Annotated in this window: 99 protein-coding genes and 2 pseudogenes (1 of these 101 running past the window's edge); 73 read left to right on the top strand and 28 right to left on the bottom strand. The window is 55.3% G+C overall.

The features are described from left to right. The 9 genes from ABLN87_RS13245 to ABLN87_RS13285 form a co-directional block, all read left to right on the top strand. Window positions 1–438: the final stretch of an ABC transporter substrate-binding protein gene (locus ABLN87_RS13245; protein WP_353010906.1), read on the top strand. Its footprint begins 906 nt before the window's first position; 438 of the gene's 1344 nt are visible here — the last part of the coding sequence; its start codon lies beyond the left edge, outside the window; it ends in the stop codon at window positions 436–438. Between the two features lie 69 nt (window positions 439–507). Continuing rightward, window positions 508–1374, top strand: coding sequence for a carbohydrate ABC transporter permease (locus ABLN87_RS13250; RefSeq protein ID WP_353010908.1), 867 nt, complete (start codon window positions 508–510; stop codon window positions 1372–1374). 3 nt (window positions 1375–1377) lie between these two features. Next, a complete protein-coding gene (locus ABLN87_RS13255; RefSeq protein ID WP_152460809.1) occupies window positions 1378–2196 on the top strand; it encodes a carbohydrate ABC transporter permease in 819 nt (272 codons plus the stop codon). Window positions 2197–2260: 64 nt separating this feature from the next. Further along, complete coding sequence (locus ABLN87_RS13260; protein WP_353010910.1) at window positions 2261–3232, top strand: sugar-binding transcriptional regulator; 972 nt, start codon at window positions 2261–2263, stop codon at window positions 3230–3232. A gap of 12 nt (window positions 3233–3244) precedes the next feature. Next, window positions 3245–4288: an NAD(P)-dependent alcohol dehydrogenase gene (locus ABLN87_RS13265; RefSeq protein WP_353010912.1), complete on the top strand. Its 1044-nt coding sequence runs from the start codon at window positions 3245–3247 to the stop codon at window positions 4286–4288. Continuing rightward, window positions 4285–4851: an SIS domain-containing protein gene (locus tag ABLN87_RS13270; RefSeq protein ID WP_353010914.1), complete on the top strand. Its 567-nt coding sequence runs from the start codon at window positions 4285–4287 to the stop codon at window positions 4849–4851. The genes ABLN87_RS13265 and ABLN87_RS13270 overlap by 4 nt, the downstream gene beginning before the upstream one ends. A gap of 3 nt (window positions 4852–4854) precedes the next feature. Then, window positions 4855–5622 (top strand): SDR family NAD(P)-dependent oxidoreductase, encoded by a 768-nt coding sequence (locus ABLN87_RS13275; protein ID WP_152460813.1) that lies wholly within the window; start codon window positions 4855–4857, stop codon window positions 5620–5622. Between the two features lie 120 nt (window positions 5623–5742). Beyond that, the gene (locus ABLN87_RS13280) at window positions 5743–6468 is read left to right on the top strand and encodes an SDR family oxidoreductase (RefSeq protein WP_353010915.1); all 726 of its coding nucleotides are present in this window, start codon (window positions 5743–5745) and stop codon (window positions 6466–6468) included. Next, window positions 6465–8084, top strand: a complete 1620-nt coding sequence (locus tag ABLN87_RS13285; RefSeq protein ID WP_353010917.1) for an FGGY-family carbohydrate kinase — start codon at window positions 6465–6467, stop codon at window positions 8082–8084. Before ABLN87_RS13280 ends, ABLN87_RS13285 begins: the two co-directional genes overlap by 4 nt. An 86-nt stretch (window positions 8085–8170) precedes the next feature. On the opposite strand, the gene ABLN87_RS13290 is transcribed toward ABLN87_RS13285, so the two are convergent. Next, window positions 8171–9229 (bottom strand): substrate-binding domain-containing protein, encoded by a 1059-nt coding sequence (locus tag ABLN87_RS13290; RefSeq protein ID WP_353010919.1) that lies wholly within the window; start codon window positions 9227–9229, stop codon window positions 8171–8173. A gap of 139 nt (window positions 9230–9368) precedes the next feature. On the opposite strand from ABLN87_RS13290, the gene ABLN87_RS13295 reads away from it, so the two are divergent. The 7 genes from ABLN87_RS13295 to ABLN87_RS13325 all read left to right on the top strand — a co-directional run bounded on the left by ABLN87_RS13295 (window position 9369) and on the right by ABLN87_RS13325 (window position 16925). Then, on the top strand, window positions 9369–10355 hold the full coding sequence (locus tag ABLN87_RS13295) for a substrate-binding domain-containing protein (protein ID WP_353010921.1): 987 nt from the start codon (window positions 9369–9371) through the stop codon (window positions 10353–10355). A 62-nt stretch (window positions 10356–10417) separates the two neighbouring features. Next, window positions 10418–11923 carry a sugar ABC transporter ATP-binding protein gene (locus ABLN87_RS13300; RefSeq protein WP_353010923.1) on the top strand — a complete coding sequence of 502 codons (1506 nt, stop codon included), beginning with the start codon at window positions 10418–10420 and terminating at the stop codon, window positions 11921–11923. Then, entirely contained in the window at window positions 11916–12923 is a 1008-nt protein-coding gene (locus ABLN87_RS13305; RefSeq protein ID WP_353010925.1) for an ABC transporter permease, read from the top strand. The genes ABLN87_RS13300 and ABLN87_RS13305 overlap by 8 nt, the downstream gene beginning before the upstream one ends. Further along, window positions 12920–13912, top strand: a complete 993-nt coding sequence (locus tag ABLN87_RS13310; protein WP_353010926.1) for an ABC transporter permease — start codon at window positions 12920–12922, stop codon at window positions 13910–13912. The genes ABLN87_RS13305 and ABLN87_RS13310 overlap by 4 nt, the downstream gene beginning before the upstream one ends. Before the next feature lie 2 nt (window positions 13913–13914). Further along, on the top strand, window positions 13915–14763 hold the full coding sequence (locus ABLN87_RS13315) for a sugar phosphate isomerase/epimerase family protein (RefSeq protein ID WP_353010928.1): 849 nt from the start codon (window positions 13915–13917) through the stop codon (window positions 14761–14763). A 61-nt stretch (window positions 14764–14824) separates the two neighbouring features. Next, window positions 14825–16252: an FGGY family carbohydrate kinase gene (locus ABLN87_RS13320; protein ID WP_353010930.1), complete on the top strand. Its 1428-nt coding sequence runs from the start codon at window positions 14825–14827 to the stop codon at window positions 16250–16252. Beyond that, window positions 16245–16925: a class II aldolase/adducin family protein gene (locus tag ABLN87_RS13325; protein ID WP_353010931.1), complete on the top strand. Its 681-nt coding sequence runs from the start codon at window positions 16245–16247 to the stop codon at window positions 16923–16925. Before ABLN87_RS13320 ends, ABLN87_RS13325 begins: the two co-directional genes overlap by 8 nt. Before the next feature lie 397 nt (window positions 16926–17322). Here the strand turns inward: ABLN87_RS13325 and ABLN87_RS13330 are convergent, their stop codons facing one another. The 3 genes from ABLN87_RS13330 to ABLN87_RS13340 are packed head-to-tail and all read right to left on the bottom strand — an operon-like array spanning window position 17323 to window position 19344. Then, entirely contained in the window at window positions 17323–18177 is an 855-nt protein-coding gene (locus ABLN87_RS13330; RefSeq protein ID WP_353010932.1) for a penicillin-binding transpeptidase domain-containing protein, read from the bottom strand. 28 nt (window positions 18178–18205) lie between these two features. Continuing rightward, window positions 18206–18664, bottom strand: coding sequence for an SRPBCC family protein (locus ABLN87_RS13335; protein WP_353010934.1), 459 nt, complete (start codon window positions 18662–18664; stop codon window positions 18206–18208). Window positions 18665–18675: 11 nt separating this feature from the next. Continuing rightward, on the bottom strand, window positions 18676–19344 hold the full coding sequence (locus ABLN87_RS13340) for a glutathione S-transferase family protein (RefSeq protein WP_353010935.1): 669 nt from the start codon (window positions 19342–19344) through the stop codon (window positions 18676–18678). A gap of 116 nt (window positions 19345–19460) precedes the next feature. Here ABLN87_RS13340 and ABLN87_RS13345 point away from each other — a divergent pair, with 116 nt between their 5' ends. After that, complete coding sequence (locus ABLN87_RS13345; protein WP_353010937.1) at window positions 19461–19814, top strand: winged helix-turn-helix transcriptional regulator; 354 nt, start codon at window positions 19461–19463, stop codon at window positions 19812–19814. Between the two features lie 48 nt (window positions 19815–19862). Here the strand turns inward: ABLN87_RS13345 and ABLN87_RS13350 are convergent, their stop codons facing one another. The 4 genes from ABLN87_RS13350 to ABLN87_RS13365 form a co-directional block, all read right to left on the bottom strand. Next, a complete protein-coding gene (locus ABLN87_RS13350; RefSeq protein WP_353010938.1) occupies window positions 19863–20441 on the bottom strand; it encodes a dihydrofolate reductase family protein in 579 nt (192 codons plus the stop codon). Window position 20442: 1 nt separating this feature from the next. Further along, window positions 20443–20940 (bottom strand): SRPBCC family protein, encoded by a 498-nt coding sequence (locus ABLN87_RS13355; RefSeq protein ID WP_353010940.1) that lies wholly within the window; start codon window positions 20938–20940, stop codon window positions 20443–20445. After that, a complete protein-coding gene (locus tag ABLN87_RS13360) occupies window positions 20937–21272 on the bottom strand; it encodes an ArsR/SmtB family transcription factor (protein WP_353010941.1) in 336 nt (111 codons plus the stop codon). The genes ABLN87_RS13355 and ABLN87_RS13360 overlap by 4 nt, the downstream gene beginning before the upstream one ends. 298 nt (window positions 21273–21570) lie before the next feature. Further along, window positions 21571–22497 carry a LysR family transcriptional regulator gene (locus ABLN87_RS13365; RefSeq protein ID WP_353010943.1) on the bottom strand — a complete coding sequence of 309 codons (927 nt, stop codon included), beginning with the start codon at window positions 22495–22497 and terminating at the stop codon, window positions 21571–21573. Between the two features lie 156 nt (window positions 22498–22653). Here ABLN87_RS13365 and ABLN87_RS13370 point away from each other — a divergent pair, with 156 nt between their 5' ends. The 3 genes from ABLN87_RS13370 to ABLN87_RS13380 are packed head-to-tail and all read left to right on the top strand — an operon-like array spanning window position 22654 to window position 24297. Beyond that, window positions 22654–23262 (top strand): hypothetical protein, encoded by a 609-nt coding sequence (locus tag ABLN87_RS13370; RefSeq protein WP_353010944.1) that lies wholly within the window; start codon window positions 22654–22656, stop codon window positions 23260–23262. Window positions 23263–23290: 28 nt separating this feature from the next. After that, window positions 23291–23689, top strand: a complete 399-nt coding sequence (locus ABLN87_RS13375) for a hypothetical protein (protein WP_353010946.1) — start codon at window positions 23291–23293, stop codon at window positions 23687–23689. Window positions 23690–23730: 41 nt separating this feature from the next. Further along, window positions 23731–24297 (top strand): carboxymuconolactone decarboxylase family protein, encoded by a 567-nt coding sequence (locus ABLN87_RS13380; RefSeq protein WP_353010947.1) that lies wholly within the window; start codon window positions 23731–23733, stop codon window positions 24295–24297. Window positions 24298–24574: 277 nt separating this feature from the next. Here ABLN87_RS13380 and ABLN87_RS13385 read toward each other — a convergent pair whose 3' ends face one another. Further along, complete coding sequence (locus ABLN87_RS13385; RefSeq protein WP_353010949.1) at window positions 24575–25756, bottom strand: alpha/beta fold hydrolase; 1182 nt, start codon at window positions 25754–25756, stop codon at window positions 24575–24577. A 159-nt stretch (window positions 25757–25915) separates the two neighbouring features. Between ABLN87_RS13385 and ABLN87_RS13390 the strand changes: the two genes are divergently transcribed. The 8 genes from ABLN87_RS13390 (at window position 25916) to ABLN87_RS13425 (ending at window position 31299) form a co-directional block, all read left to right on the top strand. Then, on the top strand, window positions 25916–26590 hold the full coding sequence (locus ABLN87_RS13390) for a class I SAM-dependent methyltransferase (protein WP_353010951.1): 675 nt from the start codon (window positions 25916–25918) through the stop codon (window positions 26588–26590). Window positions 26591–26612: 22 nt separating this feature from the next. Continuing rightward, window positions 26613–27491 (top strand): alpha/beta fold hydrolase, encoded by an 879-nt coding sequence (locus tag ABLN87_RS13395; protein WP_353010953.1) that lies wholly within the window; start codon window positions 26613–26615, stop codon window positions 27489–27491. Between the two features lie 226 nt (window positions 27492–27717). After that, window positions 27718–28326 (top strand): short chain dehydrogenase, encoded by a 609-nt coding sequence (locus ABLN87_RS13400; protein ID WP_353010955.1) that lies wholly within the window; start codon window positions 27718–27720, stop codon window positions 28324–28326. 90 nt (window positions 28327–28416) lie between these two features. After that, window positions 28417–29259, top strand: a complete 843-nt coding sequence (locus ABLN87_RS13405) for an oxidoreductase (protein WP_353010956.1) — start codon at window positions 28417–28419, stop codon at window positions 29257–29259. Between the two features lie 63 nt (window positions 29260–29322). Then, window positions 29323–29562, top strand: coding sequence for a DUF2798 domain-containing protein (locus ABLN87_RS13410; RefSeq protein ID WP_353010957.1), 240 nt, complete (start codon window positions 29323–29325; stop codon window positions 29560–29562). Window positions 29563–29688: 126 nt separating this feature from the next. Continuing rightward, the gene (locus tag ABLN87_RS13415; RefSeq protein ID WP_353010959.1) at window positions 29689–30636 is read left to right on the top strand and encodes a cyclic nucleotide-binding domain-containing protein; all 948 of its coding nucleotides are present in this window, start codon (window positions 29689–29691) and stop codon (window positions 30634–30636) included. After that, window positions 30584–30922, top strand: a complete 339-nt coding sequence (locus tag ABLN87_RS13420; protein ID WP_353010961.1) for an NAD(P)/FAD-dependent oxidoreductase — start codon at window positions 30584–30586, stop codon at window positions 30920–30922. Before ABLN87_RS13415 ends, ABLN87_RS13420 begins: the two co-directional genes overlap by 53 nt. Window positions 30923–30981: 59 nt before the next feature. Then, window positions 30982–31299 carry an FAD-dependent oxidoreductase gene (locus ABLN87_RS13425; RefSeq protein WP_353010963.1) on the top strand — a complete coding sequence of 106 codons (318 nt, stop codon included), beginning with the start codon at window positions 30982–30984 and terminating at the stop codon, window positions 31297–31299. Window positions 31300–31337: 38 nt separating this feature from the next. On the opposite strand, the gene ABLN87_RS13430 is transcribed toward ABLN87_RS13425, so the two are convergent. Beyond that, entirely contained in the window at window positions 31338–32234 is an 897-nt protein-coding gene (locus ABLN87_RS13430) for a LysR family transcriptional regulator (RefSeq protein ID WP_353010965.1), read from the bottom strand. Between the two features lie 259 nt (window positions 32235–32493). Beyond that, entirely contained in the window at window positions 32494–33009 is a 516-nt protein-coding gene (locus tag ABLN87_RS13435) for a hypothetical protein (RefSeq protein ID WP_353010967.1), read from the bottom strand. A 211-nt stretch (window positions 33010–33220) separates the two neighbouring features. On the opposite strand from ABLN87_RS13435, the gene ABLN87_RS13440 reads away from it, so the two are divergent. From ABLN87_RS13440 to ABLN87_RS13475, 8 genes are all read left to right on the top strand, one after another. Further along, window positions 33221–33469: a helix-turn-helix domain-containing protein gene (locus ABLN87_RS13440; protein ID WP_353010969.1), complete on the top strand. Its 249-nt coding sequence runs from the start codon at window positions 33221–33223 to the stop codon at window positions 33467–33469. A gap of 152 nt (window positions 33470–33621) precedes the next feature. Beyond that, window positions 33622–33915 carry a hypothetical protein gene (locus ABLN87_RS13445; protein WP_353010971.1) on the top strand — a complete coding sequence of 98 codons (294 nt, stop codon included), beginning with the start codon at window positions 33622–33624 and terminating at the stop codon, window positions 33913–33915. Between the two features lie 396 nt (window positions 33916–34311). Beyond that, on the top strand, window positions 34312–35829 hold the full coding sequence (locus ABLN87_RS13450) for an ABC-F family ATP-binding cassette domain-containing protein (RefSeq protein WP_353010973.1): 1518 nt from the start codon (window positions 34312–34314) through the stop codon (window positions 35827–35829). Between the two features lie 405 nt (window positions 35830–36234). Beyond that, window positions 36235–37671, top strand: a complete 1437-nt coding sequence (locus ABLN87_RS13455; RefSeq protein ID WP_353010975.1) for a biotin/lipoyl-binding protein — start codon at window positions 36235–36237, stop codon at window positions 37669–37671. Next, window positions 37664–39241: a glycosyltransferase gene (locus tag ABLN87_RS13460; protein ID WP_353010977.1), complete on the top strand. Its 1578-nt coding sequence runs from the start codon at window positions 37664–37666 to the stop codon at window positions 39239–39241. The genes ABLN87_RS13455 and ABLN87_RS13460 overlap by 8 nt, the downstream gene beginning before the upstream one ends. 99 nt (window positions 39242–39340) lie before the next feature. Further along, a complete protein-coding gene (locus tag ABLN87_RS13465) occupies window positions 39341–40759 on the top strand; it encodes a mannose-1-phosphate guanylyltransferase/mannose-6-phosphate isomerase (RefSeq protein ID WP_353010979.1) in 1419 nt (472 codons plus the stop codon). Window positions 40760–40941: 182 nt separating this feature from the next. Beyond that, window positions 40942–42336 carry a UDP-glucose/GDP-mannose dehydrogenase family protein gene (locus ABLN87_RS13470; RefSeq protein ID WP_353010981.1) on the top strand — a complete coding sequence of 465 codons (1395 nt, stop codon included), beginning with the start codon at window positions 40942–40944 and terminating at the stop codon, window positions 42334–42336. A 77-nt stretch (window positions 42337–42413) separates the two neighbouring features. Further along, window positions 42414–44993 carry a calcium-binding protein gene (locus ABLN87_RS13475; protein ID WP_353010983.1) on the top strand — a complete coding sequence of 860 codons (2580 nt, stop codon included), beginning with the start codon at window positions 42414–42416 and terminating at the stop codon, window positions 44991–44993. Window positions 44994–45015: 22 nt separating this feature from the next. Here ABLN87_RS13475 and ABLN87_RS13480 read toward each other — a convergent pair whose 3' ends face one another. Then, window positions 45016–45630 carry a response regulator transcription factor gene (locus tag ABLN87_RS13480; protein WP_353010985.1) on the bottom strand — a complete coding sequence of 205 codons (615 nt, stop codon included), beginning with the start codon at window positions 45628–45630 and terminating at the stop codon, window positions 45016–45018. Window positions 45631–45975: 345 nt separating this feature from the next. Between ABLN87_RS13480 and ABLN87_RS13485 the strand changes: the two genes are divergently transcribed. Both ABLN87_RS13485 and ABLN87_RS13490 read left to right on the top strand, forming a co-directional pair. Beyond that, window positions 45976–46467 carry an oxidoreductase gene (locus ABLN87_RS13485; protein ID WP_353010987.1) on the top strand — a complete coding sequence of 164 codons (492 nt, stop codon included), beginning with the start codon at window positions 45976–45978 and terminating at the stop codon, window positions 46465–46467. 44 nt (window positions 46468–46511) lie between these two features. Continuing rightward, on the top strand, window positions 46512–48974 hold the full coding sequence (locus ABLN87_RS13490) for an ATP-binding protein (protein WP_353010989.1): 2463 nt from the start codon (window positions 46512–46514) through the stop codon (window positions 48972–48974). A 630-nt stretch (window positions 48975–49604) separates the two neighbouring features. Here the strand turns inward: ABLN87_RS13490 and ABLN87_RS13495 are convergent. Beyond that, window positions 49605–50465, bottom strand: a complete 861-nt coding sequence (locus ABLN87_RS13495; RefSeq protein WP_353010991.1) for a DMT family transporter — start codon at window positions 50463–50465, stop codon at window positions 49605–49607. Beyond that, window positions 50449–52179 (bottom strand): asparagine synthetase B family protein, encoded by a 1731-nt coding sequence (locus ABLN87_RS13500; protein WP_353010993.1) that lies wholly within the window; start codon window positions 52177–52179, stop codon window positions 50449–50451. Before ABLN87_RS13500 ends, ABLN87_RS13495 begins: the two co-directional genes overlap by 17 nt. A 377-nt stretch (window positions 52180–52556) precedes the next feature. Between ABLN87_RS13500 and ABLN87_RS13505 the strand changes: the two genes are divergently transcribed. From ABLN87_RS13505 to ABLN87_RS13515, 3 genes are all read left to right on the top strand, one after another. Next, window positions 52557–53195, top strand: coding sequence for a hypothetical protein (locus ABLN87_RS13505; protein ID WP_353010995.1), 639 nt, complete (start codon window positions 52557–52559; stop codon window positions 53193–53195). Between the two features lie 642 nt (window positions 53196–53837). Then, window positions 53838–54761 carry an autotransporter outer membrane beta-barrel domain-containing protein gene (locus ABLN87_RS13510; RefSeq protein ID WP_353011076.1) on the top strand — a complete coding sequence of 308 codons (924 nt, stop codon included), beginning with the start codon at window positions 53838–53840 and terminating at the stop codon, window positions 54759–54761. Window positions 54762–54918: 157 nt separating this feature from the next. Continuing rightward, a complete protein-coding gene (locus tag ABLN87_RS13515) occupies window positions 54919–55179 on the top strand; it encodes a hypothetical protein (RefSeq protein ID WP_353010997.1) in 261 nt (86 codons plus the stop codon). 57 nt (window positions 55180–55236) lie between these two features. On the opposite strand, the gene ABLN87_RS13520 is transcribed toward ABLN87_RS13515, so the two are convergent. The 9 genes from ABLN87_RS13520 to ABLN87_RS13560 form a co-directional block, all read right to left on the bottom strand. Then, entirely contained in the window at window positions 55237–56271 is a 1035-nt protein-coding gene (locus ABLN87_RS13520) for an AraC family transcriptional regulator (protein ID WP_353010999.1), read from the bottom strand. 237 nt (window positions 56272–56508) lie between these two features. Then, window positions 56509–57266, bottom strand: a protein-coding gene (locus tag ABLN87_RS13525) for an IS5 family transposase (protein WP_353011001.1) whose coding sequence is annotated in 2 segments (ribosomal slippage) — window positions 56509–56945 and window positions 56945–57266 — 759 coding nt in all. Because the reading frame shifts where the segments join, the coding sequence is not laid out codon by codon here. A 609-nt stretch (window positions 57267–57875) separates the two neighbouring features. After that, window positions 57876–59072, bottom strand: coding sequence for an NnrS family protein (locus ABLN87_RS13530; RefSeq protein ID WP_353011003.1), 1197 nt, complete (start codon window positions 59070–59072; stop codon window positions 57876–57878). A 70-nt stretch (window positions 59073–59142) separates the two neighbouring features. Then, window positions 59143–59382 (bottom strand): NnrT protein, encoded by a 240-nt coding sequence (locus ABLN87_RS13535; protein ID WP_353011078.1) that lies wholly within the window; start codon window positions 59380–59382, stop codon window positions 59143–59145. Beyond that, window positions 59379–59561, bottom strand: a complete 183-nt coding sequence (locus ABLN87_RS13540; RefSeq protein ID WP_353011005.1) for a protein NnrT — start codon at window positions 59559–59561, stop codon at window positions 59379–59381. The genes ABLN87_RS13535 and ABLN87_RS13540 overlap by 4 nt, the downstream gene beginning before the upstream one ends. Window position 59562: 1 nt before the next feature. Then, a complete protein-coding gene (locus ABLN87_RS13545; RefSeq protein WP_353011007.1) occupies window positions 59563–61452 on the bottom strand; it encodes a nitric oxide reductase activation protein NorD in 1890 nt (629 codons plus the stop codon). Between the two features lie 5 nt (window positions 61453–61457). Further along, entirely contained in the window at window positions 61458–62252 is a 795-nt protein-coding gene (locus ABLN87_RS13550) for a CbbQ/NirQ/NorQ/GpvN family protein (protein WP_353011009.1), read from the bottom strand. Between the two features lie 3 nt (window positions 62253–62255). Then, window positions 62256–63605, bottom strand: coding sequence for a cbb3-type cytochrome c oxidase subunit I (locus ABLN87_RS13555; RefSeq protein ID WP_353011011.1), 1350 nt, complete (start codon window positions 63603–63605; stop codon window positions 62256–62258). A gap of 21 nt (window positions 63606–63626) precedes the next feature. Next, window positions 63627–64079, bottom strand: a complete 453-nt coding sequence (locus ABLN87_RS13560) for a c-type cytochrome (protein ID WP_353011012.1) — start codon at window positions 64077–64079, stop codon at window positions 63627–63629. Window positions 64080–64198: 119 nt separating this feature from the next. On the opposite strand from ABLN87_RS13560, the gene ABLN87_RS13565 reads away from it, so the two are divergent. Further along, window positions 64199–64426 (top strand): DUF1858 domain-containing protein, encoded by a 228-nt coding sequence (locus ABLN87_RS13565; RefSeq protein ID WP_353011014.1) that lies wholly within the window; start codon window positions 64199–64201, stop codon window positions 64424–64426. Here ABLN87_RS13565 and ABLN87_RS13570 read toward each other — a convergent pair. Further along, a complete protein-coding gene (locus ABLN87_RS13570) occupies window positions 64423–65136 on the bottom strand; it encodes a Crp/Fnr family transcriptional regulator (RefSeq protein ID WP_353011015.1) in 714 nt (237 codons plus the stop codon). The genes ABLN87_RS13565 and ABLN87_RS13570 overlap by 4 nt on opposite strands. Window positions 65137–65289: 153 nt before the next feature. On the opposite strand from ABLN87_RS13570, the gene ABLN87_RS13575 reads away from it, so the two are divergent. From ABLN87_RS13575 to ABLN87_RS13585, 3 genes are read left to right on the top strand one after another with little or no spacing between them, the layout of a single operon-like run. Then, window positions 65290–65721 (top strand): pseudoazurin, encoded by a 432-nt coding sequence (locus ABLN87_RS13575; protein ID WP_353011017.1) that lies wholly within the window; start codon window positions 65290–65292, stop codon window positions 65719–65721. Window positions 65722–65781: 60 nt separating this feature from the next. Continuing rightward, window positions 65782–66999 carry a copper-containing nitrite reductase gene (nirK, locus tag ABLN87_RS13580; protein WP_353011019.1) on the top strand — a complete coding sequence of 406 codons (1218 nt, stop codon included), beginning with the start codon at window positions 65782–65784 and terminating at the stop codon, window positions 66997–66999. A gap of 16 nt (window positions 67000–67015) precedes the next feature. Continuing rightward, on the top strand, window positions 67016–67765 hold the full coding sequence (locus ABLN87_RS13585) for a formylglycine-generating enzyme family protein (protein WP_353011021.1): 750 nt from the start codon (window positions 67016–67018) through the stop codon (window positions 67763–67765). Between the two features lie 94 nt (window positions 67766–67859). Here ABLN87_RS13585 and ABLN87_RS13590 read toward each other — a convergent pair whose 3' ends face one another. Next, entirely contained in the window at window positions 67860–68720 is an 861-nt protein-coding gene (locus ABLN87_RS13590) for a DMT family transporter (RefSeq protein ID WP_353011023.1), read from the bottom strand. A 116-nt stretch (window positions 68721–68836) separates the two neighbouring features. Here ABLN87_RS13590 and ABLN87_RS13595 point away from each other — a divergent pair, with 116 nt between their 5' ends. Next, window positions 68837–70231: a PLP-dependent aminotransferase family protein gene (locus tag ABLN87_RS13595; RefSeq protein WP_353011025.1), complete on the top strand. Its 1395-nt coding sequence runs from the start codon at window positions 68837–68839 to the stop codon at window positions 70229–70231. Between the two features lie 458 nt (window positions 70232–70689). Here the strand turns inward: ABLN87_RS13595 and ABLN87_RS13600 are convergent, their stop codons facing one another. Then, window positions 70690–71343: a GntR family transcriptional regulator gene (locus tag ABLN87_RS13600; protein ID WP_353011027.1), complete on the bottom strand. Its 654-nt coding sequence runs from the start codon at window positions 71341–71343 to the stop codon at window positions 70690–70692. Here ABLN87_RS13600 and ABLN87_RS13605 point away from each other — a divergent pair. From ABLN87_RS13605 to ABLN87_RS13660, 12 genes are all read left to right on the top strand, one after another. Beyond that, window positions 71342–72643: a Gfo/Idh/MocA family protein gene (locus ABLN87_RS13605; RefSeq protein WP_353011029.1), complete on the top strand. Its 1302-nt coding sequence runs from the start codon at window positions 71342–71344 to the stop codon at window positions 72641–72643. The two genes, ABLN87_RS13600 and ABLN87_RS13605, sit on opposite strands and share 2 nt — an antisense overlap. A gap of 92 nt (window positions 72644–72735) precedes the next feature. Further along, window positions 72736–73746, top strand: coding sequence for a TRAP transporter substrate-binding protein DctP (gene dctP, locus ABLN87_RS13610; protein WP_353011031.1), 1011 nt, complete (start codon window positions 72736–72738; stop codon window positions 73744–73746). A gap of 30 nt (window positions 73747–73776) precedes the next feature. Continuing rightward, entirely contained in the window at window positions 73777–74352 is a 576-nt protein-coding gene (locus tag ABLN87_RS13615) for a TRAP transporter small permease (protein ID WP_170429693.1), read from the top strand. Then, the gene (locus ABLN87_RS13620; protein ID WP_353011033.1) at window positions 74349–75644 is read left to right on the top strand and encodes a TRAP transporter large permease; all 1296 of its coding nucleotides are present in this window, start codon (window positions 74349–74351) and stop codon (window positions 75642–75644) included. Before ABLN87_RS13615 ends, ABLN87_RS13620 begins: the two co-directional genes overlap by 4 nt. Next, window positions 75644–77536, top strand: a complete 1893-nt coding sequence (locus ABLN87_RS13625; RefSeq protein ID WP_353011035.1) for a bifunctional sugar phosphate isomerase/epimerase/4-hydroxyphenylpyruvate dioxygenase family protein — start codon at window positions 75644–75646, stop codon at window positions 77534–77536. The genes ABLN87_RS13620 and ABLN87_RS13625 overlap by 1 nt, the downstream gene beginning before the upstream one ends. Next, window positions 77533–78369 carry a citryl-CoA lyase gene (locus ABLN87_RS13630; protein ID WP_353011037.1) on the top strand — a complete coding sequence of 279 codons (837 nt, stop codon included), beginning with the start codon at window positions 77533–77535 and terminating at the stop codon, window positions 78367–78369. The genes ABLN87_RS13625 and ABLN87_RS13630 overlap by 4 nt, the downstream gene beginning before the upstream one ends. After that, the gene (locus tag ABLN87_RS13635; protein ID WP_353011039.1) at window positions 78359–79546 is read left to right on the top strand and encodes a Gfo/Idh/MocA family protein; all 1188 of its coding nucleotides are present in this window, start codon (window positions 78359–78361) and stop codon (window positions 79544–79546) included. The genes ABLN87_RS13630 and ABLN87_RS13635 overlap by 11 nt, the downstream gene beginning before the upstream one ends. Further along, complete coding sequence (locus ABLN87_RS13640) at window positions 79536–80210, top strand: hypothetical protein (RefSeq protein WP_353011041.1); 675 nt, start codon at window positions 79536–79538, stop codon at window positions 80208–80210. The genes ABLN87_RS13635 and ABLN87_RS13640 overlap by 11 nt, the downstream gene beginning before the upstream one ends. After that, entirely contained in the window at window positions 80203–81393 is a 1191-nt protein-coding gene (locus ABLN87_RS13645) for a Gfo/Idh/MocA family protein (protein ID WP_353011042.1), read from the top strand. The genes ABLN87_RS13640 and ABLN87_RS13645 overlap by 8 nt, the downstream gene beginning before the upstream one ends. Before the next feature lie 154 nt (window positions 81394–81547). Next, a complete protein-coding gene (locus ABLN87_RS13650; protein ID WP_353011044.1) occupies window positions 81548–82462 on the top strand; it encodes a sugar phosphate isomerase/epimerase family protein in 915 nt (304 codons plus the stop codon). Continuing rightward, window positions 82443–83852 carry an aldehyde dehydrogenase family protein gene (locus ABLN87_RS13655; RefSeq protein ID WP_353011045.1) on the top strand — a complete coding sequence of 470 codons (1410 nt, stop codon included), beginning with the start codon at window positions 82443–82445 and terminating at the stop codon, window positions 83850–83852. The genes ABLN87_RS13650 and ABLN87_RS13655 overlap by 20 nt, the downstream gene beginning before the upstream one ends. Further along, window positions 83852–85633 carry a thiamine pyrophosphate-binding protein gene (locus ABLN87_RS13660; protein ID WP_353011047.1) on the top strand — a complete coding sequence of 594 codons (1782 nt, stop codon included), beginning with the start codon at window positions 83852–83854 and terminating at the stop codon, window positions 85631–85633. Before ABLN87_RS13655 ends, ABLN87_RS13660 begins: the two co-directional genes overlap by 1 nt. Window positions 85634–86888: 1255 nt before the next feature. Here ABLN87_RS13660 and ABLN87_RS13665 read toward each other — a convergent pair. Continuing rightward, window positions 86889–87665, bottom strand: a complete 777-nt coding sequence (locus tag ABLN87_RS13665) for a helix-turn-helix transcriptional regulator (RefSeq protein WP_353011049.1) — start codon at window positions 87663–87665, stop codon at window positions 86889–86891. 150 nt (window positions 87666–87815) lie between these two features. Between ABLN87_RS13665 and ABLN87_RS13670 the strand changes: the two genes are divergently transcribed. From ABLN87_RS13670 to ABLN87_RS13740, 15 genes and pseudogenes are all read left to right on the top strand, one after another. Next, the gene (locus ABLN87_RS13670) at window positions 87816–88877 is read left to right on the top strand and encodes an ABC transporter ATP-binding protein (RefSeq protein ID WP_353011051.1); all 1062 of its coding nucleotides are present in this window, start codon (window positions 87816–87818) and stop codon (window positions 88875–88877) included. Next, window positions 88874–89767, top strand: a complete 894-nt coding sequence (locus ABLN87_RS13675; protein WP_353011053.1) for an ABC transporter permease — start codon at window positions 88874–88876, stop codon at window positions 89765–89767. The genes ABLN87_RS13670 and ABLN87_RS13675 overlap by 4 nt, the downstream gene beginning before the upstream one ends. Then, complete coding sequence (locus ABLN87_RS13680) at window positions 89764–90552, top strand: ABC transporter permease (protein ID WP_353011055.1); 789 nt, start codon at window positions 89764–89766, stop codon at window positions 90550–90552. The genes ABLN87_RS13675 and ABLN87_RS13680 overlap by 4 nt, the downstream gene beginning before the upstream one ends. Window positions 90553–90580: 28 nt before the next feature. Further along, complete coding sequence (locus ABLN87_RS13685; RefSeq protein WP_353011057.1) at window positions 90581–91603, top strand: extracellular solute-binding protein; 1023 nt, start codon at window positions 90581–90583, stop codon at window positions 91601–91603. 59 nt (window positions 91604–91662) lie between these two features. After that, window positions 91663–93327: an amidohydrolase gene (locus ABLN87_RS13690; RefSeq protein ID WP_353011059.1), complete on the top strand. Its 1665-nt coding sequence runs from the start codon at window positions 91663–91665 to the stop codon at window positions 93325–93327. Window positions 93328–93557: 230 nt separating this feature from the next. Beyond that, window positions 93558–93879, top strand: a pseudogene (locus tag ABLN87_RS13695) (hypothetical protein). Between the two features lie 794 nt (window positions 93880–94673). Next, a complete protein-coding gene (locus tag ABLN87_RS13700) occupies window positions 94674–95951 on the top strand; it encodes a flavin-containing monooxygenase (protein WP_353011061.1) in 1278 nt (425 codons plus the stop codon). 23 nt (window positions 95952–95974) lie between these two features. Beyond that, a complete protein-coding gene (locus ABLN87_RS13705) occupies window positions 95975–96391 on the top strand; it encodes a RidA family protein (protein WP_353011063.1) in 417 nt (138 codons plus the stop codon). 83 nt (window positions 96392–96474) lie between these two features. Continuing rightward, window positions 96475–97149 carry a DUF1028 domain-containing protein gene (locus ABLN87_RS13710; RefSeq protein ID WP_353011065.1) on the top strand — a complete coding sequence of 225 codons (675 nt, stop codon included), beginning with the start codon at window positions 96475–96477 and terminating at the stop codon, window positions 97147–97149. A gap of 15 nt (window positions 97150–97164) precedes the next feature. Next, window positions 97165–98661, top strand: a complete 1497-nt coding sequence (locus ABLN87_RS13715; protein ID WP_353011067.1) for an aldehyde dehydrogenase — start codon at window positions 97165–97167, stop codon at window positions 98659–98661. 24 nt (window positions 98662–98685) lie between these two features. Further along, a pseudogene (locus ABLN87_RS13720) lies at window positions 98686–98874 on the top strand (helix-turn-helix domain-containing protein); the annotation flags it as partial. A 15-nt stretch (window positions 98875–98889) separates the two neighbouring features. Beyond that, complete coding sequence (locus tag ABLN87_RS13725; protein WP_353011080.1) at window positions 98890–99621, top strand: LysR substrate-binding domain-containing protein; 732 nt, start codon at window positions 98890–98892, stop codon at window positions 99619–99621. 107 nt (window positions 99622–99728) lie between these two features. Then, window positions 99729–101798, top strand: a complete 2070-nt coding sequence (locus ABLN87_RS13730; RefSeq protein WP_353011068.1) for an FAD-dependent oxidoreductase — start codon at window positions 99729–99731, stop codon at window positions 101796–101798. 1 nt (window position 101799) lies between these two features. Further along, window positions 101800–102945: an acetylornithine deacetylase gene (argE, locus tag ABLN87_RS13735; RefSeq protein ID WP_353011082.1), complete on the top strand. Its 1146-nt coding sequence runs from the start codon at window positions 101800–101802 to the stop codon at window positions 102943–102945. A gap of 16 nt (window positions 102946–102961) precedes the next feature. Beyond that, entirely contained in the window at window positions 102962–103330 is a 369-nt protein-coding gene (locus tag ABLN87_RS13740; RefSeq protein ID WP_353011070.1) for a cupin domain-containing protein, read from the top strand. A 274-nt stretch (window positions 103331–103604) separates the two neighbouring features. On the opposite strand, the gene ABLN87_RS13745 is transcribed toward ABLN87_RS13740, so the two are convergent. Continuing rightward, window positions 103605–103716 (bottom strand): 4Fe-4S dicluster domain-containing protein (locus ABLN87_RS13745; protein WP_353011084.1); only part of this gene is annotated, 112 nt, incomplete at its 5' end.

Here is a 103716-nt window from a genome sequence, read left to right on the forward strand (position 1 = left end):
ATCGCACCCGAGCCCACAGGCCCTGCGGGCCGCAAGCCAGCACTTGGCGGGTTTTCTCTGGCAGTAGCTTCGCAAGCAGACGAAGCCGAACAAGCGGCAGCCTATTTGTTCATCCAGTGGGCAACCTCGAAAGCCAATGCGCGGGAATACCTTGAGCGCGGTGGTGTTCCGGCCCGTCAATCTGTCTATCAGGAAGACGGTCTGGAAGACTTCAAGTTTGTGCCCGCACTGGTCGAGAGCTGGCAAGACGGCGTGCCTGAATTCCGCCCCCGTTTCGCGGAATGGCCCGAGATCACCGAGATCGTTCAGGAATGGGGCACAAAAATGATGCTAGGTGAGGTCTCGACCGAGGAAGGTGCGCAAGAAATCGGCACCCGGATGGAGGCTGTGCTGGACGCGGCCGGGTACTATTCTGGCGACAAGCCACTGGCTCAGTAAAACAAAGATGCAGGGGCGCATGTTTGGCGCCCCTGCACCCGGTTCGAGAGGTTCAGCTGGAGGACGGATATGCGCGGCCAAGTACCCCGCAGAACAATATTTGCATTCATCGGTCCAGCGGTCATCGGTCTTGCCGCGGTGGGCATCGCGCCATTGCTTTACGCGGCTTGGACTTCAGCGCATTTCTACAACCTTACAAAACTGAAGCGGGTCGAATTCTTAGGTTTTGAAAACTATTGGACCGTTCTGACGGATGAAGTGTTCTGGCAGGCGATGGGCCGCACGTTTTTCTTGCTGGGTACGGCCCTGCCGCTGCAAATCGCGCTCGGTCTGGGCATTGCGTTGGTGTTGCATCAACCTGGTCTGACACTGGTAAAGACATTGGCGCGCCTAAGCCTCGTTCTGCCGATGGCCACGACCTACGCGGTTGTGGGCCTGCTGGGTCAGGTGATGTTCAACCAGAAGTTTGGCGTAGTGAACCAGCTTTTGGGCGGGGCCGACATAAACTGGATCGGTGATCCCCAGAACGCTTTTGCCATGATTGTGTTCTGGGACGTCTGGCAATGGACACCGTTTGTAGCGCTGGTTCTTCTGGCAGGTCTGACTATGGTGCCGGGCGAAGTGGAAGAGGCCGCGCGCCTGGAAACCAAGTCCAAATGGATTGTTCTACGCTATGTGCAACTGCCCTTTCTGGTGCCGGGTCTGGTTGCGGTGCTGATCCTGCGGACAGCGGACACGTTGAAACTGTTCGATATGGTTTTTACCCTAACACGTGGCGGACCGGGATCGTCGACCGAGTTCATTTCGCTTATGATCCAACGGGTCGGTTTTCGCGGCTTCGATCAAGGGCTGGCCTCGGCGCAGGCCATCATCCTGCTGATAATCACCATTGTACTGGCGCAAATCTATATCCGCGTCTTCTACAAAGAGGTCTGAGCCATGATGACGACCCGCTCATACTGGTCTCAGATTGCCTTGCTGGCTTTGATCATTCTGGTCTGTGTCTTCCCGTTTTACTGGATGGTCACGACTTCCTTAAAAACGCAGGTGGTAGCGCTTGAATCGCCCCCCGTGTGGCTATTCGAACCGACACTGGCCAACTATCGTGAGGCCCTGTTCGAAGACGGGGTACTACGGACACTGATCAATTCGCTGATCATTGCAATCTCTACGACGCTGCTGGCGCTAGTTCTGGGCGTTCCTGCCGCCTTTGCGCTGGCCAGGTTCGAGTTTCGCGGAAAAAAAGACCTTTGGTTCTGGTTCATCACCAATCGGATGGTTTCCCCCATTGTTCTGGCTCTTCCATTCTTTCTGATCGCCCGTAACCTGTCGCTGCTGGATAAACACATCACGCTGATCCTGATCTACCTGACCTTCAACTTGCCGATCGTCATCTGGATCGTGACAGATCAATTCAGAGGCATACCCTATGATCTGGACGAGGCCGCACGGCTGGAAGGGGCCTCGCAGTTTACCATCATGCGTAAAATCTGCCTGCCGCTGGCCATGCCTGGTGTAGCCGTATCGGCGATCTTTTCTTTCATCTTTTCGTGGAACGAACTGATGTTCGGTCTGATCCTGACCAGGACCGAAGCCAAAACGGCCCCCGCAATGGCCGTGTCTTTCATGGAAGGCTACAACTTGCCGTACGGTAAGATCATGGCCACATCGACGCTGATCGTGATCCCAGTTCTGATCTTCGCGCTCATCGCCTCCAAGCAATTGGTGCGTGGCCTGACGATGGGAGCCGTGAAATGAAGTCTTCGACCACTCCCTTTCCCGTTTCGTTGCGGTAGAACGGAACCACAAGGAGAGGACATCCATGTCACGCTATATCAAACTTGACCAGATCGACCCGGAAGAACAGCTATTGGTGCGGCTGTGCTGGGCCTGCGAGGTCGAGGGCATGACACAGGCCGACGCGGCCGAGCGGTTTGGAACAACGCGGCTGCGTGTCAACAAAGCGCTCAGCGAGGCGCGGCGGCGTGGCATTTTGCGTGTCAGTGTGGATTCCGTTTTTGCGGCAGCGGCGCAATTTGAATGGGAGCTTGAGCGGCAGTTCAAACTGACCCGCGCAGTTGTGGTGCCTTCGCCCGAGGACCGTGTGTCAGTCACCCCGCTGGTTGCTGCGGGGCTAGGTGCGCATTTGGGCGAAGTCTTGAGCGACCCGAACCTGACTCATTTTGGCATGTCCTGGGGCAACACTTTGAACCTCGCGACGCGCCACATGCAGCCGCTCGACCGTCCTGATCTTGAGATCGTGTCGATCATGGGCGGCGTCTCACGCGGATCGGACGTGAACGGGTACGAGATCACGACGCGGCTGGCTGATTTATGCAACGCCGAACACAGCTTTTTCACCGCGCCGCTTTATGCGGGTAGCCCAGAGAGTCAGGCACTGTTCATGGATCAGGACGTGATCCGGGATATGCTGGAAAAGATTCGATCTTGCGGTGCAATTGCGCTGGCTACGGGGGATCTGGAGAGTTCGCTGCTGGTGCGTGATGCCTTGCCAAGCGGGGTCGATCCGGCCGATCTGATCGCCAAAGGCGGAGTAGGCGATATCACCGGGCACATCTTGAATGCGGATGGTGAGCTGATTGATCATCCGTTGAACCAATGTGTCATTGGCCTGTCGCTGGATGAGATGGCCGAAATAGACAATGTCATTCTGGCCGCTGGTGGCCTTAATAAAACGCCGATCATTGCTGCGGCCCTGAAGCGCGGTTTTGTCGACACGCTTGTTACGGATGAGAACACGGCAGCCGCTTTGCTTGAAACCAACGGAACATAAGAGAGGTGTAGGATGGCCAAAGCTCTGGTTCTGGAAAAAGCTGGTCGCCTGGCGCTGCGCGACATTGAAATGGCCGAGACATTGGGCCCTGAGGATGTCCGCGTCGCGATAGATACGGTTGGGGTGTGCGGCAGCGATGTTCACTACTACACCCACGGCAAGATTGGGCCCTTTGTCGTGAACGCGCCTATGGTGCTAGGACACGAGGCTGCAGGTGTGATTACCGAGGTCGGGTCAGACGTAACAGACATGGGTGTCGGTGATCGGGTCTGTATGGAGCCCGGCATTCCCAACACCCGGTCCAAGGCCGCAAAGCTTGGTGCCTACAATGTGGACCCATCTGTGCAATTTTGGGCCACGCCTCCGGTGCATGGCTGCCTGACCCCCTCGGTCGTACATCCTGCGGCGTTCACCTATCGCTTGCCCGACCATGTAAGCTTTGCCGAAGGGGCAATGGTCGAACCCTTTGCAATTGGCATGCAGGCAGCAACCAAAGCGCAGATCAAACCGGGTGATGTGGCGCTTGTCACCGGTGCAGGGCCAATTGGCATATTGGTGGCTCTGGCCGCGCTGGCTGGTGGTTGCGCCAAGGTCTATATCTCTGACCTGGTTGAGGAAAAGCTGTCGGTTGCTGCGCAATATTACAATATCGAACCTGTTTTGATCGGACGCGATGACCCCTCAGCCGTTGTGCGCGACGCGACCGAAGGATGGGGCGCGGATGTGGTTTTCGAATGTGCCGGCGCGGCCACCTCAATTCAAACCGCTCTCGACGCCGTAGCCCCTGCGGGCTGTGTAGTCTGGGTAGGCATGCCGGTCGATCCTGTGCCGGTCGACATTGTTCTGGCTCAGTCCAAGGAAATCAGGATGGAGACGGTGTTTCGCTATGCCAATATGTATGACCGGGCCATAGCTTTGCTTGGGTCGGGCAAAGTGGATGTGAAACCTCTGATCACTGAAACATTTGACTTTGAGAACAGCATCGAAGCGTTCGACCGTGCAGTTGAGGCGCGACCAACAGATGTCAAAATCCAGATTCGGTTGGACCGAACATGACCGACGTTTTGGACAATTTGGCCGAACAGATCCTGTCTGAACTACGACCGGGCTTGTCCGGTCACGTTTTGAAACAGATCGCGCCTTTATCTGAGGCTCTTGCCAATTCACGGCAGATCCTTTGCTACGGTGTTGGTCGCGAGGGCCTGATGATGAAGGCACTTGCGATGCGGCTGTTTCACTTGGGGTGTGACGCCCATGTGGTCGGCGACATGACGGCGCCAGCGGTCGGGGCATCGGACATCCTGCTTGTCAGCGCAGGACCGGGGCATTTTTCAACTGTAGCCGCGTTGGTGGGCGTTGCGCGGGAGGCCGGTGCCAAAGTTGTCTGCATCACTGCAGAACCCGAGGGTGCCGTGCCACAGGCCGTGGATCTGACCGTTCACCTTCCCGCGCAAACCATGGCCGCTGACGAAGGTCCTGATGCCACGTCTGTGCTGCCGATGGGGTCGCTCTATGAGGTGCTCATGTTCCTGTTCTTCGAGCTTCTTGTGCTGGACTTGCGCGACAGGATGGCCGTCACGCCCGAGGATATGCGCGCCAATCACACCAATTTGGAGTAGCTCATGCCCTGGGAAACCCGTTTCAGTTTGATGGGAAAGAAAGCGCTGATCACCGGTGCGTCTTCAGGGATTGGAACCTCAATTGCACAGGTTTTTGCGGATGCAGGAGCGGACATCGCGGCGCATGGCCGCGACAAGGACCGGCTTGCGCAATTGGGAACTGAGGTTCAAGCATTGGGGCGAGATTTTGCAGCAATAACCGGAGACTTGGCTGATGCCGAAGAAACGGCCTTGGTCGCAGCCAGGGCATTGGAGGTTTTTGGGCGGGTCGATATTCTCGTAAACTCTGCCGGAATTGCCCTGACCGGGCCGGTTGTTGACTATGATCTGGCGGATTGGCAGCGCACTTTGGCGGTAAATCTAACAGCGCCCTTTATCCTATCCCGCGCGGTACTGCCTGGCATGATGGAACGGCGACAGGGCAAGATCATCAACATTTCATCGCAGACGGGCGTTATTGCCTTAGCCGATCACGCGGCCTACGCCACCTCAAAGGGGGCGCTCAATTCTCTGACGAAATCGCTCATGACCGAAGCGGCGCCGTACAACGTTCAGGTCAACGCGATCTGCCCAACCGTCGTGCTAACCGAAATGGGGAAAGAGCTGTGGTCGGCGCCGGAAAAGAAAGATCCGTTTATCGAGCGAACGCCCTTGGGCCGCTTTGGCGAACCTGTCGAGATCGCAGATATGGCCCTATATCTGGCTGCCCCCGCATCCGATCTGGTGAACGGTGCGATCATGATGATCGAAGGGGGGTATTCAAGCATATGACGCGTTTTGCAAACCAACCCTATGGGTTTGGGGTTGGCCCGTCGATCTGTTTTCAGCACTGCAGAGACTTCCCGGAAGGTCAGGAAAAGCGGTACGGTTTGATGTAGAGGAGGCAACTGAATGGTTGATCTGACGGGCAAGGTGATCGCGATAACGGGCGCTGCGTCTGGGATTGGGCTGGCTTGTGCCAAAGAGTGTATCGCGGCAGGGGCCACGGTTGCTTTGGTCGATCGGAACGAAGCGGCGCTAAAGACAGTTTGCGATGACTTGGGGGACGACGCTTTTTCAATCGTCACAGACGTTGCGATTCCTGATAGCGTGGATCAGATGCTGCCAAAAATTCTCGGAAGAGCGGGGCGTCTGGACGCGTTCCACGCCAATGCCGGCGCTTACATTGGTGGGGACGTTCTGGAAGGCGATCCGGATGCGTGGGATCGTGTTTTGAACCTCAACATAAATGCGGCGTTTCGCTCGGTGCAGGCGGTTTTGCCACATCTGGCCAAACAGGGGTCGGGTGATATCATCATGACCAGTTCTATCGCAGGCGTCGTTCCCGTTGTGTGGGAACCCATCTATACAGCCTCAAAACATGCCGTACAGGCTTTCACTCACTCTGTCAGGCGGCAGGTTGCCAAGCATGGTGTGCGGGTTGGCGCTGTTCTGCCGGGCCCCGTAGTGACTGCTTTGCTGGATGACTGGCCGAAGGAAAAAATGGAACAAGCATTGGCCGAGGGGAGTCTGATGCAACCCAAAGAAGTGGCCGATTGCGTGGTTTTCATGCTCAGCCGTCCCGCGAATGTCACGATCCGTGATCTTGTCATCCTGCCAAATGCGGTGGACCTATGAGCTGTTTCGTAGGGGTAGATGTTGGGACCGGCAGTGCCAGGGCGGGTGTATTCGACAGCAACGGCACTTTGTTGGCCAGCCGAAAACAAGAAATTCAAATGTGGCGCGACACCGGCGATATAGCCGAGCAGTCTTCGACAGACATCTGGCAGGCTGTTTGTGACTGTGTTCAGGGCGCGGTTGAGGAGAGTGGAATCGAGGCCTCGCAGGTCAAAGGTGTTGGTTTCGATGCGGCGTGTTCAATGGTCGTCCTGGACCAGACCATGCAACCGCTGAGCATCAGCGCCTCGGGTAGGGCCGAGCGCAACGTGATCGTTTGGATGGACCACCGGGCCAAGGATCAGGCCGAGCGCATAAACGGATTGGGTCATCCCGTTTTGGACTACGTTGGCGGGCGGATCTCTCCTGAGATGCAGACGCCCAAGCTGCTGTGGATTAAAGAGAATATGTCGGACTCCTTCCGCAGCGCCGGCCAATTCTTTGATCTGCCGGATTATTTGACATGGGCCGCAACAGGGTCACTGAATCGCTCCGCTTGCACGGTGACATGCAAATGGACTTACCTGGCGCATGAACGTCGGTGGGATGACAGTTATTTCCACCAGATTGGTCTGTCAGAAATGCCATCTGAGGAGTATGCCCGTATCGGGCAGAAGATCGTGGCCCCCGGGACACCTCTGGCACAGGGATTGACCGCTCAAGCCGCATCGAGCATGGGCTTGCTTGAAGGTACACCCGTTGGCGCGGGTTTGATTGATGCTCATGCCGGGGGTATCGGCACCGTAGGCGCTGATCCCGAAACAGGACCCGAGTCGACGATGGCCTATGTATTCGGAACGTCCGCTTGCACGATGTCGACTTCGAAGACTGCGCACAAGGTTCCTGGTGTGTGGGGGCCATACTATTCGGCCATGGTGCCGGGAATGTGGTTGTCAGAAGGGGGACAATCCACGGCCGGGGAAGCGATCGCGCACCTAATCACGAGCCATCCATCAAGCAGCGACGCAACCTCCCTCGCGCAAGCAAAGGGGATGTCGCTGCAATCGTTTCTTCTGCGCGAGGTCGAACGGCGCGTGTCAGTTTCAAGCGATGCGGTCCGACTGGCAGGGGCTCGGGTAATTGTCCCGGATTTTCTGGGCAACCGGGCCCCTTATGCCGACCCAGACGCAACCGGAATCGTTTCTGGCCTAACGCTGGCAAAAGACAGCGACGACCTCATTGCAACCTATGTCGCTGCAGTGCTTGGGGTAGGCTATGGGATGCGTCAGATTATGGAGGCGCAAGCCGCACATGGTGTACATCCTTCGACCGTCGCAATTAGTGGTGGGGCAGGGGAAAGCGCCACAATCAAGCAACTTCTGGCAGATGCCAGTGGCGCTCCTGTTCTATCGACAACCTCACCTGAACCGGTTCTGTTGGGTGCAGCTATACTAGGTGCTGTGGCAAGCCAGCCAGAAACGTCTCTTGAGGAGGCAATGGCGAGGATGTCATCAGAAAAGGAACGGTTCTTGCCAAAATCTGGCGTGATCGCACGGCTACATGATGCCCGGTATGAGGCCTTTAAGGGTCTGCAAGACATTGAACGCCGTCTACGTCAGGCATTGGCAGCACCTTAAGGGCTACCTACATCGCGTCCCGGCAAAAGTTTTTGAATGTCTTTGGCACAGTATATGAGCACCAACAGTCAACGGGGAATTATTCGCTAAATCCGTGACGAGGGGGCCGTGTCGCAGCCTGCTTTATCAGAGATGACAATTGGCGCAATCTGGATGATTTTAGGCTCATGTGGTGCTTCACCGTCAATAATCCTGAACATCGTGTCCACCATCGCCGAGACATCCTGCCGAACGGAGAACAGATTCTGGGCCATATACTGAGCAAACGGGTCCCAATCAAAGCTTCCGAACAGAATTGTGTCTAATGCGGCTCTGTCATTCTGCGCCAACCAATCAAATACACCTTCCAGCGATATCGTCGAGTTTACAAACATCGCGGTCGGCATTTGGCCCGTGTCTTTCAACTTTGCGGCAAATGCGACTTTGGACTTGGCGGCTGCGTACCCGCAGGCCAGAATGTTCTCGTCCAAAGGTCGAGCTCCTGCATTCGAGATCGCATCGCGGAAACCGCGTATTCTTTCGCTTGTGTTGTGATCGGTCGGACGGCCGCCCAGGAACAGAAACTCGTTCTGCCAATCTAAACCTTTAGCTTGCGCATGTTTTATCAGGGCTGAAGTCAATTTAAATGCACCTGTGTAGTTGTCGGAAATGATAGAAGTCGCTGCTGCACCAGGTAGATCAAGGTTGATCGTTGGAACGCCGTGCGCCTTGCAAATCCGGGCGATGGTATCGGGGTCAGAGGCACCGGCGCAGACGATCCGGTCCACATTGTACGACAGCATCTGCTTGACCGTCGCAAGCTCCAGCTCTGGCTCGCGATGTGTGCACGAGGTCATGGGCAAAAGCCCTCTGGCACGGGCCGCCATTTCGAAACGTTCGGCGATCGCTCCGAAGTATCGGTTGTCGTACATCGGAATAATCATGCCAATCATGCTTGACCTGACGCTGCGAAGGGCGCGCGCTTGCATATTGGGTGCATAGCCCATTTCGGTTGCGATTTGCTGAATCGTTTTGGCGCGCTTTTCACTGATGCGTCGATTGCGCCACGAGCCGTTCAGAACGGCACCGACAGTACTGGCCGAGGTGCCAGCCTGGTCGGCGATGTCGTAAATTGTGACCTGTTTCTTATTCTCGGTTGTCGCCACCGAAGATTCCCCTTTGACAAGTTTAGTGTATTCCATATAGCCTTTGCACCATCGATTGTGCAATAAAGAACAACCGATGGTGCAGTTTGATTTTTACCGTGCGCTGCCTTTTCGGCGCTGGCCAATCTGGGAGGATATTATGAAACTTAGACCGATACTCGCAGCCTCAGTCTGCGCATTTACGCTTGGTGTAACCAATGTAGCTGCTGAGACTACCATGGGAATCGTCGTCAAAATTGGAGGGATCCCTTGGTTCAACGCAATGGAAGAAGGAATCAAGGAACGTGCCGGTGAACTGGGTGTCAGCGCCGAGATGATCGGGCCGACTTCAGCCGACCCAGCCCTTCAGGTTCGTGCGATTGAAGATCTCATCGCGAAGGGTGTGGACGTCATCGGCGTGGTACCCAACGATGAGGCTGCACTTGAACCCGTGTTGCAAAAGGCCAGGGACGCCGGGATCAAAGTGATCGCACACGAAGGGCCCGGATTGAACAACGTGGATTGGAACTTCGAACTGGCTTCTGCAGATGGATTCGGTGAAGCGCATGCCAAGCTTCTTTGTGAGAAAACCGAAGAGCCGGGTACCTATGCCGTTTATGTGGGTTCACTGACTGTACCACTTCACAATGCTTGGGCGGATGCAGGCATCGCCTGGCTGGCTGAGAACTGCTCCGACAAGTTGCAGCCGGTGGGTGATCGTTATGGCGTTGCAGAAAGTGTTGATGACAGCCGTTCGACCGCACTTGACCTGATCGCAGCCAATCCTGATTTGCGTGGCTTCCTTGCCTTTGGCAGCCAAGGTCCGATCGGGGCAGGGCGCGCGATCGAGGAACGTCGCTTGGGCGGCAAGGTCCATGTACTTGGGCCGTTCTCACCCGGTCAGGGCCAAAAGCTGCTGAAAGACGATGTCATTTCTGGCGGGTTCATGTGGAACCCAGCTGAGGCGGGCCGGGTGTTTGTCACTTTAGGCGACATGCTAGTGAACGGCGAAGAAATCTCGGAAGGAACCGAGATCGAGGGATTGGGTGTTGTCAGTCCAGATGCGGCAACTCGTAACATCATCACCGATAACCTCTTGGAGATTAACAAAAGCACTGTTGATGAGCTGGCTGCCAAGGGGCTCTGATACGATCTACTGTCGAGTCGGAGATCCGCGCATCGCGGATCTCCATTCAGATAAGAACACACATGAAAACTGATCCAGACACGGTCCCGGCGCTGAGGCTTCGAAACGTCTCGAAAACCTTCGGCGGCGTAAAGGCGCTGCAATCCGTTGATTTCGAAGTGCGCTCGGGAGAGGTGCATTGCCTTGCCGGAGAGAACGGCTGTGGCAAGTCGACACTGATCAAGCTCGTTACCGGTGTGTATACAGCCGACCCTGGCGCAGAATTGCAACTGTTTGGCCAGACAGTTGACGCGATTTCCCCGACAAAAGCACGGGCATTGGGGATCGCCGTTATTTGGCAGGATCTTGCGCTGTTTCCGCACATGACTGTCGCTGAAAACATCGCTTTCGATGAGATGGTTGGACTGGTGCCGCGCCTGACGTCCCGACGCCGCTATCTGGCCCGCGTGCAGGCTGTGCTTGATCGCCTAAAGGTGCCGTTGAACCTGGATACACGACTGGGTGATCTACCAATTGCGCAACGTCAGATCGTTGCGATTGCACGGGCGTTGATGGGTGACGCACGGCTGGTGTTTATGGATGAGCCGACGGCGTCGCTAACCCAAAGCGAAACGGATTCATTGCTAGAGGTCGTTCGCACGCTGTCCTCACAAGGTATTGCTGTCGTCTTCGTTAGCCACCGATTGGCAGAAGTGATTGACATTTCAGAGCGGGTCACAGTCCTGCGCGATGGCAAGCTTGTCGGCGTCTATTCGACCGAGGGTATCACGCAATCCCGCCTTGGCGAACTCATGACCGGGGCGCTTTTGGAAAACACGGTCAGCGCTCAGGACCGTTCTCAGGCGGAACCGGTACTGGAAACCGTTGGATTAAGCCGGCACGGAGAGTTTCACGATGTTTCGCTTACCATCCGGCGTGGCGAGGTTCTGGGTTTAACAGGATTGATCGGAGCCGGCCGCACGGAACTGGCCCTAGCACTAATTGGTATGAAACCACATGATGCGGGTGAAATCCGGCTGGACGGGTCGCCAGTTCGATTTGCCTCGATCCGCGATTCTATCGCGCGCGGCGTCGCTTATGTGTCGGAAGACAGGCTGTCCTTGGGGCTTATCCAGCCGCAATCAATCGCGGATAACACGTCTATTTCAGTGCTTGATCGCATTCTCAATGGGTTCGGATTGCTATCCCCCAAACGCCAAACCGATCTTGTTTGTCACTGGATCGATGAACTTGCCGTCAAGATTGGGCAGCCGGAGGATGCTGTCTCGACGTTGTCAGGCGGCAACCAGCAACGGGTTGTACTGGCAAAATGGTTGGCAACCGAGCCGCGGCTTTTGATCCTCGACAGCCCAACCGTTGGTGTGGATGTCGGGGCCCGGGCGGGCATCTTTCGCATCGTACGACATTTGGCCGAAGAAGGGCTGGCGATCCTCTTGATCTCGGACGAGGTGACCGAAGCGATGTTCAATGCGGATCGTGTGCTGCATATGGCGGATGGGCGTATTGTGGGCGAATACGATCCACGGGCGACCAGCGTTCCCGAACTTGAGGCACGTATCTATGCGTGACTTCTTTCGTGATCATCCCGTCGAGGCGCGCCTCAGTGTTGTGTTGCTTTTGATGATCATTGGTTTGTCGCTTGGTACTGACACCTTCCTGACGTTGGGCAACATCACGTCGTTGTTGAACAATAACGCGGTGAACCTGATCTGGGCGGTTGGCCTGCTGGTCGTCCTGATTGCTGGTGGCATCGATATTTCTTTCGCGGTCGCGGCTTCGGTCGTTCAGTATGTGGCCGCGCAGGTTTTCATGGGCATAGGGGGCGGAAACTGGGCGGTGGGGTTTTTGGTCGCGGGTCTGCTTGGGATCGGTCTTGGAATGATCAACGCTCTTCTGATCCACGGGTTTCGGGTGATTTCTATTGTTATCACCATTGCCACCTTCAACGCGTTCTTTGGGTTGCTGATGTTCTTCACGAAAGGTCGAAACATCTACAACCTGCCGGATTGGTGGACTGATCGTATCTTCATCTTTGAACGACAAGCCTCGGATGGAACCTGGTCGGAACTGAATCTTTCAGTTGCCGTCATGATCGTCTGCGTCGTCGCAACTTTGGGTCTCATCCGTCTGACCACACTGGGCCGCCAGCTTTATGCCTTTGGCGACAACCCCGAGGGAGCAAGGCGCGCGGGCGTGAATATCTGGCAGATGCAAGTTGTCGCCTTTGGATGGTGCGGTATGATGGCCGGCATCGGGGGGCTGATGCAGGTGAACATTGCCCAAGAAGTTGTTCCAAATGCGCTATACGGTCGAGAACTGGACGTGCTGGCTGCTGTGGTCCTCGGTGGGGCTCGACTTGGTGGTGGGCGAGGCACTGTTCTTGGGTGCATTCTTGGGGTGATGTTTGTCGCGATTACGCAGAACGGTCTGAACCTTCTTGGAATCTCGCCCTTTGCATTCCAAATGATCATCGGCGCGGTGATCCTGCTGGCTATCTCATCATCGAACCTGAGTTTTGGGCGGCTCCCACGCGACACCACAGCTGTCGCAAAGGTGGGAACAACATGAGCTTGCGCGAGAAATTGAACGCGGCATTTGGTGCGGAAACCCTGCCCCTACTTGTCTTTCTCGGCTTGGTTTTTCTGACGTTTTCCTTCGCGACCCCTTTGTTTCTGACAGGTGCCAACCTGCGCTCGATGGCGTTTCAGATGCCGGTCTTGGGGTTGCTGACACTGGCAATGCTTGTGCCGATTCTTTCGGGTGGGCTGAACCTTGCCATCATCTTTCAAGCCAACATATCCGGTCTCGCTCTGGCTTGGGTTTTGATACAATTCGGGGGGCCTGATGCCGGACTGGGGGCTTTTGTGCTGGGTGTGGTGCTTGCATTACTGGCGGGTGCTGCTTCGGGCGCTGTCATGGGCGTCGTCGTGGCTTATGTCGGTGCACATCCCATTCTGGTATCGCTTGCCATGATGATCTTCCTGCGCGGGTTGGGTGAGTTCCTGACCCGTGGAGGAGACATATCGGGATTTCCAGAGTACATGAACGTACTGGGCCACGGCAGCGTTATGGACGTTCCAGTTCCGATGATAGTCTTTCTGGTGGCCGCGCTCATTTGGCATATCATGCTAAGACGATCACGGCACGGGTTCTCGGTCTACATGATCGGTTCGAATATCCAGGCGTCTGAATATTCCGGCCTGCATACGCGCCGGACACAGGTCTTGATCTACGCGATTTCGGGCGTGATATGCGCTGTTGCCGGGATTTTGATGGCGGCGCGATTCAATTCTGTCCGTGTTGGCCATGGCGAGGCCCTACTGCTGGTGACAGTGCTGGCTTGTTTCCTGGGCGGTATCGATCCATTTGGCGGGTTTGGGCGTGTTCTACCGGTGGTTCTGGCCTTGATTATCCTGCAAGCACTTTCATCAGGTCTGAACCTGATCGGTGCCAACCAGCATTTGTCCACCGCTGTCTGGGGGCTGTTTTTGATTGGCGTGATGGCGCTGCGCTGGGTTGGTGAACGGTGGCGAGACAAACGACGAAGAGGGACATGATCATGGAAGGTTTCGGCGTACATACCAGCATGTGGACGATGCATTGGGATCGTGATGGGGCCGAGCGGACGATACCCGCTGCGGCTGCCTACCAGATGGATTTCATCGAGATTGCCTTGCTGGATACCGGCGTTGTGGATGCGGCTCACACGCGCGACTTGCTCGAAAAACACGAAATGCGGGCGGTCTGTTCGCTCGGGCTGCCCGAACAAAACTGGGCGTCAGTCAATCCAGACGGCGCAATCGAGCACCTTGTCGACGCTATGAACATGGCCAGTAAGATGGGTGCCGAAGCCCTTTCCGGCGTCACTTATGGCGGCATCGGAGAACGCACAGGCGTACCACCCACGCAGGCAGAATACGATAATATTGCTCGGGCTTTAGAGAGGGCCGCGAAACATGCTAGGACCCTTGGGATCGCCTTTGGTATCGAGCCGGTAAATCGCTACGAGAACCATTTGATCAATACAGGTTGGCAGGCGGTCGACATGATCGAAAAGGTGGGGGCCGACAACATCTTCATCCATCTCGACACGTATCACATGAATATCGAAGAAAAGGGCGCGGGCAACGGTATCCTCGATGCACGAGAACACTTGCGCTACATTCATTTGTCGGAAAGCGACCGCGGCACACCAGGCGAGGGGACCTGTGACTGGGACGAAATCTACGCCACGCTGGCCGCGATCGGCTTCAAGGGGGGGCTTGCGATGGAAAGTTTCATCAACATGCCCCCTCAGATTGGGTACGGTCTTGCTGTGTGGCGGCCTGTTGCCCCTTCCTTCGAAGACGTTATGGACAAGGGGTTGCCGTTCCTCAGGAACAAAGCGGCCCAGTACCGCCTCATATGATGACAGCAGCAGGTTCAGTTGGGGATGTAAGAGGCGGTGTATTTGCTGACGTGCTAAGCTTTTGACTGGAAAAGCTGATATCGCTGTTATCGATGTTGGCAAAACCAACATTGAACTCTGGGTTGCCAACAAAGACGGCACTTTGCTTGAGAGTCGGTCGACCTCAAACTCGGTTCTGGATGGTCAGACCTGGCGATACCATGACTTGGAAGGCAATTCGATCTGGTTGATCACAACGCTTGCAGAGCTTTGCAAGCGGCATCCAATCCGGACGATTGTTCCGGTCGGGCATGGGTCAGGCGGGGTACTTGTCGGCTCGGACGTAGACGGCGCCGGTGCGGGACAAGCCTTGCCGATGATCGATTATGAGCAGGCATGCCCTGCTGACATTGATGCAGAATATCGCAAAAAAGCGGGGACCTTCGAGGATCGCGGCAGCCCGGTGATGATGGCATCCACGCATGCAGCGCGTCAGTTGCTTTGGATGGAACGCATATACCCGGCAGAGTTTTGCAACGCTCGGCACTTTCTGAACATCGCGCAATTTTGGGGTTGGTGGCTGACCGGAGTCGCGGCCTCTGAATACTCGGCAATGGGGGCGCAGTCGCATCTGTGGAATGTACCGCAGCGACGGTGGACGCCGAATGTTCTGGAGCAAGGTTGGGAAACACTTATGCCAGAATTCAAGGCGGCCTGGAACCCTCTCGGACCGGTGCGCGAGGACCTTGTGCAGCGATTTGATTTACCTCAGGACATGGTGGTGTTGACCGGAGCACATGACTCCACGGCCAACTTTTTTCGCTATCTGGCCGCTCAGGTTAAGGATTTTACACTGGTTTCTACGGGAACCTGGGTTGTCGCTTTGTCGCATGACGTTGAAACCGGAAAACTAGATCAGTCACTTGGCACCACGATTAACGCAGATATGGATGGCAACCCGATCGGTGGGGCACTGACGATGGGTGGGCGAGAGTTTTCGGCCATTGCCGGAGCAGACACAATCAATGAAGTTGCCGAACAAAAGGTCGTGGCGCGACTGATCGCACGGGGTACGATGGCCATGCCGAGTTTTGGTGACAATGACGGGCAGTTTCCAGGCTCAGCCAGACGAGGTCATATTGTCGGTGCTCCTCCAGAAAACCAAGCTGAGCGCGCGGCGCTTGCGGTTCTGCATTCGGCATTGCTGACAGTCACCTGCACTGATTTCTTGGACGGAGGCTCAAGGCTCATCTTGGATGGCACGTTTCTAAAGGACCCAATGTACGCGCAAATCGTCGCGGCCTTGCGTCCGGGCCTTCGCACAGAAGCGTCGCATGAAACTCATGGAGTTGTCGCAGGTGCGTTGCAACTTGCATGCAGGGCGTCGGGTAGCCCATCGACGCCTCTGACGCTTGAACCGGTCGTACCGATTGTACTGCCGGGCCTGACGGAGTACGCGACGCAATGGCGCGAGGCCGCAAATCGACAAGGAGGCCAATCATATGACTGAAAAAGATCTACGCGAGCGCATGGTTGAGACATGTCTGAAAATGAACTCCACGGGGATCAATCAGGGCACGGCCGGAAATCTGTCGGTCCGTTTCGAGGATGGGTTCCTGATAACACCGTCGTCTTTGCCCTATGACAAGATGATCCCCGACGATTTGGTAGAAATGGATTTCGAAGGCACGTATGTCGGGCGCAGGCCATCATCTGAATGGCGTTTCCATCGCGATATTCTGAAAGCCCGCCCGGACATCGATGTCGTGTTGCATTGCCACTCGATCTACGCAACGACTCTTGCCTGCCATCACCGCCAGATCCCGGCTTTCCACTACATGGTCGGAGTAGCTGGCGGAACGACCATCCCCTGTGCCGAATATGCTACTTTTGGGACGCATGAGCTATCTGAGGCGGTGCTGGCGGTGCTCAAAGGCAGAACAGCGTGTCTGTTGGCTCAACACGGGCAGATCGCGATCGGCAAGACACTGGACAAGGCTCTTTGGTTGGCGACAGAGGTCGAGACTTTGTCTCGACTTTATGTGCAGGCGCTACCGCTTGGGGAACCGCCGGTTTTGTCGAATGAAGAAATGTCACGTGTGATCGATCAGATGCACCGAATGGATTATGGCTTTGGACCAGAGCCTGAAGGTAGCAACAACATCGCACTACCGCGCGGCTAGTGTTTGCGGAGCTCATTTTAGAGCTCTTGTCAGAAGGACTTTCTTTTTGACGTGCAGGGGGCTTTCTCAGACTGCATATTTAAGAAAACAATCGGTACCTAAGATACCGATACCAAGTCAGCCTGTCCTTGGTTCAAAAAAGCGGCGCGCCCATTGTGGCTCTGTTCGGCCTGCTCGGACGGCACTGGGCTATAGGCGCAGCGCAACACCGCGATCAAGGCCGTGCGGATTGTTGCTCGCGGAACCAGACATTGATTGTTGTGCTACCAACGGCAGAGTTGTCCCGCATTTCGCGATTTCAGGCAGCCCTTGATTCTGCGCTCGCAGGGAATGGCAGGTTCGACCGGCCGCGCCGCAGCATGGAGACCATGGGGTGAAGGTCCGGTTAGGGCCGTTCTCAATCGCATTCAAAGGCATGGATGTCGTCCAGAACGCTGTATGTGACCGCCTTTCTTTTTGAAAGAAACCGCGTGTCCGGTAGGTCCATATTCAGAGAAAAGACATAAGTATCGCTCGCGCATTCCAGCCACCCGACAAACCACCCGATGTCCATGTCCGTCTGGCTGTACCGCCAGCCGGTCTTGGAACGCATAGTCCAATTGGCGTGTGTGTCGGTCACCATGATATCTCGTGCCGCTGCATATGTGGTTTCAGACAGCGGCAACATTTTTAGAGCGAGTTTTGACAAGAACTCAACTTGCTCCAGTGCCGAGATGGTCAGTGTATCGTCCAGCCAATAGGTGGTGAGCTGGTCGATGGTTCCGACATCTGCATTTCCGTAGTCGAAGCTTTTTAACCCGTCCGCCATCACAGCCTGCCCGCCGGTTCGGGCAATCTCCTGATAGACCCAAACAACCGAGTTTTGGAACGCGGACTTGAGTGAATGGTCCTGGTTCCATGCTCGGTTACTTCTTGGAACATTGTCCCACTGAAACACTGTTTCGGACGTCGCCAATCCATTTTCCAGCGCAATCAAGCTGTGAGGGATCTTGGACGTAGAGGCCGGCGAAAATCGCTGTTCGGCGCGGTCGCGGTTTGCAATCCAAAGCTGGCCATCAGACAGGCGTCTGATCACAATCGTCGTGTTTTCAATTTGGGCGCCTGCGGCCGTTACATTGGGCTCGACATCTACTGCATCGGCTGCGACCGGCGACGAAAGCGCAATGCCAAGCCATCCTGCGGCACACAGGCTGAAAACAATAGCGGCCTTCAGCCGGACTTTCTTGCTTCTTTGACGATCTGAGGTGACCAAACTTAATCTCTTTAAATTCAGGCCCGGACTATCCTTGGTGAGGCTCGCCTTGCCCTGTGTCGAGGTATTGTTTGAGACTGCCCAGAAAGAACATATCCCAGCCCGCCTCACAAACATCATAGCATAGCAAGTCGGGGGTGAGCCCTTGGTGCTGCATCTCAATTTTAGAACCACCTTCTTGCTCGATGATTTGCCACAGCACCTTGGTGTTGAGCCACTCAGTTTCAATCTCTTTTGGTTGGCCCTCGTGGACATGTAAGGCATCAACGCAGGTCCACTCGACATGCGCTGGTTCTTCTGCACTGGTCAATTCGAATGTCCAATAGGACACACCGGGTGGGAAAGTGAATTTCGCGCGATCCCCGATGTTTGCCAGCGGCTGATCGGGTCGGGTCCACCAGTGGGCGACACCCTTGGTCACCGCGTCGAACGCGGCGGACGGGGAAGACTGAACGTCTATGAACTTTGTGTAGCTTGGTGCTGTCATCTTGGTTGTCCTTAAGCAGCTTCGGCCCAATGGGGCGGAAAGGTTGCGGCGACGTTTGGAAGGGCTTCGATCCGCGCGACCCATTCTGCGATTTCGGTTGATACGGTCGTAAGGTCTGGCAGGCCGAGCGCTTGCATTATCATCGGTTTCGTCTCCGTTGCCCGTTGGATAAGACGCACATGCGGGAAGGCGACGGCGTCGGCCGCGCCCGGTCGTTCACCAGACAGGTAAAGGTTTTCGACCAGGATGCCGGTTAAGTGAGCAAGTTCTGACTGCAGTTTCTCGCTGGCGTCTTTCAGGTCGTCGGTGGCTTCGTCCGCGCCTTGAAAGAAGATCGGTGAAAGGACACCACTTGTTGCGTCTGGCAGATAGTCGAAGATGTCCATCGTTCGTTGCCAGATCAGCGCCGCGTCCTGTGGTGTGTCCCCAAACAAGGGAGGGTCTGGATATTCTCGATCCAGCCAGGCCAGGATGGCAATGGATTGGCTAAGGGTCGCGTCTCTGTCTTTTACCGTCGGAACCGTTCCGCGCGGGTTGATGGCACGGTACGCGTCGGATTTGTGCTCTTTCTGCGAGGCGGACAGCAGGTGGACTTCATGGTCGAGGCCTTTGAAGGCCATTCCAAGGGCTGCGCGCCAGGGGCTGGGGGCCCCGCTTACGGTCCAAATTTCCAGGGACATATTCACATTCCTCCGTGGGTGGGTGTTTGCAGAAACATATCCACCAAGGTATTATCCGAAAAGTAGGCAGAATTTTTTGCTATACTATCGAAAATGATACTATTGAGGAAAACATGATGTCTGAGGCCCTTGTCGACCAAGTTCAAGCACAAATTCCAGATGCAAGTGCGTGCCCAGCACCGCGTGTCATCGGGATGATTGGCGGCAAATGGAAGCTGCTTATTCTACAGATTCTGATCTTTCAGGGCGCCAAGCGATTTGGCGAGTTGCGGAAATCCATCGACGGGATCACCCAGACGATGTTGACAAACCAGCTTCGTGCGCTGGAAGCCGATGGGCTGGTAACCCGAAAGGTTTATGCGGAGGTGCCACCACGGGTGGAATACTCGGCCAGTGCGGATGGCTTGGCGCTGGCCCCAGTGTTCACATCGATGCACGACTGGTGGGTGAACCGGTCAGCTGGATCTTAGTGCCTGATCCACCCGGCCCCTCGGGGCGCGGGGTAAGGCGAACGCCAGTCACGACCGCCTAAGGCACTGATGAGTAACTCCGTTTCCAAGAGTTTCAGCCCACGCAAGAGCATAGGCGCGTGGCAATGCGGTGCCCTCGAACAGCCGCTTTCCCGCGCCGACGACAACTGGGAAGGTCCAAATCCGAAACTCGTCGATCAAATCGTGAGACTGCAGCGTTTGGATTAATGCAGAGCTGCCATGGATTTGTAGTAGCAGCCCGTCCAGCTCCTTCAACTCTTGCACAGCTTTCGCGACGTCTCCGTTCAACGCGAGTGAGTTTTCCCAGCTAAGTGGTAAGTTCTGCGAAGTGGCCACATACTTTCGCGCGGTATTTAACCGATCGCCAAGATCAGAACGCGGCGCGTTTGGCCAATGTCCGGCAAAGATGTCATAAGTCTTGCGCCCAAAAAGGATATCGTAAGTTTCCGACATGGCGACGCGTTCAACATGCGGCATCACGTGTTCCCAATAGGGGGCCGCCCAACCGCCTTGCGTGAAGCCGCCCGACGGGTCTTCATCGGGCATGCTTGGCGACTGCATCACCCCATCCAGTGTCACAAAGGACAGTACCGCAAGTTCGCGCATCTTACGGCTGGTCTTCGTTTAACGATTGCGCGAAAGCAGCAAGCTTATCGAAGGCCTGGTTCCAACCACCAGCCCCGGCCGTGCCTTCGGTGACACCCACATGAACCATCACCATTCGCGTCTTGCCGTCGACCTCGCTCAGCTCGACGATGACCTCCGTGATGTCTGGGAAGGAATCCGGCATCCCCATCGACTGCGGTGAAATAATGGTGCCGTCCGCGTCGCACATGCTTTCCGTGTAGACCAGACGATCCGGCGCGCGGACCTCTTTGTAGACACCGGTGAACCACATCTCCATTGATCGCTCGGGTGTTTGCATCGCCATGCTGACTTTGCGGGTTCCGCCTACATTGACATCCATCTCGGCTGTCGGGACCGACATGCCGTTCGGTCCGTACCACTGTTTGAACAAGACCGGATCGGTCCACATTTTCCAAACAAGATCGATCGGCGCATCAAACACCCTCTCGATCCGAACCCAGTTGTTCTCTTCGCTCATGTATCGTTTTCCTTCATGTCAGCCAAAAGAGTTTCCAGTGCTTCGAAACGTGCCTCCCAAATCGACCGATACCTCTCGGTCCAACTTGCGATTTCTTGGATCGGTGCCGTTTCGAGTTTGCACAGCCGAAACTGGGCGTTTTTCTCTCGGGAAATCAGTCCAGCACGTTCCAGCACCCGAATATGTTTCGACACGGCAGGCAAGGTCATATCAAACGGCTCTGCCAAGGCGTTCACGCTGGCTGTTCCCTTTGCAAGTTGGGCTAGAATTGCCCTGCGGGCCGGATGCGCAAGTGCGGAAAACGCGGCGTCTAGCTGGTCATCTTTGGTCATAGGGAATTATTATACCAATTGGTTAATTAAACAAGTGGTTTATTAATATTCAATTGATGCGACGTGAATGCCCGAGCCTGCACTCTAAAATTGTCAACTGACAGGAGATCTATGGCCAGCACGTCCAGGGTCAGGAGATGTTCGCGCTTGACCCGACATTTGTTGATCAATGTCCGCTATGCGGGCTGCAACTGCAGCATCAGTAATGTGTCTGGGATGACCGCAAAGGGCCGGTATAGCTTTTCATGTTGTTGTTTCAGCGGTGCCAATACCTGTTTCGCGCACAGGACGCCGCTTATCACAGTCCATCTTGGGTTTCGGTGGATCGCCTCTGCTGCTCGCGAAAACGCTCGAAAAAGAAGTCGGTAAATCTGCGCGTCGCAGAAGAACGGTAGGCTGTCGGCGGGAAAACGGCGGAAATTGTTCCAGACGGCAATGCAAACTCAGGGAGCAATCCGACAAGTTCCCCAGTTCTGAGTGCGTCGACAACTATGAAATCTGGCATATTTGCGACGCCACCTCCGGCCTTGACCACCGACAGGACAGCCTGAGTCGTATCTCCAGTAACAGATGGTTGAAACGTCAGATCTCGGCTCCGGCCACGCTTGTCCGTAAAGGTCAGTTTGGACGGCGTCTTCAACGCCCTGTTCTCGATGAAAGGAAGGCGCGCAAGATCGTCGAGCGTTTGCGGCGTCCCGAATGTCTCGACAATGGATGGCGCGGCAACCACAACCTGAGAGAACCCCGTCAGTTTCCGCGCAGTATTGGACGAGTCCTCCAACCAGCCCACGCGAAACGCGATGTCAAACCGCGATTCCACCGGGTGGAACCGTGTATCGCTCAACGTCAGATCAATCCTGAGAGCAGGATAGAGTAAGCTGAACGCTGCGACCGCAGGCGCGACATAGCCAACGCCAAATTCATGCGGGGCCGTCACACGAAGTTCTCCGGACGGCTCATCGCGACCTTTCCGCACCAGATGAAAGGCGTCATTGGCTTGCGCAACTGCGGCACGCGCGGCCTCATAGAAACCCTCGCCCGTCTCGGTCAAATTGAAATGCCGGGAGTTCCTAAGAACAAGCGTCGCGCCCAGGTCATCCTCCAAGAGTTGGAGCTGTTTGCTGACAACCGCCTTGGACACCCGCAACCGCGCGGCAGCGGCTGTGATCGTGCCTTCCTCTGCAATCGCCACAAAGTAGGTAAGCCTGTTCAGGTTCTCTGACATATCCGCTGTCTCTCGCTCGATAGCACGTTAACGCGGATCATATCTAATGTCAGTCTTTAGTTGACCTAGCTTACATATAGTTTGTCTTTAGGTGACATCGCCACGCACCTAACTTCATTCCAACAGTTCAGACCGACTTAGGAAAAGGCCAACGCGATGTCTCGCCGATTTACCTACATTTACGACACCTATTGCGGTTGGTGTCGCGGCGCACACCCCGTGATCGCCGCCCTGATCGACAGCGGTGCCGAGGTGGCAATGCTCCACATCCACCTCTTTCAAGGCGCAAACACCCACCGTATGGCCGATGGCTTTGGAAAGGTAGCGCTCGCACATGATACGCGGGTTGCCGGGCTCTCCGGACAGGCATTTGATCAGCGCTACGTCGATCACGTGCTCGGGTCGCCAACGGAAGTTCTGGATTCGACCTTCACTGCTTGGGCCGCCGCCCTCGTGCACGACCAAGGTGCTCGCACAGAAATAACCCTTGCGCACGACCTGCAAAACCAACGCTACATCGATGGCATATCTGCGCAAAACCGCGCGGCCGTAGAAGCTGCTGCCTGGCGGCTAGGCGTTACCGCAAAACTCGAAGACGGTGCGGCAGCCGCTACGCAAATCGCGGAGAAGGCCAAGCAAACACTCGCAAGCCTGAACCTTGGCGGCGTCCCCCAACTGATCTTCGAAGAGAACGGGCAACGCCACGTCCTCTCAATCGCTGACTTCTATAAATCCCCCTCAACTGTGACCGCCTTGGCCAGTTGAGCCACGCACCCGTTCCGGAGAAAGTCCCATGAAGAAAATTTCAGACCTCTACGCCTCGTTTCGACGCCTGACTGTGCCAACCCAAATTTGGATGATGCTTGTTCTCGCGCCAGCCAATTTCCTGACGCTTGCACTCATAGACGGTCCGCTTGGATTGATTGTGCCGCTGCTTTCCATGCTCGGCTTCATACCCAATCTCGGCATCGCCTGGGTGCAGAACGGGTTTTCCGCAGCGATGGCCTTGCCGCATCTTCTCTTCTGGGCCCCGCAGGTTGCGATCCTCGGCAACTATCTCCTCCAGACCCCTGCCAATGCGAGCTTCACTTACACAGCCTACGTCATCGTCTTTGTCGTCAACACGATCTCCCTTCTGTTCGACATTCGCGAGACCACGAAATGGTTCGGCGGCCAGAAAAGCATCGCCTGACCTACTCCCTCCCCAACCCCTCACCAAATGGAGAAACCCCAATGACCCGACTGACACGACACACCGTTGAGACAGCACCAGAAGCATCCAAAGACAGGCTCGCTCAGACCGAAAAGACCTTTGGATTTGCGCCTGGCCTATATCAAGTCATGGCCGGTGCGCCCCAACTGTTCCAAACATACGGTGCCATCCATCAGGCTTTTCAAAAAACCAGCTTCAACGCAAAAGAGCAGACCGTCGTCTGGCAGACGATCAATGTGGAGCACGAATGCACCTACTGTGTCCCTGCCCACACCGCGCTCGCAGGCATGATGAATGTCGATCCTGCCCTGAACGAAGCCCTGCGCAACGAGGCACCGTTGAATGACGCCAAATTGGAAGCGCTGCGCACCTTCACGCTGGTCGTTGTGCGCAATCGCGGCCAGGTTACCCAAGATGACTTAAACACATTCTATGCCGCAGGTTATCGTGAACAGCAGGTTCTCGAAGTTATCCTCGGCGTGGCGCAAAAGGTGCTAAGCAACTACATCAACCACATCGCCCAAACACCAGTAGATCCTGCCTTCACACAGTTTACGTGGACGCGCAGCAACTCAGAAGCTGCGTAAGCAATCTTTGCGGTGGACAGGCTGTGAGCCTACGTCCGCCGCAACATAGATTGAACTTTGCCGAATAGCGCCCGACGAGCATGATCCCATTCCATGCGTTCTAACGCCATGCAAGGAACCCATCCATCACGGCGGCGGCTACTTTGTCCCACAAGCCGTGGATCCAAACGTAGCCTAGTTTTGCACTCGCAGCGAATGGCAGCAATGCGGGCTGCGAATGCAGCATGCAGATGGGGTGCTCAACGGCAGCAAAGGGCCGTAGTCAGAACACGAACAGCTATCCAATCAAAAATGAATTGGCCTGCACTGCAATATCCATCGGTCCGAACCAAGGTGCATGTGCATCTCCGGGCAGCAACTGCAGCCGAGCACCTGGGATCGAGCGTGCCAACCATTGCCCGTGCTCAATTGGAACGGCACGGTCCCCCTGACGATGCAGTACAAGAGTCGGGACATCGACTTTGGGCACATCGAGTTTGGCATCAATCTGCCAACTCAGTTCCAGCATTGAAGCCGCCTGTTCCGGGTCCGCAGCAGCACGTTGCTGGGCTGCAAATCGATGCCTGTCTTCAGCATCCGCCGAGGGCACGAAGATATCCGCAAGGGCGCGCGATCCGACGCCCCAATGTTGCCGGATCAGCGCCAGCAGCATGGCTTGCGACTTCGGCGGTGCCAGATCCTTGCCTGAACCATAAGTGCCATAGAAACAAATGCGATTAACCTGTGCTGGGTGCGTAACCGCGTATCGGATGACCACAGGCCCCGCTGCCGAGATCGCCAGAAACGAAAAACGCTCAGTTCCAAGCGCCGCAATCATATCCTCAAGTAGTGTGACCTCATCCTCCAGTGTCACGTTTGGGTGTGCATAGCGACTGAGGCCCGAGCCTGGCCGATCATAGCGCAATATTCGCAACCCTTTGCCCAGGGTCAGAAAGAACTCCTGAATATCCGAATAATCGTGCCACAGATCAGACGCGGTGACCCAAAATGGAGGGATTATGACCATCGGGCCGTCGCCGTGAACCGCATATCCAATAGAGCGGCCTTTTCGATCTGTTATATAGCCAATCTCAGGCGCGCCTATCTCAGTCGCCTGTGCATCACCTGGGTCCGGCGCGGCAATGGGCGCGGGTTGCTGAGGATCGGCGGATGGCGCATCCACTTGTCCGTCAAAGCGATACCCGATCTTCGGTAGCGTGCGAATAAAACGCTGCGAGCGCCCATTATCGCCGATGGCCTTTCGCGCGCTTTTGATTCGACTAGTAATCGCATCGTCCGAAATCGCGCGCCCACCCCAGATCTGCGTGACGATCTCGTCTTTGGTAACGGTCCGCCCTTCGGCCTGAACCAACAGAACCAGCAGATCAAAGACCTGAGGTTCTATATGCTGCGCGACCTCATCGCGCACCAACGTGCGCCGGTCGATGTCCAGAGTGCAGTTGGAAAAGGTGTAGATCATGGACTTCTCACCTCAAGCATCGGTGGGGCGGTCTTGCGCAAAGCGTTCAAAAGACCTGAAAATCCAGCGTTTCTTCATTGCTTCTCCAGAACTTCACCAAGTGCATAACATCAATCCCCGACATGGTTTCTGCGTCGTCACCTGGCAGAGAGCAAAACCATGTCTTTTTATAATAAACATATCCTTCCCCGAATTGTCGATTGCGGCTGTGGCGCGCGCGCCTTTGAAGAGCAACGCAAGCGCATCGTTCCCAAGGCTAAGGGCGTCGTTCTGGATCTCGGCGTCGGAACGGGGTTGAACATTCCACTTTATGATGCAGATCGCGTCACCAAACTCATCGGGCTAGACCCCTGCCAGAGCAGCTTGGACATGGCACAGAAACTGGCTGATCAGTCAAGCATTCCGGTCGAACTGGTGCAGGGCTTCGGTGAGGATATGCCACTTGCGGAGGGCTGTATCGACACCGTGGTGCTGACCTATACGCTTTGCACCGTTCAGGACGTATCAGCCGTGCTGAGCGAGGCCCGGCGCGTGCTGCGCGCAGATGGCGAGGTGTTGTTTTGTGAGCATGTCAGCGCACCGACGCCCTGGATTTCACGTGTGCAGGATATCGTACAGCGCCCCTGGGCTTCTCTACTTGGCGGCTGCCAGTTGAACCGCCGCGCGGCCACCGCGTTGCGCCGTGCGAAGTTTCGTGTCGATGCAGATACCGGCAAATTGGGTGGCATCCCATTTCCAATCGCATGGCAAACAACCGGGCACGCGAGACCCTTGAAGCCAGGTGAACGCCCTGATCGTTGCCCGACCGGCCCTGATCTTCAACTGTCCATCTAATCCCTTGACCGGAGTCAGTTTCATGACAATACACGTATCAACCGACCGTTTTCCCTGCATTGATCGCGGAGCCGGGGCACCCATTTTGTTCATCCACGGCGCGGCCTGCGATCACCGGATCTGGGAACCTCACGTACAGAACCTGTCGCAACGGTACAGATGCATCGCTCCGACCTTACGCTGGTTCGGGCAGTTCGACTGGCCAGCAAGTACGTTGGAGTTCAACGAGAAAACCCACGCAGATGACGTTGCCTCTATCATCGAAAATCTAGATTGCGGCCCGGTCTTTGTTGTGGGTTGGTCCTATGGCGCAAACATCGCCCTACGCCTTAGCGTCGACAGACCCGACCTGATCTCGGGCGTCGCAGTTTACGAGCCCAGCTCTACAAGTCTTGTAAGCACTCCCTTGGGCATTGCACTGCATCAATTGAGCATGCAGGAAACCTTTTTCCCTGTCACGGAGGCCACTGCAACGGCCGACAGGATCGCAGTTTTGAAGGCCTTTATCGGCGCTGTCGGCGGGCCTGGCACATTCGGAAAACTTCCGCCGGACCTTCGCCAGATTTGTTTGGACAATGCGCATACGCTGATACCCTTACTCAGTTCCAAGCACCGGTTTTCTTCGGTGACGGTCGCTGACCTTGAAACGCTGCCGATGCCGGTTCACGTGGCGTGGGGTCAGCAATCAGGAGATGTCTGGACGATCCCAAGCAAAGCTGCCGCAGGTCTTACGAATGTGTGCGGTTATGCAATTCCCGAAGCCGATCACATTTTGCCGGCAAAAGACCCAATGGCTTTCCTGTCCTGGGTGGACAGCTTGCTTCGTCAGGGTCCCAAAAAGATGCTACATTTTGCAACCGTGGCGAACGTCGGCAATGCGAGCTGCAACCGCAACATCTGAGGTATAGGTCGAGTGAAAGCTATGGGTCGTTGCATGATTTTCGATTTCCGGATGTGCAAGCCGGAGGTTTGCCGGTCGTTGTGGGATTGGGATCATGCGGAAAACACATCACATACGTGAATAGGTTTTATGCCTATAAACTATTTCTAGTTATGTGAAGTCGTCGTCATGTCTGTCTCAGCGGAACCGAATTGGTTCTCGATGAAATCGAAGTCGGAGACAGAACATGAAGATAATTATCGTAGGTGCAACCGGAACGCTTGGAACTGCCGTAACTGCCGAACTAGAAAAAGATCATGAGGTCGTGAAAGTCGGTTTCGAGGATGGTGATATCCAAGTCGATATTGCCGACATTGCCTCGATTAGGGCCATGTATGACAAGATTGGCTCGTTCGATGCTCTCGTTTCAGCGACAGGGGCGGTCCACTTCGGTCCTCTCGGCGACATCACACAGGATGAGTGGCAACTTGGCCTCGATAACAAGCTGATGGGTCAGATCAATCTCGTGATGGAGGGTGCGAAACACATCACGGATGGCGGGTCGTTCACGCTGACTGCTGGGATCATCAGCCAGGACCCGATCTGTTATGGCGCCGCGGCCACAACTGTCTGTGCCGCCTTGGAGGGGTTTGCCGCCGCCGCCGCACTCGAGCTACCGCGGGGTATCCGTGTGAACGTGGTCAGCCCAACGATCCTGGAAGAGTCGGTTCACCTCTTTGGAGCCGCGTTTGCAGGCTTTGAGCCCGTGCCGGCTGCCGTGGCCGCCAAAGCGTTCCGCAAAAGTGCCGAAGGCGCAAAGAACGGCGAAACCATCTACGTCCACGGACGGACCTAAAGGCGATTGCGGCAGGCCCTCGGGCGTTGCCAGGGGACCGTGTCCTATCAGCCCACGCCATCAAACACATCAAGCGATTTGGAAAAGACAATGACCACCAAGAAGCAAAAATCCTGGTTCATCACAGGTGTCAGCACGGGCTTCGGCCGTGAGCTGATGAAGGCGGCCCTTGATCGAGGCGATAGTGTCTTGGGGACCGTTCGCAATGCGCGCCAAGCGGAAGAAATCGAAGCTACGGTGCCGATGCGCGCTCAGGCAGAGATCTTGGACGTTACCGATGAGAGTGCCGTTCGCCATGCGGTTGACCGAACCGTGTCTTGTTTCGGAGGCATCGACGTGGTCATGAACAACGCAGGTTACGGCCTGATGGGAGCGATCGAAGAGACGTCAGCGGCCGAGGTCGAACGGCAGTTCGCCACCAATGTCTTTGGTCCGTTGCATGTGATGCGCGCGGCAATGCCGCATTTCCGAGCTCAGATGGGCGGGCATGTGCTGAACATCACGTCCATTGGCGGCTTGGTCGGCTACCCCGGCTGGGGCATCTACAATGGGACTAAGTTCGCACTCGAAGGTCTCAGTGCTGGGCTGGCAAAGGAAGCCGCAGCCTTTGGTGTCAAAGTCACGGCCGTTGAGCCAAGCGCTTTCCGCACGGATTGGGCCGGACGTTCCCTCAAGCATTCTTCGAAAGCCATTGAGGCCTACGACCATAACACGCCGCGCAATTGGATCGACGATCTCAATGGAAACCAGAACGGTGATCCCGTCCGCGCAGCCCAAGCCATGCTGGCTATCGTTGATATGGATGAACCGCCCAAACAGCTCCTACTTGGCTCTGCAGCGTTGGAGGAGGCAGCGGGCACTTATGAGGCCGCGCTGTCTCAATTCAGAGAACATGCTGAGCTGACCAACAGCGCGGATTTTCCAGAATCATGAAACACAAAGCCATTTTCAACCCGACCGAGAGCTGAAAGGGCAAACCAAAATAGGAAATCACTGATGCACTTCTTACCTGCAAAACATAGTCTGTATGCCTTCTACTTTTTCATGGCGCTGCTGATGTCCGGATTGATGTCGCTGGTTGTGACCGCGATCAACCTTGGCCTTGTTACTGGGCTCATCGAGGCGTGGTTGCGCGCTTGGGTTGTTGGCTTCCTGGCCGCGCTTCCAGCGATCATGGTCGTCACGCCAGTTGTGAAAAGGATCGTGAGCCAATTGGTGGTTAGCGAGACCGCATAAAGCTCTTGTCCGCCCACACTCACGGAAATCAGAGAGCAAATGGCAGTTGCGTTTGAGCGGCTTGGTCCCTCAGACGCATCCGCTGTGTGTCCAATCAAACTTCTATACCAAAGACAGGAGACGACCATGGAACCCTTGGCCGACGACCTGACGCAGATGCGTCGCACTCCGCTCTCTCTGGATCACGTTGCAGCAACCCGCGAGATCGCAACCATCAGAAACTACTCGCCCGGACAATACATTTTGCCTGCAGGTGAGGCTGCCGATCGGTTCGTCTACGTCCTGGAAGGGGAGGTCGAGGCCGTCGACACCTACACCGAGCAGCGCTTGATGAAAGGCACGATTGGTCCGACCCAGTTTGTCGGCGACATCGCTTTTCTGAGCGGCACGAAGGTCACTCTACCGATGCGGGCGGTTCAGGCGACCCAGACATTTGAGGTTCCGCGTGTCGAAATGCTGCAACTCATGACCAGGGTCCCCGAAATGTCGGACATCATAATCAGCGTTATGGCCGCCAGACGCCGGATGCAGCTCGAGGTTCATGCGAGCAGCCTAAAGGTTGTTGGCGCGGGTCGCGATCCTTCCCTGCAAAAGATCGTCGCCTTCGCTGACCGCAACAAGATACCCTACGTGGCCGAAGAGCTGGGCAACGAGACCACACCCGATCAGGGACCTGATGCGGGGCGGCAGGGTGCTACACCGGCCGTGATTTTCGGGAAAGACCAGCTCGTCGAAGAGCCGACGCCGCGCAAGATCGCTGACTTACTGGGGCTGGACCAGGGCGTGAGCAGCGGGGACGCGTTTGATCTACTTATCGTGGGTAGCGGTCCGGCAGGCGTTGCCGCGGGGGTCTATGCAGGTGCAGAGGGGCTCTCGGCTTTGTTGGTCGATGACATCGCGATCGGAGGTCAGGCAGGAACGTCCAGTCGGATCGAAAACTACATGGGCTTTCCAACGGGCATTTCCGGCGCCGACCTGGCGTGGCGGGGATACATCCAGGCCCTCAAGTTCGGAACCCAGTTTGCTGTTCCCCCGCCGGTTCACAGGCATCGAGGCAAAAGAAGGTGGCTTTGATGTTCGTCTTGATTGCGACAGCAACGTGAGCGCGCGTGCCGTCCTAGTGGCGACCGGCGTCCAGTACCGACGCCTGCCTCTGGACCGGTTGGAAGACTTTGAAGGCGCGGGTATCTATTACGCCGCGACCGACATGGAGGCTCGCTTTTGCGGTGGCAATGAGGCCGCCATCATCGGAGGCGGCAACTCAGCAGGGCAGGCCGCGATGTTCCTCAGGCGTCATGCCAGCCATGTTCACCTGCTGGTTCGGGGCCATCCTTGGCCGCGTCCATGTCTGATTATTTGAGAAGTCGGCTTGAGGCAGACCCGAACATCACCATCCACTTTGAAACTCGTGTGACGTGATTGAATGGCCAATCATCGCTCGAAAGCATCACAGTCGACCAAGCGGGCAAAAGCCTATCGATCGATGCGCCAAACCTCTTTGTCTTGGTGGGCGCTGCTCCGAACACGGATTGGCTTTCTGATCTCGCTCGGCTGGATAGCCGCGGCTTTGTGCTCAGTGGCGATACTGTCGGGGCGAAGTCGGACTACGCGACCACATGCCCAGGTCTCTTTGCGGTCGGGGACGTGCGTGCCAGTTCGGTCAAACGCGTCGCATCCGCGGTGGGCGAAGGCTCGGTCGTCATCTCTGACATCTGGAGCTTTCTCAACAGTGAATGAACTGGGCTTGGCAGTTGGAGCGTTTGCTCGCCAAGGGGTCACGAGCGTGCCACGATGTCCTTGAGCAGGCTTCGCAACCAGAAATTGCCAGGGTCCCGATCAACGCGCTTATGCCAGAACATGCTGAGCGTTGGTCCCGGAACCGGAACCGGGGTCGGACGCGACACAAGCACGCCAGCTTCAATGCTGGCCTTCGCGGTCACTGAGGGCAAAACACAGACAAGATTGCTGCGTTCCAGCATCTTGGTGGCGCTTGCAAAATTGTTGATCGTCATGGCGACTTTGCGAGCCTTGCCATGATCAGCAAGAACCGTGTCGGTATAGCCGCGGGTGTCACCCGAGAGGGAGACCAACAAGTGATCAGCCTCGACAAAACGGTCTAGCGTCAATTTTCCGGTTGCGAGCGGGTGGTCGGGGCGCATGACACACACATAGTCCAACTCGATCAGAATCTCACTTGTGGCCATGGCTGGCATGAGGTTGTTCGCACCGATGAGAACGTCAACTGTCGCGCTGGCAAGCAGGTTTTCGCCGTTGGAAATCGTGTAGGGTAGCGTCTGCACGACGACCGCTGGTGCCTCCGTTTCCAGCCGCTGGCGCAACTCCGCCCATAGCAGATCCACCATCAGGTCCGTGGCGGCAATTCGGAAAACTCGATGGGACGTCGATGGATCGAATCCTTTCGGATTGATCGCATCTTCAATCTCTTCCAATGGTCGTCGCACCTGTGCCCAAAGGTTTTGAGCAAAGAGCGTGGGCCGAATGTTGCGCCCGTCCTTAATGAACAGATCGTCCTTCCAGATGGAACGCATACGTCCGACGGCGTTGGAGACAGCCGGCTGAGTGATGTTCAGCCTGTCAGCAGCGCGCGTAATCGAACCCTCGGTCATGATGGCATCGAAAATCACTAGAAGGCTGAGGTCCTGGCTACGCAACTGTTATCTCGCTGTTTCAGTTGCTTTTACGCAAACTCGTCGAATTGCACCACCGTTTGGGCAGTACACAACGAAGCGCCCGATGATCATTTCGCGAGTTTCAAGCCGCTTAATCTGGCGACACATTGTCCTTATGGCAGGACTGTCCGCTATGGGGGCTGCTGGTGCAGAAAATTAGTCTAATGCCGAGTGTCCGCTTTGGGCCGTGCAAAGACAGAGCCGGGCCTGCTAGAATGCCCCTGTGACGCATGCGAAAAATCTACGGCGGCTGTGATGATTTTGAGAATTTTCTCGGTCGACCTTTATAACCCACGATCAGCTTTTCGTCCTCAAGCAGACGCAGCGCCGTTTGCCAATGGATTGTGAATTTTTGCGCCACCCTGTTGATTACTTGGGTCTCTGTCCAGATGCGGCGCAGTTTATGTTTTGGCACTTTGGGTCTGCGAACCCCACGCTGTACCTCAAAGCCTCGTTCCCTAAAGAGTTTGGACAGTGTTGCAGGCTTCATCCCGTTTGCGTTGGCAATATCTGAGCAGGTTTTTCCCTTTTTATATTGCCTATTGAGGCGTTGAACATAATCGACGCCAAGCAAGTCCAAGAGCCGTCGCACAACCAACGGGCTAATTCCGAGCCGCGTGGCAAATTCCTTATGGGTTTTACTTTGTCTAAGCAAAGCGAGGATGTTGCGACGCAGGTATGGCTGCCACGCATTTGGCGTCTCTCTCAAGAAAACAGTCGGATCTCTGCAGCACCTTATTTCGACTACTGTTTTCAAGCTTTGCCCAGTTCCTTCAACGTCAGATACCACAACTTGCGTCATTTTGCGCAAAGCCGTCGGCGTTACAGCAGCTTAGCTGATTGTATTGCGACATGGCATTGAAACTTTGGGGCATGAATGTGTAATATATTGCTAAAAAACAATAAAAATGACATATGCGAGGTCTTTTGGTAGGTTTTGGTAACCGGAATCAGTCGGAACCTTTGACATGACAGCGAATTTGATTGTCGATCTCGCCAAACATGAGCAGATCAGATGTGACCTTCGGCTTAAGGGCAGTTCACTGGCGAAGCTGAGCCGAGACATCGGCCGTTCCATCAGCTCGGTGTCTACTGTGTCACAAGGATACAGGCGCTCCGATTATGTTCAGAAAGCCATAGCAGAGAGGCTTGGGACCACTCCCGAAGCTCTGTGGCCGGAACGTTATGGACAACGGAGGTGCCCAAAGATGAGCTAGTAACAATTTCATAGGAAGAAAAGAAAGAGGCCTCGCAAGCCACTACACCGCGAGACCCCTTATTCTGTATCGATACGTAACCGATACACCTTCTTCCCCCGCCATGATCTCAAAGTCACCTGTTTCGTCGTCGCTATTGGCGATGAGATGGTTTGGCGTTGGGCGCGAATAGTCCCGCGCATAATCTAAAGGCCTATCTCGATGAGATGTGGAGCGAAGACAAAACAACTACTGCTTCTTTGAGGACTGGAAAGGGTCTGGCTCGACGAGACGAAAAAATTGCGGAAGATCTTGAGGCCCAATTCAAGATGATTGCGGTCGCCTTTGCCACTGGAGAATTGGATGAGATCGACCGCGTAGTTAACTACCTAGCGTTCATACGTCGCATGAAAAAGCAGGGTGTTTACGAAATTGGACAATGGAGCGATGAAGACCCAGATGGGTGACGATGTAACTAGAAGGTGGTTCACGTAACACCCGTTCCGCAATGTCCAATGGCTTTTGTCTGAGATCTTCCCTCCGAGCACTCAAAACCTGACATTTAGGCGGGACGCGGCGAAGGACTCGAAGGAGCCCATCCCTACGATTTTTGGCAATGCGGCAAAGGTCTGCTTTTCTTATCGAGCCGCTTGATGAGACGTGAATTGTTTTTTAAGGTCTGAGCACACAGTCACAATATACAACGGGAGGGCACAAGCTGAACATGCGTATCATCCGCCGACTTCAGCATGGTCCCCGTTTCGCCCTGTAAATGCGTTTACAGGGCGGGCTCCAGAAACAACCTTTCTGACGGTCTTCCCAAAGCCGCACCGCGGCACCTCTTCCTACGAACAGAGACTCCGATGACTGTGATGACCATCAACGCTTTGAGCGTAATCCGTGGCGACCTCCTTTTCGATGAACTGAACCTGACAATTGCCAAGGGTGATCGTATAGGATTGGTTGCCGCAAATGGGTGCGGCAAGACAACACTCTTGGAATGCATGGCCGGTCAGTCCGAACCGACCAGCGGGAGTATCGCCCGGGCGCGTGGTTTGCGAGCGGGATATGTAACCCAATACGTGCCGGAACGCGCCTATGCCAAAACTCTCTATGAGTGGGTTCTGGGTGCCCTTCCTGCCGAGCAGGCAGAATACGAAAGCTGGCGTGTGGACATCGTCCTTGGTGATCTGAGTGTTCCGTATGAGTTGCAGCATCGTCTGCTCATCGACTTGAGCGGCGGGTGGCAAAGGACTGCGTTATTAGCTGCCGCCTGGATTCAGGAGCCAGATATCCTATTACTGGATGAACCAACCAATCATTTGGATTTGCATCGTATAGGCTTACTCCAGAACTGGTTGTCTGCCTTGTCACGTGAAGTGCCCGTTGTGGTGACCTCTCATGATCGAGCATTTCTTGATGCGACCACCAACAAAACGCTGTTTTTGCGCGCGAAAAGGTCACGTGTTTTTTCACTTCCATTTTCAGCAGCACGGGCGGCGCTTGATGATGCGGATACTGCCGACCAACGGCGGTTTGCCAATGACTTGAACAAAGCGCAGCAGCTACGCAAGCAGGCGGCGAAGCTGAAGAACATCGGCATCAATTCCGGGTCTGATCTTCTGGTGAACAAGACCAAACAGCTTAATGATCGCGCGGCGCAGATTGAAGCATCTGCCAAACCTGCCCACTACGAACGCAGCGCTGGTGACATCAGACTGGTCAACAGCGGAACTCATGCCAAAGCTATGGTCACATTGGATGACGCACGGGTTGAGGCGCCTGACGGTCGCTTGTTGTACAAGACCGGGCGGAAATGGATTTTGCCAGGAGACCGCATCGTGCTTCTGGGGGCCAATGGCACCGGCAAAACCCGACTGATAAAGATGGTGCAAGGTGCGCTTTTAGGGGACAGTGGGGCGGTCAAATGTGCCCCTTCGGTTGTGTCAGCCTATTCAGACCAGCATCTGAGCCAGCTTTCGGAAAGCGACACACCGATGGTTGCTGTTACGGGGCAGTTTGATATTGGTGATCAACGCGCACGTGGCGTTTTGGCGGGCGCCGGCGTGAACATACAGATGCAAGACACCAAAATCGGTGCACTGTCTGGGGGACAAAAGGCGCGCTTGGCGATGCTGATACTGCGGCTCAAAAATCCGAATTTCTATTTGCTTGATGAGCCGACGAACCATCTCGACATTGAAGGACAAGAGGCTCTCGAGGACGAATTGATCAGACACGGCGCTTCATGCTTGCTTGTTAGTCACGACCGCAGCTTCATGCGAAATGTTGGCAATCGGTTTTGGCTGATTACAGGTAAGGTTTTGCAAGAGGTGGACAGCCCAGAAACGTTTTTGGCGCAAGATATGAGTTCACAATGATCCTTTAGATCCAGCATTTTCATATGGGCCGACCGGCGTCGAAACTGGTTTTCGCAATTTTGCAGCGAAAGTTCGCTTCGTCCGCGAGGCAGCCTTTTGTACTCGTCCCACTGAATGACCGCCACTCAACCAGAGATCGCTTCACATAAAACCGCTTCAGCGATGTTCGCAGTCTGTTGTTGTGAAGCGTTTCAACTCAAGGCTGTATTCTCGCGCCTCTGAACTAAAGCGCAAATGCGGAAGTTCGAGAACACAATAAGAGGCTCTGGCGCGGTCCAGGAAGATTTTCCCGATATACTTTAGTATGGGAAGCGATCTTATTTGCGTACAAATATGCGTCGGTGTGTCCGTCAGAAGCTGTGATTTGTTGCTACCTCAGTCCTGTCAACAATTTCTGAGGCGACATTGCGTATATTACACGAAACACCGGGGTCGGACCTGGATTGGAAGGTCAAAGCACCGCTGGTCGTGGAGACACCCTCTGGCGCGGTGGTCGCGATTGAACGCTGGTCGCTTGCGGGGCTGGAATGGCCGGACGACGCGCCTGAATGCCCCAAAAGCGCGACACTTAGCGTTCCTTTTCAAGGCGTAGATATCCGCTTCCCGGTACGTTTGTCGAAGCCAGGCCCCAATTCCACAGTGCAGCTGGAAGGTCTAAGCGGTCGGCAACGCGAGACGTTGGCTCTGTTTTATCGCTCTCTGTTGTCTGGGCGAATGGCCAGCAGCGCAGATGTGATAACCAGTCTCGACACTCCGGTTGACTTGGTGCCGATGGAGGAAACGGAAGGCGAACAGTCCCAGAAACCTGCGAGATTTCTTCCACGATCTTTGCGTGTTGTACTCAATGTGGCGACCTATCTGCTGATCGCAGCGGCGGTGACTGGCGTTATTGGAAACAACATTTTCACCAATTTGGACCAAATTGACATCCAACACGGGCGCGTGCTGGCCCCAATGATCCCTTCTTTCCCTTCAGCCAACGGCTACATCGAACACATTGAAGTCACGGCTGGGCAGGAGGTGCGCGAGGGTGATCTTCTATTCTTGATGGACGATGCGGAAGCTGTGGCGGCGCTCAAACGCACCGAGGCAGAGCTGGCGCTTGCCCGCACCGAGGATGTCAAAATCTCCGAGGCTTTGAAAGAACTTCGGTCCCTATCCAACTCGGAGGTATTGTCCGAACGCGTCGCAGCTGCCATGCGCTTCTATGCAGAGTTTGTGCAGGACGGCGGGTTTGACGATCTACGGCGCCAATGGCTTAGCCTTCGTGAACGCAACCCTGAGCTGGCGCAGTCGGTCGATCCAGTATTGATCGTAGCAAACTTGCTGGAAGCCGAAGAACGCAATCGCGCCTCCGCGGTAGAGGCGTTGGAAGCAACAAAAGAAGCTCAGCAACAGAAAATTGAAAACAATCACGTTCGCGCAGCAACAGACGGGATTGTTCAAGACTTCATTGTTCGGAAGGGGCAGCCGTTCGGTGGTACGGCAAACGAGTTGGTCTTTGAAACGGCTGAGCCTCGCATGACCATCGGATGGGTGTCGGAACGGTTTGCCGAAACGATTTACATCGGCATGCCCGCAACCATCGGCTTCAATGAAAAGGGAAAGAAGATCACCATTCCCGGTGAGGTCTGGGACGTGCGCGCAGGGGACAATCCTGAACGACCCGGAGAGTTCGGGATCATTGTTACGGTTCGCGCAATCGGCCTGTCCTCGAAACAAACAAAGAGCCAATTACGGTTGGGAGCCCCGGTAAATCTGGAAGCAAAGCGACAGCTGGGAACACGCTTCCGTACCTGGATAAAGTCCATGGACCCGCGTGTGGGCCGATCCGATGACTGAATATGAGTTCGACAAGGATCTGGCGTGGCGATTAAGGGAGCTGCAAACGGATGTTCCCAACTATTTTTGCAAGTGGTCACTACCGCAGTTCACCTTGTTTTTGCTCTTGTTTATGGGGCTGCTCTGGCTGTTGGCGAACGTACCGAACCGGTTCTTCAACCCGAGTGTTTTGCACGTCACGATGGTCCTTGGAACACTTGGGTTCTGGCGATTTGGTTGGTGGTTTACCCATGCGTTAAGGGCTCAGATTTATGCGAAAGGCAAATGGCCGGGCATGCGGCGCCGGGCGGATGCAATTTGGGATGCGGGCTGGCGCCCCAAACGCCTTCATATTCAGATGACGACCTATTTTGAGGAACCCTCCATCACCAAACGTGTTGTGGGGTCTATCCTTGGACAAATCCGCCGCGAACGGATTCCGACGACGATCTATATCGGTACAGGCAGTGCATATGATGAGCAGATCATTCGCGACTTTGTCGAAACCTATGCGCAAGATATCCCGGATGATCTGGCGACGCTTGTATTCATCCGACAGAACCAGCCGGGAAAGCGAATGGCGATTGGTCTGATCCTGCGGGCGATCTGTCGATCCGGTGCCTCGCCTGATGATTTGGTGATCTTTATGGACGGCGACGCCCTGTTTGGCGGGGACGTTCTACGTAAAACCCTGCCAATGTTTGCAAGCGATCCAGAATTACAGGCGCTGACCACAGATGAAGAGGTCATATGCTATGGCCCGGCCTGGATCGCCAAATGGCTGGACATGCGGTTCGCCCAGCGTCGCCTTGCGATGCAAAGCCATGCTTTGTCGGGTCGTGTGTTGACGCTGACGGGGAGAATGAGCGTGTTTCGCGCGCGCCATATTCTAGACGAAAAATTCATTCGCACGATCGAGGCGGATCACCTGCATCACTGGCTTTGGGGTAATTTCCGGTTTCTGTCCGGGGATGACAAATCAACCTGGTATCGCCTGCTGAGCGTGGGTGCGAAAATGACCTACGTGCCGGATGCCACGGTCTACACGATTGAGGTCATCAAGGAAAGCGGCCTCATGCGGATGGTTCAGAATTTCCGCCGTTGGTCGGGCAACATGCTGCGGAATGGCAGTCGCGCAATCGCTCTTGGTCCGACCGCAATGCCGTTTTTCATCTGGTGGTGTGTCGTTGATCAAAGGATCGCCATGTGGACCATGATGGTCAGTCCGGTCATGGCCGTTGTCGGCAGCCTGATTGCGCCGGGTTACTTCTGGAACTGCATCATCTGGGTGCTGTTTTCACGGATCGTGCTGTGTCTGTTCCTGTTCGGATACAGCAGGCGCGCGGATATGACTTGGCCGTTCATCCTGTATCTCAATCAAGTGATCAACGCGACGGTCAAGATCTACATGATCTTTCACCTGTCCAAGCAGAAATGGTCGAACAGAGGCAACCAAAGCTCAGGCGGTGGATCGGGCTTTGCCGAGACACTAAAAAGCGGATTTGCCAAGTTCCAGATGGTCACCGCTATCCTGACGTTTTTAACCACCATCCTGATCTATGTCGGTCTGATCGAGATGCCGTTCGGCTAATAGACCTATCCTTTCGATAGCGAGCTTAAGCCTATGACACACAGCAATAAGGGCGGGGGCCGATAATCTGAAATCAGACTTGTAATGATGAGGTTTCACATGATTCAGCCAATTATCCTTGCTGGTGGTTCCGGCACCCGTCTCTGGCCCGTCTCTCGTAAGAGTTACCCAAAGCAGTTCGTCGAACTGGATGGCGACAACAGCCTGTTTCAGAAAACAGTTGAACGTGTGGCCGAGCCTGGATTTTCGGCACCACTGATCGTGACGGGCGAAGACTACAGGTTCATTGCGCAACAACAATTGGCAGATGTTGATGCCGAAAAGTCTGAACTGATCGTGGAACCTGTTGGCCGCAATACCGCCGCTGCGGTTCTGGCAGCTGCATTGCGGTACAAAGAAGAGCCGGAAACGATCCTGCTTGTCCTACCCAGCGATCACGCGATTGAGGACGTGCCGGCATTTCGCCGGACTATGGTGCGCGCTGAAAAAACGGCCAAACGCGGCAAGATCGTCACCTTTGGGATCAAACCCGATCATGCCGCGACGGGTTTCGGGTACCTACGGGTTGCAGGCGGGTACCAAGGATCTCTGCTGATTTCTGCGTTTGCGGAAAAGCCCGATGCCGAAACCGCCAAGGGCATGTTGAACAGCGGTGACTGGCTGTGGAATGCCGGGATGTTCATGTTCAGGGTCGATACCGTTCTAAAGGCATTTGAAGCTTATGCCCCTGACATGTCTGCACCGGTCGAGGCTGCGTTGGCTCTTGGTCAAAAGGATCTGGGTTTCTACCGAATGGATCAAAATGCCTTTTCCCGCTGTCCGAGCCTCTCGTTTGATCATGCGGTGATGGAGCATGTCGAAAAAGGTGTCGTAGGGTTTGAATTGGACTGCGGGTGGTCCGATCTGGGCAGTTGGAAATCGGTGAAGGATCAGGGGCAGCTGGATGAGGGGGCGAATGTCACTTCTGGAAATTCGACAGCCATTGATTGCCGCGACAGCCTGCTGAGGTCGGAAAACCCGGATATCAAGTTGGTCGGGCTGGGTTTGAAGGACATCGTTGCAGTCGCGACCGACGATGGAATTCTGGTCGCGGACATGTCGCACAGTGCTGAAGTCGGCAAGGTAGTCGACGCGTTGCGCAACGAAGGCTCCGACCAGGCCGAGATGTTCCGCCGGTGCCATCGTCCCTGGGGTTACTACGAAACGCTGTCGCTGGGTCTTCGGTTTCAGGTCAAACGGATCATGGTTCTGCCTGGTGCCAAGCTGTCCCTGCAAAGCCATATGCACCGAGCCGAACACTGGGTTGTCGTCAGTGGTTCAGCAAGCGTGACGGTTGGTGACAAAGTCAGCCTGCTTTCCGAGAATGAATCGACCTACATCCCGCTGGGTGCTGTCCATCGGTTGGAAAACCCGGGGAAGTTGCCTTTGCATCTGATCGAAGTTCAATCCGGTTGTTACTTAGGCGAAGACGACATTGTGAGATACGAGGATATCTATGACCGTGTCGCTGTAGCTTAGATTCACTTGCACCACCCTCCTGAAGACTGGCCCGCGTGGATTTCCACGCGGGTTTTTTCTGTCGTATGGGTTTGATGACCATTCGTATACATCCGGCGTCATTTGCGCGCCGCGGATAGTCTGCAGATACATTTCTCAAAATAATCAGCGCGTTACCTTGGATTTAAATCGGAGGTAAATCTATGGAACTCAGGAAAATTACTCAGAAAGACGCCGAAATTGTCATACCGGCGTCTTCCCAAAAATCCCGGATCAGTGTTGTCGGACTGGGCTATGTCGGCGCTGTTTCAACCGCCTGTTTAGCATCTCTTGGGCATCGGGTCGTAGGTGTTGACATCGACCCTAACAAAGTGAGCCAGATCGCGCGCGGAGAGAGTCCGATCCACGAAGAAAATCTTGGTTCAACTCTCAAGCAAGGCGTTAAAAAGGGGCTGATCTCTGCAACCGACGATCTGAGCGCAGCTGTACGCGAAACCGACGTTACCTTTGTGTCGGTAGGAACACCAACCGCTCCGGACGGGGGCTGCGACTATAGCTATATTGAACAGGCGGCTCGCTCGATGGCAGTTGGCCTTCGCCAAAAAGAAGGATTCCACATCTTTGCCATGCGGTGCTCGATCCCGCCCGGAACCACGATGAACGTACTGGTCCCGATCCTTGAGCGGCTTTCAGAAAAGAAGATAGGCCAGGACTTTGGTGTGTGTTTCAATCCTGAGTTTCTACGGGAAGGTGTCGCCATAGATGACTTCCATAACCCTCCGAAAACAGTGCTTGGCACCAACGATTTTCGCACGGCGGAAGTCATGAAGCGCATCTTCGCGCCGGTTGATCCAAATCCAATTTTGACAACAGTCGAAGTGGCTGAAACTATCAAATATGTCGACAATGTATGGCACGCGACTAAGGTTTGCTTTGCCAACGAAGTCGGCCGCTTGTGCAAGCCGCTGGGTGTGGACAGCCACGCGGTCATGGATGTCTTTACCCAAGATACAAAGCTGAACCTGTCACCGTACTATCTGAAGCCGGGCTTTGCCTATGGCGGCTCATGCCTGCCGAAAGAGGTGCGGGCGGTAACACATATAGCCGAAGAACTGGGTGTGGAACTGCCCATGATCGGCAACCTTGACCGCTCAAACCGAGAGCAGATCGATCAAGCGACCGAGATGCTGCGAAAGACGGGGGCCAAGCGCGTTGGAGTTCTGGGGCTGGCTTTCAAACCCGGCACCGACGATCTGCGCGAAAGCCCTATTCTGGAAGTCATGGCCGAGCTCCATGCCGAGGGGGTGGAGTTGGTCCTGCATGATCCGGCGGTGACAAAAGAAACCCCTCTGAGTGGGTTGCAAGCCTACATGCATCACGCGGGCTCTGGCATTCGAAGCCTGGCGGGATCCATCAAATCGATGCTTTGCGACAGCATCGAAGACGTAATGGAACAAGCCGAGGCTGTCATCGTCTGCCACCGCAATCCCGCTTATCAAAACGCCGTTGCCAGTAAACCTGAGATGCCGGTCGTGGATGTGGTGCGTTTGTTCCCCGAGAGCCCGGTGAGCCGTCGGATCGACGGTATCGGTTGGTAATTCAATATTCCAAATAGCTGAAAGTAGGAGGTGAAATGATGCCTGCGGTATCTTCAAATGTAATTTCAGGAACGGGTTTGTCCGATCAACTTTTTGGCGGAAGTGAGCAAGAGACCCTGATAGGGCTTGCTGGAGACGATGAACTCCAAGGGCAAGCTGGCGATGACGTGTTGCACGGTGACTATGCAGAGGCAAACTTGCTGGACGGGACAGAAGGTGCTGTCAGCTTTTCTGATTACGCCGAGAACGGCGAATGGGGATTGATTGATCTTGCAAACGGCCACCAGCAGATGGAGCAGCAGATTACGACCGAAGCGGGCGGAGTCTATGAACTGAACCTGGATCTCGCGACAAATTTTGCTGCAGGTCGTTCCGGGGCTGCCGTCGAAGTGCTGGTCGATGGTGCGGTAGTCGCCGAGTTTTCTTCTCAGAGCGGTGCCTTCGGATCTCATTCCGTTCAATTCACAGCTGACGATGACAGCTCGACCATTACGATCAGATCGATTGACGTGTCAGGCAACGGTCCAACAATTGATACGTCCGGTCCTGCGTTTCACTATGACAAGGATGTCGACATTGGTGGGCAAACCGTGACGGTTTCCGCATTCGCCGATGGGCAATCAAATCTCTATCAGGTTCTAAATGGAACGCTGCATGTGTTTGATGTCGAAACCCAAGCCTATGAAATGGCGGGCGTCGAGGGCACGGTCAATGTGAACTCAATGGGTTACAATACGGAAGACGACCTTCTGTATGCCATCGCAGTAGGCGACGGCGTGGATTCACTGGGACAGGTGGTTAGCCGCTCTGATTTGGTGATGCTGGACGCCGAAGGAAACAGCTACCGTGTTGGCAGTACGCCATATCGGTCTTGGACCGGGGATTTTGATGATCAGGGCAACCTTTGGTCGTTTCAATCCAGTATGGACCGTATCGCAGTCATCGATGTTGATCAGTTTGATGCGGATGGAAATCCGGTAACCACAGTATACAAGTTGCCATCCGATCTTGTGGATTTCAAAGTCTACGATGTTGCGTTCGACGCGGCCTCACAGTCGTTCTACGGTGTTTCTCGCCCAAGTTCCGAAGGTGCAGCTACGGTTATGTTGATCGTCGACATCTCTTCGGGCGAACCAGAGTTTCGAACGGTTTCAGTCACATCGACAGTGATTGACGGTGAAGTCCTGAATGGAGTCCCGCCAATGACGTTTGGAGCTGCAATCATTGACGCAGACGGAAACCTGTTCGTTGGTGGCAACTCAGGCGATCACGACATGGATGACTCGACACCTGCAACAGGCGCCATTTTCCAGGTTATCGTAGATGATGTGACCGGTGACGCCAGCTTGCACCTTATCGAAGAGGCTCCGAAATCGTATTCGAATGATGGTGCCGCCGACCCGACAGCAACCAGTCCGTTTGCGCCCGTCGATTTGGATGCAAGCGTTTTGGTTAGGGATCTAACACTTGTCGCGACCACCGAAGGCGCGTTGAGCTACGATGATGACCTTTCAGGCAATGCTGGTAGCGATGCACTATACGGTGGGATCGGCACAGACACCCTAACAGGTGGTAGTTCAGGGGATGTTCTCGAAGGAGATGACGGCAACGATCTGCTGCACGGTGGAGCCGGCGTCGGTGCCACCAGCGGCATTGTCTCGCAATATGACGACGACGGTGTGCGATACGACCAGTTCGGCAATGTTCTTATAGAAGACGATGACTCGTTGTTCGGTGGGCAGGGTGATGATCACCTGATGGGCTCGGCTGGGCACGACATGCTGGATGGTGGCATCGGCAATGATATTTTGGACGGTGGTTCAGGCTTTGACATTCTTATCGGTGGATTGGGCGATGACACACTCCGCGGTGGATCCGAAGCTGACACATTGCGAGGTGAAGACGGCCAAGACGTTATGGACGGTGGTTCGGGCAATGATGAGATGTTCGGTGGCACAGGCGATGACCAACTCGATGGCGGGTCTGGCGCGGATGTCCTGAACGGTGGCGACGGCAGTGATAATTTGTCAGGTGGATCCGGTGATGATTTTCTGTCCGGGGACGACGGAAAAGACACGCTGTCCGGAGGATCTGGCAACGATGACCTAGATGGCGGTGCGGGCGACGACAGTCTCTCTGGGGGCTCAGGTGATGATACCGCGATAGGCGGTCTCGGCGCGGATACTTTGGATGGCGGATCCGGAAACGACACATTGGCTGGCGGTGAGGGCTCCGACACGCTGAAGGGCGGTTCTGACGATGACGAGTTGATTGGGGGCGCTGGCAACGATTATCTGAATGGCTCCAGCGGTGACGACGTTCTGGACGGAGGTTCAGGGAAAGATCGGCTTTACCTTGGTGCAGGAGATGATCAAGCCACCGGTGGCGCTGATGCAGACAGGTTCATTTTCCGCGATGAGGATCTGGATGGGTCGACCGATACGATCACCGACTTTTTGATAAGCGAGGGGGATGTGCTGGATCTGCGTGGTCTCAACCTTGATAGCGGTGGTGCTGACACGTTGGATTGGTTCAACGCCAACTCAGAAATCGTGGACGGAACCGATGTGTCAATCGCATTGTCAGCCGAAACTACGCTGATCCTTGAAGGCGCAGCTGCGGATTACGATCAACTCTACGACTACTTCCTATTCTGAGGTCCCAACCTCTGGACCCGGGTCACTCGAATCCTGCATCCCGCGCGATGAGAGCAGCCTGGGTCCGGTTTTTTGCATTCAGTTTCTTGCAAAGCGTCCGCACGTGTAGCTTGATCGTAACTTCTTGAAGATCCAACTCGCGCGCGATTTCTTTGTTGGATTGCCCTCGGCACAATCCGTGCAGAACCTGTTTTTCCCGCTGGCTGAGCTGACGGGAAAAATCGCTTTCTTTGACGTCACCATCCATGCTTAGAACGCTAGCCGGTACGAAGGTTTCACCAGCGATCATAAAGCGCACCGCGTTGACCAGGGATTTGGCGCCCATAGTCTTGGGCAAAAAGCCAACGGCACCCATTTCAACCGCTTGCTGCGCTATTTTGTTTGGCGCGGTTCCGCTCAGGATCGCAAATGCCTGTTCAGGGAATTGGGTGATTGCATCGGACAGCCCATCGATCCCGTTCATACCCGGCATTTCAAAGTCCAAGAGGACAAGGTCGAATGGATCTTCGGATGACAGTGTTTTCATTGCGGCCATGTAGTCGGGCACCGCTACGACAGCCGCGCGCCCCTCGGTTTCGAGGTAGGAGGAAATCGTGTCACGAACCAACCCGTGATCATCAGCCAGTAGAATCCGCATCGATATGGGTGACCTTGAACAATTGCTTTGATCCGGTTTTACCGCACCCGGTATAGTTGAACCATACAAAGGGTTACTATTCGCCAAAATTTGTGAAGCCATGTTGTTTCCCTAGACTCTTGCTCTGTCACACTGGCCGGCTTGATCTCTTGACCAACGCCGCGCTGACCTTGATGGCATGAATGGGGAACGCGAACGCGTACAAATTAGGTTGATGATCTGACCTTTGGCGCGCTGACCTATCCTAAAGTATAGCGGTCTATCCTTTTCCACCTGAGACGGTTTCCCGGACCCATGTCAAAACCCATTAGACAAAGTCGCAACTTCCAACGGACACAATCTCGCATGTTCAAAACACTCAAATCATTTTGTGTCATACTTGTCGTATCACTTGGTACATCGACACTTGCGGATGAAGTCATCCTCACAGTTTCTGGCGATGTGGGTCCCAACGACGGTCAGAACACTTGGGCATTTGACAGGAAGGCCCTTGAGGCCCTGCCTAGTCAGTTAATCGAAACAACGACGATCTGGACCGAAGGCATGCAAAGCTTTGAAGGCGTTTCCCTTGACGTGTTATTGAACCATGTTCAGGCGGAAGAGGGGACCATACGAGCGGTGGCTTTGAACGACTACGCCGTCACCATTCCAACCAGCGATGCAATAGAAGGTGGCCCGATTGTCGCCTACTCGCGCAATAGCCGGGCAATGTCGGTTCGCGACAAAGGACCTTTGTGGATCATTTACCCTTACGATGCTAACGAAGCGTATCAGTCCGAAGAAATTTATGCCCGCAGCATTTGGCAACTCAATCGCTTGGAGGTTGTTGCGCAATAGGATCTAAGGAGAAGGCCATCGATACACAAGAGCCTTTCGTCAACATGAAGAAATGGCCGATGTTTGCGTTCATAGGCTTGCTGTCTGTAGGCCTTGTGATCGTATTTTCGCTGGGGCGTGAGGTTAAGTCAGACCTCGATGCCCTGGCTACTTCCAAAACGGACAACGTAAGCTGGCTGATGTCCCAGCTCGAAGTCGAGCTTCTTAGGCTCGAGGTCGCGGTTATCGATGCTTCGAAAGACTCAGACGTTGACTTGGCGGCCGTCCGGAATCGTTTCGATATTTTCTACAGCCGTGCGGATACGCTGTCGGGCAGCGCGCTGTTTTCATTCTTGCGAGAGGACCCGGCGGCACAATCCGCCCTGCGGGCAACCGAAGACTTCATATCTTGGACGATCCCGTTGATTGATGGGCCAGATCGTCAATTGCGCGCGGGGCTTCCTGAGTTGCGAACGCAAATCCAGTCACTGCGCCCCCAAATTCGCGAACTTGCGCTTGGTGGAATTCAAGGATTTGCGCAGGAAAACGCAAACCGACGGGCTGAGTTGGCCGGAACGCTGATCCGATTGGCTTCATTGCTCGTCGTGCTTTTCGTTGCGTTACTTTTGGCATTTGCAATCCTCGTGAAACTATTTCGGCAAGGGCAGTTATTGGCCCGCCAAAGTCAGTCAGCCAGCAATCGGTTTGAAGCTGCCATTACATCTTCATTGGACGCGGTTCTGGTCGTCGACACGTCTGGTCGAATCCTGGAGTTTAATGGCGCTGCCGAAGATGTTTTTGGATACAGCCAAGCCGAGGCAATCGGCGCTGATATGGCCGAACTCATCGTTCCTGAGCACCTCCGTGACCTTCACAGAAACGGTATGGCGCGATTTCTGGAGACTGGAGAGCAAAAGGTCATCGGCGCTGGTCGTGTCCGGCTGGAGGGTCTGCGCAAATCGCAAGAGACCTTTCCGGTTGAGCTGTCGATTTCCCTTGCCGAAACCGACGGAGAGCGGGTTTTTGTGTCTTTTCTTAGGGACATCACCGAAGACCTTAAGACCGAGGAAGATCTACGCGCCGCACGAGACAAAGCTCAGGAAAGTGAACAGGCCAAATCTGATCTTTTGACCGTGATGAGCCACGAGATGCGTACTCCGTTGAACGGAATACTCGGGTCTGCCGAACTGATTGATCATAGCAACCTGACAGACCGGCAAAAGCGGCATCTTCATTCAATCGAAGTGTCCGGTAAGCTATTGCTGTCACATGTAACCGATGTTCTGGATTTCTCTCGGCTGGGTTCCGGCAATACTTTGCGTGACAAATCCAATTTTGATCTATGCAAAGTCGTGAAGGAGGTGGCGGATAGCCTCGCAGCAAATGCCGACGCGCGTGGCAACGATCTGAAGGTCGATGTTCTATCTGAGGAGCTTTGCGAGGTTCTTGGATACAGAACGGCGCTGCAGCAATGTCTCGTGAACCTCCTGGGCAATGCAATCGAGTTTACGCGAGACGGCTTAGTCTCCATCGAAGTTGAAAGACTTCAGCACAACGACTTGGTCGAGTTTCGCGTTGCAGATACCGGAGTGGGGATATCACCGGAATACCTGGATGTTATCTTCGATGAATTTGTCACGATCGATACTGCCTTTGCGCGAGATAAAAGCGGAACAGGATTGGGACTGGCTATCACCAAAAGGCTGGTTGAGGCGATGGGAGGCGACATTTCCGCTGAAAGCGTGCTCGGCGAGGGAAGCCTGTTCTCCATGCGGTTGCCTCTGCCAGCATCCAGACCTGAAATGGCGTGCGAATTGAATACTTCCGAAACACCACAGGCAAGCGTTCGGCAAGGTTTGAAAGCACTGGTGGTGGACGATAACGCAATCAACCGGATGATCTTGGCCGACATGCTTGCGGATATTGGTTTTGAGGTTGCCGAAGCCGAAAATGGATATGCTGCCTTGGAAAAGCTCAGCGCGGAGCCTTTCGACGTCCTTCTTTTGGACATTAGCATGCCTGGTATCGATGGCATCGAAACACTCGGCAGAGTTCGCGAACTGAATGTCGAGTGGTGCAATTTGCCAGCCATTGCGGTCACGGCCCATGCAGCCCCCAAAGATCACGAGGCCATACTGGCGGCTGAGTTTCAGGGGTTGCTGGCTAAACCCGTTCCATTGGCTGTTTTAAAATCAGAACTGATTAAGGTTGTGAAGGCGCAAAGGGTTGAGGTCATGGAGCCAGAAAATGACTTTAGAACCCGTTTTGGAGAGGGTAAATTCCGTGAAGCTTGCAAGGAACTGAACAACGAAGTTGTTGAGCTTGTTGATAGTCTAAATAAATCCAATGAGTTAAGTGACACGCATCGGCAAACGGCGCATAAACTTTGTGGCTCTGCTGCGATACTCGGGCAAAACGATTTATGGTCCAAGTTGAATGAAATTCAAAACTGCACTTCGCAGGAATGGGACGACGAGAAGGCTACTTTCTTGAGGGATTTGCAGTACGAAGCCAAACGTTGTCGTTGAAGTTCAATTCGCCGGCTATGGTCGACTATTCTCCCAGTTGCACTCGAACAGGCGGGGCGTAGCGAAGTGATATCGGCAGGACGGCTGAGGCTTGTCAGACAAGAACTGGCCGAGATTTTGATAGATTTACCTACGATCTGCGCCGAAGAAAGCGATAAATATTCAGTCTAAGTCTTGCTCGGCTGCTCCAACGTGATGGAAAGCCTTTGGGTCGCAAATGGTAAAACCCGTGCGCCCATCGAAAATCGAATGACCCAAAATCAATGGCTTAGGCATCTCTGAATGGCAAAACTATGTGTCGCCCGACAGCTTGTTGAACGTCACACGAACCTGCCCCATCAAAACTTCAACCTGTCGTAACTTCGAGACAATCTCTTCGGGCTTCGGTCGCTTGTTTGCCATTCGTGGTCCTCCGTTTCCTAAACATAGCGGTGGGCCAGTTCAGTTGGGGAGGCTCACTCAGGTGGTCCCGCGTCTTGCTATTTCGTGCGGCACGCCGCGAAAGACGCTCCATCCTGGAACGGTCGTTCATAGATCTCGCTGCGAAGGAGCCGCGAGAGCCCATATTCACTGATGCTGCGTTATGCACTGACCTCTGATTTTGGTTGTGCGGCAGCTTGCCAGAGATACCTATGACTGGCTTGCCTGGCTGTATGCGCCAATACACGCTGCCAACAGCGCGGTCCCCAACATTGCCCAGGGGCTAACCTGAGCCCCAATCGCGATGATATCGATGCCATATCCAAGCGCGACAGCGGCCAGCAAAGCGAGCGAAACCGTTGCGACCGAAACGAGCTTGAGCGAGCCCACAAGGCTGAACTGGTAGAGCAAGCCAAACAACCCCACGCCGATCAACGCCGGGGCAGATACCGCAATGCTGTGTTGCAAACCATTGGTATCAGTGGCGACGAAAGAGAACAGCAGCAATGCCAGTGTCGAGTAGAGAAAATACATCAGAAGAATTGCATCCGAGCCTTCTGTGCTGGAAATTCTCTTTATCTCGAACAGAGCCAAGGCACCAAAGAACGCCGAGGCAAGACCCAGCAGTGCACCAAACAGGCTGACATCGGCGGAGGGCTGCACGATCATCGCAATTGCCGCTACAGCTCCGACGACGTAGAGAAACCGGAAATCGGCTTTGATATGTCCTATGCAGACAGAAATCACATACGAGAAAATCGGCACCGTGTAGGAAAGGCATAGGGCCGTTGACAATGGAATCAACGAGATCGAGGCAAACAGGCAGGCGACCGAGGAAAAGCCGAGTGCCGTTCTCAGGACATGTCTAGACGGTCGAATCTCACGAAAGTTGAAGCCTCTAATCCCAAGCCATGCGGTATAGACAAGCGCGGAGATGCTAAACCGTGCCAGCAAAACCAGTGCCACGGGCGACTGGTTACTCATTTTTACGGCGTACCCCATCAGCGCCAGGCTGATGGGGCAGAGGACCATTAAGGCAATAGACTTTTGCCGTTCATCCAATTCGAACATTGTGCTCCTGTCCCCAGAGTTCGAAGATCAACCAGGCCCAGATGGCGTTTCCGAGTTTGTTGGACGGAGACTGCTGGTTGCGTTCGACCATCTCGCGCAGCGCCGCGACGTTGACGATGGGTGCCGTCACGCTCGGTGTCGCAATGGTGTCCATCAGCAGGTCATACACGGGATAGCCTGGCTGGAACATACCCGCAATTGGCAACAAGAAGGGTTGTTTGGGTCTGTTGATGACGCTGGCAGGCAGCACCGATGATCCGGCCCGATAGATTGGCGCTTTTCTTCGGCCGGCCCCGATAAGGTCTTTGTCCTGGGCAAAAAGCGCATGACGATAGACCGTAGGCAAGCAGAACGGCACGCGTGCTTCGACTGAATGTGCCATACTCAGCGCATCAACTCGATGCAGAATGTAGTAAGGCAATCGATGTCTTGCTTCAAAGTGCAACACCTTTTGAATAAGGCTGTCACCCGGCAGGCTATTCAGGAAATCGGTGAATTCTTCGCCAAGCCGAGCGTTTTGCGCGTCGTCAGAGACCAGATTTTTTCTAAGATCCGGTTTTATTGCCGCCAAATCTGACACGTAGGCATTGATCGCGTCATCGTCACCGTTGCTCACCGCGATGTCATACATGCGATCATAGCCGCCAAAGAAGTCGTCGGCTCCTTCTCCAACCAAGGCGACTTTGAACCCTGCCTTGCCAATGGCCTCGTAGAGCTCAAACGTACTGAGACAATGCGCGGCTGCATTTGGTTGGCTCAGAGACCGACACATCGCCTGAATCTGATCGGGAAAGCGATCATGCCGAACGGTCACCTGCTGGTATTCGAGACCTGACGCGGCCGCAACTTCCCGCGCATAGGCAGTCTCGTCCTCTTTCCAGTTTCCTTGATACCAAACGTTATAGGCATGGGTCATTCTGGGGTCGTTAGAGGCCAGTGTTGCAACGAGGCTTGAGTCAAGTCCGCCAGATAGTGTTGTACAGACCGGGACATCGGTCATGAGCGTTTTTTTGACGCCTTCACCAAAGTCATGCTCGAAATCCCTCACTGTATCTGCGCCTTCAGCAAAGAGGGCTGCATTTGGAGTGTATTCAATGATCTCTGTTTTGCCGTTCCGGAAAGTCAGATATGTTCCTGGCTCCAAAACCTTGACGCTCGGAAAAATGGTCTGTCGCCCCAACATGGCGCGATATGCGCCATACCGATCAAAGGCGTTGGCATGGATCTCCCTGTCATCATCTTCAAAGTTCGGCAGCCCCTCGATCTCGGATGCAAAGCCCAAGGTGTCATGTTTTGGTAGGTAATAGACAGGCTTGATCGCACAGCTATCTGTGTAGAGGTAGAGCGAAGTAACATCTCGAACATCCATGATGGCAATCGAGAACATGCCCTCAAGGTGCCGGACAAAGTCAGGGCCAAATTTTGCGAAGAGCGGCAGAATAACTTCCCCGTCTGTACCTGACGTTGAAAGAGAAATCCCGAACCGGCTTGCCAGCTCTTTGTAATTGTAGATTTCCCCGACGAAAAGGCCGTGCAAGCCTGGGGAAGTATAGGGCTGGCTTCCGTTCAGGACACCGTTGATGGCCAGGCGCGTATGGCCCAGCACCCAACCATTTCCCCAGCGAAGGTTTTGCTCATCTGGACCACCAGGGACGAGCCGATGCATCGCTGAAAGAGGCGAACACCCATTTCCTGCTCCCAACACACCAAACATTCTGCACATAATGAAATCCTCATGTCGTGATTCACTCTGACCGAGTGTGTCGAGAAATATAAATCTCATATTGATACCACAACCTAAGCGGAAAACATGTCGCAAAACTTTCAACTTTAACCAGCAGACTTCCGCCCAAACTCAAGTAAGACTGCCAAAATACGCCGGTCAGAAGTTGGTCTTCGCGGCATTGCGTCGCCATTCGCCCGGATGGCGTTGCAGTCCTTGATGTTGATCGCATCGGAGAAGCAAAGTCCGCGTCGTGCCTGTTGATGCGGCGTGCAGCGAAAGTCGTTTCATACCGGACCGGCCCTTCGTGCATGTCGCGTCGAAGGTGTCAGGAGAGCCCAATGCGTCAAATGCTGCTCGATACATGAATGACGGCTGTGACGCAAAATGTCGATTTCCACCACTTCAGCTTTGTGGGCGGCAGTCACAATACCAGTGTTTGCTTAACTGTGATTGGCTCGTTTCGGATGGCACCGCGAATGGGCAACAACTTGGTGCCTTTTCGCAAAACCTTGACGTGCCAGCGCAAGAAACCTGAGTCGCGAATTGCTAAATTGATTTCACATAGAACGTATCAGACAAGCTCAGTTGAAAGGATCGAGAAGATGAAAAAAGCAATGATTGCATCCGCTACAGTTATCGCACTTGTTGTAAGCGCTGGAATGTCCACGGCCGGTCCGTTGCGCGATCACGGCCAACGCGGGAATGCACATGATGCTCGCCCGGCAGTATCGCAAACACACAACCACGCTGACAGGATGGCTAAGACCCACCGAACCGGCAAAATGACTGACCGTGGCTTTGATTTCTCGTCAAAGCTGGAACCGGGTCAAACGAACCTTTCTTCGACCCAACAGCAGGGCCTTTATGGCTCAAACTGGAGAACGGAACTAGTCAATGTTGATGCTTTCTCAATTTCGGATGGCTCAGACTACACTTGGGTTATTGGCAAGACGTCGGGTGACGAACTGAGCGATCAGGCAATTTTCATCCACCCGCATTATTAAGTTGGCCTGGGTGGATCCTCCCAGAGAAATCCTAACGAGCTCTAACTTAAGGCTGGGTCCTGGCTGCTAACGCCCGGGCCCGGACATAAGTTACAAAGCCCGGACTGTACCAGCCTCTGGAAGGAGGCTGTTCCACACCTTCGCGGTGTCGCCGGCGCCCTTGATCATAGCCAATGGATCAAAGCGGTTGCGCAGTTCTCAGGTATCTGAGCCAGGATCAAACAGTTCATGGGAGTCGAAAACGCGTTTGTGCGGCTTGCCAAAGGCTGAAGAGGCACCCGGGCACTTTATCTCGTTTCACCATTCGATCACGCACCCAGCGACCATTCGTGCCTGTTAGGCCAATGGTGGAATGATAAAGTGTGTCGACGGCCATCAAGCCAGTTTGACTGATGACCGTTTCGCAACCAGCGCGTGGCTGGTTGGTGTCGCTCGCTTCGAAAGGCGCGGCGAAAAGGCATATACTTGATGTTTTTCCTCAAAACCTTGACCTGCCAGCGCAATTAATCTGAGCCGCGAACTGCCAAATTGATTGCACACACAGCAAAGCAAACACGCTGAGCTGAAAGGCGGTCAAAGATGATGAAAGTAATGGTTAAATTCGCAACTGTAGTCGCTCTTGTCGCAAATGCCGGAATGTCCATGGCTGGCCCATCGCAAGGCCTGGGTCAACGCGGGTCTGCACCAAGTGTTCGTCCCGTGACGCAAATCAACGTATCCAACGCATTCTCCGCCAACAGGGCGACATCTGATTTGACGACAACTACGGGTTCAAGGTTCTGGTTTCAGTCCGAAAGCGAACGCAAAAGCTATGATGTTGGTAGTGGCGAGATGACGACAAACAGCGGTGGCCTGCAATATGGCGCAGATGTACCCTTGGGTGAGGTCGCGGGCGGGCAGGTATTCGGCGGACTGGAGTTCGGCCTCAGCAGCTTGTCATCTGACATCGGTACCAGCTTGGCAAGCGCAAACATCTCGACCGACGCTTACGATGCGACCCTCAGCGCGCTTTGGGTTGCGAACAGCCAGTTCTATATCGACGGGCAGCTTAGCTTTGGCTATTTCAATGGCAGCATCCGTCCGAATGACGGGGGCACAGTTGATATCGACGGCAGCGGCTATGAGATATCTGTTGAAGTTGGTAAGCCGTTCGCGCTGCAAAACGATTGGACGCTCACGCCGCAAGTGCAGCTCGCCTACAGCGATGTCAATATGGGCGATGTTTCGGATTGGGCTGGCGGTGACCGGATCGGATCCCTGGTGGATGGTGATACGTTGATGGCGCGTGTCGGGCTGCGCGCTGAGCGTGCCTTTGCAAACAGTTCCATATTGTACGGACAAGTCGACTTCTACCATGCGTTCGACAACGAGACGTCGCTTTCATTTGGTCAAAACACGATGCTGACAGCGCCCGGTCAGAACACAGCGGTCCTGACCATTGGAGGCGAAATGGCGCTGTCAGATCATTCGCAACTCTATGGTGAAATCACCAGTGAAACCGGATTGGGAAACAGCTCGGGCGACCACTCCTTCGGCTGGAACTTCGGCTTCGAGGTCCAGTTCTAAAGTGTCTTGAATTTAATCTGAATCTCACGGAGCTCAGGCGTCAGCTTGATGTGTTTTCTCAAAACCTTGACATGCCAGCGCAATAAATCCGCGCCGTGAACTGCCAGATTGAGTGCACAGACAGCGTGACAAACGCTCAACTCGAAGGAGCTGAAAGATGAAAAAGGCAATGATTACAACCGCCACAATGTTTGCACTTGTTGTAAGTTCTGGAATGTCCATGGCAGGCCCATTGCGTGATCACGCTCAGCGCGGGCATGCACAGGATGTTCGTTCAACAGTTTCGCAAGCACACACCCATGCGGAAACGAAATCCAAAACCCAGCAAACCACCAAAGGATCTGGCCATAGCTCCGGCTTGGCGTCACAGCCTTCGGTCGACGACAATTGTGATGCATGCACCGATGCTTGGTCGTAAACGGGCTGAACTCTATCAACGGATGCTTGAGACGGCGTTTCGCTCGACAAGCATCCGCTAAACAGTTCTCACACTTCCTGGTGATTGGCCCGTCCAGGTCTTGTAGGCATTGGTAAACGCCGCCTGATCAGAATACCCAAGCGCAAAGGCAATCTCTGAAAGGCTCAGCTTGGGGTCATCAAGATACTTCTCTGCCAGTCGTCCACGAACGTCCTTCAGAAGTTCTTTGTAGGTCGCGCCTTCTTTGGCAAGTTTGCGTCCAAGTGTACTGACACTCATCCCCAGCGTCTTTGCAATGTCATCTTGTGTCGGGGCACTGAATGACAGTCGCGACGTTATTTCACCCTGTACCAAAGAACTTGTTTCACCGATTGCTGGTGGCAAGTCTTTCATCAGGTTTTGCACATGCATTTCAAGGTGCAACAGCAATGCGGGGTCCGTATCTTTGATCGCAATGTCCATCACTGACTTGTCAAACAGGATACCCGGAACGCGTTGGCCCTGTTTGACACGGGCCGACAAAATACTGGAGATCTGTGCGTGTTTTTTCTCGGCCAATTCGTGCGGGAACCGTAACTCAAGCACCGGAAGGGGCGTCTCAGCTGCGATCTGAAGACTGGTCAAAAATGCGGAAACTCGAAACTCATTATGAGCTCCGTCCGAGCGCATCAACTGGGCGACGGAATCGATCTCCAGGAACATGCCACGATCTTCTTCGTATAATGACAGTTTAGCAAAGCCCCGCGCCAAGCGCGCGTATGTCACAGCCTTCTCAATTGCCTCGCCAACGGTCGGCGAATTCAGAACGACATAGCTGAGAAGCGTCGTTTTTCTGGGGTTGAATGTTTTTCCGGCCGAGATCGCAAATAGGGGATCTCCGGTCTCTTCAATGGCAAGTTCCAGCAGGCGCAGCTCATTGCGAACATCAATAAAGTTCGGCGGAGTTTCGTGAAGGTCCACGGGCAGGTTGGCCGATCTAAGCAGCGCCACAATATCCGCGCCACGGTTCTCCAGAAGCCTGGCTATGTGATGCGCACCAAAACCCGGAACACTCCAGGATTGGCTGTCAGAGTTCACCTTGCTCTCTTTCATGGTGATATATCGCCCGAGACTGAGGCGCCCTGCAATGCCCGAGCGCGTTGTGTTTTGGGTGATCATAGACACGGCGCAAAAGCTATGCCAAGCAATCGTTTGTTGTCCCTAGAAGGTAAGGCACTTGCGGTTCTTCGAGCTTGACGTCTTCACAAACCTCACCCGGAGAAATTCAGAATCTTAGTGGGATCGGGTAGCAGAACGACCAATTGCCAAGCAAGTTGCTAGGCTCAGGACTCATAGCCAATAGATAACAAGTTCGGCGAGCGCGATTGCGGACAGAAAGACCTTCGGGCATCTGTCGTACCTTGTTGCCACTCGCCGCCAGTCCTTCAGCCTGCCGAACATGATTTCAATCCGGTTGCGCCGTTTGTAGCGACGTTTGTCGTATTTGACCGGCGTCTTACGTTGCTTTCGACCGGGGATACAGGCGCGTATCCCTTTGGCTTTCAACGCTTCTCTGAACCAATCGGCATCATAGCCGCGGTCACCCAGCAACCATTCGACATTTGGCAGACTGCTGACCAATACCCTCGCACCAATGTAGTCGCTGACCTGACCGGCAGTAACAAACAGATTCAAAGGGCGTCCACGACTTTCACAAACCGCATGCAACTTTGTGTTCATGCCGCCCTTGGTGTGCCCGATCAGACGACTACGTCCCCCTTTTTCACCGCAAGGCTGGAAGCTGTGCGATGGGCTTTGAGGTACGTTGCATCGATCATGACCATCTTTTCTTCGCCGTGGATGGCGGCCAATCCGACCAACATCTGCGCGAAGATACCTTTGTCACTCCATCGCTTCCAACGATTATAGAGCGTCTTGTGTGGATCATATTCCCTAGGTACATCGCGCCACCGTAACCCGTTGCGATTAATGAAGATAATCCCACTCAAGACACGCCGATCATCGACACGGGGTTTGCCATGGGACTTTGGGACGAAGGGCTCCAGACGCGACATCTGCTCATCGCTTAACCAGAAAAGATCAGACATGTTCACCGCTCGTTTTGAACGCGATGAATCACACAGCCAAACGGAAATCAATGGGTCCTGAGCCTAGCCAGTTTGTGGAAAGTAGAACCTGTTGAAATGAACAGGTTCTACATTTCCAGCTTGTCACAGCTCAAGGTGTGTGAGGCAGGTGGTTGTGTTCTGCACCCTTACTTGAGTGCTTCAAGTCGCTAAAGATAGGAAACGGTAGCGAATGTAGTCGTAAACCTTCATTTCGGATTGGCAGACAGTTTAAACCAATCTCTTGGATCAATATCCCCGTATTCGAACTCCAGGTTTGAAGTGGGACTTTGCAATGCTTCGTTTTAACGGCAGATTTGTTCGCGTTTCGCCAATTCGACCTGCGTGTATTTTGCTTTCGCAGCGAACGCCCGGAAAGCGAGCTGCAATCGCAGCATCGGACGCAGCATCGGACGCCGTCGCTCAAGGTCGGCTCTGGGCCGTCTTCATCCGGATGAGGCTGACCTACCAGCGATATGCTGCGCGCGCTCCGAAGACAATTCTGCGCCAGCGTAAGTCTGAATGCTTCGGTGCAGCATACGATCCAGACATTGGCAAAATAGAGTGACGAGACCCGGCACCTTAGTTTCGCTAATTTCCCGATCTGCATGCCTTTGGCCGCAGAAGCATTGGACCATAAACTAGGACAAACCCTCCGAAGGCCAACAGCCAGAACACGCCGGAAAGGGTGCTAAGGCCCAGATTGAGCGGGGTCAGAAACCGTATCAGCGCCGCTGCAAAGGTGCATACAAAGATCGCAACGGTGGCCTTGCCCGCCGTCAATTCGTGGCCCGTGTGCCCCAGTGTGGCTCGGGTCATAACCGCCAGTGTCATCGCCCCTATCGCACCTGCCATCCACAGATGCTGTGCCCCCGCCGTGTCCGGATTGCCCAGGATCTGATCCAGGCCAAGCGCGAGGCCACCCAGTGGAATAAACGCATAAGACGCATGCAGGAAAAACACCAAGGGCTCGCTCAGAGTGTGGTGCCCCTGCCACCTGGTCAGCCGCATCAGGTGCAATATTCCGAACACCAGCAGGCAGAGCCCTGTCGTGACTGTGAACGGGGCCAGCGTCCAGATCGCCAGGATCGGCAGGCTGAGCAACAGCGTGAGCTTGTCGAAGAACTGCATCGGTGGGGCAGGACGTACGGCACTTTGTTCGCGCACCAGCCAGTTGCGGGTAAAGGACGGGATGATCCGCCCACCGATAACGGCGATCATCATCACAGCTGTCGCCAGGCCCAACCGCAGTCCATAGCCCTGCGCCGCGTATTCACCGATAAGTGCTTCAAAGTGAAAGAGCGCATTGGCCAGCGCAAAGACGGCTAGCAGGGCCAGCACGATCAAATTGCGCCAATTCTTGCCTGCAAGGATCTCTCGCAGGATCAGACCGCCAAGCGCGACGGGAAATGAGAGGTCGATTGCGGGAGCGATCAGGGGCGGCAAAACCTGGGAGAATAGGATCGCCCCGCGCCCGGCGCACCATAGCGCAAAGAGCCCCGCCAAGGGCAAGCCGACGATTGGCAATCGTCCGGTCCAGTTGGGAACGGCTGTTAGCAGGAAGCCAGCGAGTACCGCGCCAAGATAGCCGAACAGAAACTCATGGGCGTGCCAAGATCCACGGTCAAGCTGCGTGGGCAGGTCCAGCATTCCCGCCAGTATAGCCAGCCAAAGACTCATGGCTACAATGACCCAGACAGCTCCAAAGAGGAAAAAGGGCCGAAACCCGAAGCTGAACAAAGCGGGCCCCTGCCAACGGCGCATTTGTTCTGCAGATGTCTGAGCCATCATAGAGCTCCCGCTTGCGGTCTGTTGTGCTTTGATACTCTGCCGTCCGCGAGGCGGGTCCGTTGCGGTCTCATACCTCTGCCCTTTTATCCGCGACATCCATCAGATGGCGGATGTGCCGCGCAAAGTACCATGTCGCAGGCACTCCGACGATTGCGCCAGTGAGGACCGACAAGCCGGTGGGCAGTACGGGTCCGCCTATCCAACTGAAGATCAGTGAAGCAAAGAACACATTGACCGCTGCCGCGCCCGCGCCGAACGGGTATAGCGCAACCGCGATTTTGGTTGTGGACCAGCCCTGCCGTGTCATCTGCGCGAGACCAACCATTGCACCGCCACCATGCTCAGAACAAGCGTGATGCAGGCCACGGCGTACCAGAATTCCGCCGTTGCGGATTGCGCCTGTGGGATCGGGCGGTCGAAGCCTTCCGCGAAGAGGCGCGAGCCTGCTAGAACGAAGATGCCTGTGAGGGAAAGAAAGAAACGCATATCAGGTCTCCTGTGTCAGTGTTCTGTAGATGTCGGGCAATGCGCGCAGCAGGCGTTCGGGGTTCGGCAAAAGCGTAAACCCACCACGTCCGAAGATGCGCGCGAACCAGTCCTGCCCATCTTCGTCGATCACCACGCCATGCAGGCTCTGGCCCGCCGCGCGGGCCTCGCGCACGGCCATGTGGCTGTCTTCGATTCCGTGTTGGCCTTCGTAATGGTCCAGGTCGTTGGGTTTGCCATCGGTCAACACGATCAGCAGCTTGCGGACGCTCGATTCCTCGGCCAATTTCGCGCTGACATGGCGGATCGCGGCACCAAGCCGGGTGTAGTGGCCGGGCTTCAATGAGCCAATATTAGCGGTGATAGCCGGTGACATCGGATCTTCGAAGCCCTTGCAGCGAGTCAGGAACACTCGATCACGGCGCAGCGATGAAAAGCCCCAGATACCGCAGCGGTCGCCTGCCGCGTCGATCCCGGCGGCCAATGCCGCCATCGTGTCACGGGCCACGTCGATGACGCAAGTATCGCCGATCGCCGCTTCTGTGGACCGCGACGTGTCGAACAGGAAAGCAACCGACACGTCGCGATCCATTTGCCGCGCGGCCTGCCAGATACGATCTGACCCGCGCCCGGTCGCCACCATGTCGGCAAGTGCGGTCAGGACAGCGTCAAGGTCCAGCTCTGCCCCGTCGATCTGGCGCGGCTGCAATACGCGGCGCGGGTGCAGGGCCTCAAACTGGCGGCGGACTTCGCGGACATAGCGCTCGTTTGGTGTATAGGTTTCTCCATCGGCCAAGGCCGGCGCATCCAGCACGCGGCAGTGATCTTCCATGTAACTGTGCGACCGGTGGTTCCATTCAGGGTAGGTGTGCTTGCCCGCCAGAGCCTCGTGATCAGCATCGGCCGGCGACAGGTCAAGATGCAGGCGCAGCCGCGTGGCAACCTTGCGGTCCTGTTTCGACAGGGTGATCCTGTCCTGATCGTCGGCCGCCTTCTGAGCGTTTTCGTCATCGTCGTCATCGACGCTGCGGTTGATGTTCATTGATTCGACCCATGACAGGATCGATTCAAACCGGTGAATGATGAAGCTGTCCTTGCGATTCTGCTGATCCTGATCTTTGCGCTCGCCCAGCTTGCGGTTAGTGAGAGCGGCATCGGGTGCCGGTGCGGCGGGGTCGGCTTCGGCATCGTCGGCTGCCTGCCCGCCCGTGCCCGGGTGTTCAAAGCGGAGCCATATGGGGACAGGTGCGCATGGCATGTATCTGCGCGCGTCTGCACCTGTGGCATCAAGCTTGGGAGCCTCGCCACACAGCTGATTGCGGATCGCTTGTTCCATTACGGACTCTTGGGCGAGTCGGTACATGTCCGGCCGGGAGTCCGCACAAAACGCAGACATCGCGAGGTAATGCTTCCGCAGCCCCGGGCAGGCCAGATAGGCCTTGTCCGCAGCCACTGCATTCGCGCGAATATGCGCACAATCCCGTGCCGGGCCGGGCGCGCCCGGATCGAATGCACCGACCTCGCTCACAGCGGCAAGTGCCGTCAGCCAGAAAAAGGCAGCACGGTTCAGGTCCGGGTCGGGGAAGGCTTCCATGACGGGTGGCAATGCGAGCCGTTCGCCATCGAAACGCGCCACCCATTCGCGATCTCGCTCGGCCCCAAGCTTGCGGCGCATCACCTGCCGATGCTGCACGACGCTTGGTGCGACTTCGGCCAGTTCGACCCCCGGTGCCCCGCCGAGCGCGCGGAAGAGAACGGCAAGGCTGGATCGGACTGAGGCCAGCGTCACGCCCGCTTCGGGGTATGTGACGCCAGCCCCGATCCCGCTGGCCATGTCGTGCCAGAGGTTTCCGACCGTCTCTTCGGGTTCCATGAGGTCGCGCAAGTGCATTATCGTCACCCGTAGATTGTGCTGGCCAGATCGCGCAGCGATTGCTGCACATCCGGCTCGTCGCTCAATGGTTCAATGACTGCCGCCTCAAGCGCCTGGGTCACCCCCATACCGCCAGCCATCAGCGTGGCGGCGTAGATCAGAAGACGGGTTGAGACGCCTTCCTCAAGATCCATCCCGCTGAGGTTGCGGATATGGCCTGCCAGACGGACTAGCGGCGCAACACGTCCCGGCTCCAGCCTGCTTTCCGATGCGACTACTGCGATCTCGGTTTCCGTGTCGGGAAAATCGAAACTGATCGAAAGGAATCTTTGGCGAGTCGAGGGTTTGAGCCGCTTGAGCACGTTCTGGTAGCCGGGGTTGTAGCTGGCCACCAGCATGAACGCCGCAGGTGCCGCCAGCTCTTCGCCCGTGCGGTCGATCATCAGCGTGCGCCGCGTATCCGTCAGCGGGTGCAGCACCACGGTGACATCCTTGCGCGCCTCGACCACCTCGTCGAGGTAACAGATGCCACCCTCTCGCACGGCCCGGGTCAGGGGGCCATCCGCCCAGACGGTTTCGCCCCCTTTGAGCAGATAACGCCCGATCAGGTCCGCCGCCGACAGATCGTCATGACAGGCGACGGTATAAAGCGGTTTGCCCATTTTGGCCGCCATATGCTCGACAAAGCGTGTCTTGCCGCAGCCGGTCGGCCCCTTCAAAAGAAGGGGCAAACCGTTGTCATAGGCCGTCTCGAACAGCTCGCATTCACGCGCGACGGGCTGATAGAACGGCAGGGTCCGAGGAGTTTGAATGTTCATGGCTTACTCTCCGGGAACCGAGCTGGCCGAGCCGGACGTGATGATCTCTTGCTTGCGCACGACCAGCATCGAGTAGATGAACAGCAGCGCTCCGATCACCACGGCGGCACCCGCGCCGAACCGCATCAGATAGAAGACCGACAGAGCGTCCTGTACATCCATGTAATAGTCACCGACCACTCTCTGCATATGGGTCTGGATGGTGCCCGCGAAGGTCAGCACGAAGGTCATGAATGCCATACCGCCGGTCATCAGCCAGAACGAGGCCATGTTCAGCACCTGATTGTAGGGTGCGCGGCCCCGCAGCATCGGCATCGCATAGGTGAAGACCGCCAGGTTCAGCGCCACATAGGCGCCATAAAAAGCAAGGTGGCCATGGGCTGCGGTGATCTGCGTGCCGTGGCTGTAGAAGTTGACCCCGTGCAGTGTGTGCAGGAAGCCCCAGACACCGGCACCAAAGAAGGCCACGGTGGACGACCCGAGCGACCACAGAAGCGCAGCCTTGTTGGGGTGGTTCTTGCGGCCCTTCCAGACCATGACAAACGCAAAGCTCATCATCAGGAAGAAGGGGATCACCTCGAAGGTGGAGAAGATCGAGCCGACCCACTGCCAGTAGCCCGGCAGACCGATCCAGTAGAAATGGTGCCCAGTGCCGAGAATGCCGGAAAACAGCGCAGTGGCGACGATGACATAGAGCCATTTTTCCACCACTTCACGGTCCACGCCTGTCAACTTGAGAAGCAGGAAGGCGAGGATGGCGGCCATTACTAGTTCCCAGGTCGCTTCGACCCACAGGTGCACGACGAACCACCAGTACATTTTGTCGAGGCTAAGGTTATCGGGATTGATGAAGGCAAAGATCCAGAGCAGCGACAGCAGCCACAGGCCCATCAGCAGCACGTTGGTGATCGCTGTCTTCTTGCCCGCCAGAACGGTCATTGAGACGTTGAACAGAAAGATCAGCGCCGCGACGAGGATGCCGAACTTGACCCACAGGGGCTGTTCCAGAAACTCACGCCCGCCATGGATGCCGACCAAATATGAGCCGACCGCACCCAGCGTCCCCACCAGAAGGATGATGAGTTGCAGATAGGCCAGTTTGACCGAGTAGATCTCGCGCTCGGATTCCTCGGGGATGAGGAAATACGCAGCCCCGAAAAAGCCCAGCAGCAGCCAGACGATCAGCGCATTGGTGTGGATCATGCGGATGATGTTGAACGGCAGAAGTTCGGACAGGAAGTTCGGCGATACATAGACCCAGCCAGCCAGAAGCCCGCCCAGCACCTGAATGCCAAACAGGGCTATTGCAGCCAGAAAATAGTAATACGCCACTTTTTGAGATTGGTATTTCATGTGATTTCTCCTTCGTGCCGCTTAGCCAGCGTCATTGGGCGGCCAGCCCTGTGTGTCGGTCTGATCGGCCCAGCGCAGGAACTCGGCAAGGCCGCGCATCTCTTCTTCGGTCAGATCGAAATAGGGCATCTGGCGGCGGCCCTCGACGCCCGAGGGCTGCGCCTTCATCCAGCCATCGAGGATTTCATAGGCGTCCTCGGGCGAATCCATGACGTCCCAGCGGGTCATCACATTGCCCAGCTCGGGGGCAAAATAAGCGCCTTCACCATGCAGGCTATGGCAGTTGATGCAGGAATGGCGTTCCCAGACATGTTTGCCCAGCACGACCTCTTCGCTGAGTTCCATGCCTGCGGTTGACGTATTAACCACGTAACGGTGGCTGTGGACGGTCATCGCCACGAAGATCACGACGAAAAAGATCGAGCCCCCGTAGAAGATGTTTCGCGCCCGCGATTTGGTTAAAAATTCAGCCATGCGTCGGCCTCCTTCAGATCGGGATGCCTATTGCTAGCCCGAGCGAAGAAGGCACTGTTTGCGCCAGCGCAACGTTTGGAACTGTTCCAAGCCTAAAGTCGAGGGCGAGAGGAACCCCAATGCCTTGCCCGAACATTAACGATCCTGACCTGACGCTTGCGGATCTTATGACGCAATGGCCGCAAACAATTCGTGTTTTCCTAAAGCATGGAATGTTATGTGTCGGATGCCTTGTGAACCCGTTTCACACCATCTCAGACGCCTGTCTGGAATACGATCTGGATGAAACGGATTTTTTGGAAGAGCTGAAGAGCGCAGTCTCCAACTGTGCCGGACCGGACGGCTAGCCCTGGCCGAGTTCGACCAGCGCATGGGGATCGCACACTTTGATGCGCTTGCGTTTGCTTTCAATGAACCCCTGCTTTTCCCATCCGCTCAGCAATCGGCTGACCGTATGCAGGGTGGTCGCTGTAAGTTCCGAGAGATCCTGTCGGGTGATGGGGAAGTCAATCTCAATCCCATCCTCCACCTTGCGACCGGTCTGATTGATCAGACGCAAGAGCGCGTTGGCTACGCGCTGTTCCACCTGTTGCGTCGCAAGCTCCACAATACGGGTGTTCATTTCTCCGACACGGTGGCCAACCGTTTTGTAGGTTTCAGTCGCGAAGCCGTCATATTCGGTGACGAAAGTATCCCACAGTCTGGTGGGCCAGCTCAGCGCGATGGACTCCGTCGCCGTGACTGCCGTGGCCGGATAAGTCTCGCGCCCGATAGCCTTTGCAATTCCCAGAAGTTGACCTGCAGGGATATGCAATGCGGTGACCTGTTCACCGGTCTGCGTAACCCGCACCACTCGGACATAACCATCCAGCAACATGAAGAAACGATCGGCCGGGTCTTCTTCTTCAAAGATATGCGCGCCCACTTCATAACGGCGTGAACTAGCCTGATCCAGAATCGTGCGGATTTGCCGACGATCCAGCTTTGAGAATGGTGGCAAATGCGTCAGCAGGCTTTCATCAAGCCGCGGCAGTACTTTCTTGGCTGCATCCATCATGGCTTACCTGATTTGGCACAATCACAGCCGCAAAACCAGATCGTAACGGTCAGTGTTTCCCGAAAACGCAGCAAACCTTGCTCCAGCGCAAATTGCAGATCGCGGAAATCGATAGAGTCAGGCCCAAGAGATCATTCAGGAAAGGACAATTCGATGATCCGCACGCTTACAACCGGCGTTGCATTGGCCACCCTGCTGGCTGGTGCCGCCTTCGCGGAAACCTTCGAGGTGCAAATGCTCAACAAAGGCAGTGATGGCGAGCGCATGGTGTTCGAACCCACGTTCATCCAGGCTGCTCCGGGCGACACGATCAAATTCATTGCATCGGACAAGGGCCACAACGCCGAAACAGCCAAGGGCATGCTTCCAGATGGTGCCGAGCCCTTCAAGGGCAAGATCAACGAGGAAATCGAAGTCACGCTGGATACCGAAGGTGTCTATGGCGTGATCTGTAAACCCCACTACGCGATGGGCATGGTGATGACCATAGTGGTGGGTGACGTCGAGGTTCCCGAAGATTTTCTGGAAGGTCGCGTTCCCAAAAAAGCGAAGGAGCGTTTCACAGCCCAACTTGAAAATTTCTGATCCCCGATACGGCAGCGAAATGCTTACCCGCTGCACCCATCCGACCTCAAGGAGGATATTATGACCAAGTTCATCAACCCCGGCCTCATGAAAACCAGCCGCCGCAACGTCTTGCGCGGCAGCGTACTCGCCGGTGCCGCTGCAATGACGGGGGCCGGTGCAATGGCTGCATCGCGGACACCCAAACTGCAAGGCATAAACACAGTCTCAAACAACATCTATCGGGTGGCGGGCAAAGAAGAGGCCGCAACAGATGCCAAACCTGCTGATTTGTCGGGCTACACCCGGGTGAAGCAGGAACTCGTACCCCCACCTTTCGCACCTGCACACGAGCAGATCGCGACTGGCGGTCCGAAGATCGTTGAGATCACCATGGAAACCGAAGAGCGGCTCATGGTCGTTGACGAAGACAATGGTGCCGAGATCTGGGCGCTGACCTATAACGGGTCTGTCCCGGGTCCGCTGATCATCGTCCATGAGGGCGACATGGTGGAGTTGACGCTGCGCAACCCGACTTCCAGCATGATGGAGCACAACATCGACTTCCACGCGTCGACTGGTGCCCTGGGCGGCGGTGGCCTAACCCATGTCTATCCCGGCGAGGAATGCGTACTGCGTTGGAAGGCAACTAAGCCTGGTTGCTTCACGTACCACTGTGCTCCGGGCGGCGACATGATCCCGTATCACGTCACGCATGGCATGAACGGTGCCATCATGGTGCTGCCGCGCGAGGGCCTGAAGGACAAGGATGGCAACCCGCTGCGCTATGACAGCATCGCCTATTTCGGTGAGCAGGACTATTACCTGCCCAAGGACGAAAACGGCGACTATCGCAGCTACGAGGCTGCAGGCGACGACTATGCCGACAGCCTTGAAGTAATGCGAGGCCTGATCCCGACTCATTCGGTGTTCAACGGTGCCGTCGGTGCTCTGACCGGTGAAGGCGCGATCAAAGCCAAGGTTGGTGAGACTGTGCTGATGGTCCACAATCAGGCGAACCGGGACTCGCGCCCGCACCTGATCGGCGGGCATGGCAACTATGTCTGGGAAAGCTCGTTCACCGACGCGCCTCTTCAGGACATGGAAACGTGGTTCGTGCGGGGCGGCAGCGCTGTTGCGGCGATGTACACCTTCGAGCAACCGGGTGTTTATGCCTACGTGAACCACAACCTGATCGAAGGTGTGATGCTTGGTGCGACCGCTCACGTGGTGGTCGATGGTCAGTGGGACAATGCGCTGATGGAGCAGGTCGTCGCACCGCGCAGTTTCGAAACCTAAGAGAGGAGCAGGACTGATGTCGGCCGCCGCAAACTCAGAGACAAGACTTGGAAAGACGTCCCTTCGTTTCGCCATCTTGGGTCTTGCGGCGGCAAGCATCGCCTGGGTCGCGCTCACGCAGCGCGGCCCGGATCCAGCTTATTTGCCCGCGATGGCCGAGCGGGCCGTCATTTTGCCGGACGGGCGTTCGGTCTACGTGCAAAAGTATGAAGTCACCGTAACCGAATGGAACAGATGCGCGGATGAGCGTGCCTGTGAACTGACCTTGCGTGCACGACCTGGCCAAGACCCCTCTACAACACCGGCAACCGGGCTGAGCTATGTGGACGTTCAGCAATATGTCACCTGGATCAATAACAGGAGTCGTCACACCTTCCGACTGCCCACTGCTGAAGAATGGAATTCTTTGGCCGCCGCTGTTCTTCCCGAGAAACCCGATCCGATCTTTACGGACCCATCGTTAACCTGGGCATCCAGCTATCTCATTGAAGGCCTGGCCCCACGAGCGCTCAAGCCTCAAGGCAGCTTTTCTGCTTCCCCCGAAGGCGTCGTCGATCTCGACGGCAGCGTGTGGGAATGGACGATGGAGTGCTACGACGGGATGGACGGTGGCACCCCTCCCGATCGCTGTCCGGCATTCTTCGTCGGAGGCGAGCATTTGGCAGCGATGTCTTATCTGGTCCGCGATCCCGCGCGTGGAGGATGCGCCGTCGGAACGCCGCCGGCCCACCTTGGGATGCGCCTGATCAGCGACAAAGCGGTTTAAGCATGAGAGGAGCTCTATGCGATCGTCCAATCAAGCTTTGCGCACGAGACGAGAGATTGATCGAACAAAATACTCGAATGACAGCTTAGGGCCGTTACGCGAAGTGCTTCGCACCGGCCACGCAAATCACGACGAAAACCGTTACCCCGATCATCGAAGGCGCGACCGGTTCCGCTAGTAGGGCTGCTGCAAGGATCAAGCCGAAAAACGGCTGAAGCAGTTGTAGCTGCCCAACACCTGCTGTGCCCCCGCGAGCCAGACCGCGATACCAAAACACAAATCCAACCAGCATCGAAAAAATGGAGACGTATCCCAAGCTGAGCCAGACAGGCATGCTCAAATCGGCAAATGTGTCAGGCCATGTGAAGATTGCGAGAATGGCCATGAATGGTGATGACAAGACAAGCGCCCAGGAAATCACCTGCCAGCCACCCAATCGACGCGAGAGCAGCGCCCCTTCGGCGTAACCCAATCCGCAGGCGAGGATTGCCGCCAGCATGAACAGGTCACCGATCAGGGAAACCTCCGCACTTTGCGTGAGGGCAAAACCAACGACGGCCGCACTCCCCAAGACGGAAAACACCCAGAACATTCCGGCCGGACGTTCACCGCCGCGCAACGCGCCAAATGCAGCGGTGCTCAAGGGCAAAAGCCCGATGAAGACGATTGAATGCGCAGCCGTGATGTTCTGAAGGGCCAAGGCTGTCAGCAGAGGAAAACCGATCACGACGCCCAATGCCACTGCTATGAGTGATCCCAGATCCGACCGCGACGGTTTCAGCTCTTCGAATAAGACCAGCAAACACAGTGCCAGAGCAGTCGCCAGCACGGCACGAGCTGAGGTCAGAAAAAGAGGGTCAAACCCACTTACGGCCACTCGTGTTGCGGGCAAGGACCCACTGAAGATCAGCACACCGATCAATCCACTGCCCCAACCCGAAAATGAAGACGTCATCGCCACACAATCCTTTTTGGATTTTGTAGTGGAAGCGCTGTGGTAAATGCAGATACAGAACAGTACAATTCGTTCGAACTGTATTTATAGATGAACCCAAACAGATTGATAGTACCATGGCCAAAGCGACCCGTCGCACCCTCGTGATAGACTATATCACACGCAGGATACGGTCTCGTGCATATAGCGCAGGCACCAAGCTGCCGTCTGTCCGGTTGCTCGCACGTAGATTGGGTGTCTCGCCCTCGACCGTTGTTGAGGCCTACGACGTCTTGGCCGCTGAGGGCGTTATCTTTGCCCGACGAGGTTCTGGTTTCTTTGTTTCCGACCGCGTTCAGCCCTTTGTCGTGTCGCAAACCGGGCCACAGCTTGAGCGAGAGATTGATCCGCTTTGGGTCGCTCGGCAATCAATTGATGCAGAAGATAGCAAGGAGAAGCCCGGATGCGGCTGGATGCCGTCGGATTGGATGCCGCTGGACTCTCTGCGTCGGGCCATGCGCAATGTGGCGCGGGGCAACAGCAATGTGTTGACCGATTACAGCAATGCAAAGGGGCATGCGGGCCTGCGCCAACACGTGGCACGCATGTTGGGCGATCAAAACATAGACGTCGATCCAAACGCCCTTTTGCTTACAAATTCTGGGTCTCAAGCGCTGGATTTGATCTGCAGATTGCTGCTCAAGCCGGGAGATACAGTTCTGGTGGATGATCCCTGCTATTTCAATTTTCAAGCCCTCTTGCGCGCGCATCAGGTCGCCCTTGTTAGTGTGCCCTACACGCCCAATGGTCCCCATCTCACGATGTTCGAAAGCGTCCTGCGCAAAGAGCGCCCCCGGCTCTATCTGACCAACTCGGCATTGCACAATCCAACTGGCGCGACGCTCTCAGCAGCGACCGCGCATCGCGTGTTATCTCTGGCTGAGGCCCATGATCTGCTTATCGTGGAAGACGTTATCTTTGCCGAGTTCGAGCCGGACCTGTCTCCGCGTCTAGCCGCGTTGGATGGGCTGGACCGTGTTCTTACGATTGGCAGCTTCTCCAAGACGCTTTCGGCGTCGCTACGATGCGGATACATAGCTGCCCGGCCTAGCTGGATTGCCGCCCTTACCGACCTTCAGGTCGCAATCAGCTTTGGTGGGCCGAGCCCGATGGTAACAGAATTGCTGCACGCAGCCCTCACCGATGGAAGCTACCGCAAACATATGGGCGCGCTGAGGGCCAAACTGGATCGCGCCCGCGCGCGTTCTATTGATGAGTTGGGCACCTTGGACATCAAGCCCTTTGTGAATCCCAAGGGCGGATTTTACCTATGGTGTGAGCTGCCAGACGGAAGCGAGGCGGCCATGCTGGCACGGGAGGCTCTCAAACAAGGCGTTGTGCTTGCCCCTGGAAATGTCTTCAGCCCGACCCAGTCCAAGAATTCGTTTATGCGCTTCAACGTGAGTCAGATGACGGGAGTGACGCATAAGAAACTGCTTCGCGAGCTGATGAGTGCGACCAGGCCTCAATGACCGCTTTGCGGAAGTCGCATTGCAGCGTTGTTTAATGAAGCAAATGTCGGCTTTGCGCCGTTCGCGACTGCTGCGCGAGCGAAAAACTAAGGTGTGATCAACGGCAGCTCTGGGCTCTTTATCGCGGGTCAGTGCGACAGGTTCGGACTCCAAACCAGAGCTGACGCTTGAATCGCTGGTTCGTCTGGTACGCAGGGGAGTTGACCACTCAACCAGAGATCGCTTCGCATAACACCCCCTTCAGCGATGCTCCCGGTTTGTTGCGGCTGTGCAGAGCAGCCCTTGGTTGCAGAAGCTTGGCGTTTTTATCCCTGCTCGTGCGGCTGCCTGATGCAGCGGGGTTAGGATGTTGAATAATGAACTTACGAAATTCATCTGGTAAGCACAGAAATTAAACTTGCCTATCAGGCCCCGTGTCGCTGACCCAGGTGATGGTGATAGGCAGCAACAACAGCGAGCTACATAGCCTCAAGCGTATGTGAGAGACCGTTTCGGATGTGATCTTCCAACAGCTTGATTGCGGTGCCCGCGTCTCTGGCCAATGCGGCATCGAACATGCCCTTGTGCTCCCTTACGGCCTCTTCGCCGCGATAGGTCAGCACGAGCATCTGATACCGCAGATACTTGTCATAGATGATTGAGTGCAGAGACAAAAGGTTCTTGGAGTTGCAGGCAGCGATCATCGCTTGGTGAAACTCCCAATCATATCGTTTCCAGGTTTCTTTCTCGGACTCGTCGCCCTTGAGAAGCTGCTGTTCCATCAGGTGCAGTTTGTGGTGTGCGGCAACAAGGTTGCCTTCCCAGTCCGTGTCGCCATTCGCAATGGATAACTCCAAAGCGTGGCATTCCAACAGGACCCGCAGCTCTGAAATCTCGGTCAGGTCTTCGTGTGACACTGGTGTGACCAGGAAACCCCGTTGCTCGGGAGCTTCGACAAATCCGTCGCTGGCAAGCCTGTTCAGCGTTTCGCGAAGTGTCGAAAGGCTTGCTGAGTAGCGTTCCTTCAAGGCGTCCAGCTTCAGTTTGGAGCCGGGCTGCAGCTCGCCAAAGATGATGTCCCGCTTGATGCGCTGATAGGTGCTTGCACCTATCGTAGATGGCTGTTTCGCCATGCGTTTCACCCGATATTATCAGTTTCCTCGTTCAATTAGCATTTTTCAGAGACATCAGCAATCCAAACTGATGTATGGTAAAAATAAAAATATCATACATTATTGCGGAATCACAAAAACCCCAATACGGTCGTGGCAAAGTTGGGCAAAGCAGCCCGATCGCAATCATCGGTTTCGGGATTTTCCGGACCCTCCGGAAGGAAGCAAAGTGTCTAAGAACTTTCGCATTGCCATTGTCGGCATTGGCCTTGTTGGACGACGCCACGCAGACGCTATACGAGCGTTGCGCCATGTTGATCTTGTTGCGGTGGTCGACCCCAGCGATGAAGGTCGTGCTTACGCCGTTGAGCACGGGGTCGCATGTTACGAGACCCTCGAGGAAATGTTTGCAAATCAGACGCCGGATGGAGCTGTTCTTGCGACCCCGACCACGCTTCATGTTGAACAAGGCCTCACGTGTATTCGACATGGTTGTCCCGTTCTCGTCGAAAAACCGATCGCGGTGGAAGCCACTGCTGCGCTTGAGCTTGTTCAAGCAGCGGAGAAGGCCAATGTGCCACTGATGGTCGGACATCATCGTCGACACAATCCTCTGATCCGGTCGGCTAAGGAAGCCATTGTCGACGGGAAGATTGGAGATGTGCGCGCTGTCCATGCGAATTGCTGGTTCTATAAGCCAGACGAGTATTTTGATGCTGCGCCCTGGAGAAAGAAACCCGGTGCGGGGCCTATCTCAGTCAATCTGGTCCACGACGTCGATCTTCTGCGATACCTGGCCGGAGAAGTCGTGACCGTTCAGGCTCAGTCGGCTGCATCGCAGCGGGGTTACGACAACGAAGATGTTGCCGGTGCTCTGTTGACGTTCGAAAGCGGAGCGATAGGGACCATAAGTGTTTCCGACAGCATCGTTGCTCCATGGAGCTGGGAGATGACGTCTCAAGAATATCCAATCTATCCTTCAACCACTGAGAGTAGCTACATGATCGGTGGCTCTCATGGTTCGTTGTCCGTTCCCGATCTTCGATTGTGGAGTTACCAGAGTGTGCAAAGGGACTGGTGGACACCTATTTCATCGACCGCGCTGAAGAAGGGTGCGTCTGACCCTCTGGTCAATCAGCTTAGGCACTTTGTTGAAGTAGCTCGGCACGAAGCTGTGCCGATTGTGTCTGGATGGGAAGGTTTCAGAACGCTTCAAGTTATTGAAGCTATTCAGAATTCTTGCAGAACTGGCGAGACTGTGAGGATAAGACCCCTTCAGGAATCGCAGCAACAGAGACTGCAGGTAATAAAAAATATCTGATATTTTTTAAAAAATCTTGCAAAAAGTCCAAAATAGGTCAAAACTTGGAATCGTCAAAAAGAAGCATCAATGATGTCTCAGGGAGGAATAAAGTGACTTTCAAACTTACACGCCGGGCTGCTGTATCAGCCCTAGTCGCAACCGGTGTTCTGTTCAGCGCAACAAGTGGTGCGCTTGCGGACGACAAAGTGCAACTTCGCCTTGCAACATCAGGATCGGAGACCGACCAGCGCTCGGTCGCCATGGCCGAGGTTTTTGCGCCCATGGTCGCTGACTTCGCAAATTATGAGCCCAGCTATAACGGCACCATCTTCGCGCAAGGCACCGAGCTGGACGCCATTAGCCGTGGCAATCTGGAAATGTCGATCACCTCGGCGCAGGAACTGGCACAGTTCTTCCCCGAGTTTTCGATCTTTACAGCAGGCTATGTCCACCAGGACGCCGCGCATCAGGTGGCTGTCTTCAACGATCCCTTGATGGATGCCTTCAAGCAAAAGGCCGAAGAAGAACTGGGCGTCAAACTGCTGTCGGTCATGTATCTGGGCCGTCGTCAGGTGAACCTGCGCCAGCCCAAGGATGAACTGACCGTCAGCACTCCGGCTGATCTGGAGGGTGTGAACCTGCGGATGCCGGGCACAGATGCGTGGCAGTTCCTTGGCAAAGCGCTGGGTGCCGCCCCGACACCAATGGCGTTCTCAGAGGTTTACACAGCTCTGTCGACCGGTGCCGTTGACGGCCAGGACAACCCATTGCCGACGGTGGTTGATGCCAAATTCTACGAAGTGACCAATCAGATCATCCTGACATCGCACTTGGTTGACTTGAACTATATCGCGATCGGCAAAGAAGTTTGGGATGGATTGACACCCGAGCAACAGGCCAAGGTTCAGGAAGCTGCGGATGCAGCGGCTGACTCCGGTCGCCAGAAGCAGCTTCAGAAGGAAGAGGATCTTGTCAGCTTCCTGAAAGAGCAGGGGATGGAGATCTACGAACCCGATCTGGCAGCGTTCCGCGATCAGGTACAGTCTATGTATCTGGACAGCGAGTTCGCTGGCTCATGGCCCGAAGGCGTTCTGGACCAGATCAACGCTCTGGGCAACTGAGCCCAGTAAGACAAGGGAGGGGGAACCATAATGAAAGCCTTTATGAAGGGGTTCTCCCGACTGACCGAAGCGATTGCCGGCGGGATGCTGGCGGCAATCTTCCTGATCTTCCTTCTCCAAATTCTTCTACGGTACTTCTTCACCCCCGCTGGCTGGACGCTGGAATTGATCGGCATTCTTTGGGTCTGGGTGATCTTCTTCAGCTGCGCCTTTATCGTGCGCGAACGGGATCATGTGAAGTTCGACATCATCTACCTTTCGGTGCCGATGCGCGTGCGTCAGGTCTTTGCGATGCTGGCGGCCGCGGCGATTGTGGTCGGGATGCTCTACAGTTTCCTGCCGACGTGGGACTACATCGACTGGATGAAAATCCGCAAAACCTCGACTGTGCGCAATCCGTTCTCGGGTGAGAAGATACCGCTGCGCACAGTATTCTCGATTTACGCGGTATTCATGCTGGTCGTCGCAGCGCGCTACGCGTGGCTATTCTTCGACGTCATGCGCAATGGCCCCCCAAAGACAGAGTTGGAACTGGTTGTTGGGTACAACGTGGTTGACGACCATCCCCGTGTCGACGTCGAAGAGGACGAGGAAGTTAAGAAATGAGTTTTGAACTTCTTTCCTGCCTGCTCGCTCTCTTTCTTCTGGCAGGCATCGGGACACCTATCGGCTATTCCATCCTCTTGGCCTCATTAGTGTACTTGGGCACAGCCGGGCTGGACGTCGCCCTCGCGGGTGAGAAGATCCTGCAAGGCTTTTACAAAAGCACGATCCTGCTTGCCGTGCCTTTGTTCATCGTCGCCGCGAATATCATGAACGCTGGGTCGATCACGGACCGTCTGTTGAACTTCTGTGTCGCTGCGGTCGGGCGGTTCAAGGGCGGCCTAGGGCACGTCAACGTGGTAGCGTCGTTGATTTTCTCCGGCATGTCCGGCTCGGCAGTCGCGGATGCCGCGGGGATCGGCAAGATCATCATTGAGATGATGACCAAGGATGGCCGCTACGGCCGAGGTTATGCTGCCGCAATCACCGCAGCGTCGGCGACGATCGGCCCGATCATTCCGCCCTCGATCCCAATGGTTCTGTATGCGCTGGTCTCAAAGGCGTCTATCGGGTCGCTGTTCCTTGCTGGCATTCTGCCGGGTCTGATCATGGGCATCGTCCTGATGGCGATGAACTACTATCTGGCCGGCAAGCGGAACTTTGCATTGGAAGAACCTGTTCCGCTGCGCGAGTTGCCGGCTAAAACCGCTAACGCGTTCCCGGCACTGCTGATGCCCGCAATTCTGCTCTACGGCATATATGGCGGCGTCACCACTCCGACCGAGGCTGCAGCCGTGGCTGCATTCTACGCTCTGCTACTGGCAGCGTTGTTCTACCGCGCGCTGACCTTCCGTGGCCTTTATCAAGTGTTCGTCGACAGCGCGCGCTCCTCCGCCGCCGTCGGGGTGGTCATTGGTGGTGCGTTCATTCTGAACTTCATCGTCATTCAGGAACAGATTCCACAGTCGATCTCGGCACTGCTGGAGGGTTCGGATGTTAGCCCGATTGTATTCCTGATTCTCGTAAACCTGCTGATCCTCGCGCTGGGTTGCGTGTTGGACGCGACAACGATCATTCTTGTGATTGTGCCCCTGTTCATTCCAACTTGCGAAGCGCTTGGGATTGATCTGGTGCATTTCGGAGTGCTTGTCGTCGTGAACTCGATGATTGGTCTGATTACGCCGCCCTATGGAATTCTGCTCTTTGTGATCAACGCCGTGACGGACATTCCGCTGCGTGAAATCATCTCGGAGATTTGGGCCTTCCTGGCGGTGCTCATCTTCGCCCTCGTGATCATGATGCTGATGCCTGATCTGGTCCTGTGGTTGCCGCGTATGTTTGGATATCAGGGATAATGTGCCTCTCGGTTTCGACAACGTCGATCCCCGGTGATCTGGCCGAAAAACTGAGTGCTATCGCCGACGCGGGGTTCGGAGGTGTCGAATTACACGAACCGGATTTGACCGCTTTTGACGGGCCGCCATCGCAAATTCGGAACATTGCATCAGATCTCGGCCTGAAGATTTGCCTGCTACAACCTTTCCATAACCTTGAAGGCCAGGCCGACGCCGGACGGGAGCGCGCCTTTGATCGGCTGAAGCGTAAACTCGACCTGATGAGCGAGTTGGGAACGGAATTACTGCTTATCGGGTCTGCCTTCGAGGTCGATGTCGCCGTGACCGAAGAACAGGTCATCGCAGATCTTGGCGACGCGGCCCAGATCGCTAAAGAAATGGGGATGCGTCTGGCCTATATGGGCTTGCCATGGTCAGATCTTGTTCACTCGGATGAACTGGCGTTACGCGTCGTCGACGCAATCGACAGCCCTCATTTGGGGTTGGCCTTGAATTCCTTCTTCTCGCTCGCCGATGGGTCCAAACCAGCCCGCCTTAGGGACATTCCTGGAGAGCGGCTGTTTCATGTGCAACTGTCCGATGCACCGCGACTTGAGATGGATATTCGCAGGCTCAAACGGCAATTCGGGCTTCTGCCGGGGCTTGGGTCGCTGAACCTTGCGGGCTTCGTACGGGTGTTGTCCCGTGCCGGATACAAGGGGCCTTGGTCCATTGCACGCGTCAGCGAAGCAGCTCCTCAACCCGGTGGCCGAACACTGGCCCGCGACAGCTACAGGTCGCTGGTGAACCTGTTAGATGAGGTTTCCCGGACCGAACCGGGAACCGATTTTGGCATCCCGGACCTGCCGGAGCGCGTCTATGCGTCAGGCTTTGAGTTCGTCGAATTTACAGCTGATGAAATAAGTGGCGCGCAGCTAGCAGATATGCTGTCAGCAATGTGTTTTCGAATGGAGCGAAAGCACGTGAGTAAGTCTGTCGAGTTGTGGCGGCAAGGCGCGATAAACATCGTTGTGAATACTGAAAAGGAAGGTTTTGCCCATTCAGCGTTCCTGGGTCACGGTCCCTCCGTTTGTGACATGGGGTTGCGTGTCAGGGATGCGGATCAGACGGTTCAGCGGGCGACCGCGTTGGGCGCTCCGAATTTCTCGCAGCCAGTGGGAACGGGAGAGCTGGATATCCCGGCCATCCGTGGTGTCGGCGGCAATGTCGTCCATTTCATTGATGAGAAATCTGATCTGCATCGGGTTTGGGATATCGAATTTGAACCGGTAGCAAAAACCAAAGCGACCCAGCCCGCCGGTTTGCGCCGTATTGACCATCTGGCACAGACGATGAGCCACGATGAAATGCAAAGCTGGCTACTGTATTACATCTCGACTTTCGAGATGGCAAAGTCGCCTATCGTGAATGTGGCCGACCCGTCCGGCGTCGTGCGAAGCCAGGGCATCGAAAGCCCCGAAGGCGAAGTGCGCCTGAACCTGAACGGGGCAGTTGGTCGCCGAACTCTGGCGGCTTCGTTTCTTGAAGATGGCTTTGGGGCTGGTGTTCAGCACATCGCCTTCGAGTCTGACGATATATTTGAAACTTCAGACCAATTGCTCAACTCCGGCTTTCCCAGCCTGTCCATCCCGGAAAACTACTACGCTGATCTGCAAGCGACTTTCGGATTGGGTGACGATTTGGTCGCCCAACTGCGCCGAGGCAACATTCTCTACGATCGGGCAGCAGGTGCCGAGTATTTTCAGATATACAGCCGCCCCATCTTTAACGGCTTCTTCTTCGAAATTGTTGAACGCCGCATGGGCTATGCCGGTTACGGTGCGCGTAACGCGCCCATTCGCCTCGCCGCGCAAAGCAAAACCCAGACGCTCAAAGAGGTGAAGACTCAATGACTGTGCTGGATGAAAACATGACAATGGATGAGCGCGCTGTTCGCCATTGGTGGCGTACCTCCATCATCGACATGAAGCCTGGTCAGATCGCTTTTCGTGGCAACGCCATAGAGGACCTGATCGGGAACGTTTCATTCCCGCAGATGATCTGGCTGATGGTGCGGGGTGATCTGCCCAGCGACGCACAAGCGCGCTTGTTCGAAGCTGCTTTGGTCGCAGGCGTGGATCACGGCCCGCAGGCTCCCTCAATCGCGGCTGCGCGTATGGCCGCCACTTGCGGGGTAGGTCTCAATAATGCGATGGCGACTGCGGTGAACATGCTGGGCGACGTGCATGGTGGGGCAGGAGAACAATGCGCAGAGCTGTACTATGATATCGCGGCCCGTATGGATGCGGGAGCTTCGCTGAACGACGCTGTTCGGGATGGCCTGGACAGCTGGCGGGAGATCTACGGCAAAATCGTATCGGGCTTTGGTCACAGGTTTCACAAGCCCGTCGACCCACGCGCACCACGATTGATGCAACTTGTTCGAGATGCGGCGGCAGAAGGCACAGTTTCTGGCCGGTTTGCCGATATCGGAGAAAAGGTTCAAGCCGAACTGGGTCGTCAACGCGGCGGTCGGCCAATTGCCATGAATATCGACGGCGCGACGGCCGTGATCTTCTGCGAACTTGGCTTTCCTGCACCTTTGTCGCGAGGGCTGTTTTGCCTGTCCCGCTCGGTTGGAATACTTGCCCACGCTTGGGAGCAGATGAACCAGGGGGGGCGGAACAAAGGGCCGATGCCCCCGAATTACTTACCTCTCTACGAAGACAGGAATGATGACACGTGAGACATCGAAATCCTTCCGGGTCGGCCTTATTGGCTGTGGTCGTATCAGTGATGTTTATCTAAAGACACTATCCAAATTTTCGAGCGTCGAGGTCGTGGCTTGTGCAAGCCTTGATCCTTCGGAAAGCCGCGCCAAAGCGGATCAATACGGTGTCGCCCAGGCCTACACGCCAGATGAGGTGTTTGACGATCCGACGATTGACTGCGTTCTGAACCTGACAATTCCGGCGGCGCATGCCGAAATCAGCCTGCGTGCGTTGGAGGCGGGCAAGCATGTCTATTCCGAGAAGCCGCTGGTTATGGATCGAACGGATGGTAAAGCGATTCTGCACATGGCCTCTGAAAAGGGGCTACTGGTCGGTTGTGCGCCCGACACATTTCTGGGCGGTCGCTGGCAGACCGTTCGGCGCTTGATTGATGAAGGTGCCATTGGCAAACCGACAGGGGTTTTTGCCCATGTCGGGACCCACGGAACAGAACGCCATCATCCCAACCCGGATTTCTACTATCAGGCGGGTGGTGGGCCATTGCTGGACCTTGGGCCGTACTACCTGACCGCTATGATCTGCTGCCTTGGTCCCGTTGACCGGGTCGCCGGGATGGCGCGGCGGACCTTTGACAAGCGGATGATCGAAAACGGCCCGCGCAATGGTGAATGGATGGATGTCGAGGTCGACACGCACTCCCTAAGCATGCTGCAATTCTCATCCGGCGCCATCGGGTCGATGACCATGAGTTTCGACGTCTGGGACAGTGAAACTCCGCGGTTCGAAGTCTACGGTGAAAACGGCACCATCAGCATCCCTGATCCTGACCCGGTTCATGGTGCCAACATCTTTCAAGGGGATGTATGGCTGAAAACGCGGGAGACCTCGCGCTGGTCTCATCAGCCTCGTCCAACCGGTCGTGAAGACTGGCAGGTGGTCGAAAACAAACACGGGTTCAATGAAGACAGTCGCGGGCTCGGCCTGCTGGACCTCGCATTGGCGGCCCAAGAAGGACGCCAACCCCGTGCAAGTGGAGCGCTTGCCTACCACGTTTTCGAGGTCATGGACGCGATCGAACGGGCGCCGAAATTTGGCGCCTATCAGACGATAGAAAGCCGTTGCGCGGCTCCGGAGCCTTTGCCGGTCGATTTCCTGTATGATGAGAGGAAGGTGCTGTTTCATGCCGATTGAGACACTAGACTTTGCTGAGCCATTCTTTCGCGTCCAGCACATAACTGACGAACGCAGAATTTCTATCGAGGGTCGCGCCATCGCCCTTAACCTTGGGGGGCGAAATCTCTCTGTCGAGGATCAGACTGTTGCACCGCTTTCCTCCGTGATCGTGCAAGACAGCGTGCTTGGCGGCGTGGAACGTGCAGTCATTGTCCACGGTTTCGACGTCCATGCCGATGAAAACGAGTTATTCGCATGGGTGAAAGATACGTGGCCATCTGCTTTTGATGTCCGCCAAGAGGAGCGTCTGCGCGGCGTCAGCCACTACATGTCGCCAAAGGACTTCGTGGGCAACGTTGGACTGACCATGTACCACTCGGGTTCGGTTCCGCTGAATGTCGGATTGCACAAGGATCATCCGTTCTGCCCGGTGCCGGGGTTTCGCGAAGTGCATACGCAAATCGTAGGCATTGGCAAAATGCAGCAATGCCGCGAACAGGACGTTGAAACCCTTTACCTCGAAGAATTCATGGCTCCGGGCGCGACGCACAAGCCGATGTATGACGCTGAAGGCAACTATCCTTGGCATCAATACGAGACGATCACGCCCAGCATCTTCATGGCTGTCGAAATACTGCCGGAAGGCGCGCGGGTCCCGGACATGGAGGTTCAGAATGGCTGAGAGACTTTTACCCGAAGACCTGAACTTTGACGGTCCTTTCCCCCGCCTGTCTCGCCGTTTGCGGCTAGGCGTTGTTGGTGGTGGGCGTATCTCGGTCACGCAAGCAATGGCCGCTCGGATGACCGACCGGTGGGAGGTCGTCGCAGGAGCGCTCAGTTCTGACGCTGCGCGCAGCAAGGTGCGCGGGGCCGAGTGGTTCCTGCCAGCAGACAGGTGCTATGCGTCATTCGGCGAGATGGCAAAGGCCGAAGCGGAGCGGTCGGATGGCGTGGATGCCGTGATGATCACGACCCCGAACCACGTTCATTTCGAAGCGGCCAAAGCGTTTCTTGAGGCGGGCATTGACGTACTGTGCGACAAGCCCCTGACCAACGAAGTCGACGAGGCCGAGGGGCTTGAGGAGATCGCCGCGCGCACGGGACAGGTCTTTGCCGTCGGATATGCGATGTCGTGCTTTCCAGTGATCCGGCAAGCCAAGCAAATCGTGGCCGATGGAAGCATCGGAAAAATCAACCAAATACATGTTGAGTTTATGCAAGACTGGATGACGCCCGAAGATGTGGCCGATGCGCCTCATGTCAAATGGCGGCTGGACCCAAAGATTTCAGGTCCGACCAGTTGTGTTGGCGATATCGGCACACATGCCGCGCATCTTGCCAGTTTTGTCTCGGGCCTGCCCATGACCGATCTGCGGGCCGAGTTCCATATCTGCGGCGCGCCAAAGCCGTTGGAAGACACGGTGTTCATGTTCACCCGCTATCAAAACGAGGTTCCGGGAACCCTGGTGGCAACGCGCCTTGCTCCCGGAAATCGGGGCGGGTTGCGGTTGCGAATATTCGGGAGCGAAGGAGGTCTCGCATGGGATTTGGAGAATTCGGAACAGCTGAAGTTCAATCGGTTTGGTGAGCCGGATCGTATCATCAGCCGAGGTCACGGGCATGGTATCGGTCCCGGCGCGGAACGTTTGATCCGAACCGCGCGCGGCTTCCCCGAAGGGATTATTGAAGCCTGGGCTAATCTTTATACTGAGTTCGCAATGGCAGTGGCCGCGAGCCGGGATGGCGTCGCGATTCCGGCCGATTGGCTGACCTATCCCAGTGTCAATCAAGGCGCAGACGGTGTCCGATTCATTGATGCCTCCGTGCGCTCTCACCAGTCCGGAGGTGATTGGGTAACTCTCTAAGGCTTTGCCAACACGAAAGTAAAACACGCCCGGGCAGTTGCCCGGGCGCTTTCATTTCCTGCTTAGTATTAAAAGTTGATATTTTAAAAAATATCAGATATTTTTTACTACGTGTGATGAATTTTAGATTCGCAGACACGTGGAGTTGTCGTTTATGGTGAAACCTGAAGAGGCTGGCACAAGCCCCTCTCTCTATTCCTTGGCGCATCTGACGCTGATTGGCTGCACGCCGCCCGAGTTGGTCTATATCGCCGCGCGGGCCGGTTACGATGCCGTCAGTCCCCGATTCATTCCGATGCATGTGCCCGGTGAATTCACTCAATCTCCAATCGACAAGGCACAGGTGCATGCCACCAAAACTGCGCTCTTTGCAACCGGTTTGAAAGTCCTTGATGTCGAACTGGCGCGCATCACAGAAGATGTCGATCCGCGCAGTTTTGAACCTTCTCTTGAGATCGGTGGGGAACTGGGCGCCAAACGCATGATCATGAGCGCGTGGACCAACACCCGCGATGATCGTGACTTTCTGATCGACGTCTATTCCGAGACCTGCGAACTGGCGGCTCCGTATGGGCTAACAGTGGACCTTGAGTTTCCAAGCTTCTCCCGCTTGCGCACGCTGGATGAGGCGCTTGATATCGTGCGTGCCTCCGATCAGCCCAACGGCGGTATTCTGGTCGATACGCTTTATCTGCATCTCAGCCGCGTGGATTTGGGAGAGTTGCTACACGTCCCCTCAGACCTGTTTCACTTCCTGCATATCTCTGATTGCCTGCCCGGCATCGCCGATACGCGAGAGGGCATGATCCAACTGGCCCGCGATGCGCGGCTCTATCCCGGCGAAGGCTGGATTGATTTCACGGGCATCATCGAACGGATGCCGCCAGTCGACTACTCCATTGAATTACCCAACCAAAGCCGCGTTGCCGAGTTGGGATATGAAGAACACGCGCGTCGCTGTCTCAGCCACGCCAAGCGAACATTCGGCGAGGCGCGGTCACAGCGCCGTATGCCCGATGCTGCAATTCTAAAACACCAAGAGGATCATCATGGGCAAAGAGCTCACTGAAAACGACCGCAACATGGCGGCCGATATGCTGGTGCGCGCCCGCGCTGCCATGGCCGAAATCGAGGATTGGGATCAGGACAGGCTGGACCGACTATCTCAGGCCATCGCGTGGTATGCGGGGAACGAGAAAACTTTCACGCGTCTGGCCCAGCAAGGCGTGGACGAAAGCGGTATCGGAGATCGCGAAGGACGTCCTGCGAAGCGCTTCAAGATTCACATGGTGCTGCGAGATGTCTTGCGCACACCCTCGACCGGTATCGTCGAGGTGGATGAGAAAAAGGGCTTGGTGAAATATGCCAAACCTGCTGGTGTGATAGCGTCTCTGATCCCAATGACCAATCCAGCGATGACGCCACCGGTGACCGGCGTGTCCGCCGCCAACGCACGGAATGCGGTGATCTTCAGCCCGCACCCGCGAACCGCCCACACCACCTTTGAGATGGTCGAGGTCATGCGCGCGGCTTGCCGTGCCGCCGGTGCCCCCGAGGACTTATTCCAGTCGATCCGCAAACCGTCGATCCCATTGACGCAGTACCTCATGGAGATTTGTGACCTGACTTTGGCGACGGGCGGAAAACCCATGGTCAAAGCGGCGTACAGTTCAGGACGTCCAGCCTATGGTGTCGGCGCGGGCAATTCATCCATTGTCATCGATGAGACAGCCGATCTGGATATCGCCGCGCAGAACACTCGCATTTCAAAGACCTCCGACTTTGGATCGGGCTGCTCCGCCGACGGCAACATCATCATCCAGCGCTCAGTTTATGACGATATGGTCAAGGCGCTTCAAGCCGAAGGCGGATACCTCTGTTCGGATGAAGAGAAGGCCATGCTCGAAGCGGCCATGTGGGACGAGAAGGGAAACCGTACGTTCCCGACCATTGCCTGTCCGCCGCAGCAAACGGCCAAGGTCGCCGGTTTTAGCATCCCCGAAGATCGCAAGTTTTTGATGGTTAGAAACCAGGGACAAATCGGACCGCAGCACAAGTTCTCCAAGGAAAAACTGACCACATTGATGGCGCTTTATCACTACGACACGTTCGATGACGCGCTGGAAACGGTCAGCCTGATCTACAACACGGGGGGCAAGGGCCATTCCTGCGGCATCTACAGCCACAATGACGACCACATCGACCGGCTGGCGCGTCTGGCTCCGGTCAGCCGCATGATGGTTCGACAGCCACAGTCCAAGGCCAATGCAGGCGCCTGGACCAATGGCATGCCCATGACCAGCAGCTTGGGCTGCGGCATCTGGGGCGGTAACATCACCAATGAAAACGTCACCATGAAACACATGATGAACTACACCTGGGTCAGCCGTCCGATCCCCGAGGATCGCCCCTCGGAGCCGGATTTGTTCGGTGAATTCTACGGGCAGGAGGTCGCGTGATGGATGGGGCAAAACTGGACGGCAAAACAGTCGCTGAACACATCGCAGACTTTCTCGAACGTCGTGAGGTCAAGCATGTATTTGGCCTGTGCGGGCACACGAACATCGCGGTTCTGGCTGCGCTGGCTGAAAGTCCTATCGATTTTGTTACAGTACGACACGAACAAATCGCCAGCCACGCGGCGGATGCATATGCCCGCGTGACGGGCAAGGCCTCGGTGGTCTTGTCTCATCTCTCCCCAGGTTTGACAAACTGCGCCACCGGGGTCGCCAATGCGGCACTGGATTGTATTCCCATGGTGGTGATCGCGGGCGACATTCCCACGCACTACTACGGCAAACACCCGCATCAGGAAGTGAACCTGCACGCAGACGCGGCCCAGTGGGAGATTTATCGCCCCTTCGTCAAACGTGCTTGGCGGGTGGATCGCGCCGACCTGATGGCCGAGATATTGGAAAAGGCATTCCATCTGGCAGAAAGCGGCCAACCCGGACCGGTTCTAGTCAATGTGCCCATGGACATTTTTTCAGAGGTGATCCCATCGGACAGCTTTGATCGTATCCGCGACAACACCCGCGCGCTCAAGAAACCGTCTATAGACGATGAAACCGCGCGTGAAATCGTTGAGGCTCTGGCACAGGCCGAAAACCCGGTCGCCTATGTCGGCGGTGGTATCCTGCTGGCGCAAGCCAGCGAAGAGTTGCGCGAATTCGTTGAACATATGGGCCTGCCAGTCGCGCATTCCCTGATGGGTAAAGGTGCGTTGCGGGACGACCATCCGCTTGTGCTGGGCATGACTGGTTTTTGGGGCACCGAGCTGGTTAATCAGACCTGCCTGAATGCCGACTACATTTTTGCTGTTGGGACCCGTTTCAAGGAGGCTGATTGTTCCAGCTGGTATCCCGGCTATACGTTCAACATTCCCGGCTCCAAGGTTATTCATATCGACATCGAACCGCAGGAGATCGGGCGGAACTATCCGACCGAGATCGGCGTCGTTGCGGATGCCAAAGCCGCGCTGCGCGTTCTGACCCGCGTTGCTCGCGAGATATATCCCGACGGTTTCAAACGCCCCGCGCTGGAACAGAAGATCATGGATTTTCGGACAGAATTCAAAGCGCGCAACGTGGACATGGCGACCTCATCAGCCTTTCCAATGATGCCCGAACGTATTCTGGCCGATACGCGCAAGGCACTGCCCGAGGATGTCATCATCACCACGGACGTTGGGTGGAACAAGAACGGTGTCGGACAGCAATTCGATATCCTGACCCCCGGTTCAATACTGACCCCGGGCGGGTTCGCTACGATGGGTTTTGGTCCTCCAGGAGCGATCGGTGCGAAGCTGGCAGCGCCAGATCGCGCGGTGATCAGTCTGGTCGGCGATGGCGGGTTTGGTCAAAACCCGTCGATGCTCGCGACGGCCGTCGAGCTTGATCTGGGCATCATCTGGCTGGTTATGAACAACAACGCCTTCGGAACGATCGCCGGCCTTCAAAAAGCGCACTACGGTCTGACCTATGGAACCACGTTCCCCGGATCAGCTTCAGCTCCCGCAAACGGACCGGGCTATGCCGACATAGCGCGAGCCTACGGCGCGGAAGGGCACAGACTCAGCGCTGCCGACGAGCTGTTGCCCGCACTGGAAGCGGCAATCTCCAGTGGCAAGCCAACCGTGCTGGATGTGCCAATGATCAACAACCCGACACCAACAACCGGGCATTGGAATATTCTCGACATCTATTCGCCAGATAGGGATGTTTCGCACGTTGCCACCTAAAGCAATTTAGGGTGTGCGATCCGCCTGTGCATACGGCTTTTGCCCGTAGCTGTTATACAGAAGGGCAATTGCCGCTGTGCGATGGCTTAAGCTTGATAGAAGACTTTTGAGTCGCAAATGGCAAGACTCGTGCGTCGTGCTATTCTAGGGGAATTTAAAATCAAAGGCTTAGATGTCGATGAATGGCAAAACTATGTGTCGCCCGACAAACTGTTGAACGTCACACGAACCTGACCCAACCGTCATAGTTGGACCAGAAATGGGGTGAACGTTCGACGTCAGAAGGCGCCCCCAACGTTGGACATCAATTAATTTTGGCCTTCGCGTCTTAAACTGCCTCAAGTTTCCCATTTTAATATTCCCGCAGAGAATTTCGTTTGATCTGGCTTCCCTTTTGGAAAATGAGGGCTGAATTGCAGATCAGACAGCGAAGCTGCCTGTTTCTGCCGATCTGCCACGTGGCGAACGCGGATGACCGCAACCTAATCGCGAGAAAGAAACAGGAGCGGATTCTACACCCAAACGGCCCGGATGAGGCGGCCGGGTCAACTGGCTTGCGGCCAGCATCTTCTGATCTGATGCGATGGTTCGTTTAATGCGTCATCCTCACCTAGCGACCTTCCAAACCGTCAAGTTAAAAGGTGGCAATCGAACGGTCGCGCGACCAGAGAATTCATTTGTTTTTATTCCGTAAACAATATTAACCGAACATAAACAGCATAGGTGGCTTGGCTTGTGATGTGACGATCGGTCAATGAGAAAAACGTACGGTCAAATTTAGCTGGCTGTCTCGGCTCTGTTCCTACATTGTTTGCAACCCGTCGTCTGGATAAGCAAAGACGCAAGAGCCGCTTTGAGCTCGCGCGAAGCGAACTAACCAAAAGTGGATACTCTATGCGTGTTGTGGGATTTCTGTGAGGCGGATGTGGGGGGTCCCTCCGAGAACTCAAAACCTGACACTTATGCGAGACGCGGCGAATGTCTCAAAGGAGCCCAGAGTGTGAGTTCTTTGTTCTCGCTGCGCGCACGTGGCGCGAAAATAGCTGCACGTGCTCGGGTACGGACGATGTTGTGTGGCGGCGAAACAGGTCATTCATTCTTGCAGCAGCGCAAATGGAGCGAGCATGGATCAAGTCGCGGACAAAACGGTGGTTCTCGAAGGATCGCCGAAGGTCTGGTTCGATAACTTTCGAGATTGTTGAATTGCTGCATGAGATCTCAGGCTAGAACGGTTCTCTTATTGTTTGCTGAACTGTTACGCATCTGCCCCTACATAATTGACCAGCAATCCGAACAGTTCATTTTGTGATGAGATGCTCAGTTTTTTGTATAGCGTCCGACGGTGGACTTTGACCGTTAGGCCAGAAATCCCAAGCTTCAAACCGATGGCTCGGCTGGAATGACCCTGAACAATCAAGGCGGCAACCTCGGCCTCGCGTATAGAGATATTTGTATGACGTGCTTGGGCCATGGCGTGAAACCTGCGATCCAACGGCTGCGCTTCCACGACGTCGTCTGCGGGCTGATTGATCAGAATTTGCCTTAGCTTTGGGGCCAGGATTTTTGCGAACTGCCCAAACCTGACAACGTCGTTGGTGCGAAACCGCCGCTGCCCTTGGTTGCGCCCCATCGAAAGGTGAACGGCGGTATCATTGTCGATCCGCGCGACAAACCCCAGTTCGTCTACCATATTTGTGTCCCCAAAGTAGTTGGTGAAATACTCGCTTGATTCAAACCGGTCCGGCGCAATGTCTCTTAGCAAGCAGGCCTCCCAATCTTGGACCAGAAAAGCGCGGTGAAAAAACGGGTCCACCATAAAGCCCAATTTCTCATACCGCTTATCAAAGAGCTGACGCAGGGTCTTGTCAGGGATCCAGCGAAACAGAACCTTGGGAAGGCGCGTACGATGAAAATGGATCGCAAGTAAGCTTTTGGCGTGGAACGCCTGGCTGAGAAACGGAGTGATCGCGCGATCAAAACTGTCCACGCTACCCGCAACCGCGACGTCTCCCAGAAAATCATACTCATCCATTCTCCGCCCTTTTCGCCGCTAAAACACCACCAAATCTGCCATCTTATCCCTCAAAATACCACTCTGGTGGTATTGGTCGAGGGTTTCCGTGTCACTTAACGTTGAAATCAACAACGCAAACAAAAAACGCGAGATTTTGGGAGGGGTGGTATGACATCCGCAATTGGCCTGACTGGGCTGCAAAAAACATACCCGGGGTCACCCCCGGTGCGGGCGCTGCGAAATGCCGACCTTACGATCAACGACAATGAGTTCTTTACGCTTCTAGGCCCATCGGGCTGTGGCAAAACCACGCTTTTGCGTCTTATGGCGGGGTTCGAGGTGCCGACCGCAGGTGAACTCAGATTGTTCGGAGATGACATCGCGCATCTGCCACCGGAAAAACGTCCAATCAACACGGTGTTTCAGCATTATTCACTGTTCCCGCACATGTCCGTTCTGGACAATGTTGCCTTTGGCCTGAAGCGTTTGCGCAAATCAGATGTCGAGGCTAAGCGTGTGGCCCAAGAGATGCTCGATCTGGTGCATCTGTCTGCGTTCAGTGCGCGCAAACCGGACCAGTTGTCCGGTGGGCAACAGCAACGTGTGGCGCTGGCCCGTGCACTGGCCCCACATCCACGCGTTTTGCTTTTGGATGAACCACTTTCTGCACTCGACCTCAAGTTGCGGCAATCGATGCGGGCAGAGTTGAAGCGTCTTCAGAAAGAAACCGGGATCACTTTTGTGTTTGTCACCCACGATCAGGAAGAGGCATTGGCGATGAGCGACCGGATCGCGGTAATGTCGCAGGGGGAAATTCAGCAGGTTGGCGATCCGGCGACCATTTATGAATTTCCAAGGAACCGCTTTGTCGCAGAGTTCATTGGCGATGCCGACTTCTTTGACGCCGAGGCGCTGGGGGGAACCGGGTATAAACTGGCCAACGGAGAGACCCTTATTGGACCTGAGACCGAGGCAGGTATAGGCAGCAAGGTAACGCTGTTTTTTCGCCCCGAGAAAGCAACCCTCAAGCGCAAAGGCAAAGGGTTGTCCGGGCAGGTGGCAGACATTCTCTATCTCGGAAACAGCACCGACTACGTCGTTGAATTGGCACAAGGCGGTTCACTGACCGTTCGGTCCGAAAACCACAAGGATGGAACCGCCATCGCCGACGTGGGGTCCGATGTGGTGGTCGACATCGACCCGGCCGCCGTGCGGGTGCTGACAACATGACACGTCTGGTGGAAACAATTCGGTCACACGCGGCGCTGATCCCGGCCACAGCGATGATTGGCCTGTTCATGATCGTGCCGATCCTGATCATTCTGGTCTACTCGTTTCTTGCACCGGGGGATTACGGCGGGGTAAAGCCCGAATTTTCGGCTGATGCGTATCAACGCCTATTGTTCCAGCGGGACTTGTTTGACCAATTGGTCTTTGATCCGGCCTATCTGAAAATCGCATTTCGGTCCGTCTGGGTTGCGATCGTCTCGGTCGTTGGTTGCCTAGTTCTGGGATTTCCCGTCGCCTATTACATCGCCTGCCAACCTGAAGAGCGCCGCAATATCTTTCTTCTGCTCATTACCATCCCATTCTGGACCAACCTGTTGATCCGCACCTATTGCTGGATCCTTGTGCTGCGTGACACCGGTCTGATCAATGGCGGGTTGATGAAGCTGGGGCTGATCGATGCGCCGCTGACCCTTCTGTACACCGAAGGCGCGATCGCTTTGGGACTGATCTATACCTATGTGCCGTTTATGGTCCTGCCAATCTATGCCGCGCTTGAACGTTTGGATCGGCGCTTGATAGAAGCGGCACGTGATCTGTATTCTAACCGCTGGGTAGCGTTGCGCCACGTGGTGATCCCGCTGGCGATGCCAGGGATCATCGCAGGATCTATCCTTGTCTTTATTCCTGCCTTGGGTGCATTTATCGCGCCTGACCTTCTGGGCGGTGGCAAGAACCTGATGCTGGGTTCTTTGGTACAGCTGCAATTCTCGTCCGCCCGCAACTGGCCGTTCGGATCGGCGCTCGCGATGGTGATCATGGCGATGGTTCTGATCTGCCTTTACGCCTATGCCCGCAGCTCCAAAAAGAATGGTGGGGGGATGGTCCATTGAACCAGAAACACGATATTCGCTGGCTGCCCGGTTTCAATTGGGTCACGCTGTCCTTCTTTCTGTTCCTATATCTGCCGCTGATCATCCTTGTGGTGTTTTCTTTCAACGCATCACGTTCTGCCACGGTCTGGAGCGGGTTTTCGTTGGAATGGTACGTTAAAGCCTTTGCCAATGATGACATTCAGCGTGCCACAAAAAACAGCCTGATCATCGCAGTATGCGCAACTTTCAATGCCACAATCATGGCGACAATGGCGGCGCTGTCGCTATCGCGAAATCGGGCCGTGAAAAACAAGCACCTGTTCGGCGGGGTGTTGATCCTGCCGTTGATGGTGCCCGAAATCGTAACGGCCGTTGCCACGCTGACCTTTTTCTCGGCAATTGGTCTGTCGCTTGGACTGGGCAACATCATCATTGCGCATTCGGTGTTCTGCATCCCCTTTGCCTATCTGCCAATTCGCGCGCGGCTGGATGGGATGGATGAGAATCTGGAAGCCGCCGCGCAGGATCTGTACTCCAACAAATGGGACACGTTGCGCCTGATCACGCTGCCCATTCTCATGCCAGGCATCGTGTCTGGGGCCATGCTCGCCTTCATCATTTCTCTGGATGATTTCATCATCACACTAATGGTCGCCGAGGCCGGGTCCACCACCTTGCCAATCTATATCTACAGCCTCGTGCGTGTGGGGATCACACCAGAGGTCAACGCCATCTCGACCGTTCTTTTGGGGATTTCAGTCCTCATCGTCACCGCGTCCTATCTGGTCGGAAAAAAGAAATAGGGGCGCGGTTCACAATTGGGAGGAAACCATGAAGAAGATCACAACATCATTGCTTGGCCTGCTGCTGAGCACCAGTGCTGCCTTTGCCGAGGGAGAGCTGTTTATTTACAACTGGACGGATTACACATCACCAGAGCTCATCAAGAAATTCGAAGCAGAAACCGGCATATCCGTAACGCTTGACACCTATGATTCCAATGAAACGCTGCTGGCCAAACTTCAATCCGGTGCCACCGGATATGACATCGTTGTCCCCAGCCACAACTTTGTCGAAATCTTTGTCTCAGAAGGGCTCTTGCAACCGATCAATGCCTCGGAACTTGAGGGTGCAGCCAACCTGAACGCGGATTTCACCAGCCCCAGTTGGGACAAGGACAACACCTATACAATTCCGTGGCAATGGGGCACGACCTCGTTCACCGTGAACACCGATGTCTATGGCGGCGACATCAACACTTATGATGTTCTGTTCCAGCCCTCCGAGGAGTTGCAGGGCAAAATTGGCATGTTCAAATCCGCCGACGAGGTGATCTCGATGGGGTTGATCTCGCTGGGTCTGCCATTGTGCAATGAAAACCCCGAAGACATGCAAAAGGTTCTTGATCTACTCAAAGCTCAGAAACCCCACGTGAAAACCTATAATTCAGATGGCATTCTGGAACGTCTGACCTCAGGCGACGTTGCGGTGCACCAGAACTGGAACGGATATTCCATTCGGGCACGTGATGAAAACCCAGCCATGAAATACGCCTTCCCGAAGGAGGGGGTGATTGCCTGGGCTGACAACATTGCAGTGCCCAAGGGCGCACCCAATTATGACAATGCCATTAAGTTCATCGAGTTCCTGTTGGACCCTGAAAACATCGCCATTCAATCGAATTTCGCCGGATACTCCAACGGGATCTCTGGCAGCGATGCCCATATGAGCGAAAAGCTCAAAACGGCTCACGAATTGTCGCCCCCGGAAGGCACACCGCTTGTCTTCTCACAAACCTGCTCTCCCGAGGCGGTAGAGTTGCAGAACCGCGTTTGGACCGCACTTCTGCAGTAATACCTCCTCAATTGGCGGGGCGTTGCCCCGCCACTTTTTCCATAGAAAGCTGACGGTAGATGAGCGACCTGATCATTTATAATGCGAGCATTCTGACGATGGTGCCGGAACATCCGCGCGCCGAAGCGATTGCCATACAAGGAAACCGAATTTGTGCCATAGGCCAGACGCATAAAATAAAGGCACTCGCCCAGCCGCATACCAAGGTGATCGACGCCAAGGGGCGAACAGTTTTACCCGGCTTCATCGACAGCCATGTGCATCTGTTTCAGGGATCAGCCGAGCTGGATTTTTTGCCCGTTGGCGGGTTTTCAGACTTGGCTGAAGTGCAACCCGCGGTCTTGACCTATGCAGACGACCGCCCCGATGAGCCGTTGGTTCTTGGGGTCGGCGCGTTTTACGGTCTCTTTTCAGGTCAGACAACCTCTCCACGTATGTTGTTGGACGCAATCCTGCCGGATCGGCCATTTGCACTGCTTGCAGCTGACCTTCACACCGTCTGGGCCAACACCTGTGCGCTTGAGAAAGCAGGCCTTTTGCACGGGGCTGATATGCCCGAAGGCAGCACTGTAATGATGGGGGATGACGGGCTGGCCAATGGGATCTTGCTGGAAACCGGTGCCTTCGGCCCGGTTCTGGCCCTGTCGCGCACGGGCGGGCGCGATATGTTAGGATATGTCACCGGCGACGACCCTGATCCGGCGGCAACAAAAGCCGAACGGGAGGCGGACAAAGAGCTGCTACTAAAAGGGATAGACCATGTGGCCGCGCATGGCATCACCACGTTGCACAATATGGATGGTAATTTTTACCAACTTGAACTCCTCAGCGAATTAGAGGCCGAAGGGCGGTTGAAGGTGCGGGTCCAGGTGCCCATGCATCTGAAAAACTATGACCCGCTGGAACGCCTTCAAGAAGCCGCCAAGATGCACGCTCAATACAGAGGCGACAAAGTCTGGTCCGGTCGTGTGAAGATGTTCATGGATGGGGTGCTTGAAAGCCGGACCGCCCTAAAGTCCCGCCCCTATCCCGATACCCCCGGCACGCAGGGCGAAGCGGTGTTTGACCCCGACCACTTTAACGAAGCCTGCCGTATCGCAGATGCGATGGGCCTACAGATCAGCGTGCACGCCGTGGGGGATCTGGCCGTCAGCCGCGTGCTGGATGGATATGAATACGCCCGCAAACACAACGGAAAACGCGATGCGCGTCACAGGATCGAACATATTGAAGTCATTTCCGAGGCGGATATTGACCGGATGAAAGCGCTGGATGTGGTGGCGTCGATGCAACCCCGCCACGCCGCCTTTGCCGGCTTCTTTGAACCACCCCAACCAAACACTGTTCTTTATGAAGATGAATACGCGCGGTCTTGTGCGTGGCGAATTCTGCGTGACCAAGGCATCCCCCTGGCGTTCTCTACCGATTGGCCCGTCGTGCCGGTGGATGTTATGGCCAATATTCAGTGTGCCGTTGTTCCAGTGGACCTCGGGCTGAATTGGCCAGACCAGAGCCAAACTCTGATGGAGACGTTGGATAGCTATACCGCTGTGAATGCTTGGATGGCATTCCGAGAACATCACCACGGATGCCTCAGGACCGGGCTAGCGGCAGATTTGGTCATGCTAGACGGAAACATTGCAACCCACACACCGAACGAACTGAGAAATTTGCCTGTCGCGCTCACCGTCTGCGATGGGACGATCACGTTTGGTGGAGATTAAGCGAGCGATGGGGTTACTCGGTGGGGTTAGGTTTTCTCGACAGCCAAGCCTAGAAGTGGATATTTCGACTGACTGCAGCATTAGTCCCTTTGTGCTCAGACCGGCCCAATGCAACTGCGGCGATCCCCAAGCAAATGTCGTCGGATAGCGTCTATTCAGGCCCACGGTAGTCTAAATAAGTCAGCGCGGTGCTGATGTCTGGGCTTGGCGGGAAGATTGGAGGGCAAACCATGCCAAGAGTTCAACTTCCCGCAGTCACACCGAAACGCAGAGCGTGGAACAAGGATCGGATCATCGGCCAGAAACGACCGCTGCTTCCCAAACCGGTCTGGGCAATACGCGGGCGACTCGAACTTGCGGGCTATTGTCGCGACTTGGCCCTACGGCACCCATTCGCTGCGCCGGACCAAGCTGGCGGAAATTTAGCGCAAGACTGGCAACATCCGTGCCGTACAACTCCTACTCGGCCACACAAAAGTTGACAGCACTGTTAGATACCTTGGTGTCGAACTTGAAGATGCTCTAGGTATCACCGAGCGGGTCGACATTTGAACCACGTTGGCGGACGGCATCTGTCGTTCGCCAATCCAGACCAGACTTACGTTCGAACGGTAGAAGTTGACCGGACTGAGCCCCATCCTTTGAATTTTGATTTTCTCGCTGCGCGCGCTCGCGGCACATATTTTTTGCACGCACTCAATATTAGGTGTCGCAGCGCTGCGGGAGAACCAGGCGTTCGTGCGTTCCACGGCAAGGTTTTTTATCAGAAATTCCTGGACGCGGACATAGCCGCCTTTTGCCAGTGCTGCCATTGCCGACTCAGAAACTGCTCGCGAGCGCGGCATGGTTCTCGCTGCAAGGCAGCATGTGTCAACAATGCGGTCATAGAAAGTCAGTCTGAAGGATGAGATTCAATCCGCCTTTTCGCCGCATTCGGGACTGACAAACGAGGAGCGGACATTCCAGACCCTACGCTTTTGCAGCAATCAAGTTTGTCGCAAATAACGGTCGAATCACACAGAGCTCGCGGTTCCAACAATTTACGAACCGATTGTTGCGCAGGCAACGTACTGAATGGAACCTGTCAACCCGAAGGTCAACAGTGTAGCCCGGTCATACTGGCCCAAATTGACCATTGGGGCATGATCTGCCTCAGCTCCATAGGGATGATGGCTTCTGGGGCCGACGGGCGATAACCCAGCTTATTTAGAAACTGGTCTTAGCCATAGCCCAAGCAATGCTTAACGAGATCATATTTCTCAGAAGCATCGTCGATTTCTAAGATTACAGAAAGGCTGCGCCCATGTGGGTAGCGACTCTCGAAGCGCCTAATAGAGGATCTCGATATGACAATTGAAAAGACGGATACGCTGGTTGTTGGCGGAGGACAGGCCGGTATCGCGGCGAGTGAGCATCTGAGCAACAACAATATCCCGCATATCGTGCTGGAAAAGAACCGCACTGCTGAAGCTTGGCGCACCGGTCGCTGGGATGCGCTGGTGGCCAATGGCCCGGCTTGGCATGACCGTTTCCCGAATATGCTGTTCGAAGGTAACGATCCCGATGAGTTCGTTACCAAGGACCGCTTTGCGCAGTACCTGATTGATTATGCAGCCATGATCAAGGCACCGATCCGAGAAGGCGTAGAGGTGGTAGAAGCAACGCGACAGCCGGGAAAAGGTGGTTTTCTGGTAACTACCAGTGCGGGTGAGATCGAGTGCAACCGCATCATCGCAGCCACGGGCGCGTTCCAGCACCCAGTCATTCCGCCGATCGTACCAGAAGAGGCGGGCATCGACCAAATTCACTCTTTCTACTACAAGAACCCAAAACAGCTGGCCGACGGCGCCGTGATGGTCGTGGGGGCAGGTTCATCAGGCGCTCAGATCGCAGATGAGTTGAACCGTGCAGGCCGGAAGGTCTTTTTGTCGGTTGGCCCGCATGACCGTCCTCCGCGTCGCTACCGTGGCCGTGACTTCGTTTGGTGGTTGGGTGTTCTGGGACTGTGGGACATGGCTGCACCAGCACCGGGCACAGAGCACGTGACCATCTCGGTCAGCGGTGCCTACGGTGGCCGCACGATGGATTTCCGCCGCTTGGGCAATGAAGGCGTGCGCCTGACGGGCCTAACCGCTGGCTATGCCGATGGCGTTTTGAGCTTCAAGGGCGACCTGCAGGAGAACGTGGCGAATGGCGACGCAAACTACAAGGAAGTTCTGGACATGGCCGACGCCTATGTCGAACGCACCGGAATTGCCCTGCCGGAAGAACCCGAAGCTCGCATCGTACACCCTGACCCGGACAGCCTCGCCATCCCGCTGACTGGCATTAACTTGGCCGAAGAAGGCGTAACCACGATCATCTGGGCGACCGGCTTCCGTCAGGATTTCAAATGGCTTAAGGAGGACGCCTTTGATGAACGCGGCGCGCCGGTACACCAGCGCGGTGTTTCGAAGGCCCCGGACGTCTACTTCCTAGGCTTGCCATGGCAATCGCGTCGCGGTTCGTCGTTCCTGTGGGGGGTCTGGCATGACGCCAAATACGTGGCCGACCAGATCGCGATCCAGTGCTCCTACGGCAAGTACGAAGGCGAAGCCGCCGTTGTCGCCTCCGCGGCAGAATAAATCGACAAAAGCAGGATTCTGAAATGACGCATACACGCATCCGTAAATTCAATACCTCCGACACTTATCCCGAGCAAAATCTGGACAACGACCTGTGCCAGGCTGTCGTCACGCAGGGTGGTAAAACCGTCTATCTGCGCGGCCAGTGTCCACAGAACTTAGACGACGCCGTCAATATCAACAGCCATGATCCGGTCGAACAGACACACAAGGTCATGCAGAACATCAAGCAGTTGATCGAAGAAGCCGGCGGCTCGATGGATCATCTGGTGAAGGTTGTCGTCTACATCACCGACGTCCGCCATCGCGAAGCGGTTTATCGCACCATGGGTGAGTATATCAAAGGTGTGCATCCCTGCTCGACCGGGCTTGTTGTGCAAGCTTTGGCGCGGCCCGATTGGCTTGTTGAAATCGATGGAACTGCAGTTATTCCCGATTAACTCGGGATGGCTGGGCTGCGCTGGCTCCCTTCTCCCCTTAGTTCAGCGCGGCCCAGTCTCGAATCTGTCTACAGGAGTCCGTCATGACTTTTTCTCTGGTTGCGCGCTGTCCGGACACTGGAATGTTTGGGTTGGCCATTTCGTCGTCTTCTCCGGCTGTCGCCGCCCGTTGCTCGTTCGCGCGCGCAGGGGTTGGTGCTGTTGCTTCGCAGAATGTCACTGATCCCAGCCTCGGTCCCCTCACACTGGATCTGATGAAACAGGGCCTGTCGGCAGCCGATGCGATGGCCGAGGTCGTGAAGCGTGGAAAATTCATCGAATACAGGCAGGTTCTGGCTGTTGATGTAAACGGTACGACCGCGATCCACTCAGGTCCCAACTCTTTGGGCATCTGGACACAAGCACAAGCTGAGAATGTTGCGTCTGGCGGCAATCTTTTGGCCAACGACACTGTGCCGCAAGCGATTGTCGATGGTTTCCTGTCCGCGTCGGGTCATATCGGTGACCGTTTGATTGCAGCGATGCGTGCCGCACTTGCCGCTGGAGGTGAGGCCGGTTCGGTTCATTCTGCCGGGATGAAAATCGTGGACAAGGTCAGCTGGCCGGTGGTGGATCTGCGCTGCGACTGGACCGAAGATTGCCCGATCGAAAACATCGCGACCGCCTGGGACATCTACAAACCGCAACTTGACGCTTACATCCAGCGTGCGCTGGACCCGCGCGAAGCGCCCTCATACGGCGTGCCGGGCGACGAATAATCAGGGAGATTCCGAATGCTGGACTATTCACACGAAGACTGGAAAACCCGTGCCGCGAACCTGAAATTACAAGGCCAGGCATTCATTGATGGCAAGTTCGTCGACGCGGCATCGGGCAAGACATTTGATTGTATCAACCCCGCCACCGACGAGGTTTTGGTACAGGTAGCCGAAGGAGACGAAGCTGACATCAATCGTGCCGTCGAAGCAGGTCGCGCTGCGTTTGAAGACGGGCGCTGGTCGCGTATGGCCCCTGGTGACCGCAAAGAGATCTTGCTGAAGCTGGCCAACCTGATCCGAGCCAATCTGGAAGAGATGGCGCTGCTGGACAGTCTGGATATGGGTAAACTGGTCACCGATGCTGTCACTGTGGATGCACCTGGATCGGCGCATTTCTTCCAGTGGTATGCTGAAGCTATCGACAAAATCTATGATGAGGTTGCCCCCACCGCACCCGGCGATCTGGCGCTGGTCTCTCGTGTGCCTTTGGGTGTTGTAGGCGCGGTAACGCCCTGGAATTTCCCACTGGACATGGCGACCTGGAAGGGCGCCGCAGCGCTGGCGGCAGGTAACTCGGTCGTTTTGAAGCCGGCAGAGCAATCGCCCCTGTCGGCGCTGCGGCTTGCAGAATTAGCGGCCGAAGCTGGTGTGCCTGATGGCGTCTTCAACGTAGTGCCAGGCTTCGGTGTCACGGCTGGCCGGGCCTTGGGGCTTCACATGGATGTTGACTGCCTGGCTTTCACCGGCTCGACCGTGATTGGCAAGATGTTCATGCAATACTCCGGCCAATCGAACTTGAAACAGGTCTGGCCAGAGACCGGGGGTAAAAGCCCCAATCTGGTTTTTGCTGACTGCGAGGATCTGGATGCGGCAGCCGACATGGCGGCATTTGGTATCTTCTTCAATCAGGGCGAAGTGTGCTCGGCCAACTCGCGTCTGTATGTTGAACGTTCGATCAAGGATGCTTTTGTAGAGAAACTGATCGCGCGTGCCAACAATATGCAGCCCGGCGACCCGCTGGATCCGGCGTCTAAAATGGGTGCGATCGTGGATGCAAAACAAACGCAAGGCATCATGCGCTTTGTAGAAGAAGGCAAAAAATCTGCCAATCTGGTCGCCGGTGGAGAACAGGTGACAGTCGGTGGCAAAGGCTGCTTTATCCAGCCGACGATCTTCGATGACGTAACGCACGACAATCCCCTGGCTCGGGACGAGATTTTTGGCCCGGTTCTGTCTGTTATCCCTTTTGACTCGGAAGATGAAGCGGTGGCAATGGCCAACGACTCGATCTACGGCTTGGCGGCTTCCGTTTGGACGGACAACCTTAGCCGAGCGTGCCGCGTATCCGACAAGCTGATGGTGGGTACGGTGTCGGTGAATACCGTCGATGCCCTGTCGGCGCAGACCCCATTCGGGGGAATGAAACAGTCAGGGTTTGGCCGGGACTTGTCCTTGCACTCGCTTGAAAAGTATACTGCTTTAAAAACAACGTGGATCAAGTACAAGGCTTGAACCAACCATAAAAAGAGACTGCCCTTGCCGATCAGATACACGTTACGTCAGCTTGAATATTTCGTAGCGGTCGGCGAGGCGGGCTCAATCGCAGTTGCCTCTGAAAAGGTTAACGTATCGTCGCCCTCAATTTCGGCGGCAATTTCTCAGCTAGAGAAAGAATTCGGATTGCCTTTGTTTGTGCGTCAGCACGCGCAGGGACTTTCTCTGACTCAGGCGGGACGGGCGATGTTGGATCAGGCGCGTATCGTGCTGCGCGAAGCCGAAGGTTTGATGGACCTAGCTGGCAGCATTGTGGGTGTTGCGCGGGGGCCATTGAATGTTGGATGCCTTTCGACATTCGCCCAAATGATCCTGCCAAGCATAAGGCGCAATTTCGAGGATGCTTTTCCCGAAGTTCGCGTGCGTCAGTTCGAGCTGAACCAGGCAGATATCTTCAGTAATATTCGCCGGGCTGAGATCGATATAGCGCTTACCTACAACCTTGATATTCCAGCCGATCTTCGGTTTATTTCACTGACCGAGCTCCCACCCTACGCATTGGTTTGTGAAGGTCACCCGCTCGCCAAACATCCCTTCGTTTCGGTAGAGATGCTGGCGGATCATCCAATGGTGCTACTCGATTTGCCTTTCAGTTCTGAGTATTTCCTATCGTTCTTCCAGAAGATCGGAAAAAAGCCATACATTGCTGAGAAAACCAAGGACATGGCGGTCATGCGAAGTCTGGTTGCGAACGGATACGGGTTCGGGCTGGCAAACATCAAACCATTGAATGATCTGTCACCAGATGGAAAACCTCTTCGGACGATCCCTTTGCTTGGCAATGAGCGGCCAATGCGCCTTGGATTGCTGATGGCGACGGACGCGGAAAACACGATTTCAGTCAAGTCTTTCATCAATTACTGCGCTGATTTGGTGGAAAAAAATGCCTTGCCGGGAATTGAGACGAAAAAGAAGTGAGCGTGACCGCGTTAGAGCAAAACTAATCGTTGATTTCGCAAGCCCAACTTTAGGGCGGTACATTTACCTGTATCTTATACGTCGACTCTGAAACGAAGGAGGCGGCATTGCGCGACCCACGTTACGATATCTTGTTCGAACCGGTACAAATCGGACCACTCACGGCAAAAAACCGATTTTATCAGGTTCCACACTGCAATGGTGGCGGTTATCGTGATCCGTCTGCGGCTGCCGAGATGCGCGGTATCAAGGCCGAGGGCGGTTGGGGTGTTATATTCACAGAGCAGTGCGAGATGCACCATACCTCAGAGATTACTCCGTTCATCGAACTTCGCCTGTGGGAAGACAAGGACATCCCGCAACTGCGCAAGATGTCCGAAAAGATGAAAACACACGGTGCATTGGCCGGTATTCAGTTGGCTTACTCCGGCATCAATGGCCCGAACCTTTACACTAAGGAAGTGCCGCTGGCGCCCTCGGCGCTTCCGATCAGGACCTTTACCAATGATCCGGTTCAGGCGCGCGCGCTGTCGAAATCTGACATTCGCGATCTGCGGCGTTGGTTCGTGAATGCGGCAAAGCGCTCGAAAGAGGCAGGTTTTGATTTGATCAACCTCTATGGTGCCCACGGCTTTGGCATCTTCCAGCACTTCCTGAGCCGTGCCACCAACCAGCGCTCGGATGAATATGGCGGTAGCCTGGAAAACCGCGCCCGGTTCAGCCAGGAGGTGATCAGTGACATCAAGGACGCCGTCGGCGATACCATGGGTATCGCCCTGCGTGTCAGCCTGGATGAAACCATTGGTGAGCTTGGTTTCTCGAACGCTGAGGTGCGTGATTATATCGAGATGAACAAAGACCTGCCCGACCTTTGGGATCTGGCGCAGGGTACATGGGAGGATTGTTCAGGCCCCTCGCGATTCAAGGGTGAATCGGCGCAGGAAAATCTGGTGCGCGGCATTCAGGAACTGACTGATAAACCGATTGTGGGTGTGGGCCGCTTCACTTCGGCAGATACGATGGTCAAGCAGATCAAATCGGGCGTCCTGAATATGATCGGCTGCGCCCGTCCGTCTATTGCCGACCCGTTCCTGCCGAAAAAGATCGAGGAAGGTCGGATCGACGATATCCGCGAATGCATCGGCTGCAACATCTGCATTACCGGCGACATGACCATGTCGATCAGCCGCTGCACCCAGAACCCCACCTTCATGGAAGAGTGGCGCAAGGGTTGGCACCCCGAACGGATGAACCAAAAGGGCGATAGCGAAAACGTGCTGGTCGTGGGTTCTGGTCCTGCAGGCTTAGAAGCAGCGCGCGCGTTGTCTGAACGTGGCTATGACGTGGCAATTGCCGAAGCTACTACGACGCTGGGCGGTCGAGTTGCCAAGGAACGTAAACTCCCGGGCCTCAGCGCTTGGGGCCGCGTTCTAGAGTATCGCGAATACCAGATCAGTCAGAAGCCGAATGTTGAAACCTATTTTGAAAGCGAATTGGATGCTGAAAGCATTCTGGAATTCGGGTTCGAAAATGTCTGTCTAGCCACCGGTTCCACATGGCGGCGTGATGGTGTTTCGCGTCAGCACGTTGTACCAATGCCCATCGCCGAAGGGGCCAAAATCTATACCCCTGACGATCTGATGGATGGCACGATTCCCGAAGGCCGTGTCGTTGTTTATGACGATGACCACTATTACATGGGTGGCGTTCTGGCTGAAATGCTGGCCAAGAATGGGGCGCAGGTCACACTGGTGACACCGTCAGCTTTTGTCAGTGACTGGACCAACAACACACTGGAACAGATTGCGATCCATCCACGTTTGGTCGAGGCTGGTGTCGAGATCGTGTTGAACCAGGGGATCACAGAAATCCACCCCGATCATGTTGTGTCCAATTGCACCTATACCGACCGGACCTGGAAGATCGAAGCGGATTCCGTGGTCATGGTCGCGTCGCGCGTCGGAAACGACCAGATATTCGAGGACCTGATGGCCCGCGAAGGCGATTGGGCAGATGCGGGGATCAAGACCGTCAAGCTAATCGGTGATGCCAACGCACCGGGACCGATTGCCTGGGCGACTTATGCGGGTCACCGCTATGCCCGTGAGCTGGATACGCCGGATATCGGAGATGACCTGCCGTTCCGGCGAGAAATCACGGAATTGGCCGTCGACTGATATGACACTGACCCTGGACATACTTGATCGGCTTGTTGGGTTTGACACAATCAGCGCCAAATCCAACCTCGAATTGATCGATTATGTCACTGATTATCTTGCAGAGCGGGGATTTTCCGTGCGCCGAATTGGCGACCCAACAGGAGCCAAGGCAGGAATCTACGCGGAAACTGGCCCGATTGGTCCGGGAGTGTTGTTGTCAGCCCATACCGATGTCGTGCCGGTCGAGGGCCAGCCATGGTCTCACGATCCGTTTCGTCTAACCCGCGAAGACGACAGAGTTTACGGGCGCGGCACTACCGATATGAAGGGATATATCGCGTCAGTGCTGTCGTTGGCGGATCGAGCGGCCCATGCTAAACTAAAAGAACCTCTGAAAATCGTACTATCTTATGATGAAGAGGTTGGATGCGTGGGAATTCAGCAAATGCTGGATCAACTCACGCCATTGATCGGCCAACCACGCGCCTGTTTCGTCGGGGAACCGACGGAAATGCAGGTAGCTGTTGGGCACAAGGGCAAAGCGGCTCTACGCGCAGTGTGTCATGGGCAAAACGGTCATTCCGCGCTGGCCCCACAGTTTGTCAACGCGTTGCATCTTGCGACCGACTTCTTGATCGAGTTGCGCACGATTCAGGATGATTTTGCCTTTAACGGCGCGCGGGACGACGCTTATACCATTCCCTATACGACGGTTCACGTTGGAAAACTCTCAGGCGGCATGGCACTGAACATTGTTCCCGACCGAGCTGAGCTGACATTCGAATACCGCCACTTGGCTGTTGATCGTGCCGAGGACATATTAGACCGTATTCAGCAAGCGGCAGATCGCACAGCGAGACCCTATCACACAGTTTGGCGCGGGGCTCGGATCGACGTTGAACAGTACAACGCTTATCCCGGACTAAACGTCAGCGAAGACGATCCCGTGGTTGCCTACGCGCAGAAACTAGCACAACGCACCACCACCAAAGTTGCCTTTGGAACCGAGGCCGGGTTCTTTGAGATGCTTGGCATTCCTACCGTGGTGTGCGGACCGGGTTCGATGGAAGGGCAGGGGCACAAGCCCGACGAATACCTGTCGCTTCAGCAATTGTCTGTGTGTGACGCGATGATGGACCGTATCCTTAACGATCTCAAAGCATGAGGCCTAAAGCATGTCTATGACCCCCTATCTTCAGAACAAGAAACGAGATGCATTGGATTTGTGGGGCAACCCCGAATCTATTGGTTCGGAGACGATTGAAGGCGATATCAAATGCGCCGGCAGTTTCGACATCGGAAATCCGGATGCGCCTGTGTTCGGTGGCCAATACAGCGTCACACGCGGCAAATATCGAGTAACTTATGGGTTCCACGAACATGCCACCTTATTGGATGGTGAAGTTGCCCTGACCAACGAAGCGACGGGCGAAACCGTGGTTTATCGGCCTGGTGATAGCTGGATCATTGCAAAAGGAACGCCCATCGTGTGGGACATCCGCTCCGACGAAGCACGCAAATCTTACATTGCCGTAACTTTGGACGTGTAACACACAGTGTGGTCCCCCGATCCAAAACGGCTAGAGAGTTGCCGAGGTTTGTCTTAAGCAGAAAACCCTACAACCTAGATGCACAGCTCTAAAGGTCAGGGATCGGTAGCAAAACACCACGAATTGCCTGAAAGATCAGTTGATTTTACGCACAAATTTTCAATTGTTTTACGCCAATTAGCGTCTCTGAAAGGCAACCTAAAGTAGCTTCAGAAATCATATGAACCCGGTCGTGACGGGTTGATACAGTTTGGCTCAGCTAACCATTTGATCTTTACATATTAGGATAGTTCGGACCATCCCCACCCTGTGGCGTGGTCCAGGTGATGTTCTGGCTGGGGTCCTTGATATCGCAGGTTTTGCAGTGGACGCAGTTCTGAAAGTTG

This window comes from Ruegeria sp. SCP10, from assembly GCF_040329495.1.
Lineage (GTDB): Bacteria > Pseudomonadota > Alphaproteobacteria > Rhodobacterales > Rhodobacteraceae > Ruegeria.

Bases quoted from the DNA above. Each gene is read 5' to 3' on its own strand.
- ABLN87_RS13725 (WP_353011080.1), top strand. From the start codon at position 98,890: ATGTTGGATCAGGCGCGTATCGTGCTGCGCGAAGCCGAAGGTTTGATG.
- ABLN87_RS13615 (WP_170429693.1), top strand. From the start codon at position 73,777: ATGAAAGCCTTTATGAAGGGGTTCTCCCGACTGACCGAAGCGATTGCC.
- ABLN87_RS13490 (WP_353010989.1), top strand. From the start codon at position 46,512: ATGAAGAAATGGCCGATGTTTGCGTTCATAGGCTTGCTGTCTGTAGGC.
- ABLN87_RS13390 (WP_353010951.1), top strand. From the start codon at position 25,916: ATGTCTTTTTATAATAAACATATCCTTCCCCGAATTGTCGATTGCGGC.
- ABLN87_RS13485 (WP_353010987.1), top strand. From the start codon at position 45,976: ATGTTCAAAACACTCAAATCATTTTGTGTCATACTTGTCGTATCACTT.
- ABLN87_RS13715 (WP_353011067.1), top strand. From the start codon at position 97,165: ATGCTGGACTATTCACACGAAGACTGGAAAACCCGTGCCGCGAACCTG.
- ABLN87_RS13620 (WP_353011033.1), top strand. From the start codon at position 74,349: ATGAGTTTTGAACTTCTTTCCTGCCTGCTCGCTCTCTTTCTTCTGGCA.
- ABLN87_RS13550 (WP_353011009.1), bottom strand. From the start codon at position 62,252: ATGAACATTCAAACTCCTCGGACCCTGCCGTTCTATCAGCCCGTCGCG.
- ABLN87_RS13510 (WP_353011076.1), top strand. From the start codon at position 53,838: ATGGCTGGCCCATCGCAAGGCCTGGGTCAACGCGGGTCTGCACCAAGT.
- argE (WP_353011082.1), top strand. From the start codon at position 101,800: ATGACACTGACCCTGGACATACTTGATCGGCTTGTTGGGTTTGACACA.
- ABLN87_RS13595 (WP_353011025.1), top strand. From the start codon at position 68,837: ATGGCCAAAGCGACCCGTCGCACCCTCGTGATAGACTATATCACACGC.
- ABLN87_RS13260 (WP_353010910.1), top strand. From the start codon at position 2,261: ATGTCACGCTATATCAAACTTGACCAGATCGACCCGGAAGAACAGCTA.
- ABLN87_RS13450 (WP_353010973.1), top strand. From the start codon at position 34,312: ATGACTGTGATGACCATCAACGCTTTGAGCGTAATCCGTGGCGACCTC.
- ABLN87_RS13665 (WP_353011049.1), bottom strand. From the start codon at position 87,665: ATGGATGAGTATGATTTTCTGGGAGACGTCGCGGTTGCGGGTAGCGTG.
- ABLN87_RS13415 (WP_353010959.1), top strand. From the start codon at position 29,689: ATGGAACCCTTGGCCGACGACCTGACGCAGATGCGTCGCACTCCGCTC.
- ABLN87_RS13565 (WP_353011014.1), top strand. From the start codon at position 64,199: ATGCCTTGCCCGAACATTAACGATCCTGACCTGACGCTTGCGGATCTT.
- ABLN87_RS13515 (WP_353010997.1), top strand. From the start codon at position 54,919: ATGAAAAAGGCAATGATTACAACCGCCACAATGTTTGCACTTGTTGTA.
- ABLN87_RS13625 (WP_353011035.1), top strand. From the start codon at position 75,644: ATGTGCCTCTCGGTTTCGACAACGTCGATCCCCGGTGATCTGGCCGAA.
- ABLN87_RS13640 (WP_353011041.1), top strand. From the start codon at position 79,536: ATGCCGATTGAGACACTAGACTTTGCTGAGCCATTCTTTCGCGTCCAG.
- ABLN87_RS13535 (WP_353011078.1), bottom strand. From the start codon at position 59,382: ATGACACGGCAGGGCTGGTCCACAACCAAAATCGCGGTTGCGCTATAC.
- ABLN87_RS13645 (WP_353011042.1), top strand. From the start codon at position 80,203: ATGGCTGAGAGACTTTTACCCGAAGACCTGAACTTTGACGGTCCTTTC.
- ABLN87_RS13480 (WP_353010985.1), bottom strand. From the start codon at position 45,630: ATGCGGATTCTACTGGCTGATGATCACGGGTTGGTTCGTGACACGATT.
- ABLN87_RS13575 (WP_353011017.1), top strand. From the start codon at position 65,290: ATGATCCGCACGCTTACAACCGGCGTTGCATTGGCCACCCTGCTGGCT.
- ABLN87_RS13270 (WP_353010914.1), top strand. From the start codon at position 4,285: ATGACCGACGTTTTGGACAATTTGGCCGAACAGATCCTGTCTGAACTA.
- ABLN87_RS13505 (WP_353010995.1), top strand. From the start codon at position 52,557: ATGACGGCTGTGACGCAAAATGTCGATTTCCACCACTTCAGCTTTGTG.
- ABLN87_RS13635 (WP_353011039.1), top strand. From the start codon at position 78,359: ATGACACGTGAGACATCGAAATCCTTCCGGGTCGGCCTTATTGGCTGT.
- ABLN87_RS13470 (WP_353010981.1), top strand. From the start codon at position 40,942: ATGGAACTCAGGAAAATTACTCAGAAAGACGCCGAAATTGTCATACCG.
- ABLN87_RS13350 (WP_353010938.1), bottom strand. From the start codon at position 20,441: ATGCGCGAACTTGCGGTACTGTCCTTTGTGACACTGGATGGGGTGATG.
- ABLN87_RS13495 (WP_353010991.1), bottom strand. From the start codon at position 50,465: ATGTTCGAATTGGATGAACGGCAAAAGTCTATTGCCTTAATGGTCCTC.
- ABLN87_RS13460 (WP_353010977.1), top strand. From the start codon at position 37,664: ATGACTGAATATGAGTTCGACAAGGATCTGGCGTGGCGATTAAGGGAG.
- ABLN87_RS13690 (WP_353011059.1), top strand. From the start codon at position 91,663: ATGAGCGACCTGATCATTTATAATGCGAGCATTCTGACGATGGTGCCG.
- ABLN87_RS13310 (WP_353010926.1), top strand. From the start codon at position 12,920: ATGAGCTTGCGCGAGAAATTGAACGCGGCATTTGGTGCGGAAACCCTG.
- ABLN87_RS13340 (WP_353010935.1), bottom strand. From the start codon at position 19,344: ATGTCCCTGGAAATTTGGACCGTAAGCGGGGCCCCCAGCCCCTGGCGC.
- ABLN87_RS13305 (WP_353010925.1), top strand. From the start codon at position 11,916: ATGCGTGACTTCTTTCGTGATCATCCCGTCGAGGCGCGCCTCAGTGTT.
- ABLN87_RS13285 (WP_353010917.1), top strand. From the start codon at position 6,465: ATGAGCTGTTTCGTAGGGGTAGATGTTGGGACCGGCAGTGCCAGGGCG.
- ABLN87_RS13375 (WP_353010946.1), top strand. From the start codon at position 23,291: ATGAAGAAAATTTCAGACCTCTACGCCTCGTTTCGACGCCTGACTGTG.
- ABLN87_RS13465 (WP_353010979.1), top strand. From the start codon at position 39,341: ATGATTCAGCCAATTATCCTTGCTGGTGGTTCCGGCACCCGTCTCTGG.
- ABLN87_RS13380 (WP_353010947.1), top strand. From the start codon at position 23,731: ATGACCCGACTGACACGACACACCGTTGAGACAGCACCAGAAGCATCC.
- ABLN87_RS13295 (WP_353010921.1), top strand. From the start codon at position 9,369: ATGAAACTTAGACCGATACTCGCAGCCTCAGTCTGCGCATTTACGCTT.
- ABLN87_RS13670 (WP_353011051.1), top strand. From the start codon at position 87,816: ATGACATCCGCAATTGGCCTGACTGGGCTGCAAAAAACATACCCGGGG.
- ABLN87_RS13275 (WP_152460813.1), top strand. From the start codon at position 4,855: ATGCCCTGGGAAACCCGTTTCAGTTTGATGGGAAAGAAAGCGCTGATC.
- ABLN87_RS13405 (WP_353010956.1), top strand. From the start codon at position 28,417: ATGACCACCAAGAAGCAAAAATCCTGGTTCATCACAGGTGTCAGCACG.
- ABLN87_RS13365 (WP_353010943.1), bottom strand. From the start codon at position 22,497: ATGTCAGAGAACCTGAACAGGCTTACCTACTTTGTGGCGATTGCAGAG.
- ABLN87_RS13315 (WP_353010928.1), top strand. From the start codon at position 13,915: ATGGAAGGTTTCGGCGTACATACCAGCATGTGGACGATGCATTGGGAT.
- ABLN87_RS13385 (WP_353010949.1), bottom strand. From the start codon at position 25,756: ATGATCTACACCTTTTCCAACTGCACTCTGGACATCGACCGGCGCACG.
- ABLN87_RS13630 (WP_353011037.1), top strand. From the start codon at position 77,533: ATGACTGTGCTGGATGAAAACATGACAATGGATGAGCGCGCTGTTCGC.
- ABLN87_RS13710 (WP_353011065.1), top strand. From the start codon at position 96,475: ATGACTTTTTCTCTGGTTGCGCGCTGTCCGGACACTGGAATGTTTGGG.
- ABLN87_RS13325 (WP_353010931.1), top strand. From the start codon at position 16,245: ATGACTGAAAAAGATCTACGCGAGCGCATGGTTGAGACATGTCTGAAA.
- ABLN87_RS13655 (WP_353011045.1), top strand. From the start codon at position 82,443: ATGGGCAAAGAGCTCACTGAAAACGACCGCAACATGGCGGCCGATATG.
- ABLN87_RS13265 (WP_353010912.1), top strand. From the start codon at position 3,245: ATGGCCAAAGCTCTGGTTCTGGAAAAAGCTGGTCGCCTGGCGCTGCGC.
- ABLN87_RS13410 (WP_353010957.1), top strand. From the start codon at position 29,323: ATGCACTTCTTACCTGCAAAACATAGTCTGTATGCCTTCTACTTTTTC.
- ABLN87_RS13600 (WP_353011027.1), bottom strand. From the start codon at position 71,343: ATGGCGAAACAGCCATCTACGATAGGTGCAAGCACCTATCAGCGCATC.
- ABLN87_RS13370 (WP_353010944.1), top strand. From the start codon at position 22,654: ATGTCTCGCCGATTTACCTACATTTACGACACCTATTGCGGTTGGTGT.
- ABLN87_RS13570 (WP_353011015.1), bottom strand. From the start codon at position 65,136: ATGATGGATGCAGCCAAGAAAGTACTGCCGCGGCTTGATGAAAGCCTG.
- ABLN87_RS13440 (WP_353010969.1), top strand. From the start codon at position 33,221: ATGACAGCGAATTTGATTGTCGATCTCGCCAAACATGAGCAGATCAGA.
- ABLN87_RS13400 (WP_353010955.1), top strand. From the start codon at position 27,718: ATGAAGATAATTATCGTAGGTGCAACCGGAACGCTTGGAACTGCCGTA.
- ABLN87_RS13705 (WP_353011063.1), top strand. From the start codon at position 95,975: ATGACGCATACACGCATCCGTAAATTCAATACCTCCGACACTTATCCC.
- ABLN87_RS13300 (WP_353010923.1), top strand. From the start codon at position 10,418: ATGAAAACTGATCCAGACACGGTCCCGGCGCTGAGGCTTCGAAACGTC.
- ABLN87_RS13585 (WP_353011021.1), top strand. From the start codon at position 67,016: ATGTCGGCCGCCGCAAACTCAGAGACAAGACTTGGAAAGACGTCCCTT.
- ABLN87_RS13355 (WP_353010940.1), bottom strand. From the start codon at position 20,940: ATGAGCGAAGAGAACAACTGGGTTCGGATCGAGAGGGTGTTTGATGCG.
- ABLN87_RS13650 (WP_353011044.1), top strand. From the start codon at position 81,548: ATGGTGAAACCTGAAGAGGCTGGCACAAGCCCCTCTCTCTATTCCTTG.
- nirK (WP_353011019.1), top strand. From the start codon at position 65,782: ATGACCAAGTTCATCAACCCCGGCCTCATGAAAACCAGCCGCCGCAAC.
- ABLN87_RS13540 (WP_353011005.1), bottom strand. From the start codon at position 59,561: ATGCGTTTCTTTCTTTCCCTCACAGGCATCTTCGTTCTAGCAGGCTCG.
- ABLN87_RS13560 (WP_353011012.1), bottom strand. From the start codon at position 64,079: ATGGCTGAATTTTTAACCAAATCGCGGGCGCGAAACATCTTCTACGGG.
- ABLN87_RS13530 (WP_353011003.1), bottom strand. From the start codon at position 59,072: ATGGCTCAGACATCTGCAGAACAAATGCGCCGTTGGCAGGGGCCCGCT.
- ABLN87_RS13255 (WP_152460809.1), top strand. From the start codon at position 1,378: ATGATGACGACCCGCTCATACTGGTCTCAGATTGCCTTGCTGGCTTTG.
- ABLN87_RS13395 (WP_353010953.1), top strand. From the start codon at position 26,613: ATGACAATACACGTATCAACCGACCGTTTTCCCTGCATTGATCGCGGA.
- ABLN87_RS13345 (WP_353010937.1), top strand. From the start codon at position 19,461: ATGTCTGAGGCCCTTGTCGACCAAGTTCAAGCACAAATTCCAGATGCA.
- ABLN87_RS13555 (WP_353011011.1), bottom strand. From the start codon at position 63,605: ATGAAATACCAATCTCAAAAAGTGGCGTATTACTATTTTCTGGCTGCA.
- ABLN87_RS13685 (WP_353011057.1), top strand. From the start codon at position 90,581: ATGAAGAAGATCACAACATCATTGCTTGGCCTGCTGCTGAGCACCAGT.
- ABLN87_RS13675 (WP_353011053.1), top strand. From the start codon at position 88,874: ATGACACGTCTGGTGGAAACAATTCGGTCACACGCGGCGCTGATCCCG.
- ABLN87_RS13660 (WP_353011047.1), top strand. From the start codon at position 83,852: ATGGATGGGGCAAAACTGGACGGCAAAACAGTCGCTGAACACATCGCA.
- ABLN87_RS13280 (WP_353010915.1), top strand. From the start codon at position 5,743: ATGGTTGATCTGACGGGCAAGGTGATCGCGATAACGGGCGCTGCGTCT.
- ABLN87_RS13360 (WP_353010941.1), bottom strand. From the start codon at position 21,272: ATGACCAAAGATGACCAGCTAGACGCCGCGTTTTCCGCACTTGCGCAT.
- ABLN87_RS13335 (WP_353010934.1), bottom strand. From the start codon at position 18,664: ATGACAGCACCAAGCTACACAAAGTTCATAGACGTTCAGTCTTCCCCG.
- ABLN87_RS13605 (WP_353011029.1), top strand. From the start codon at position 71,342: ATGCGTTTCACCCGATATTATCAGTTTCCTCGTTCAATTAGCATTTTT.
- ABLN87_RS13545 (WP_353011007.1), bottom strand. From the start codon at position 61,452: ATGCACTTGCGCGACCTCATGGAACCCGAAGAGACGGTCGGAAACCTC.
- ABLN87_RS13250 (WP_353010908.1), top strand. From the start codon at position 508: ATGCGCGGCCAAGTACCCCGCAGAACAATATTTGCATTCATCGGTCCA.
- ABLN87_RS13740 (WP_353011070.1), top strand. From the start codon at position 102,962: ATGACCCCCTATCTTCAGAACAAGAAACGAGATGCATTGGATTTGTGG.
- ABLN87_RS13590 (WP_353011023.1), bottom strand. From the start codon at position 68,720: ATGACGTCTTCATTTTCGGGTTGGGGCAGTGGATTGATCGGTGTGCTG.
- ABLN87_RS13700 (WP_353011061.1), top strand. From the start codon at position 94,674: ATGACAATTGAAAAGACGGATACGCTGGTTGTTGGCGGAGGACAGGCC.
- ABLN87_RS13520 (WP_353010999.1), bottom strand. From the start codon at position 56,271: ATGAAAGAGAGCAAGGTGAACTCTGACAGCCAATCCTGGAGTGTTCCG.
- ABLN87_RS13500 (WP_353010993.1), bottom strand. From the start codon at position 52,179: ATGTTTGGTGTGTTGGGAGCAGGAAATGGGTGTTCGCCTCTTTCAGCG.